At 71.4% G+C, this 96,202-nt stretch carries 80 protein-coding genes, 1 pseudogene and 1 riboswitch; of the genes and pseudogenes, 25 read left to right on the plus strand and 56 right to left on the minus strand.

The window, feature by feature from the left end; all coding sequences use genetic code 11:
- The 5 genes from ACFV6E_RS24995 to ACFV6E_RS25015 form a co-directional block, all read right to left on the minus strand.
- A partial coding sequence (locus tag ACFV6E_RS24995; protein WP_385464717.1) for an NAD(P)-binding domain-containing protein occupies positions 1 to 356 on the minus strand: 356 nt, incomplete at its 3' end.
- Between the two features lie 145 nt (positions 357 to 501).
- A complete protein-coding gene (gene ilvN, locus ACFV6E_RS25000) occupies positions 502 to 1,026 on the minus strand; it encodes an acetolactate synthase small subunit (protein WP_385173480.1) in 525 nt (174 codons plus the stop codon).
- Between the two features lie 26 nt (positions 1,027 to 1,052).
- Positions 1,053 to 2,924 (minus strand): acetolactate synthase large subunit, encoded by a 1,872-nt coding sequence (locus tag ACFV6E_RS25005; RefSeq protein ID WP_385173483.1) that lies wholly within the window; start codon positions 2,922 to 2,924, stop codon positions 1,053 to 1,055.
- A gap of 240 nt (positions 2,925 to 3,164) precedes the next feature.
- Positions 3,165 to 6,197 (minus strand): putative bifunctional diguanylate cyclase/phosphodiesterase, encoded by a 3,033-nt coding sequence (locus tag ACFV6E_RS25010; RefSeq protein WP_385464719.1) that lies wholly within the window; start codon positions 6,195 to 6,197, stop codon positions 3,165 to 3,167.
- A gap of 401 nt (positions 6,198 to 6,598) precedes the next feature.
- Complete coding sequence (locus tag ACFV6E_RS25015) at positions 6,599 to 7,540, minus strand: 2-hydroxyacid dehydrogenase (protein WP_385464722.1); 942 nt, start codon at positions 7,538 to 7,540, stop codon at positions 6,599 to 6,601.
- Between the two features lie 75 nt (positions 7,541 to 7,615).
- On the opposite strand from ACFV6E_RS25015, the gene ACFV6E_RS25020 reads away from it, so the two are divergent.
- Both ACFV6E_RS25020 and ACFV6E_RS25025 read left to right on the plus strand, forming a co-directional pair.
- Positions 7,616 to 8,614, plus strand: coding sequence for an aldo/keto reductase (locus ACFV6E_RS25020; RefSeq protein ID WP_385173491.1), 999 nt, complete (start codon positions 7,616 to 7,618; stop codon positions 8,612 to 8,614).
- Between the two features lie 113 nt (positions 8,615 to 8,727).
- Complete coding sequence (locus ACFV6E_RS25025) at positions 8,728 to 9,882, plus strand: PQQ-dependent sugar dehydrogenase (protein ID WP_385464725.1); 1,155 nt, start codon at positions 8,728 to 8,730, stop codon at positions 9,880 to 9,882.
- A 45-nt stretch (positions 9,883 to 9,927) separates the two neighbouring features.
- On the opposite strand, the gene ACFV6E_RS25030 is transcribed toward ACFV6E_RS25025, so the two are convergent.
- The 14 genes from ACFV6E_RS25030 to ACFV6E_RS25095 all read right to left on the minus strand — a co-directional run bounded on the left by ACFV6E_RS25030 (position 9,928) and on the right by ACFV6E_RS25095 (position 26,826).
- Entirely contained in the window at positions 9,928 to 10,191 is a 264-nt protein-coding gene (locus ACFV6E_RS25030) for a DUF6191 domain-containing protein (protein WP_385173496.1), read from the minus strand.
- Between the two features lie 70 nt (positions 10,192 to 10,261).
- A complete protein-coding gene (locus ACFV6E_RS25035; protein ID WP_385464842.1) occupies positions 10,262 to 13,423 on the minus strand; it encodes an AAA family ATPase in 3,162 nt (1,053 codons plus the stop codon).
- A gap of 233 nt (positions 13,424 to 13,656) precedes the next feature.
- Complete coding sequence (locus tag ACFV6E_RS25040; protein WP_385173498.1) at positions 13,657 to 13,854, minus strand: hypothetical protein; 198 nt, start codon at positions 13,852 to 13,854, stop codon at positions 13,657 to 13,659.
- Positions 13,855 to 14,071: 217 nt separating this feature from the next.
- Positions 14,072 to 14,728: a hypothetical protein gene (locus tag ACFV6E_RS25045; protein ID WP_385464728.1), complete on the minus strand. Its 657-nt coding sequence runs from the start codon at positions 14,726 to 14,728 to the stop codon at positions 14,072 to 14,074.
- 35 nt (positions 14,729 to 14,763) lie between these two features.
- Positions 14,764 to 15,348: a GNAT family N-acetyltransferase gene (locus ACFV6E_RS25050; protein WP_385173504.1), complete on the minus strand. Its 585-nt coding sequence runs from the start codon at positions 15,346 to 15,348 to the stop codon at positions 14,764 to 14,766.
- Positions 15,349 to 15,591: 243 nt separating this feature from the next.
- On the minus strand, positions 15,592 to 17,106 hold the full coding sequence (gatB, locus tag ACFV6E_RS25055; protein WP_385173505.1) for an Asp-tRNA(Asn)/Glu-tRNA(Gln) amidotransferase subunit GatB: 1,515 nt from the start codon (positions 17,104 to 17,106) through the stop codon (positions 15,592 to 15,594).
- Between the two features lie 16 nt (positions 17,107 to 17,122).
- Positions 17,123 to 17,365, minus strand: coding sequence for a hypothetical protein (locus ACFV6E_RS25060; RefSeq protein WP_385173507.1), 243 nt, complete (start codon positions 17,363 to 17,365; stop codon positions 17,123 to 17,125).
- Complete coding sequence (gene gatA, locus ACFV6E_RS25065; RefSeq protein ID WP_385173510.1) at positions 17,362 to 18,867, minus strand: Asp-tRNA(Asn)/Glu-tRNA(Gln) amidotransferase subunit GatA; 1,506 nt, start codon at positions 18,865 to 18,867, stop codon at positions 17,362 to 17,364. The genes ACFV6E_RS25060 and gatA overlap by 4 nt, the downstream gene beginning before the upstream one ends.
- A 5-nt stretch (positions 18,868 to 18,872) precedes the next feature.
- Positions 18,873 to 19,169: an Asp-tRNA(Asn)/Glu-tRNA(Gln) amidotransferase subunit GatC gene (gene gatC / locus ACFV6E_RS25070; protein ID WP_015036350.1), complete on the minus strand. Its 297-nt coding sequence runs from the start codon at positions 19,167 to 19,169 to the stop codon at positions 18,873 to 18,875.
- Between the two features lie 620 nt (positions 19,170 to 19,789).
- Positions 19,790 to 22,039 (minus strand): putative bifunctional diguanylate cyclase/phosphodiesterase, encoded by a 2,250-nt coding sequence (locus ACFV6E_RS25075; RefSeq protein WP_385464731.1) that lies wholly within the window; start codon positions 22,037 to 22,039, stop codon positions 19,790 to 19,792.
- A 258-nt stretch (positions 22,040 to 22,297) separates the two neighbouring features.
- Positions 22,298 to 24,499, minus strand: coding sequence for an NAD-dependent DNA ligase LigA (gene ligA / locus ACFV6E_RS25080; protein WP_385464734.1), 2,202 nt, complete (start codon positions 24,497 to 24,499; stop codon positions 22,298 to 22,300).
- Positions 24,500 to 24,508: 9 nt separating this feature from the next.
- Positions 24,509 to 25,516, minus strand: a complete 1,008-nt coding sequence (locus ACFV6E_RS25085; protein WP_385162908.1) for a methionine synthase — start codon at positions 25,514 to 25,516, stop codon at positions 24,509 to 24,511.
- Positions 25,517 to 25,547: 31 nt separating this feature from the next.
- Positions 25,548 to 26,246 (minus strand): SDR family oxidoreductase, encoded by a 699-nt coding sequence (locus tag ACFV6E_RS25090; protein ID WP_385162910.1) that lies wholly within the window; start codon positions 26,244 to 26,246, stop codon positions 25,548 to 25,550.
- A 40-nt stretch (positions 26,247 to 26,286) separates the two neighbouring features.
- The gene (locus ACFV6E_RS25095) at positions 26,287 to 26,826 is read right to left on the minus strand and encodes a TIGR00730 family Rossman fold protein (RefSeq protein ID WP_385162912.1); all 540 of its coding nucleotides are present in this window, start codon (positions 26,824 to 26,826) and stop codon (positions 26,287 to 26,289) included.
- A gap of 120 nt (positions 26,827 to 26,946) precedes the next feature.
- Between ACFV6E_RS25095 and ACFV6E_RS25100 the strand changes: the two genes are divergently transcribed.
- Complete coding sequence (locus tag ACFV6E_RS25100) at positions 26,947 to 27,270, plus strand: DUF427 domain-containing protein (protein WP_385464737.1); 324 nt, start codon at positions 26,947 to 26,949, stop codon at positions 27,268 to 27,270.
- A 67-nt stretch (positions 27,271 to 27,337) separates the two neighbouring features.
- Here the strand turns inward: ACFV6E_RS25100 and ACFV6E_RS25105 are convergent, their stop codons facing one another.
- The 3 genes from ACFV6E_RS25105 to ACFV6E_RS25115 form a co-directional block, all read right to left on the minus strand.
- Positions 27,338 to 28,072, minus strand: coding sequence for a M48 family metallopeptidase (locus ACFV6E_RS25105; RefSeq protein WP_385464740.1), 735 nt, complete (start codon positions 28,070 to 28,072; stop codon positions 27,338 to 27,340).
- 35 nt (positions 28,073 to 28,107) lie between these two features.
- Positions 28,108 to 31,752 (minus strand): type I restriction endonuclease subunit R, encoded by a 3,645-nt coding sequence (locus ACFV6E_RS25110; protein WP_385464743.1) that lies wholly within the window; start codon positions 31,750 to 31,752, stop codon positions 28,108 to 28,110.
- 195 nt (positions 31,753 to 31,947) lie between these two features.
- On the minus strand, positions 31,948 to 32,346 hold the full coding sequence (locus ACFV6E_RS25115) for an ATP-binding protein (protein WP_385464746.1): 399 nt from the start codon (positions 32,344 to 32,346) through the stop codon (positions 31,948 to 31,950).
- A 510-nt stretch (positions 32,347 to 32,856) separates the two neighbouring features.
- Here ACFV6E_RS25115 and ACFV6E_RS25120 point away from each other — a divergent pair.
- On the plus strand, positions 32,857 to 33,711 hold the full coding sequence (locus ACFV6E_RS25120) for a helix-turn-helix domain-containing protein (RefSeq protein WP_385464749.1): 855 nt from the start codon (positions 32,857 to 32,859) through the stop codon (positions 33,709 to 33,711).
- 14 nt (positions 33,712 to 33,725) lie between these two features.
- On the plus strand, positions 33,726 to 33,929 hold the full coding sequence (locus ACFV6E_RS25125; protein ID WP_385464752.1) for a DUF397 domain-containing protein: 204 nt from the start codon (positions 33,726 to 33,728) through the stop codon (positions 33,927 to 33,929).
- On the opposite strand, the gene ACFV6E_RS25130 is transcribed toward ACFV6E_RS25125, so the two are convergent.
- The 5 genes from ACFV6E_RS25130 to mnmA form a co-directional block, all read right to left on the minus strand.
- The gene (locus tag ACFV6E_RS25130) at positions 33,918 to 35,108 is read right to left on the minus strand and encodes a hypothetical protein (RefSeq protein WP_385464754.1); all 1,191 of its coding nucleotides are present in this window, start codon (positions 35,106 to 35,108) and stop codon (positions 33,918 to 33,920) included. The two genes, ACFV6E_RS25125 and ACFV6E_RS25130, sit on opposite strands and share 12 nt — an antisense overlap.
- A 25-nt stretch (positions 35,109 to 35,133) precedes the next feature.
- The gene (locus tag ACFV6E_RS25135) at positions 35,134 to 37,725 is read right to left on the minus strand and encodes an N-6 DNA methylase (RefSeq protein WP_385464757.1); all 2,592 of its coding nucleotides are present in this window, start codon (positions 37,723 to 37,725) and stop codon (positions 35,134 to 35,136) included.
- Between the two features lie 145 nt (positions 37,726 to 37,870).
- A complete protein-coding gene (locus ACFV6E_RS25140) occupies positions 37,871 to 38,572 on the minus strand; it encodes an RloB family protein (protein WP_385464760.1) in 702 nt (233 codons plus the stop codon).
- A gap of 173 nt (positions 38,573 to 38,745) precedes the next feature.
- Positions 38,746 to 40,071, minus strand: a complete 1,326-nt coding sequence (locus tag ACFV6E_RS25145) for an ATP/GTP-binding protein (protein WP_385464763.1) — start codon at positions 40,069 to 40,071, stop codon at positions 38,746 to 38,748.
- A 132-nt stretch (positions 40,072 to 40,203) separates the two neighbouring features.
- Positions 40,204 to 41,334, minus strand: coding sequence for a tRNA 2-thiouridine(34) synthase MnmA (mnmA, locus tag ACFV6E_RS25150; protein WP_385464765.1), 1,131 nt, complete (start codon positions 41,332 to 41,334; stop codon positions 40,204 to 40,206).
- A 60-nt stretch (positions 41,335 to 41,394) separates the two neighbouring features.
- Between mnmA and ACFV6E_RS25155 the strand changes: the two genes are divergently transcribed.
- On the plus strand, positions 41,395 to 42,075 hold the full coding sequence (locus ACFV6E_RS25155) for an N-acetylmuramoyl-L-alanine amidase (protein WP_385464768.1): 681 nt from the start codon (positions 41,395 to 41,397) through the stop codon (positions 42,073 to 42,075).
- A gap of 97 nt (positions 42,076 to 42,172) precedes the next feature.
- On the opposite strand, the gene ACFV6E_RS25160 is transcribed toward ACFV6E_RS25155, so the two are convergent.
- From ACFV6E_RS25160 to ACFV6E_RS25170, 3 genes are all read right to left on the minus strand, one after another.
- On the minus strand, positions 42,173 to 43,342 hold the full coding sequence (locus tag ACFV6E_RS25160) for a cysteine desulfurase family protein (RefSeq protein WP_385464771.1): 1,170 nt from the start codon (positions 43,340 to 43,342) through the stop codon (positions 42,173 to 42,175).
- Between the two features lie 119 nt (positions 43,343 to 43,461).
- On the minus strand, positions 43,462 to 43,728 hold the full coding sequence (locus tag ACFV6E_RS25165) for a DUF4190 domain-containing protein (protein ID WP_385464774.1): 267 nt from the start codon (positions 43,726 to 43,728) through the stop codon (positions 43,462 to 43,464).
- A 61-nt stretch (positions 43,729 to 43,789) separates the two neighbouring features.
- Positions 43,790 to 43,951, minus strand: coding sequence for a hypothetical protein (locus ACFV6E_RS25170; RefSeq protein ID WP_385162923.1), 162 nt, complete (start codon positions 43,949 to 43,951; stop codon positions 43,790 to 43,792).
- 151 nt (positions 43,952 to 44,102) lie between these two features.
- On the opposite strand from ACFV6E_RS25170, the gene ACFV6E_RS25175 reads away from it, so the two are divergent.
- Positions 44,103 to 44,735, plus strand: coding sequence for a TetR family transcriptional regulator (locus tag ACFV6E_RS25175; RefSeq protein ID WP_385162925.1), 633 nt, complete (start codon positions 44,103 to 44,105; stop codon positions 44,733 to 44,735).
- Between the two features lie 111 nt (positions 44,736 to 44,846).
- Here the strand turns inward: ACFV6E_RS25175 and ACFV6E_RS25180 are convergent, their stop codons facing one another.
- The 13 genes from ACFV6E_RS25180 to ACFV6E_RS25240 form a co-directional block, all read right to left on the minus strand.
- Positions 44,847 to 45,248, minus strand: coding sequence for a hypothetical protein (locus ACFV6E_RS25180; RefSeq protein ID WP_385464777.1), 402 nt, complete (start codon positions 45,246 to 45,248; stop codon positions 44,847 to 44,849).
- 174 nt (positions 45,249 to 45,422) lie between these two features.
- Positions 45,423 to 46,400 carry a helix-turn-helix transcriptional regulator gene (locus ACFV6E_RS25185; RefSeq protein ID WP_385464780.1) on the minus strand — a complete coding sequence of 326 codons (978 nt, stop codon included), beginning with the start codon at positions 46,398 to 46,400 and terminating at the stop codon, positions 45,423 to 45,425.
- Positions 46,401 to 46,531: 131 nt separating this feature from the next.
- Positions 46,532 to 47,392, minus strand: coding sequence for a thioesterase family protein (locus tag ACFV6E_RS25190; RefSeq protein WP_385464782.1), 861 nt, complete (start codon positions 47,390 to 47,392; stop codon positions 46,532 to 46,534).
- A gap of 69 nt (positions 47,393 to 47,461) precedes the next feature.
- Entirely contained in the window at positions 47,462 to 48,127 is a 666-nt protein-coding gene (locus tag ACFV6E_RS25195) for a trimeric intracellular cation channel family protein (protein WP_385162933.1), read from the minus strand.
- Between the two features lie 70 nt (positions 48,128 to 48,197).
- The gene (locus ACFV6E_RS25200; RefSeq protein WP_385464785.1) at positions 48,198 to 49,634 is read right to left on the minus strand and encodes a M1 family metallopeptidase; all 1,437 of its coding nucleotides are present in this window, start codon (positions 49,632 to 49,634) and stop codon (positions 48,198 to 48,200) included.
- A gap of 108 nt (positions 49,635 to 49,742) precedes the next feature.
- Positions 49,743 to 50,999: an ABC transporter ATP-binding protein gene (locus ACFV6E_RS25205; protein ID WP_385464788.1), complete on the minus strand. Its 1,257-nt coding sequence runs from the start codon at positions 50,997 to 50,999 to the stop codon at positions 49,743 to 49,745.
- A gap of 35 nt (positions 51,000 to 51,034) precedes the next feature.
- The gene (locus ACFV6E_RS25210) at positions 51,035 to 52,132 is read right to left on the minus strand and encodes an ABC transporter ATP-binding protein (protein WP_385162939.1); all 1,098 of its coding nucleotides are present in this window, start codon (positions 52,130 to 52,132) and stop codon (positions 51,035 to 51,037) included.
- The gene (locus ACFV6E_RS25215) at positions 52,129 to 53,127 is read right to left on the minus strand and encodes an ABC transporter permease (RefSeq protein ID WP_385163017.1); all 999 of its coding nucleotides are present in this window, start codon (positions 53,125 to 53,127) and stop codon (positions 52,129 to 52,131) included. The genes ACFV6E_RS25210 and ACFV6E_RS25215 overlap by 4 nt, the downstream gene beginning before the upstream one ends.
- 148 nt (positions 53,128 to 53,275) lie before the next feature.
- Complete coding sequence (locus tag ACFV6E_RS25220) at positions 53,276 to 55,066, minus strand: ABC transporter substrate-binding protein (RefSeq protein WP_385162941.1); 1,791 nt, start codon at positions 55,064 to 55,066, stop codon at positions 53,276 to 53,278.
- A 70-nt stretch (positions 55,067 to 55,136) separates the two neighbouring features.
- On the minus strand, positions 55,137 to 56,144 hold the full coding sequence (locus ACFV6E_RS25225) for an ABC transporter permease (protein ID WP_385464791.1): 1,008 nt from the start codon (positions 56,142 to 56,144) through the stop codon (positions 55,137 to 55,139).
- Between the two features lie 394 nt (positions 56,145 to 56,538).
- Positions 56,539 to 57,336 carry an enhanced serine sensitivity protein SseB C-terminal domain-containing protein gene (locus ACFV6E_RS25230; protein ID WP_385162945.1) on the minus strand — a complete coding sequence of 266 codons (798 nt, stop codon included), beginning with the start codon at positions 57,334 to 57,336 and terminating at the stop codon, positions 56,539 to 56,541.
- A gap of 204 nt (positions 57,337 to 57,540) precedes the next feature.
- Positions 57,541 to 58,314, minus strand: coding sequence for an enhanced serine sensitivity protein SseB (locus ACFV6E_RS25235; protein WP_385162947.1), 774 nt, complete (start codon positions 58,312 to 58,314; stop codon positions 57,541 to 57,543).
- Between the two features lie 119 nt (positions 58,315 to 58,433).
- Entirely contained in the window at positions 58,434 to 59,108 is a 675-nt protein-coding gene (locus ACFV6E_RS25240) for an AAA family ATPase (protein ID WP_385163019.1), read from the minus strand.
- Positions 59,109 to 59,298: 190 nt separating this feature from the next.
- A riboswitch (glycine riboswitch) is annotated at positions 59,299 to 59,398 on the plus strand.
- 164 nt (positions 59,399 to 59,562) lie between these two features.
- Here ACFV6E_RS25240 and gcvT point away from each other — a divergent pair.
- The 8 genes from gcvT to ACFV6E_RS25280 all read left to right on the plus strand — a co-directional run bounded on the left by gcvT (position 59,563) and on the right by ACFV6E_RS25280 (position 66,311).
- Positions 59,563 to 60,693, plus strand: coding sequence for a glycine cleavage system aminomethyltransferase GcvT (gene gcvT, locus ACFV6E_RS25245; RefSeq protein WP_385464794.1), 1,131 nt, complete (start codon positions 59,563 to 59,565; stop codon positions 60,691 to 60,693).
- Positions 60,694 to 60,794: 101 nt separating this feature from the next.
- Positions 60,795 to 61,172 carry a glycine cleavage system protein GcvH gene (gcvH, locus tag ACFV6E_RS25250; RefSeq protein WP_385162951.1) on the plus strand — a complete coding sequence of 126 codons (378 nt, stop codon included), beginning with the start codon at positions 60,795 to 60,797 and terminating at the stop codon, positions 61,170 to 61,172.
- Positions 61,173 to 61,185: 13 nt separating this feature from the next.
- Positions 61,186 to 62,448 carry a serine hydroxymethyltransferase gene (gene glyA, locus ACFV6E_RS25255; RefSeq protein ID WP_385464797.1) on the plus strand — a complete coding sequence of 421 codons (1,263 nt, stop codon included), beginning with the start codon at positions 61,186 to 61,188 and terminating at the stop codon, positions 62,446 to 62,448.
- A 207-nt stretch (positions 62,449 to 62,655) separates the two neighbouring features.
- The gene (locus tag ACFV6E_RS25260) at positions 62,656 to 64,023 is read left to right on the plus strand and encodes an L-serine ammonia-lyase (RefSeq protein WP_385464800.1); all 1,368 of its coding nucleotides are present in this window, start codon (positions 62,656 to 62,658) and stop codon (positions 64,021 to 64,023) included.
- A 199-nt stretch (positions 64,024 to 64,222) separates the two neighbouring features.
- The gene (locus ACFV6E_RS25265) at positions 64,223 to 64,486 is read left to right on the plus strand and encodes a hypothetical protein (RefSeq protein ID WP_385162957.1); all 264 of its coding nucleotides are present in this window, start codon (positions 64,223 to 64,225) and stop codon (positions 64,484 to 64,486) included.
- The gene (locus tag ACFV6E_RS25270) at positions 64,483 to 64,854 is read left to right on the plus strand and encodes a hypothetical protein (protein ID WP_385464803.1); all 372 of its coding nucleotides are present in this window, start codon (positions 64,483 to 64,485) and stop codon (positions 64,852 to 64,854) included. Before ACFV6E_RS25265 ends, ACFV6E_RS25270 begins: the two co-directional genes overlap by 4 nt.
- A gap of 221 nt (positions 64,855 to 65,075) precedes the next feature.
- Positions 65,076 to 65,201 carry a hypothetical protein gene (locus ACFV6E_RS25275; RefSeq protein ID WP_385464806.1) on the plus strand — a complete coding sequence of 42 codons (126 nt, stop codon included), beginning with the start codon at positions 65,076 to 65,078 and terminating at the stop codon, positions 65,199 to 65,201.
- A gap of 594 nt (positions 65,202 to 65,795) precedes the next feature.
- Positions 65,796 to 66,311 (plus strand): type I restriction endonuclease, encoded by a 516-nt coding sequence (locus ACFV6E_RS25280; protein WP_385464808.1) that lies wholly within the window; start codon positions 65,796 to 65,798, stop codon positions 66,309 to 66,311.
- Here ACFV6E_RS25280 and ACFV6E_RS25285 read toward each other — a convergent pair.
- Both ACFV6E_RS25285 and ACFV6E_RS25290 read right to left on the minus strand, forming a co-directional pair.
- The gene (locus tag ACFV6E_RS25285) at positions 66,206 to 66,652 is read right to left on the minus strand and encodes an AIPR family protein (protein ID WP_385464845.1); all 447 of its coding nucleotides are present in this window, start codon (positions 66,650 to 66,652) and stop codon (positions 66,206 to 66,208) included. The genes ACFV6E_RS25280 and ACFV6E_RS25285 overlap by 106 nt on opposite strands.
- A 17-nt stretch (positions 66,653 to 66,669) precedes the next feature.
- A complete protein-coding gene (locus tag ACFV6E_RS25290; protein WP_385464811.1) occupies positions 66,670 to 66,981 on the minus strand; it encodes a hypothetical protein in 312 nt (103 codons plus the stop codon).
- A gap of 567 nt (positions 66,982 to 67,548) precedes the next feature.
- Here ACFV6E_RS25290 and ACFV6E_RS25295 point away from each other — a divergent pair.
- A complete protein-coding gene (locus ACFV6E_RS25295; RefSeq protein ID WP_385162979.1) occupies positions 67,549 to 68,103 on the plus strand; it encodes a glycoside hydrolase family 25 protein in 555 nt (184 codons plus the stop codon).
- A 54-nt stretch (positions 68,104 to 68,157) separates the two neighbouring features.
- On the opposite strand, the gene ACFV6E_RS25300 is transcribed toward ACFV6E_RS25295, so the two are convergent.
- The gene (locus ACFV6E_RS25300; RefSeq protein WP_385162981.1) at positions 68,158 to 68,820 is read right to left on the minus strand and encodes an NADPH-dependent F420 reductase; all 663 of its coding nucleotides are present in this window, start codon (positions 68,818 to 68,820) and stop codon (positions 68,158 to 68,160) included.
- A gap of 325 nt (positions 68,821 to 69,145) precedes the next feature.
- Positions 69,146 to 69,835, minus strand: coding sequence for a FadR/GntR family transcriptional regulator (locus ACFV6E_RS25305; protein ID WP_385464814.1), 690 nt, complete (start codon positions 69,833 to 69,835; stop codon positions 69,146 to 69,148).
- A 288-nt stretch (positions 69,836 to 70,123) separates the two neighbouring features.
- Between ACFV6E_RS25305 and ACFV6E_RS25310 the strand changes: the two genes are divergently transcribed.
- Complete coding sequence (locus ACFV6E_RS25310; RefSeq protein ID WP_385464817.1) at positions 70,124 to 71,866, plus strand: 2-isopropylmalate synthase; 1,743 nt, start codon at positions 70,124 to 70,126, stop codon at positions 71,864 to 71,866.
- A 60-nt stretch (positions 71,867 to 71,926) separates the two neighbouring features.
- Here ACFV6E_RS25310 and ACFV6E_RS25315 read toward each other — a convergent pair whose 3' ends face one another.
- The 8 genes from ACFV6E_RS25315 to ACFV6E_RS25350 all read right to left on the minus strand — a co-directional run bounded on the left by ACFV6E_RS25315 (position 71,927) and on the right by ACFV6E_RS25350 (position 79,765).
- The gene (locus ACFV6E_RS25315; RefSeq protein WP_385162987.1) at positions 71,927 to 72,139 is read right to left on the minus strand and encodes an EF-hand domain-containing protein; all 213 of its coding nucleotides are present in this window, start codon (positions 72,137 to 72,139) and stop codon (positions 71,927 to 71,929) included.
- 55 nt (positions 72,140 to 72,194) lie between these two features.
- On the minus strand, positions 72,195 to 73,142 hold the full coding sequence (locus tag ACFV6E_RS25320) for a MerR family transcriptional regulator (RefSeq protein WP_385162989.1): 948 nt from the start codon (positions 73,140 to 73,142) through the stop codon (positions 72,195 to 72,197).
- A gap of 65 nt (positions 73,143 to 73,207) precedes the next feature.
- Positions 73,208 to 74,389, minus strand: a complete 1,182-nt coding sequence (locus tag ACFV6E_RS25325) for a YncE family protein (protein ID WP_385162991.1) — start codon at positions 74,387 to 74,389, stop codon at positions 73,208 to 73,210.
- The gene (locus ACFV6E_RS25330; protein ID WP_385464820.1) at positions 74,389 to 75,171 is read right to left on the minus strand and encodes a polysaccharide deacetylase family protein; all 783 of its coding nucleotides are present in this window, start codon (positions 75,169 to 75,171) and stop codon (positions 74,389 to 74,391) included. Before ACFV6E_RS25330 ends, ACFV6E_RS25325 begins: the two co-directional genes overlap by 1 nt.
- Positions 75,172 to 75,458: 287 nt before the next feature.
- On the minus strand, positions 75,459 to 75,962 hold the full coding sequence (locus tag ACFV6E_RS25335) for an ATP-binding protein (protein ID WP_385464822.1): 504 nt from the start codon (positions 75,960 to 75,962) through the stop codon (positions 75,459 to 75,461).
- A 321-nt stretch (positions 75,963 to 76,283) separates the two neighbouring features.
- Positions 76,284 to 77,051 (minus strand): enoyl-CoA hydratase/isomerase family protein, encoded by a 768-nt coding sequence (locus ACFV6E_RS25340; RefSeq protein WP_385162997.1) that lies wholly within the window; start codon positions 77,049 to 77,051, stop codon positions 76,284 to 76,286.
- A gap of 91 nt (positions 77,052 to 77,142) precedes the next feature.
- Complete coding sequence (locus tag ACFV6E_RS25345) at positions 77,143 to 78,381, minus strand: Ig-like domain-containing protein (protein ID WP_385464825.1); 1,239 nt, start codon at positions 78,379 to 78,381, stop codon at positions 77,143 to 77,145.
- Positions 78,382 to 78,562: 181 nt separating this feature from the next.
- Positions 78,563 to 79,765 carry an Ig-like domain-containing protein gene (locus ACFV6E_RS25350; RefSeq protein ID WP_385464828.1) on the minus strand — a complete coding sequence of 401 codons (1,203 nt, stop codon included), beginning with the start codon at positions 79,763 to 79,765 and terminating at the stop codon, positions 78,563 to 78,565.
- A gap of 199 nt (positions 79,766 to 79,964) precedes the next feature.
- Here ACFV6E_RS25350 and glgX point away from each other — a divergent pair, with 199 nt between their 5' ends.
- The 6 genes and pseudogenes from glgX to ACFV6E_RS25380 all read left to right on the plus strand — a co-directional run bounded on the left by glgX (position 79,965) and on the right by ACFV6E_RS25380 (position 89,313).
- Entirely contained in the window at positions 79,965 to 82,283 is a 2,319-nt protein-coding gene (glgX, locus tag ACFV6E_RS25355) for a glycogen debranching protein GlgX (RefSeq protein ID WP_385464831.1), read from the plus strand.
- Positions 82,284 to 82,368: 85 nt separating this feature from the next.
- A complete protein-coding gene (locus ACFV6E_RS25360) occupies positions 82,369 to 84,327 on the plus strand; it encodes an ABC transporter ATP-binding protein (RefSeq protein ID WP_385163005.1) in 1,959 nt (652 codons plus the stop codon).
- Positions 84,324 to 86,195 (plus strand): ABC transporter ATP-binding protein, encoded by a 1,872-nt coding sequence (locus ACFV6E_RS25365; protein WP_385464834.1) that lies wholly within the window; start codon positions 84,324 to 84,326, stop codon positions 86,193 to 86,195. Before ACFV6E_RS25360 ends, ACFV6E_RS25365 begins: the two co-directional genes overlap by 4 nt.
- A gap of 11 nt (positions 86,196 to 86,206) precedes the next feature.
- A pseudogene (locus ACFV6E_RS25370) lies at positions 86,207 to 86,760 on the plus strand (proprotein convertase P-domain-containing protein); the annotation flags it as partial.
- Between the two features lie 298 nt (positions 86,761 to 87,058).
- The gene (locus ACFV6E_RS25375; RefSeq protein WP_385163009.1) at positions 87,059 to 88,711 is read left to right on the plus strand and encodes a M4 family metallopeptidase; all 1,653 of its coding nucleotides are present in this window, start codon (positions 87,059 to 87,061) and stop codon (positions 88,709 to 88,711) included.
- Positions 88,712 to 88,812: 101 nt separating this feature from the next.
- Positions 88,813 to 89,313 (plus strand): DUF1990 family protein, encoded by a 501-nt coding sequence (locus ACFV6E_RS25380; protein WP_385163011.1) that lies wholly within the window; start codon positions 88,813 to 88,815, stop codon positions 89,311 to 89,313.
- Between the two features lie 239 nt (positions 89,314 to 89,552).
- Here ACFV6E_RS25380 and ACFV6E_RS25385 read toward each other — a convergent pair whose 3' ends face one another.
- Positions 89,553 to 92,171, minus strand: coding sequence for a glycosyltransferase family 1 protein (locus ACFV6E_RS25385; RefSeq protein ID WP_385464837.1), 2,619 nt, complete (start codon positions 92,169 to 92,171; stop codon positions 89,553 to 89,555).
- A gap of 331 nt (positions 92,172 to 92,502) precedes the next feature.
- Between ACFV6E_RS25385 and ACFV6E_RS25390 the strand changes: the two genes are divergently transcribed.
- Entirely contained in the window at positions 92,503 to 93,714 is a 1,212-nt protein-coding gene (locus tag ACFV6E_RS25390) for a S8 family peptidase (protein WP_385163015.1), read from the plus strand.
- A 219-nt stretch (positions 93,715 to 93,933) separates the two neighbouring features.
- Positions 93,934 to 96,132, plus strand: coding sequence for an alpha-1,4-glucan--maltose-1-phosphate maltosyltransferase (locus tag ACFV6E_RS25395; RefSeq protein ID WP_385464839.1), 2,199 nt, complete (start codon positions 93,934 to 93,936; stop codon positions 96,130 to 96,132).
- Positions 96,133 to 96,202: the final 70 nt, after the last annotated feature.

Consider the following 96,202-nt stretch of genomic DNA (forward strand, 5'->3'; position numbering starts at 1 on the left):
GGCTTGATGAAGTCGTAGCGGATGTTCAGGCCGTGGCCGAAGAACAGCGCGTCGCCGTCGTTCAGGTTCGGCGCGATGTGCTCCTCGTAGACCTTGGCCTGGATCGGGTCCGGGACCAGGATCATGATGACGTCGGCCTCGGCCGCGGCCTCGGACGGGCTCACCACGCGCAGGCCCTGCTCCTCGGCCTTCGCCTTCGACTTGGAGCCCTCGTGCAGACCGACGCGCACGTCGACACCCGAGTCACGCAGCGACAGCGCGTGGGCGTGGCCCTGGCTGCCGTAGCCGATGACCGCGACCTTGCGGCCCTGGATGATGGACAGGTCTGCGTCGGCGTCGTAGAACAGCTCGGCCACTGGGGTTCTCCTTGGTGTGCTGGTGTCGCGTCCCACCGTACGGCGGGCGGGGTGAGGGAAGTCTTGGGGTCTCGGTATACGGGCGGGCGGCGGGTCCGGGACCGCCCGTATCGAGCCGAACGGGCGGCAGGAGCCGCCCCGCCGGCTACGCGGACCGGTCGAGGGCGCGCAGCGACCGGTCGGTGATCGAGCGGGCGCCGCGGCCGATGGCGATGGTGCCGGACTGGACCAGCTCCTTGATGCCGAACGGCTCCAGCATCTTGAGCATGGCCTCCAGCTTGTCGCTGCCGCCGGTGGCCTCGATGGTGACGGCCTCCGGGGAGACGTCGACCGTCTTGGCGCGGAAGAGCTGGACGATCTCGACGATCTGCGAGCGGGTCTCGTTGTCCGCGCGGACCTTCACCAGGACGAGTTCGCGCTGGACCGCGGCGCCCGGCTCCAGCTCGACGATCTTGAGGACGTTGACGAGCTTGTTGAGCTGCTTGGTGACCTGCTCCAGGGGCAGCGACTCGACCTGCACCACGATGGTGATGCGGGAGATGTCGGGGTGCTCGGTGACACCGACCGCGAGCGAGTCGATGTTGAACCCGCGGCGCGAGAACAGGGCGGCGATCCGGGCGAGGATGCCGGGGGTGTTCTCGACCAGGACGGAGAGCGTGTGCTTGGACATGGGTTGCGTTCCTCTTCCTGCGGCTCTCAGTCGTCTTCGTTGTCGCCGAAGTCGGGGCGGACGTCCCGGGCGGCCAGGATCTCGTCGTTGGAGGTGCCGGCGGCGACCATCGGCCACACCATCGCGTCCTCGTGGACGATGAAGTCGACCACCACGGGCCGGTCGTTGATCGAGTTGGCCTCCTCGATGACCTTGTCGAGGTCGTCGGGGGACTCGCAGCGGATGGCGTAGCAGCCCATGGCCTCGGACAGCTTCACGAAGTCGGGGACGCGGGTGCCGGCGCTGGGCTCGGTGCCGCTGGCCCCGGGGCCCGAGTGCAGCACGGTGTTGGAGTAGCGCTGGTTGTAGAACAGGGTCTGCCACTGGCGGACCATTCCGAGGGCGCCGTTGTTGATGATGGCGACCTTGATCGGGATGTTGTTCAGGGCGCAGGTGGCGAGTTCCTGGTTGGTCATCTGGAAGCAGCCGTCGCCGTCGATGGCCCAGACCGTGCGGTCGGGCTGCCCGGCCTTGGCGCCCATGGCTGCCGGGACCGCGTACCCCATCGTCCCGGCGCCGCCGGAGTTCAGCCAGGTGGCGGGCTTGTCGTAGTCGATGAAGTGGGCGGCCCACATCTGGTGCTGGCCGACGCCCGCCGTGAAGACCGTGCCCTCGGGAGCGAGCTGTCCGATGCGCTCGATGACCTGCTGCGGGGAGAGCGAGCCGTCGGCGGGCTGGTCGTAGCCGAGCGGGTACGTCTCGCGCCAGCGGTCCAGGTCCTTCCACCAGGCGGCGTACCTGGACCTGGCGGCCTCGCCCTGTTGCCCCTCGCTGTGCTCCTTCTGGACGGCCTGCACGAGGTCGGCGATGACCTCGCGGGCGTCGCCCACGATCGGCACGTCGGCGGCGCGGTTCTTGCCGATCTCGGCCGGATCGATGTCGGCGTGCACGATCTTGGCGTGCGGGGCGAAGCTGTCCAGCTTGCCGGTGACGCGGTCGTCGAAGCGGGCCCCGAGGGCGACGATCAGGTCGGCCTTCTGCAGTCCCGTGACGGCGGCCACCGAGCCGTGCATGCCCGGCATGCCGAGGTGCTGGGGGTGGTTGTCGGGGAACGCGCCGAGCGCCATCAGGGTGGTGGTGACGGGCGCGCCGGTCAGCTCGGCCAGCACCTTCAGCTCGGCGGTGGCGCCGGCCTTCAGGACGCCGCCGCCGACGTAGAGGATCGGCCGCTTGGCCTGGGTGATCAGCTTGGCGGCCTCGCGGATCTGCTTGGCGTGCGGCTTGGTCACCGGGCGGTAGCCGGGCAGGTCCATCACGGGCGGCCACTGGAAGGTGGTCTGCGCCTGGAGGGCGTCCTTGGCGATGTCCACCAGGACCGGCCCCGGGCGCCCCGTGGAGGCGACGTGGAACGCCTGGGCGATCACCCGCGGGATGTCGTCGGCGTTGGTGACCAGCCAGTTGTGCTTGGTGATCGGCATGGTGATGCCGACGATGTCCGCCTCCTGGAAGGCGTCCGTGCCGATGGCCTTGGAGGCCACCTGGCCGGTGATCGCGACCATCGGCACGGAGTCCATGTGCGCGTCGGCGATCGGCGTGACTAGGTTGGTCGCACCGGGCCCCGAGGTCGCCATGCAGACGCCGACCTTGCCGGTCGCCAGCGCGTAGCCCTCGGCGGCGTGACCCGCGCCCTGCTCGTGGCGGACCAGGACGTGGCGGACGCGGGTGGAGTCCATCAGCGGGTCGTACGCCGGAAGGATGCAGCCACCGGGGATCCCGAATACCGTGTCGGCCCCGACCTCCTCGAGCGAACGGATGAGGGACTGCGCACCCGTGACGCGCTCGGGGGCGGACTGCTGTCCTCCGGAACGGGGCCGCGGCTGCGGATGGTGGGCCCCGGTGGCCTGCTCGGTCATCGGCATTCTCTTCTCGATGCTGAGGGTTTTTGCGAGGTTTGTGCGGTGTGCGATTGCGCGTCGGCAGGCACCTGTGCAACAAAAAACCCCTCGTGCCGTGAGGCAAGCGAGGGGAGCGCGCCGGGTGCGGTCGCTGGGTGTTCCGGATCGTGTCTCCGGTGTGCCCCAGCTTCAGCCGACGCGCTTTCCAAGTACGAGAATTCGGGTGCGCATGGCTCTGACCCTCCCCCCGGCACGCACCGACTGTCAAGTGGGTGGGACGGGAGTCTCATTATGTGAGCGCAGCGCCGTACCACCGCTGTACACGGCGGGCACCCCACTGGCGTACACCCCGGACACGCCCGCACCTCCCCCGGCGAACGCGGGCTCGGCCGGACCGTGCGGCACCGGGCAGTGGCCGGCGGACAGCGCCCGCCGCAGCCGGTACTCGTCGAGCGGCCCGGAGAAGGCCATGCCCTGGCCGTGCGTGCAGCCCATCGCCCGCAGGGCGACCACCTGCTCCGGCAGGTCCACGCCGTCGGCCACGGACTGGAGCCCGAGATCGGTGGCGATCCGCAGCAGCCCGCTGGTGATCTTGTGGAGTCTGGCCGACTCGACGACCCCCTCGATCAGCCCGCGGTCGAGCTTCAGTACGTCGATGGGGAGGCGGCGCAGCGCGGTGATGGCCGCGTAGCCGCTGCCGAAGCCGTCCAGGGCGATTCTGACGCCGATCCGCCGCAGCGCGCTCAGTCTGCGCTCCAGGTCGTCGAAGCTGACCCGGGGGTCGATGTCGGCCAGCTCTATGACCAGGGCGCCCGAGGCCAGACCGTGCCGCGTGAGCAGCGCCTCCACCGAGGCGAGCGGCGTCGAGCGGTCCAGGAGTCTGCGGGCGCTCATCCGCACGGCGACGGGCACCGCATGGCCGGTGGCGGTGCGCTCGGCGGCCTGCTGGACGGCCTGCTCCAGCATCCAGCGGCCCAGCTCGGCGGTGCGGTCGCTGTCCTCGGCCACGCGCAGGAACTCGGCCGGGGTGTAGAAGACCCCCTGGGACGAGCGCCAGCGCGCCTGGGCGGCGACGGACGAGATCCGGCCGTTCTCCAGCGCGACCACCGGCTGGTGCAGCAGCGCGAACTCGCCGTCGTGCAGCGCGGCCCGCAGCCGGGTGGCCAGCTCCGCCTTGCGTACGACGTCCTGCTGCATCTGCGGCGCGTACAGCTCGACGCGGCCCTTGCCCATGCCCTTGGCCCGGTACATGGCCAGGTCGGCGTTGCGCTGCAACTCCCCGGCGCCCAGGCCCGGTTCGGCGAAGGCGACGCCGATGGAGGCGGCGACACGGACATCGTTGCCGTCGATGGCGTAGGGCTGGGAGAGGGTGATTCTCAGCCGGTCCGCCAGTTCGAAGATGTGGCGCTCGCGGGCGGCGCGGTCGCGGGTGCCGTCGCCGACGATGAGCGCCGCGAACTCGTCGCCGCCGAGCCGGGCGGCGGTGTCGCTCTGCCGCACGGAGTCCTGGAGCCTGCGGGCGGCCTGGACGAGCAGCTCGTCGCCGGCCTGGTGGCCGATCGTGTCGTTGACCGCCTTGAAGCCGTCCAGGTCGATGAAGAGCACGGCGGTGCCCCGGTCGGAGGAGCGGCGGCCGGAGAGGGCCTGCTGGACGCGCCGGGTGAACAGCGCGCGGTTGGGCAGGTCGGTGAGCGGATCGTGCTCCGCGTTGTGCTGGAGCTGGGCCTGGAGGCGCACCCTTTCGGTCACGTCGCGGCTGTTGAAGATGAGGCCGCCGTGGTGCCGGTTGACCGTGGACTCCACGTTCAGCCAGCCGCCCCCGCCGGACCGGAACCGGCACTCGATGCGGGTGGTGGGTTCCTCGGCGGGTCCCGCGGCCAGGAAGCGGCGCACCTCGTGCACCACGCAGCCGAGGTCCTCCGGGTGGATCAGCGAGGCCAGCTCGGAGCCGACGAGGTCTTCGGCGGGCCGCCCGTAGACCCCGGCGGCGGCCGGGCTGACGTAGCGGAGGATGCCGTTGGGCGCGGCGATCATGATGACGTCGCTCGAACCCTGCACCAGGGAACGGAAGTGGTTCTCCTTCTGGGCCAGTTCCTGGGTGAGGGTGATGTTGTCGAGCAGCATGATGCCCTGGCGCACGACCAGTGCGAGGACGACCGTGCCCCCGGTGACCAGCACGACGCGGTCGACGCTGTGGCCGTTGAGCACGTTGTAGAGAATGCCCAGCGTGCACACGGCGGCGGCCAGGTAGGGCGTGAGGGCGGCCAGCGAGCCGGTGAGGGGCCGGTCGGCGGCGTACCGGCCGTGGTCGCCGCCGGGCAGCGGCGGCTCCGGCGGCGGGTGCCCCTGGACGGACGTGCGGCCCTTGACCGGCTCGTACGGGTGTCCGGTCCGGCGCTGGACCGGCAGGTGCTCGTGCACCACGCGCGTGTGCCCCTCGTTCTCCGCGGATCCGTGCCGGAGGCCGACCCAGGGGGCGTAGGCGAGCAGCAGGGAGCCGGCGAACCAGCCGGCGTCGAGAAGCTGGCCCGACTGGTAGTCGTTGTGCAGCAGCGGCGAGGTGAACAGGGCGTCGCACATCACGGTCAGGGCGAGTGCCCCGATCGCGGTGTTCACCGCCGAGCGGTTCACCGCCGAGCGTCGGAAGTGCAGCGCCAGCACCATGCTGACCAGCGCGATGTCCAGCAGCGGATAGGCCAGCGACAGCGCGGTGTGCGCGACGCTCGGCCCCTCGAACTTGGCCGCCTGCGCGAGGGCGAGGCTCCAGGACAGCGTCAGCAGCGAGCCGCCGATCAGCCAGGCGTCCAGCGCCAGGCAGACCCAGCCGGCCTTGCTCACCGGCCTCTTGGCGAGCACCAGCAGTCCCACGATGGCGGGCGGCGCGAAGCACAGGAAGAAGAGATCCGCGTAGTTGGGGCTGGGGACGGGGACGCCGAGCACGACCTCGTACCACCCCCAGACGAGATTGCCGAGCGCTGCCATCGCGGAGGAGAGCGAGAACAGCAGCCATGCGGATCGAAAGCGGACACGGCGCCTGCGGGCGTAGAGGAAGCAGGAGACGGCCGCGGTGCCCGCCGCGGCGCTCAGACCGAAGTCGCCCATGACCACGGCGAGGAACGCGCTTCCCCAGCCGCACGCGGAGCCGACGGCGTATCCCGCGCAGACCAGGGCCAGCGCCACCTGTGAGTACGCACCCGCCCGGCTGCCCGGCACGCCCCGGGACAGCAGCGCTCCCAGGAGCCGCTGCGTGCGCAGCGCTCCGTCCAGGGCGGCGGGGGAGGGCGTCGGGGCACTCACCGGTCCCACCCGGTCCGTGTCGCCCCCGGGTCCCGCTGGTCCCGGGGGGAGGTGTGCGCGTACCTCTTGCGGCCGCTGTGCCTGCGGTGATGGTGATGACCGGTGTGGCCCTGACCGCGTCTGCGCGGCGTCACACACCAGGGTCGCCGTCGGCGGCTCCGCCGCGTCGGAGTGTTCGTCCATAGGCCGTGCATCGCCCGTCGCCCCCCTCGCAGTCTGCATGTCGTCCCCGGCGCCGAACGGTGCGCGGCGCAGCCCCTGTCGGGACGATACACCAGTATCGTCACTCAGGGACATAGCTTCTCTACGCTCCGTGACGACCAGGGCGAATACCGGTACTGCCCGCGTCCGGAGAACTGCGGAGGGTACCCGAACCGGACGGGTGGTGAACGGAATCCGTGCTACGCGCCGGTCGTGAGCACCACGTTCACCAGCGGCTCCCGGCGCGCGAAACGGTTCAACTGCGCTACCAGGAGCCGCTCGGCGCGCGGCAGGAAGGCGGACGTCGGGCCGCCGACGTGGGGGCTGATCAGGACGCCCGGTGCGTGCCACAACGGGTGCCCCTGAGGCAGGGGTTCAGGGTCCGTGACGTCGAGAGCGGCGGTGATCCGTCCGCTTTCCAGCTCGGCGAGGAGCGCCTTGGTGTCCACCACCGGGCCGCGGGCCACGTTGACGAGCAGCGCGCCGTCCTTCATCCGGGCCAGGAAATCGGCGTTGACCAGGCCACGCGTGGTGTCGGTGAGGGGTGTCGAGAGGATGACGACGTCGGCTTCGGGCAGCAGGGCGGGCGCTTCGGTGAACGGGTGCACCGGACCGCGCTCCGTTGTGCGCGAGGAGCGCGCGATCCGTGTTATCCGCGCCGGCTCGAAGGGAACGAGCCGGTCTTCGATCGCGGCCCCGATCGACCCGTACCCCACGATCAGGACCGACTTGTCGGCCAGCGCGGGCCGGAAGCCCGACCGCCACTCCTCCTTGTCCTGGGCCCGGACGAAGTCGGGGATGCCGCGCAGCGAGGCGAGGACGAGGGTCAGGGTGAGTTCGGCGGTGCTCGCCTCGTGCACCCCGCGTGCGTTGCACAACTGCACGCCGTCCCGCAGGTACTTGAGGCCGGGCTGTACGTGGTCGATGCCCGCGGAAAGGGTCTGCACGGCCTGTACGGACGTCATCCGGGGCAGCGGCCGCACCGAGACGTCCGTTCCCTTCATGTACGGCACGACGTAGAAGTCGCACTCGGCCGGGTCACCGGGGAAGTCCGGACCGCCGTCCCAGAAGAGGTAGTCGAGGTTCTCTGGGAGCCCCTTGATGCCGGCCGCGTCGAACGGAAGCCACACACGTGAAGTCATGGTCAGGAGGCTATGCGAAGCCCGCGCCGGCCCATTGGTTAGTTTGGGGTGCCAGGAGAGGGAGGGTACGGCCAGGTGGAGCGCAGGACGATCGGTGCGGCGACGCTCGATGTGGGGGCCGTCGGACTCGGCTGCATGCCGATGAGCTGGGCGTACTCCGGTTCACGGCAGCGGGGTGACGAATCACTGCGGACCGTGCACCGGGCCCTGGATCTCGGCTCGTCGCTGCTCGACACGGCCGACATGTACGGCCCGTTCACCAATGAGCTGCTGGTGGGGCGGGCGTTGAAGGAGCGGCGCTCCGAGGCGTTCGTGTCGACGAAGGTCGGACTGCTGGTGGGCGAGCAGCACATCGTGGCCAACGGCCGCCCCGGCTATGTCAGACGGGCCTGCGACGCCTCGCTGCGCAGACTCCAGACGGACGTGATCGACCTGTACCAGCTGCACCGCGCGGACCCCGAGGTGCCGGTCGAGGAGACCTGGGGCGCCATGGCGGAGCTGGTGGCGGCGGGGAAGGTGCGGGCGCTGGGCCTGTGCGCGGTGGGGGCGCGGGCCGGCCGCCGGCCCGGGGCCCGGCTGCACGACGGGACGATCCGGCAACTGGAGCGGGTGCAGCAGGTCTTCCCGGTGAGCGCGGTGCAGGCCGAGCTGTCGGTGTGGTCGCCGGAGGCGCTGGACGCGCTGCTGCCGTGGTGCGCCGCGCGCGGGGTGGGCTTCCTCGCCGCGATGCCGCTCGGCAACGGCTTCCTCACCGGCACCCTGACCCCCGGCGAGGGCTTCGAACCGGACGACCTGCGCGCCCGGCACCCCCGCTTCACGGCCGAGATGATGGCCGCCAACCAGTCGATAGTCGTCGGGCTGCGCCGGATCGCCGCCCGGTACGGCGCCGCCGTCACCCCAGCGCAGGTGGCGCTGGCCTGGGTGCTGGCGCAGGGCCCGCACGTGGTGCCGGTACCGGGCGCGAAGCGGGAGCGGTGGGTGACGGAGAACGCGGGCGCCGGTGAACTGCTGCTCAGCGCCCGGGACCTGGCCGAAATGGCACGGCTGCCGGCCGCCCGGGGGTCCTGGGACTGACGGTTTCACCGCATCGGGTGGCGGTGACCGGGAACTCACAGGGGACGAGCGGTGTAGTAACAGGAGAACCGCCGCGCCGAAGGGACCTGATCGTGCTACATCGACGTCGAGCTGTGACGGCCGTGTTGGCCACGTCCGCGCTGCTGCTGGCAGCCGGCTGCTCCTCCGACGACAGACCGAGCCCGGTCGACACCGGCAGCGCCACCCCGAGCGGCAAGGGCGGCGACGACGGCTCGTCGTCCGCCGCGCGGCCGCGGGGGACCGCACCCCCCGCCAAGGGCTCGGTGACCGTGGTGCGCACGGTCACCGAGGACCTGAAGTCGCCCTGGGGCCTGGCCCCGCTGCCCGACGGCGGTCTGCTGGTCTCCTCCCGGGACGAGGGGACGATCACCCGGGTCGACGAGAAGACCGGAAAGAAGACCGAGCTGGGCGAGGTGCCCGGAGTCGCGCCCGCGGGCGAGGGCGGCCTCATGGGGCTCGCCCTCTCCCCCACGTTCGCCTCCGACCACATGATCTACGCGTACTTCACGACGGAGTCGGACAACCGCATCGCCCGCATGCTGTACGAGGAGGACAAGCCGGCCGGCGAGCAGCTCGGCGCGCCGAGCACGATCTTCAAGGGCATCCCCAAGGGCGTGATCCACAACGGCGGCCGGATCGCCTTCGGCCCCGACGAGATGCTGTACGCGGGCACCGGCGAAACCGGTGACCGCGGTCTGGCCCAGGACAAGGAGTCGCTGGGCGGCAAGATCCTGCGGATGACGCCGGACGGCGAACCGGCCCCGGGCAACCCCTTCGGCGACTCGGTGGTGTACTCGTACGGGCACCGCAATGTGCAGGGGCTCGCCTGGGACGGCAAACAGCGGCTGTGGGCCTCGGAGTTCGGCCAGGACACCTGGGACGAGCTGAACCACATCGGCCCCGGCGACAACGACGGCTGGCCGGACGCCGAGGGCAAGAGCGACGACGGCGACTACAAGAACCCGGTGGCCCAGTGGCACACGGACGAGGCGTCCCCCAGCGGCATCGCCTACGCCGAGGGGTCCGTGTGGATGGCCGGGCTGCGCGGCAAGCGGCTGTGGCGCATCCCGCTGAAGGGCACCGAGGCGTCGGCCGGCCCGCAGGCGTTCCTCACCGGCAAGTACGGGCGGCTGCGCACGGTGGTCTCCGCCGGGGGCGACAAGCTCTGGCTGGTCACGAGCGAGACGGACGGGCGGGGAACCCCGGGGGACGGTGACGACAGGATCCTGGAGCTGGAAGTGAAGTAGTGAGGAGAAGGACGCGCGGGGGCACGGAGGCACGGGACGTGGGCCTCAGTCGTCGTCCTCCTCCGGAGGCTCCGCGGGGGCTTCGGCCGCGTCCGGTGCCCGCTCCGCGGGAGCTTCGGCCGGGTCCGGCGTCCGCGAGGTCTGCGGCTGGGCCGGCACGCGGACGACGACCCGGCCCGAGGACAGGTCGATGGGGCCCCGGCCCGGGTCGCCGTCGTTCAGGTCGACGCGGGTCAGCTCCAGCCGTCTGCGCTCGTCGTTCGTGTGCTTGCGGCCGGGCGCGAACAGTTCCTCGAACATGTTGAACACGGTGCCTCCCTCGGCCGGTACCCCTGCCAGCGTAAGCCTCGGCCCTCGTAAGCCTCGGCCCTCGTGAGCCTCAGCCCACCGCCTGGGCGGTGGACGTATCCGGCGCCCCGGGGGCCTCCGGCGGGAAGAGCCGCAGCCGGTGGGCGAGCGCGGCCGCCTCGCCGCGGCCGGAGACGCCGAGCTTGCCCAGGATGTTCGAGACGTGGACGCTGGCGGTCTTCGGGGAGATGAAGAGCCGCTCGGCTATCCGGCGGTTGCTGAGACCGGCGGCGACCAGCCGGAGGACGTCGCGCTCGCGGCTGGTCAGCCCCAGCTCCTCGACCGGATCGGTCCGGTCGCGGGCGGGCCGTGCCCCGGCGAGGCCCAGGGGCAGGCGGGCGCGCTGGGCGAGCAGGGCCACGGACTCGGCGAGCGGCCGGGCGCCCAGCCGGTCGGCGACCGCACCGGCCAGCCGGAGCAGTTCGGCGGCGCGGGCCCGGTCGTCCTCACTGCGGGACCGGTCGTCGCCGCAGGACCGGTCGTCGGCCGCTCCCGCGGCGAGCAGCGACTCGGCGAGGCGGTGGCGGACGCGGGCCAGGTCGTAGGGGCGCCCCAGCGGTTCGAGGGCGGTGACCACCTCGGACCAGTGGCGGGGCAGGTCCGTGCCCTCGGCGCGGCGCAGCTCCGCGCGCACCCACAGGTCGTACGCCTGCCAGACCGGGGCGCCGGTGGTCAGGTGGCGGGTGGCGTCGCCGAGGCGGGCGAGGACGCCGGCGCGGCCCGGCGCGGCCGCGGGCAGCCCCCGGGTGTCGGCCTCGGCCGTGGCGCCGGCCAGCAGCAGCGGCCACCCGTAGCGCTGGGTGCCGGGCGGGAAACCGGCGGCCAGGGCCTGGTCCAGCGCGGCGCGGGCGTCCGCCAGGCGGCCCTCACCGGCGGCGACGCCGAGGGTGATGCGGAGCACCGGCAGGGTGTTCTGGGGCATCGGGTCGTGGGTGCCGTAGTTGCTGCGGGCGGCGGCCAGGTGGCGGGAGGCGGCGGCCATGTCGCCGCGGGCGAGTGCGATACGGGCGAGGCGGGTGGAGCCGCTGCCGCGGGGCTTGGCGCTCTGGCCGGTGGTGTGGGCGTTCGTCGCGGCCTCGGTCGCCTCGTCCCAGCGGCCCAGGGAGTACAGCGACTCCGAGTAGTTGCCCCAGACCCAGGCCTCGGAGTCGAGCAGGCCCAGTTGCCGGGTGAGCCCGGTGGCCTCCTCCAGGATGCCGGCCGCTTCCGCGGAGCGGCCGACGCCTTCCAGGACCGATGGCAGGTTGATGTGGCTGCGGCCGACGACGGCGGCGATGCCCCGCCGCACCGCCTGGTCCTTGACCTCGTACATCACGGCGAGTCCGGCCTCGATGTCGCCCGCGTCGACCATCAGCAGGCCGAGGGTGAGCCGGGCGTTCAGCTCGATGTCGTCGGCGCCGACCATGCGCGCGTACTCGACGGCGCGCTGGGCGTCGCTGAGCGCGTCCGGTCCCGGGTCGTGCAGCGCCGACCAGCCGGCGACCGTGGCGAGGACCTCGGCGTGCACCTCGGAGGGCGGCAGCCCGCGGACCAGCTCCTGGGCCGTGGCCAGCTCCTGCCGGCCGTCGCCGCGGGCCTGGCCCTGCACCAGGCGGGAGCGCTGGACCCAGAACCAGGCCGCGCGGAGCGCGTTCCCGTCGGCGGCTCCGGTGGCATCGGCAAAGACACCGGAGCCGGTCGCCGACAGGGGCGGCTCGTCCGCCAGCAGGCGCAGCGCCCGCTTGGTGATCTTCATGGCGCGGTCGCGCTGCCCGCACAGGCGCCCCGCGACGGCGGCCTCGGCCATCAGGTCGAGATAGCGCAGCGGTGTGGTGGCCGGGTCGCAGCCGCAGGGCGGATAGACCTCGGTGTAGTCGACCGGGCGCAGGGCGGCGCGCACCGCCTCGGGGGCGACGTCCCACAGCTCCATCGCCCGCTCCAGGAAGCGCAGTTGCTCGGAGTAGGCGTGCCTGCGGCGGGCCTCCACGGACGCGTCGAGCACGGCCGGCAGGGCCTTGGCGGCGTCATGGGCGTGGTACCAGTAGCTGGCCAGGCGGGTGGCGCGCTCGTCGGCCGGGACCAGCGCCGGGTCGGCCTCCAGTGCCTGGGCGTAGCGGCGGTTGAGGCGGGAGCGCTCGCCGGGCAGCAGGTCGTCGCTGACGGCCTCGCGCACCAGGGAGTGGCGGAAGCGGTAGCCGTCGCCGGTGGGCGCGGCGAGCAGGATGTTCGCGCCGACGGCGGCGCGCAGCGCCTCGATGAGGTCGTCCTCGGTGAGCCCGGCGACGGCGGCGAGCAGCGCGTACTCGACGGTGGAGCCGCCCTCCGCGACGATCCGGGCGACCCGCTGCGCGTCCTCGGGCAGCCGCTCGACGCGTACGAGCAGCAGGTCGCGGAGCGAGTCGGTGAGGCCGGCGCAGTCGCCCTCGTGGGCGGCGACGGCCAGTTCCTCGACGAAGAAGGCGTTGCCGTCGGAGCGCTCGAAGATCTCGTCGACCTGGGCCGGGTCGGGCTCGTGGGCGAGGATGCCGGCGACCAGGCGGCCGACCTCCGCGCGGTTGAACCGGCCCAGTTCGATGCGGCGGACGGTGCGCAGGCGGTCCAGCTCGGCCAGGAACGGGCGCAGGGGGTGGCGGCGGTGGATGTCGTCCGCGCGGTACGTCGCCACGACGACGAGGCGGCCGCTGCGCAGGGTGCGGAAGAGGTAGGCGAGCAGATGCCGGGTGGAGGCGTCCGCCCAGTGCAGGTCCTCCAGGGCCACGACGACCGTACGGTCCGCGGCGACGCGCTCCAGGAGGCGGGCGGTGAGCTCGAAGAGGCGGGCCGTGCCGTCCTCGTCGTGCCGCCCCCGGGACGCCTCGCCCAGCTCGGGCAGGAGCCTGGCCAGCTCCTCCTCCTGGCCCGCGGCCGCGGCGGCGAGCTCGTCGGGCAGCGCCCGGCGCAGGGCGCGCAGCGCGGTGGAGAACGGCGCGAAGGGCAGTCCGTCGGCACCGATCTCGACGCAGCCGCCGAGCGCGACGACGGCGCCGGCCCGGCCGGCCGCGGCGGCGAACTCCTCCAGCAGCCTGGTCTTGCCCACGCCGGCCTCACCGCCGAGCAGCAACGCCTGCGGCTCGCCCGCGGCGGCGCGGGCGAGCGCGTCGTTCAGTGCCCGAAGCTCATCGGCGCGGCCGACGAACACCGGGCTGACAGACCTGTTCTCCACAGCGCCGAGCATCGCACAGGGCACTGACACCGCGGCACCGGTTATCCGGCGCCCGGGGCCGGGAGCCGCCCCGGACGGCACCGGCGCCACCGATGTCGTCGGTGACATCGATGGCGCCGGTGATGCCGGTGGAGCCGGTGCCGTCGGTGCCGTCGGCGGAGCTAGTGGAGCCGGTGCCGTCGGTGGAGCCGGTGGAGCCGGTGCCGTCGGTGCCGTCGGTGCCGTCGGGGAGCGCGCCGGCGTGCTCATGCCGCGCGGGTGAACCGGTACTTGCGGTCACGGCGGGTATCCGCCCGCCCCTCGCCGTCGTGGCGTCCGGAGCCACGCGCGGCGGCGCGCAGCGCGGTACGGCGGTGCCGCTGGGCGGCCAGCGCCCGGCGATGGCCCTCCGCCTCGCGGATCAGGTCGGCGGAGCGCGTCCGGTAGAGCTCGTACTCGAACATGTCGTACCCCTGGGAGTGGACGGTGTGGGACCGGCCGCTGGTGGGCCGTTCGCGGTTCCGTTCACCGCGATGTCCCCACTCTCGTCTCCCAGGGGGTACGCCACATCGGGAGAGTTCCGCATTCCGTGGACGAGAGGGGCCTTAGGTCCGCCGCACATGGCTCATGGCGGGCCTAAGGCCCCTCGGTTCGCCGGTAAGGCGAAGGTGTCGCGGGCCGTCAGCCGGTGGACGGCATCCCGAGCAGGATGTCGGAGTACTTGGCGACGGCGAGCAGCAGACCGATGACGCCGAGCGAAACGCCCGCCCAGGCCACGGACTTGATCCAGGCGGCCTGCGGCCGGCCCGGGACGCCGAACGCGGGCCTGGCCAGGGCGGCCGCGCCGATGATCAGCGCGAGCAGTGCGAACAGGCCGCCGATCACCGCGGTGACGTGCCAGGCGTCGCCGTAGACCTCCTTGACCTGCGTGGCCACGCTGGCCGTCGAGGACGTCTGGAGCTGGCCGACGAGCGTCTCGCGCGCGGCGGCGACGGTCGAGACCCAGCTTCCGGTGAGCGAGACGACGCCGAGACCGGCGGAGACGACGGCGGCGGCACCCTGGCCGACGCCGGAGGCGCCCCGCTCGTTCTCGTCGGCCGCGGCCTGGATGTCGTCCTCCGCGGCCAGGAGGTCGTCCTCCTGGTCCCCGGCGCTGTCCTCCGCCTGTTCCCCGGCCGCGGCCTCCGTCGGCTCACCGGCCCCGGTGACGTCCTGGACGTCCTGGACGTCCTTGTTCCCCTTGACGCCCTCGACGTCCTTCACGTCCGCGGTCGCGTCGTCGCGCTTCGCCTCGGTGCCGTTCTCGTGCACGGCTTCGTCGGCTGTCTTGGTACCCATGCCTGGCACCGTACGGACGGAGTCTGAGAGGTGTCTTAATGATCGTTGTGAGCGGGTTCGCCGGCACGCGCGCGTGCCGCTCTCCACTCGGGTGCCAGGACGGACCAGACCTCCATGTCCTGCCGTTCGCCCCGGTAGGGGTAGCTCTCGCGCATGACGCCTTCGCGGCTCATGCCGAGACGGCGGGCGACGTTGAGACTCGGCTGGTTCTCCGAGGAGGCGTACCACTCCACACGGTGTATCCCGCGCTCGTCCACCGCCCAGTCGATGAGGACCCGCATGGCGCGGGTGACGAGTCCGCGTCCGGCGGCCGAGGGCTCCAGCCAGCAGCCGGCCTCGCAGGTGCCGTGCGCGGCGTCGAAGACCCGGAAGAGCACCCCGCCGACGAGCTTCCCGGACAGCCACAGACCGTGCATGACGCCGGTGTCGGCGGCCCGCTTGTCCGCGAACGACTGGAGCAGTGCCCGTGCCCCGGCGACGTCCGTGACGTCGCCCCCGAAGGCGATGTGCCGCTGGACGAAGCCCCGCCCGCGGTCCAGGTGGGCGAGGAACTCCTCGGCGTGCCACGGCTCCAGGGGCCGCAGTTGCGCGCCGTCGTCACCCAGGGATATCGCGTACATCCTGCCGCCGCTCCTCAGCCACCGCTCCGGCCGGCGCGACGTGCTCGCCGCGCCGTTGCGGCATCCTCGCACAGGCCGGGACGACGGTCGGCTCCTGAAGACGTGCCGTGCGGGATGCCCTGGGGGATGCGTCGCCTGATGGCACACCTGGGTGCACCACACTTGGGTGCACCACACCTGGGTGCACCTGGGGGGATGCATCGGGTCCGATGCATCCCCCCGGGGTGACAGCCGATCTGGTGATCAGCCCTCGCTGACGCCCAGCTTCTCCAGGATCAGTTCCTTGACGCGGGCCGCGTCGGCCTGGCCCCGGGTGGCCTTCATGACCGCGCCGACGAGGGCGCCCGCGGCCTGCACCTTGCCGCCGCGGATCTTGTCGGCGATGCCCGGGTTCCCGGCGATGGCCTCGTCGACGGCGGTGGTCAGCGCGCCCTCGTCCGAGACGACCTTGAGACCGCGCTTGTCGACGACCTCGTCCGGGGTGCCCTCGCCGGCGAGGACGCCCTCGATGACCTGGCGGGCCAGCTTGTCGTTCAGGTCACCGGAGGTGACGAGCTCCGCCACCCTGGCGACCTGTGCCGGGGTGATGGGCAGGTCCTCGAGGGCCTTGCCGGACTCGTTGGCGCTGCGGGCCAGTTCGCCCATCCACCACTTGCGCGCGGCGGCGGCGTCGGCACCGGCCTCGATCGTGGCGACGATCGGGTCGATGGCACCGGCGTTGAGGATCGACTGCATGTCGTGGGCGGAGACGCCCCACTCCTCGCGCAGCCGGTTGCGGCGGGCCAGCGGCTGCTCGGGCAGCCCGGCGCGCAGCTCCTCGACCCACTCGCGGGCCGGGGCGACCGGGACGAGGTCGGGCTCCGGGAAGTACCGGTAGTCCTCGGCCTCCTCCTTGACCCGGCCCGAGGTCGTGGAGCCCGTGTCCTCGTGGAAGTGACGGGTCTCCTGGATGATCGTGCCGCCGCTGCTGAGCACCGCGGCGTGCCGCTGGATCTCGAAGCGGGCGGCGCGCTCGACGCTGCGCAGCGAGTTGACGTTCTTCGTCTCGGAGCGCGTGCCGAACTTGTCCTGGCCGTGCGGGCGCAGCGACAGGTTCACGTCGCAGCGCATCTGCCCCATCTCCATGCGGGCTTCCGACACCCCGAGGGCCTTGATGAGCTCGCGCAGCTCGGCGACGTACGCCTTGGCGACCTCGGGAGCGCGCTCCCCCGCACCCTCGATCGGCTTGGTGACGATCTCGATGAGGGGGATGCCCGCGCGGTTGTAGTCGAGCAGCGAGTGCGAGGCGCCGTGGATACGGCCCGTCGCGCCGCCGACGTGCGTCGACTTGCCGGTGTCCTCCTCCATGTGGGCGCGCTCGATCTCCACGCGGAAGACTTCCCCGTCCTCCAGCTGGACGTCCAGATAGCCGTTGAAGGCGATCGGCTCGTCGTACTGCGAGGTCTGGAAGTTCTTCGGCATGTCCGGATAGAAGTAGTTCTTCCGGGCGAAGCGGCACCACTCGGCGATCTCGCAGTGCAGCGCGAGGCCGATCTTGATGGCCGACTCGACGCCGGTCGCGTTGACGACCGGGAGCGCGCCGGGCATGCCGAGGCAGGTGGGGCAGGTCTGCGAGTTGGGCTCGGCGCCCAGCTCGGTCGAACAGCCGCAGAACATCTTCGTCCTGGTGCCGAGTTCGACATGGACCTCGAGGCCCATGACGGGGTCGTACGACGCCAGCGCGTCCTCGTACGACACCAGGTCGGTCGTGGTGGTCACGGTGAAAACTTCCCTCTCAGCCCAGCAGGACGTCGTCGTCGCCCAGGCGCTTGAGCTCCCGGTAGAGGATGGCGAGGCCGGTGACGATGGCGGCGGCGGACACGGCGGCGTCGACCAGCCGGAGCGTGTCGCTCTCGGCGCGCGCCAGCTTGGCCTGCTTCGCGACGCTGAACGCGCCGAACGCGGTGGTGGCCATGGACAGATACAGACCGTTCTTGGACTTCTTGAAGCCCTTGGCCTTCGACATTGCCTTGCTCACAGCGACGGAGCCTCCTCGATCAGCGGGTGACCCCACTTTTCCACGAAGGCGGCCTCTACGGCGGCGCCGACCTTGTACAGCCTGTCGTCCTGCATCGCCGGGGCGATGATCTGCAGGCCCACCGGGAGGTTGTCCTCCGGGGCGAGACCGCAGGGCAGCGACATGGCCGCGTTGCCCGCCAGGTTGGTCGGGATGGTGCACAGGTCCGCGAGGTACATCGCCATCGGGTCGTCGGCGCGCTCGCCGATCGGGAAGGCGGTGGTCGGCGTGGTGGGCGAGACGATGACGTCCACCTGCTCGAAGGCCTTCTCGAAGTCGCGCGTGATGAGCGTGCGAACCTTCTGGGCGCTGCCGTAGTACGCGTCGTAGTAGCCGCTCGACAGGGCGTACGTGCCGAGCATGATGCGGCGTTTGACCTCGTCGCCGAAGCCGGACTCGCGGGTGAGGGCGGTGACGTCCTCGGCGGAGCGGGTGCCGTCGTCGCCGACGCGCGCACCGTAACGCAGGCCGTCGAAGCGCGCCAGGTTCGAGGAACACTCGGAGGGCGCGATCAGGTAGTACGCCGAAAGGGCCAGGTCGAAGGAGGGGCAGTCCAGCTCGACGATCTCGGCGCCGAGCTCCTTGAGCAGCTCGACCGACTCGTCGAAGCGCTGCACGACGCCTGCCTGGTAGCCCTCGCCGCGGAACTGCTTGACGACGCCGACGCGCATACCGGCGACCGAGCCGTTGCGGGCGGCCTCGACGACCGGCGGGACCGGGGCGTCGATCGAGGTGGAGTCGAGCGGGTCGTGCCCGGCGATCACCTCGTGCAGCAGCGCGGCGTCCAGGACCGTACGGGCGCAGGGGCCGCCCTGGTCGAGGGAGCTGGAGAACGCCACCATGCCGTACCGCGACACCCCGCCGTAGGTCGGCTTGACGCCGACCGTGCCGGTGACGGCCGCGGGCTGGCGGATCGAGCCGCCGGTGTCGGTGCCGATGGCGAGGGGGGCCTCGAAGGAGGCGAGCGCGGCGGAGGAGCCGCCGCCGGAGCCGCCGGGGATGCGGGTGAGGTCCCAGGGGTTGCCGGTGGGCCCGTAGGCGCTGTTCTCCGTCGATGACCCCATGGCGAACTCGTCCATGTTGGTCTTGCCGAGGATGACGACGTCGGCGGCCTTGAGCCGCTTGGTGACGGTCGCGTCGTACGGCGGGATCCAGCCTTCGAGGATCTTGGAGCCGACGGTGGTCGGGACGCCCTCGGTGGTGAAGATGTCCTTCAGCGCGAGGGGTACGCCGGCCAGCGCGCCGAGCTGCTCGCCGCGCTCGCGCTTGGCGTCGACGGCGCGGGCCTGGGCGAGCGCGCCCTCCCGGTCGACGTGCAGGAAGGCGTGCACCTTCTCGTCGACGGCCTCGATGCGCGCGAGGTGGGCCTCGGTGACCTCGACGGCGGTGAGCTCGCCCGCGGCGATCTTCGCGGCGATCTCGGCGGCGGTCAGCCGGATGATGTTCACATTGCTGTCCGTCATGGTGATTAGTCCTCCCCCAGGATCTGCGGCACCTTGAAACGCTGCTGCTCCTGGGCCGGGGCGCCGGAGAGCGCCTGCTCGGGGGTGAGCGACGGACGGACCTCGTCCGCGCGCATGACGTTCGTCAGCGGCAGCGGATGAGAGGTCGGCGGTACGTCTTGGTCGGCGACCTCGCTGACGCGGGCGACCGCGCCGATGATGTCGTCGAGCTGGCCTGCGAAGTGGTCGAGCTCTTCGCCCTTCAGCTCCAGACGCGCCAGCCGTGCGAGGTGGGCGACCTCCTCGCGCGTGATGCCAGGCATGCAGCGATCCTCTGGGGTGAGTGAGTGTGGTTTGGACCCAATCCTAGGACGCGGCGGTGGGTGCGTGCGCACGGGTTTGCCGCCGCGGGTTCGCTGCCGCGGGCTTGGCGGGGTGGGGTGCGGGTCCAGCCGGGGTGCGCGCCCCGGCCTGGCTGGACCCGCGCCGCGCCCCGGCTGGGCGTGCGCCCTGGGTCCGGCAGTGGCGCACCGCCCGGGGGGCGGGTCCGGTTCGCCGCCGGGCCGGCACCCGCCGTCAGATGTCCGGCTCCGTCCGCCGTCGGGGCCGGCACCCGCCGTCGGGCATCCGGCTCCGTCCGCCGTCCGGCCCCGGTTCGCCGTCGGGCCCCGGGCCGACCACCCGGCGTCCGGCGCCCGGCGTCCGGCGTCAGTCGGCTGCCGCGCCGTCGGGCCCCGGGCCGACCACCCGGCGTCCGGCGCCCGGCGTCCGGCGTCCGGCGCCCGGCGTCCGGCGCCCGGCGTCCGGCGTCCGGCCTCAGTCGGCTGCCGCGCCGTCGTGGCTGGGCGCGCAGTTCCCCGCGCCCCTAGAGGCGCGGCCCCGGCCGGCTGCGTGCAGCCCCTCCCGCCGGGCCCGCCGACCGCCGTCGGGTGTCCGGGCCCGGCTACTCCTCCGCTGCCACCGCCGGCAAGGCGGCCGTCGGGCGTTGCCAGCCTCTGGAGCCTCGGGCTCGGAGCCAGGCCGTGGTTTCGTCGGGGGGCATGGCCGCGGCGACGAGCCAGCCCTGGACGGCGTCGCAGCCGAGGTCGCGCAGGCGTTCCCAGGTCTCGTCGTCCTCGACGCCCTCGGCGACGACGAGGAGGCCGAGGGAATGGGCGAGGTCGACGGTGCAGCGCACGATCTCCGCGTCCTCGTTGTCGATGGCGAGGCGGGCCACGAAGGAGCGGTCGATCTTGAGTTCGCTGACGGGGAGCCGGCGCAGGTGGACCAGGGAGGAGTAGCCCGTGCCGAAGTCGTCGAGCGACATCTTCACGCCGTGGCCGGTCAGCCCGGCGAGGGTGTCCGCGGCCCGCTGCGGGTCCTCCAGGAGCACGTGTTCCGTTATCTCGAGTTGGAGCGCTCCCGCGGGGACACCGTGGCGGGCGAGCCGGGCGGCGACCGCTCCGGCGAAGCCGGGGGTGTGGACGTCGCGCGGTGAGACGTTGACCGCGACCGGGACGTGCAGCCCCTGGGCGCGCCAGCGCGCGACCTGCGCGAGCGCCGTCTCCAGCACGTACTCCGTGAGGTGCGGCATCAGCCCGGAGGACTCGGCGATCGCGATGAACTCGTCCGGCGGCACCTTCCCGCGCTCGGGGTGCACCCAGCGGACCAGCGCTTCGAGCCCGGCCACCTGCCCGTCGAAGCGGACCTTGGGCTGGTAGTGCAGTTCGACGTCACCGGCGTCCAGGGCCCGGCGCAGGTCGCCCAGCAGCCCGAGGCGGTCCGGCGTGTTCGAGTCCCGCTTCGACTCGTACACCTCGACCCCCGTACGGTCCCGCTTCGCCTGGTACATCGCCACGTCCGCGCGGCGCAGCAGCCCCTCCGCGTCGAGCGCGTGGTCGGGGAAGACGGCGAGCCCGGCGCTGGCCTCCAGGACGAGCGTGAGTCCGTCGAGGTCGAGCGGCGAGCCGAGCGCGGCCACCAGGTTGCGCGCGACCCGGGTGGCGGACGTCGTGGAGTCGGCGACCGGCAGCAGGACGGCGAACTCGTCGCCGCCGAGCCTCGCGGCCTCCGCCCCGCGCGGCAGCGCCATCCGCAGCCGGTCGGCTATCTGCAACAGCAGCCGGTCCCCGGCGAGGTGTCCGAGGGTGTCGTTGACCGAACGGAAGCGGTCGAGGTCTATCAGCATCAGGGCGGACCGCGCCCCGATCCGCTCGGCGTCGTCCAGCGCGGTCCAGGTGCGTTCCAGCAGCCACTGGCGGTTGGGCAGCCCGGTGAGCGGGTCGCGCAGCTGCTCCTCCGCCCGGGCCCTGGCTATCGACAGGGCGGAGTCGAGCGCGACCAGCGGGATGGCGAACAGCGGCAGCAGCAGCGGCATGGCGACGGCCACCACGCAGACCAGCGGTGCGATGCCCAGCAGCGCGACGGCCACGAGGCCCTGCCGGACCAGGGCGGTGCGCGCGACGGTCGGCAGCCCGCCGCCGGGCGGCGCGTGCAGGTACCAGAGCAGGACGCGGGTGACGGCGAGATAGCCGCCCGCGACCAGCACCACCTGGGGCGCGGCATAGACGGTCCAGGTCTGCGGGTCCCAGGGCGTCTCCACGGACGGCACCCGGCCGAACGCGGCCAGGACCAGGGCGCCGGCCCCGATGCCGAGGATGTCGACGGCGCCGTGCAGGATGCCCTGCCGCCAGCGGTTGCGGCGGGCGATGCCGACGAGCACGACCACGGTGAGGCTGACCATGCCGGCGGGCACCCAGCCGTAGAGCAGCAGGACGGCGAGGGTGAGGGCGGCGCCCGAGCCGGTGCCGCCCCACCAGCGGGAGCGGCCGAGGGCGACGAGATGGCCGACGATGATCCCGGTCAGCACGGCCAGGGACCAGCCGACGGTGCCGGACGGGAAGAGCGCGTGGTGTCCGCTGAACGCCCGGTAGAAACCGGCCCCGAGGACGAACCCGGCGACCGCGACGACCGCCGCGGGCAGCGCGGGCCAGGACAGGTGCCGGTCGCTCTCGTGCCCTGTCGCCCCCGGGTCGCGCTCGGGGGTGATCGGGAAGCGGCGCGGTGCCGTGCCCGCGGCCGGCTGTGCCGGGCCGCGTCCTCCGGTACTGTCGGGCGTCCCCGGTCCCCCTCTGCGGCGGCTGGTCAGCCATGCGCCGGCTGTGCGGCGCAAGCGCAGCCGGGAGTCCGGGGCGGCGCTTTCGGTCGGTTCCATTCCCGTCCCTCTCACAACCGGCGGTGCCCACGCCACGCGGTCCGATGCCCGACAAACCGTCAGCGGCCCCGCGTCTGAAACTCTTCCCCGTGCTCGTGCGGAGCAGGGGATGCCCCAACCGCAGCTGGGCACGGCAGGCGCACATCCCAACAGTAGGCCGCAGAAGGCTTCCACGGGCAGCGGTCGAGGACGGTTGCCCGAATGCGACCCGGCCACCCTTATGCATCTGATATGCGCCGAACGGGTGGCCTTCAACCGCTACTCATCGGTCGGAAGTGCGACTTCCGCCGCCGCTTCCGGTCCCTGTCCGAGCAGAACGGCGAAGCCGTCCTCGTTCAGGACCGGCACTTTGAGCTGCATCGCCTTGTCGAACTTCGATCCAGGACTGTCACCGACTACGACGAAAGAGGTCTTCTTCGAAACCGAGCCGGTCACTTTGGCGCCTCTGCTCTGGAGGGCCTCCTTCGCGCCGTCCCGTGTGTGGTGCTCCAGCGTGCCGGTGACGACGACGGTGAGCCCTTCGAGCGGGCGCGGGCCCTCGTCCTCGCCGGACGCCTCGTCCTCCAGGGGGACGCCGGCCGCCTTCCACTTGCGGACGATCTCGCGGTGCCACTCCTCCGCGAACCACTGCTTGAGGGCCGCGGCGATGATCCCCCCGACGCCGTCCGTGGCCGCCAGCTCCTCCTCGCTCGCCTGCTCGATGCGGTCGATGGAGCGGAACTCGCGGGCGAGCGCCTGCGCGGCGACCGGGCCGACATGGCGGATGGACAGGCCGTTGAGGAAGCGGGCCAGCGGGCGGTCCTTGGCCGCCTCGATGTTCTGGAGCAGCGCGAGCGCGTTCTTCTTCGGCTCGCCCTTCTGGTTGGCGAAGACCGTGGCGATCTTCTCCTCGCCGGTCTTCGGGTCCCGCTTGGGCAGGCCGCTGTCCGGGTCGAGCACGTACGCCCTGATGGGGAGCAGCTTCTCCACCGTGAGGTCGAACAGGTCGCCCTCGTCGACGAGCGGCGGGTCCGCGGGCTCCAGGGGCCGGGTGAGCGCCGCCGCCGCGACGTCCCCGAAGTGCTCGATGTCCAGGCACTCCCGGCCCGCGAGGTAGGAGATGCGGCCCCGCAACTGGGCGGGGCACGCGCGCGCGTTGGGGCAGCGCAGGTCGACGTCGCCCTCCTTGGCCGGTGCCAGCGGCGTCCCGCACTCGGGGCACTCGGAGGGCATCACGAACGCGCGCTCGGTGCCGTCGCGCAGATCGGCGACGGGGCCGAGGATCTCCGGGATGACGTCTCCGGCCTTGCGCAGCACCACGGTGTCGCCGATGAGGACGCCCTTGGCCTTGACCACGTCCTGGTTGTGCAGGGTGGCGAACTCGACCTCGGAACCGGCCACCGTGACCGGCTCGACCTGCGCGTACGGCGTGACGCGGCCGGTGCGGCCGACGCCCACCTTGATGTCGACCAGCTTGGTGTTGACCTCTTCGGGCGCGTACTTGTAGGCGATCGCCCAGCGCGGTGCCCGGGCCGTGGAGCCGAGCCGGCCCTGGAGGCGGATCTCGTCGAGCTTGACGACGACGCCGTCGATCTCGTGCTCCACGGAGTGGCGGTTCTCGCCGTAGTGGGCGATGAACTCGCGTACGCCGTCGAGGTCGTCGACCACCCGGTTGTGCGGCGAGGTGGGCAGGCCCCAGGTCTTGAGCAGGTCGTAGCCCTGGGAGAGGCGGGTCATGCCCTCGTAGCCCTCGAGGGTGCCGATGCCGTGGACAACCATGTGCAGCGGGCGGGTGGCGGTGACGCGCGGGTCCTTCTGGCGCAGTGAACCGGCCGCCGCGTTGCGCGGGTTGGCGAAGGGCTTGTCACCGGCCTCCACCAGCCGGGCGTTGAGCTCGGTGAACTTCTCCATCGGGAAGTAGACCTCGCCGCGGATCTCGACCACGTCCGGGACGCGGTCGCCCTTGAGGCGGTCGGGGATCTCGGCGATGGTGCGCACGTTCGGCGTGATGTCCTCGCCGGTGCGGCCGTCGCCGCGGGTCGCCGCGCGCGTGAGCCGGCCGCGCTCGTAGGTGAGGTTGACCGCGAGGCCGTCGACCTTCAGCTCGCACAGAAAGTGGTACTCCTGCTCGCCCAGTTCGCGGGCGATCCGGTCGGTCCAGGCGGCCATCTCCTCGTCGTTGAAGGTGTTGTCCAGGGACAGCATCCGCGAGAGGTGCTCGACGGCCGTGAACTCCGTCTCGTAGGACCCGGCGACCTTCTGCGTCGGCGAGTCCGGGGTGCGCAGCTCCGGGTGTTCCTCCTCCAGCGCCTCCAAAGACTTGAGCAGCCGGTCGAACTCCGCGTCGCTGACGACCGGGGCGTCCTTCACGTAATACCGGAAGCGGTGCTCCTCGATCTGCTCGGCGAGCTGGGCGTGCCGCTCCCGTGCCTCGGCGGGCACCGCCGTGCTCTCCGCTTGCTTGTCGCCGGCCACCGTCATGTCCTCCCGTTACTCTGGGTTGTCCGCGAGGGATCTCGCCGCCCGGACGCAGTGGGCGAGCGCCTTGCGTGCGTGGCCGGGGGAAGCACCCGCGAGCCCGCACGACGGAGTGACCGTCACCGCCTCCGCGAGAAGCCCCGGAGACAGCCCCAGCCTGCGCCACAGCGTCCTGACACCCATGACGCTACCGGCAGGGTCCGACAACGGGCCGTCCACGCCCGGCACGACACCCGCGAACAGCCGGGTCCCCGCCTCCACGGCCTCGCCGATCACCTCGTCGTCACGCTCGGTGAGTAGCGAGAAGTCGAAGGAGACCGCCGCCGCGCCGGTCCTGCGCAGCAGCGCGAACGGTACGTCGGGCGCGCAGGAGTGCACGACGACGGGTCCGCCGTCCTGCACGCCGACGACGTCGCGCAGCGTGGCCTCGACCACCTGCCGGTCGACGGCGCGGTGCGTGCGGTAGCCGCTGGCCGTCCTCACCTGGCCGCGCAGGACGGCGACGAGGGACGGTTCGTCGAGCTGGAGGACGAGGTCGGCGCCCGGCACGCGCCTCCGTACCTCGTCGAGGTGCGCCCGCAGTCCCTCGGCGAGCGATCCGGCGAGGTCCCGGCAGGCTCCGGGGTCGGAGAGCGCGGCCTCGCCGTTCCGCAGTTCCAGCGCGGCGGCCAGCGTCCAGGGGCCCACGGCCTGGACCTTCAGCGGGCCCTCGTAGCCCTGGGTGAACTCCTCCAGGGCGTCGAGGTCCTCGCCGAGCCAGGACCTGGCCCGTTTGGTGTCGCGCCCCGGACGGTCGCCGATCCGCCAGCCGCTGGGCTCCACGCGCGCGTAGAGCTCGACGAGCATCCCGGCCGTGCGCCCGATCATGTCGGCGCCGGGCCCCCGGGCGGGCAGTTCGGGCAGGTACGGGAAGTCCTCGAAGGAACCCGTGACGGTCTTGGCGGCCTCCCGCGCGTCGCCGCCCGGCATGGACCCGACCCCGGTGGCGGGCCCGAACCTGAACACGCTGTTCTCACTCACGGGCCAAGCCTACGGAAGCCGCCCGGGTGCCCTACCGTCCCGGGCGCACCGTCAGGTCGTTGACCTCCGCGTCCCGGGGCAGGTCGAGGGCCATGACGAGGGCGGTCGCGACCGACTCGGGGTCGATCCAGCGGCTCGCCTCGTACTCCTTGCCCTCCTGCTGGTGCACCTTGGCCTGCATGGGGCTCGCGGTGCGGCCCGGGTAGACGGAGGTGACCCGGACGCCGTTGCCGTGCTCCTCGTGCCGCAGCGAGTCCGCCAGGGCCTTCAGACCGTGCTTGGAGGCGGCGTACGCGGACCACTCGGGACCGGCGCTGAGACCGGAGCCGGAGTTCACGAAGACCACGTGGCCCTGGGCGACGCGGAGCTGGGGCAGGAAGTGGCGGGTCAGCTCGGCGGGCGCGACGAGGTTGACGTTGAGCTGGTGGCGCCAGGACTTGGGGGTCAGCTCGCCGACCGGACCCAGGTCGACGACGCCCGCGATGTGCAGGAGCGAGTCGACCCGGTCGGGGAGCGTCTGGTGCGAGAAGGCCCAGGAGAGCCTGTCCGGGTCCGCCAGGTCGCCGACCAGGGTGCGGGCGCCCGGGAACTGTGCCGCCAGCTCCTTGGCGCGGCCCGCGTCGCGCGCGTGGAGCACGATCTCGTCCCCGCGCGCGTGCAGGCGGCGGGCGACGGCCGCGCCGATGCCGGAGCCCGCTCCGGTGATCACATGTGTAGCCATACCCGCCATGCTCGCATCACCGGCGGCTCCTGCTCCGCCCGCCCACGGCTCACTCGATGCCCTGGCTCTCCTCCAGGTGGGCCAGCGCGCCGACCGGCTCCTCGGCGAAGAACACCAGGTCGGTGAGGGGCCTGGGCAGGAAGCCCTCGTCCTCCATGCGCCGGAACTGCTCCTTGAGGCCGTCGTAGAAGCCCGCCGTGTTGAGCAGCACGACCGGCTTCTCGGTGTGCCCGTGCTTCTTCAGCTCCAGGATCTCGGTGGCCTCGTCGAGCGTGCCCGTGCCGCCGACCATGACGACCACGGCGTCGGACTTGGCCAGCAGCAGCGCCTTCCGCTCCGCGAGGTCCCGCGCGACGACCATCTCGTCGGCGCCCTCGCGCGCGCGGTCCGCAAGGAACTCCACCGAGACCCCCAGCAGCTTCCCGCCCGCCTCCTGCACACCGTCCGCGACGACCTTCATCAGCCCGACGTCGGAGCCGCCCCACACCAGGGTGTGGCCGCCCCTGCCGAGCAGCTCCGCGAACTCGCGCGCGGGGCGGGTGTAGCGGTCGTCGAGGTCGGCGGCGGAGAGGAAGACGCAGATGTTCATGCCGCCTACGGTACGGCGGCCGGGGCGGCGCGAGGACCGTACGGCCCGCCGCCCCGTACGGTGCGCCGGCCCGCTGCGGCCTGCGGGGAAGAACTCCGCGCCGGGCGGTGCTGCACAGGTATGGCAAAGGGACACACGATCACCATCGAGCAGGGCACGGAGCCCGTACGCGTCGTGCACAACGGCCAGGTCCTCGCGGAGAGCGACCGCCCGCTGCTGCTGCACGAGACGGGCCTTCCGGTGCGTTACTACATCCCTCCGCAGGACGTCCGCCTCGACCTGCTGACGCCCTCGGAGACCCACACACACTGCCCCTTCAAGGGCACGGCCTCCTACTGGTCGCTGCCGGACGCCCCGGACCTGGTCTGGGCGTACCCCGAACCGAAGCCCGACGTGGCACAGATCAAGGACCACCTGTGCTTCTACGAGGTGAAGGTGGGCTGAGGGCACCACGCAAACCGCGCCTCGTGATGGCGCCCGTCCCGAAGTGGTGCGGACGCCTGGACGAGACCTACACGGCTCCACGCCACAGTTCGGACTCCACACGGGCGAATCGACGTTCCAACCGGTCAAGGTCGACGAGCGCCGCTCCCATTCGCCGACGGAAGGTCTGTCCGTGACCTGTCGTCCTCAAGTGTGCGAGTTCATGCACAAGGACCAGATCGATCAGCGCTGGGGGAAGCTGCATAAGCGCCCAGTGCAGAGAGATTCGTTCGGTGTCTCGGTCGCAGGCCCCCCAGCGCTCACCGAGTTCACGAGCCACGACCTGTCGTGGCACCACACCGACGGTCGCGGCAAGTGACTCGGCCCGGGCCGCCAGCCACCGACTGCCTCGGTCGGTGTACCAGTCGGCCAGCAGTCGGGCCCCGTCCTGGCGGCGGGCCGGCTGGGGTAGCTCCAGCCAGCCGCGATGCAGACGGACTCCTCGCGCTTCTACCGCAGGCAGCACACGCAGCCGGTACCGTCGGCCGAGATAGGCGAAGCTCGCACCGCTGACCAGCTCCTTCACAGGCTGGCCGGGGCGCGGACCACGCTTGCGCACCTCGGCTGCCAATCGCGGCAGCCGCGAACGGACCGCGTCCGCCACGGCCGCAGGCTCGGCGTCGGCCGGCACGGCGAAGAGCACCGCGCCGTCTTCGGCGACCTCGATGCCCAAGGTCCGCCGCCGAGGCCGCACGGCCACCCGCCAGCGCCACTCCTCAGGCAGTGGCAGGGCGGCGAGTGCCGACTCGACAGTGATGCTCACGCTGTATTCGTACCACTCGGCACCGACAGGGTCCGTCAGGGGCCGGGCGGCCGGTCTCCGCCGCCACGCCGCAAGAAGTCCTGGCGACGGGCCTCCGCCAGCCTGACCAGCTCGGCGGCGACATCCGCCGTGTCCTCCCACTCGAGACCGAGGCGAAGCTCGACCGTGCGGCGCAGGCTCTTGCGGGCGTCGATCCGGGTCGCGGCAGAAGTCGTGAAGGATGGCATGCGTACCAGATTCACCATCTGGTCGGTGATCGTTCGGGCAGCGGCGTGCAGCTCCGGTACGGGGGGCAGGGGAAGCACTCCAGCCTCTTCCAGGGCCTTGGCGAGCGCCCGGCAGACGGGCCCTTCGGTGAGTGGATCGAGTCCGGCCGCCGCGTCGGCACTCCCGGCTTCCGCCTCCGCCGCGTTGACATCACCGACGAGCCGGACGAGGTCGGCAGCGGCTTGCTCGCTGTCGTCCCGCATCTGGCGCACGATCGCGTCGAGGCGTTCGCTGAAGCGGTCGTACGTGGTGCGGTCACCGGCCAGACGGGCGGTGATCCGGGTGCGCAGGGAGCTCTCCATATAGGCGATCCGCGCCCGTGCGTCGGGATTGGCGTTCACCCGCTCCATGAACTCGGGGTCACTCAGGTCGACGCGCGGCACGCGAAGCTCCGCCTCGTCGGCGCGCAGGTGCTGCGCGATGAGCTGCCTGACCTTGGCGCCGTAGCGGCGCGGGCTGAACTCGTCGCGCCCGTCCAGATAGCGGCGGCGTACCAGGTACTGGACCTCGCCGAGATGTCCCGCGAGCCGCTCGTACGGCAGGGCGGCCGGGCGGGGCAGCACGGCGCCGAGCGCCGACAGGAAGTCCCGGACCACCTCGTCGAACTCACCGCGCGTGATCGGGTCACGCAGGGTGTCCAGCAGGTCCTCGCGTCGGCCCTCGTCGTCAAGGGTGACGACGCCGGCCGTGTCACGGACCGCGAGGCCCTGGCCGTCGAGGAAGCGGAACAGGGCGTCATGGAGGTCGGTCAGGAGCCTGTCGGCTGCCGCGTCCGCCTGGAGCAGCAGGCCGTCGCCCGTCGGCTGGCCGGGCGGATAGTGACCCTCGTCGTCGCGCCTGAGATGGTCCACGCCGACCCGCTCGTACCCGTACACCGCGCGGAGGTGCCGCTGGTCGTACGCCCGCAGTTGCCGCGCGAGTTCCGGCCCGACGCCCGCGTAGTCGACGACCAGGCCCCACTCCTTCTTCGGGTGGGGGCGATTGGTCCTCGCCACCGCCTGGAGCAGGTTGACGCCGCTGATCGCGCGGTCGAGATAGAGGACCTGTTCCACGGGAGCGTCGAAACCGGTCAGCAGCATGGACTGGACGACGAGGAAGGCCAGCGGCTCCTCACCGTCCTCCTGGCCGACGCTGCGGGCACCTTCCTGGTGCGGAGCACCGTCGCCGTCGCACATGCCCGGTACGGCCCACTCGTCACCGCCCAGGGCGCCCCTGCCACCGTCGAGTCCCTGCCCTGCGGGGCCATGGGGATCGGCGTCCCACGAGGGGTCGTCCGCTGCGGCCAGCGGGTCCCCGAGCCCTTGCAGAAACCGTTCGATGTACGCGTCCTGCCGGGACTTGAGTTTCCAGCGGCGCCAGCTCTCGGGGTCTCTGCCCGGCGCCGTGGGCGAGCGTCCGGTGATGACCACGGCAGCGTTTATGGAGCGCAGGAGCTCCCGCTGGCGCTGGATGGTGAGCAGCTCGCGCGTCGGCTCGTCGGCGTCGAGCGCGGCGTTCGGGTCGTGTACGAGATCGGGGTCCAGGGCGTCGATCTCGGCGAGGAGCCGGTCGCGGGCGGCGAGCAACGCGTCGCGGTACCGTACGGCGGCGAGCCGGGAGACGGCGACGACCTGGGCTCCGAAGCGGTCGGGCAGCGCGTTGACGGCCCAGTGCCGCAGCATGTGCTCGGCCTTGGCGGCGATGACGACAGGCGCCTCCTGGATCTCTTTGCGCCGCGCGAACTTGCGCAGCACGCGGCGCCGTTTGTCCGGATCACTGGGGACCCGCTCGTCGAACCGGGCATCGAGTACGGCCTTCTCGACGACCTCCAGGGGCACGTCCCACGCCTCGTAGCGCACCGGCACGACGGAGCCGTCACGCTCCGCGTCCCGCAGGGTGTACGTGTCGGCGAGGCCGCCGAAGATCTCCTCGGTCTTCTTACGGGTGTCGTCGATGATCGGAGTGCCGGTGAAGCCGATGAGGACGGCGTTGGGCAGCATGCTGCGCAGCCGTGCGTGCAGCCAGCTGTCCTGGCCCCGGTGAGCCTCGTCGACCAGGACGACGATCCGCGAGCTCTGGTTGGCGGGCACATTGTGCAGCCGCGGGGGTTCGTCGGCGTTCCCCAGCGTTTCCTCGGTGCCGTCGTCGGCGCTGTCGTCCCGGCGCGCCTTCTGGAGCATCACCAGGACGATGTCCGGCACGTCCACGCCGAGCTGCGCACGGGCGTCGGGCACCGATGCCGCACGATGAACGGTTTCCTCTGCCGCGGCCAAGGAGCGGCGGATCTGTATCTCCAGGTCACGCCGGTCAGTCACGACGACGACCTTGTGGGTTCTGAGCTTCGGGTCGCTTCGAAGATGCCGCACGAGAAAGGCCATGGTCAGGCTCTTGCCGGAGCCTTGCGTGTGCCAGATGACACCGCCGCGGTGGTCGGCGGCACGGCCGGCCGCGACGGCCGCCTGCCGATCCCGCAGTCTGCGCGTGAGGGACGTCACGGCACGGAACTGCTGGTAACGCCCGATCACCTTGACGGTACGACCCCCTTGCAGCCGCTCGGTGGTGAAGTCCCGCACAAGGTCCAGCAGGTGCCGGGGGGTCAGCGCACCCACGGCCAGGACCGCCATGTCGCTGCCGCAACCGGAGTCCGGCGCGGGCTCGGTGGTGCGCCACGGGGTGAAGAACTCCGGATCGGCGGTGACCGTGCCGAGCTCCGCGTGATCGCGGTCGGTGGCGACGAGGAGCTGTGCGAAGCGGGTGAACGAGGGGACGGGTGCCGCCGCGTACACACCGGCGTACCCGAGCACCTGGGCGACCGCGGCGTCGAGTGCGGCCCGGCTGTCGCTGCCGGAGGTCAGCGGGGCCTTGCACTCGACGACGACCCAGGGCAGTCCGTTGACGAACAGGACCAGGTCCGGAGTGGCCGGTGCGAAGCCATCCCGCTCGACGCGGAACTGGGACACGGCCAGCCAGTCGTTACCGTCCCCCGCGCCGCCCTTGCCGTCGCCGGGACCGTACTCCCCGTACTCCCCGTCCCAGTCGACGAGCCGGACGAACTCGGGGTCGCCCTCCTCCCAGCCGACCAGGGTGCGGGCGTTGACGCCCGCACGCAGGAGCCGGGTCGCCTGAAGATTCCCAGCGACGCCGGGTTCCGCGCGGTCGTGTCTCCGGCTGGTCCCGAGTACGAGGCCGAGCAGCGCGTCGAGCTGGGCCGAGTCCAGCCAGGGTCGCCCGTCCGCGCCGGGATTGATACGGGCGACGGCCCTTTTGAAGCGCTCCGGGTAGTACGTCTCAGTGAAGGACCGCCGCTCGGAGGCCGCCGGGTCGGTCGCGGGCGACCCGGGCGGCGCGCCTTGCAAGTGTTCCCATTCCAGGCCCACGAGCTGTTCGATCAGTGGCTTCTCGGTCTTCGCATACTCCGGTAGTGCCCGCGCCACTGGCCGCTCTCCCGCCCGTCACCGCATCGTCAACGACCGCCCCGCGGCTCCCTCACGAAGCGTGCGGACAACTGTACTCGCGGGGTGCGGATATGACCGGGGCAACGGTGATCGGGAACGCCCGCCGCGAGGCGTTTCCGGGGCCGCCTGAAACGGAGCGGGAGGGGGCGGGCGTCTGAGTTCGCCCGTCGCCTGTCAGGCGGCGAGCGCGGCGGCCGGGTCGTCGTCCGGCGGCGGTGCGGGAAGAGCCAGCTCGAACCAGAGGGTCTTGCCGCCCGGCCCCATCGGTGCATCGCCTATGGCGCAGCCGCCCCACCGGTCGGCGACCGCCCCGAGGATCAGTAGTCCGCGCCCGCCGTCGGCGTCGGTCGCGGGGAAGGCGGGCGGCGCTCCGAGCGGGCTCGGCAGCGCGGGCAGGTCGGGGCTCATGTCCCAGACGCTGATGCGCAGTACGGGGTGCAGCCACTGGAGCCGTACGGAGGCGGGCCCTTTGGTGTGCTGCACGGAGTTCGTCGCCAGCTCCGACGTCAACAGCTCGGCTCGGTCGTTGAGTTCGGTGAGGCCGTGTGCCGTGAGGATGGCGCGGAGGGTCACGCGGGCGATACCAGGGCCTCTTGGGTCACAGGGGAAGTGGAGCTCGTATTGCCAGGGAGCGGTGGAAGGGAGGGGCGGGGGGTGCGGGAGGCCGGTGAGGGGGTTGAGGGCGGGGAGGAGGTAGGAGGCGATGGCGGGCGGGGGTGGCCGGTGGACGTCGTTCTGGGGCCCGGGCCTGAGGCGGGGCTGGCTCGGGTTTTCGTTTTGGTCGTGGTCCGTACTCACACGGCACCTCCAGGGTGCTCGGTCGCGGTGGATCAAGTGGACGTGCGCCACGCGTTCTTCGGCCGCCGGTGCGGTGGCTCTGCCGCGCCGCGCCTGCCGTCCCGGGCGGGCAGGTGGGGGCGGTGCGCTTCCGGGGTCGGCGGGGAGGAAGTGGCACGGGTCACACCGTAGACCAGTCCGACTCACTAGTGAGTCCAACTTCCACTTTCTAGTGAACACTCACTTGACTCACTAGACCACATACTTGGCGGTTGACAGACTGCCCGCGCACACGAGAGAGGACCTATGACTTCACGGAACACACCCACGCATCGGAAGCGCCGCCTAGCCGTGGAGATGCGCCGGATGCGCGAGCAAGCCGGCATCTCGATCCAGCAAGCCGCTTCGCTGCTGGGCTCGGACCGGACGATGATCTCCAACATCGAAGCAGCACGAACCGGCCTCAGCGAGGAGCGAGTACGCCAGATTGCATGTCACTACAAGTGCCCGGACGCAGTTCTCGTCGACGCCTTGGCAGCCATGGCCGCCCCTCGCCGCCCCAGCTACTGGTGGGACGAATACAGCGGCAAGCTGCCGGAGGGGCACCTGGAGGTGTCCGAAGTCGAGCATTTCGCCACCCGGATCCGGACAGCGCAGACAGTGCACCTGCCCGGCTTGTTCCAGACAGAAGACCACGCACGGGCAATCTTCGAGTTCACCGTACCCAAGCTGCGACGGCTTGAGGTCGAGCTACGAGTCGAGCACCGGCTCAGGCGTCAGCGCATCCTCAACGGCCAGAACCCGACGCCGTACGTCGGCATCATCCACGAGGCCGCCTTGCGCCTGGAGTTCGGAGGACGAGACGTCGCCCGGGCGCAACTTGAGCACCTGGCGAACGCAGCCGACAGGGACAACGTGACCCTACTGGTGATCCCGTTCAGCGCAGGAGCCTTTCACGGGGCGGGACAGTCGATCCTGTATGCAGAGGGTTCGGTGCGACAGTTGGACACAGTGCAGCTCGATACGGCACTCGGCGCGCACTTCGTCGACGCCCCGAGCCCTCTGGCAAACTACCGTTCTCTTCTGGACCTGATGGAGCAGTCCGCGCTCCCTCCCGGTGAGTCGCAGCAGCTCATCCGGTCCGTCGCACGTGACCTATGAAAGGAAACAGGAAGATGAACAGGAGTGATTGGCAGCGTTCATCATTCTGCGGAGGCGGAGGTAACAACTGCGTCGAACTGACCACCTTCGGCGGCAGTGTAGCCCTCCGCGAAGGTGACAGTCCGACTGAGGTTATAGAGGTGAATCGGAAGGCACTGCTGTCGCTTATACGCGCGGTAAGGCAAAGCACCGAGCGAACGCTCAGGTCAAGCCACTGAGTCCAGCACCCGCTGACCGAGGAGGCTTTCGACGACAGCCTGCTGGACTGTGCGGCACTTGACGATTTTCCTTTCAATGTTTTCGATGCGCCTACCGAAAGCACTGTTAGCAGCAACAATACGCTGCTGCTCCTCGACGTCGATCTTCGGAAGCCTGATTGCCTCAAGCTGCGACTTGGGCAACTGAAACTGTCCGCTTGACCCTCGCATGGCCTGACGAATCTGTTGCCGCACCGGGTTGAATTCGAGAACGAGCCCCAAAAATTCCGACAAAATTTGATCCTCATCAGGCACCAGCCGATACATCAAGTCGGACAGCAATAGTCCGGATCGCACTTTTCGTGCGACTCGCACCGCGCCCACAAGATCCTGTGCGCCGTTGACCCGAACCATAAGGACATCACGATCGCGAATTTCAAGTGTGCTCACCGAGGGCCCAGCAACAGGTAGACACTTCGCTTGATCTCTCGCGAAACGCCCACTGGTGAAGGCACTCAAACGAAGAACGCCCCACTCCCCATCCATAGGTTGGCGGGCAATAGTCCCTGCCCCCAATCCTGTTTCAATATCGATGAGCATGCCCCCGAGCGGAGATGCGGTTGCGTCGAATGAGCAACGCAAAGAATGAGTGCGCAACGCTTCACCGCCAAGCCGAACCTTTTCTCGCACTCGCTCTAGATTCGAAATTCGACGTTCGAACGCAGTATACGCGGCGACAATACGGCGCTGCTCACTCAGCATAGGGAGCGGAATTTCCAACGCCGTAACAAGTTCAGCGCCGATCTTGACCATGCTTTCACTGGTACCGCGCGCTCCTGTCGTCACCTCTCGGCGAACCCGGGCGGAGCGGAGAACGATCTCCAGATACTCGGACAGACACCGGTCTTCATCAGTACGCAAGCGCATCATCAAGTCCGGATAAATGGTGGGCCGCCCAGTGGATCTGTAACGGCCGACGAGCCCCACCAGCTCACGTGTGTTCGCCCGGCTCATCAGCAGATCACCGTCCGACAGAAGCGCCGCACGCGCCAGCGGCGTGTCCGGAACGTTCTTGAGCTGGATCGGAGCAAAGCCATTCGCCGTCAGACAACCGAGGCCCAGCGCCTGGAGCCCTGTCCAACCGGCCACCGCTTTGGGTGAGTAACCATTCCTCGGGTTCCCGAGCAGTACGTCACCCAAGCGCACCCTGGGGACCACTCGACCCTCACCGCCCATAACCCAACTCCTCCAGCCACCCCGTCAGCTCCGTCTGAGCCTCCGCGCTCTCCTCTTCAAGCTCCGCCAGCGACACCGCATACTTCTCGGCCCACCGTCGGTACGTCGCGACCAGCTCCCGCCGGCCGACGGCCACCGCGGCCTCAAGTCGCGCCGACAGGCTCTCGTTCAGGATCGCCAGTACGACCTCACGCGTCCGCTCATCGTCCGCCAGCGCCAGCTTGGCCGCGGCGAGAAGCTGCGGCAGGAACTGGTCCTCCAGCGCCTTGCGCTTCTTCGTCGCGGCGGCCCGTTCCTTCTTCCGGAGCGCCAACTGCTTCTCCAGGCGGGCCAGTTCCTCGGGGGACACCGGCTCGGCGGTCGACTCCTCTCCGTCGACTTCGCCGGACTCCTCCCCCTCCTCCGACTCGTCCGCGTCCTTCGGCTTCACCGCCGCCAGAGCTTCGGCCGCCTCCTTGAACGCCGCGTCCGCCGTAGCCGACGCGGTCTCGGCTTTCCCGTAGGCGTCCAGGAAGTCGGGAATCAGCAGCCTCACGACCGGCCGGTCCAGCGCCGCACGCCGGTCCGCCGCCGACACCGTCGCCCGGCGGGTCGAGCCGGTGGACGCCACGGCCGGGGTCAGGATCGCCTCCGTGGAGTCGACCCAGCCTTCCAGCACCCGCTTGAAGCCGCCGGCCGCCAGCGCCTTCATGTCATAGCGGGACTCCGTCCACCAGTCAGCGACGATGCCCGCCGTACGGTAGCGGTCGAGGACTTCCACACCCCCGATGGCCTCGGCGAAGCCGTCCAGTAGGCCGCTGCGCAGGTCCATGAGCTTGCGCGGGCCGTTCTTCGCCAGGTGCACGAACAGTTCCTGGCCGTCGGCCCACCAGGTGTCGTACGCCTCCCGCAGCTCGGCCTCCCTCGGGGCCGCCAGCTCCGGGATGCGGACCGCGCTGGCCTCCGGGCCCTCCGGCAGGAAGTCGTAGTAGGCCGGGTCGTTCTCCCGTACCGCGAACAGCGAGGCCGCGTCCACCCCGTATGCGTCGAACAGGTCCCTCTTCGCCGCGACCTCCGCGACCGGGACTCCGCCGTACAGGTGCGCCCGTACATCGTGCGGCTCGGCGGGCGGGGAGTTGTCCACCCAGCGGCGGATGTTGAGATTGGCGTCGGCGGCGAGAAGATCGTCGCGCTTCACGAACGCCGAGTAGCCGGGGACCTCGCGGCCCTCCTGGAAGACTGTAACGATCTTCTCGACGTGTTCCGGACCGAGTTCGTTCTGGTTACGGCCCGGCGTGAAGTCGCGGTCCGCGTTGATGAACAGGACCCTCTTTTCGCGGGCCGGAGACTTACGGTGGGGGCGGCGCAGAATCAGGATGCACGCCGGGACGCCGACCCCGTAGAAGAGGTTCGGGCCGATGCCGATGACCGCCTCCACGCAGTCGTCGCGCAGCAGTTCCGTCCGGATGTCGCGTTCCTTGCCGCCCCGGAAGAGCACGCCGTGCGGCATGACGACGGCGACCATGCCCCGCTCCTCCAGCACACCGAGCATGTGCTGGGCGAACATGAGGTCCGCCTTCTTGCCCTTCTCCGGGGCCCAGCCCCACTTCATACGTGTGCCGTGCCTCGCCTCCGCCGCCTCGACCGACGGGCGGTCGTAGAGCTGGGAGAACGGCGGATTGGAAAGGATCTTGGTGAACGTGCGGAGCCGGCCTGTGGCGGGGTCGATGTGCAGCGGCTCCGTGAGGGTGTCGCCGTGCCGGAGGTCGAAGTCACGGATGCCGTGCAGGACCATGTTCATGCTGGCCATCGACCACGACTCGGGCCGCAGGTCCTGGCCGTTGACGCCCAGTTCCTCCGGCCTGCCGCCGTGCTCCTCCACGTACTCCCTGGCGGCGATGAGCATGCCGCCCGAGCCCATGCACGGGTCGTAGACGGTCTCGGTGGGCTGCGGGTCGACCAGGCGCACCATCATGCGGACCACGGAACGCGGGGTGTAGAACTCGCCGCCGCTCTGACCCGCGCTGTCGGCGAAGCGCGCGAGCAGGTACTCGTACGCGGCACCCAGCATGTCCGGGAACTCGAAGTCCTCGTTGCGCAGCCGGTACATGCTGAAGTGGCGGATCAGGGAGCGCAGTTCGGTCGTGGTGAAACGGGACCGGTTGCCGATTTGGGCGTTGAAGTTGATGTGAGAGGTGACTCCGGCGAGCAGTACGTTGCCGGCCTCCAGCGCGGCGAGCGCTTCGTCCAGACGCTCCCCCACCCGTTCGGTCAGCTCGGAGATACCGGGCACGAATCCGTCGGGCAACTCGGGATCACGGTGTGGCCCCGCCCACCAGCGGGCGCGAGGGGGGACGTAGTAGACGCGGTCGTACGAGTCCGGATCGTCCGCCCTCTTCCTGGCGCGCTCCTCGTCCCCCGTGGCCTCCAGCGCCTCCGCGTGCACGCGCTCCCATTCCGGCTGGAACTCGTCCGAGCAGCGCTTGAGGAACAGCATCCCGAAGATGTAGTCCCGGTAGTCGGAGGGCTCCATGCGTCCGCGCAGGATGTCGGCGGCGGCGAACAGGTGCCGTTCCAGTTCGGGCAGGGTGATTCGGGCCACGCGCCGGTCCTTCGTGTGACGGGATGCGGAGGCACCCCGTGCCGGGTGGGGCCGGAGTGCCCTGGAAGCCTAGACGCCCGGCGGGCGAGGCGGAAACGAGACCGCGGTCTCCGTCCGATCGGCGTCGCCGTAGCCGTATCCGTGGTCAGCCTTCGGTGATGCCCAGACTCACCAGCAGCCGCCAGACGTCGGTGGACGGGTCCCGGTCCAGAACCGGACAGCCCGGCGCGTGGCCTGACCGGGCCGCCCAGCGCTCGGGAGGCTTGGGACTCGGCGGTGCCGCGACTTCGTCGTCGTACCGCTGGCGGGGCGGAACGATCTTTGCCTGTGTAGCCTTGCACGCCCCGTACTCGCACTGGGCCAGCAGCATCTTCGCGTGCGTGATCGCCTTGTCGGCCTTGTCCTCCAGGGCCTCTTCGCGCTGGCCCTTGACGCTCTTGTCGTTGCGCTTGTCGAAGTTCTTGAACGCGGGGTGGGCTGCGCGCAGCTTGTCGTGGACCAGCTCGCTGCTACCGCTCTGCGCGCCCCCGAACGGCTGAAAGTGCAGCAGGAGCCACAGGTCGAACGAGGGGTGGGAGAAGCACACCTCCACGCCTGTCGCCGCGGCCTCCGCGACGGCCTGCGGGATCTTGGTGTGCTGGTCACGGTCGAAGAGCGCCCAGGCCTCGTCCTCGGCGGCGCGGGCCTTCACGGCCTCGACGACCTCTTCCGGCTTGAGCCCGTTCTTCTTCTTGACCGTGTGGATCAGGAACGGCTGTCCGGTTGCCTCGCCGTTGCCGAAGCGGTTCTGGAGGTACTTCAGGTAGTCCGGCTCCGTGGACTCGCCTTCGCAGCCGACGTAGAGCACTCGCTGCCGTCGGGTGGCAGCGGGGACGGAGGGTACGGCCGGTACCAGCGGACTCTCCGCTCTGCGGTCACGGCGGCCCTTTTTGCGCCTGCCCTCGCCCCCAGGCCCCTCCGACCCGCCCGGTCGAGCGCTCGTACCGCCGCCGGGCCCCTCGTTTCTTCCGCCCCGCCTGGTCACGCCGACGCCCTCGCCTCCCGCTCGCGTTCCTTTTCCTGCTCCCGCCAGGACAGCTCGCGGGCCATGTCACCCGCGCCGATCCGCGGGACGCCACCGTAACGGCCCCGCAGATAGCCGCGTTCCAGATTTTCGCCGGGGCCTGGGTCAGCCTCGGTCAAGCGGTAGACCTCTGTCTCGCCGGACGTCCGCTTCGCCGTGATCCACACCTGATCGCGGCCGAGCGGGCGCTCCAGCACCTCGCTGCCCAGCAGCGTCGCGTCGTGAGTGGTGAAGATCAGCTGGGCGTCACGCGGGTTGGCCTGCGGGTCCTGGAAGAGGCGTACGACCTCGGCGGCCAGCGTGGGGTGGAGACTGGAGTCCAACTCGTCCACGAGCAGCACGGAACCCTTGTCGAGCACGTACAGCATCGGGCCGAGGAAGGCGAACCAACTGTGGGTGCCGAGCGATTCCTCACCATGGAAGTCCAGCGGGGCCTCGTCACCGCTGGACGTGCGGTGGCGCAGCGTCACTTCGCCTGTATCGCGGTCGATGTCCACACCGGTCAGGCCGAGGTCGGCGATGGCCAGGAGCTGAGTCAGACGCCGGGTGTAGTCCTGCGGTCCGGTCTGTGCGCGCGCCTTCGCACTCGCGGAGGTGCCGGCGAGGAGACGGCGCGTCCAGTCGGTCCGGGCGGCGACGTCCTGGCCCGGCGTCACCAGCCACAGGTTGTCCAGAAACCATCGGTGGATCGCCGACAGCTGCGGATCGTTCAGGGCGGCGGCGGTGGACAGGAACAGGGCGTTCGGACGGGTGAAACCGACCAGGTCGTCCCGCTTCCCCTGGAATCCACCTTCGTCGAAGACGTACTCGTCGCCCTCCGACGGCGGGCGGTCCGCCTCCCGGTCGAACCAGACGACCCGCTCACCCTTCGGGTACGCGTACAGCCATTCGGCCTCCACGCGGTCGTCCGACAGCTCGAAACCGTAGGTGTAGCGGACGCGCTGCCGCCCCAGTACGAGGTCGACCTCGAAGACGGACGTCTCGTCGCGGGCCTCCGGATCCAGCTTGAACGGCTCGCGCGGCACCCCCGTCAGCTTCGTCCACTCGGCGAACGACTCGCGTACCGCCCTGCGCATGAAATACATCGAACTCAGCAGGTTCGACTTCCCCGAGGCATTGGCACCGAAGACGCCCACCACTGGCTCGACCGACACCTCGTCATCGCCCTGACGCAGACCGGTGACACGCGCGGCACCGTCGTCGTAGTCCTTGGTGCCGACCAGCGACAGCTCGCACTCGTCACGGATCGACCGGTGATTGGCCACCCTGAAGCGCAGCAGCACCGTCGACCTCCAGGTGGACGGGCGGGGCGCCCGTCCTTCACGTGCTCGTGTCTGGCCATGCGGGAATGACCATGCGGACGTTCCGCGGTAGCAGCCTATGACGGCTGCGTCACCGGAGCCACCCCCAGAAGATCAGACGACCGCGGCCGTCGCGCGCGTGGTCGTCGCGATCGTCGCCGAGCCCACCACCCGGGTGCCGTCGTAGAGGACGATCGCCTGGCCGGGGGCCACGCCCCGGACGGGCTCGGTGAAGGCGACCTCCAGGTGGCCGTCGACCAGTTCGGCGGTCACCTCGGTCTCGCCGCCGTGCGCCCGCAGCTGGGCCGTGTACGCGCCGGGACCGGCCGGCGCCGCGCCGCACCAGCGGGGCTTGATCGCCGTCAGCGCCGAGACGTCCAGGGACGCCGCCGGGCCCACCGTCACCGTGTTGTCCACGGGGGAGATGTCCAGGACGTAGCGCGGCTTGCCGTCAGGGGCCGGGGTGCCGATGCGCAGGCCCTTGCGCTGGCCGATGGTGAAGCCGTACGCGCCCTCGTGGCTGCCGACGACCGCCCCCGACTCGTCCACGATGTCGCCCTCGGCCTTGCCGAGGCGGCCGGCCAGGAAGCCCTGGGTGTCGCCGTCCGCGATGAAGCAGATGTCGTGCGAGTCGGGCTTCTTGGCGACGGCGAGGCCCCGGCGCTCCGCCTCCGCGCGGATCTCGTCCTTCGTGGTGACCGTGTCGCCGAGCGGGAAGAGCGCGTGCGCGAGCTGGCGGTCGTCCAGCACGCCGAGGACGTACGACTGGTCCTTGGCCATGTCGGAGGCGCGGTGCAGCTCGCGCTCGCCGTCCCCGTTGACGACGACCTTCGCGTAGTGGCCCGTGCAGACCGCGTCGAAGCCCAGCGCGAGCGCCTTGTCGAGCAGCGCCGCGAACTTGATCTTCTCGTTGCAGCGCAGGCACGGGTTCGGCGTGCGCCCCGCCTCGTACTCGGCGACGAAGTCCTCGACCACGTCCTCGCGGAAGCGCTCGGCGAGGTCCCAGACGTAGAACGGGATGCCGATGACGTCCGCGGCGCGGCGGGCGTCGCGCGAGTCCTCGATGGTGCAACAGCCGCGGGCCCCGGTGCGGAACGACTGCGGGTTCGCGGAGAGCGCGAGGTGGACACCGGTCACGTCGTGGCCCGCTTCCGCGGCACGGGCGGCGGCGACGGCGGAGTCCACGCCGCCGGACATGGCGGCGAGTACGCGAAGGGGGCGGGTGCGCTGCGAGGTCTCAGTCATAGCCCCTCAAGAGTACGGGGCGGCGGGAACCGAAGCCCGCGCGTATCCGTTGAAGATCGCATGGGGGAAGAAATGGGCGGGCCCGGGAAGGGCCAGGGCGACTCGGACCGGCGCATCGGGCGCCGCGCGCTGCTCATCGGCGGTACGGCGGCGGCGGTGGGCGTGCTCGCGCTCGGCCTGGACGAGCTGGGACACCTGTGGTGGCGGCTGCCCGGCGTGGAGAAGCCCCGCGAGGAGGGCGCGGTCGACTTCCGGGGCGCCGAGTGGGTGGCGGCGTCGTCGGCGAACTGGCGGCGGGCCGACCGGCCCGACGACTACGTCATAGACCGGGTGATCATCCATGTCACGCAGGGCAGCTTCAAGAGCGCGGTGAAGGTCTTCCAGGACCCGGGGCACGGGGCCGCCGCGCACTACATCGTGGGCCAGGACGGGCACGTGACGCAGATGATCCGCGAGCTGGACGTGGCCTTCCACGCGGGCAACCGGGAGTACAACGAGCGGAGCGTCGGCATAGAGCACGAGGGCTTCGTGGACCGCCCGCAGGACTTCACCGACGCGATGTACGCGGCCTCCGCCCGGCTCACGGCCCGGATCTGCGCGCACTACTCCATACCCGTCGACCGCGAGCACATCATCGGGCACGTCGAGGTCCCGGGCACCGACCACACGGACCCGGGCCCGCACTGGGACTGGGACAGGTATCTGAAGCTGGTACGGCGGGCGCGTACCGCGAGCGCCTGAGCGCTCAGCTGGATCTCCGGTGCGCCGTCCGCGGGTTCGTCGTGGCCGGTCGCGCAGTTCCCCGCGCCCCTTCAGGGCGCTGCCCAGCGCCTCCGATTCAACTCAGCCCCGCCGACCGCGCCCGTTCCACCGCCGGGCCGATCGTGTGGGCCACCGCCTCGACGTCGGCCGCCGTGGAGGTGTGGCCGAGGGAGAAGCGCAGGGTGCCGCGGGCCAGGTCGGGGTCGGTGCCGGTGGCGAGGAGGACGTGGCTCGGCTGGGCGACGCCCGCCGTGCACGCGGAGCCCGTGGAGCACTCGATGCCCTGGGCGTCGAGCAGCAGCAGGAGCGAGTCGCCCTCGCAGCCGGGGAAGGTGAAGTGCGCGTTGGCCGGGAGCCGCCCGGCCGGGTCCGGGTCGCCGCCCAGCAGCGCGTCGGGCACGGCCTTGCGGACGGCGTCCACCAGGTCGTCACGGAGCGCGCCGACCTCCCGGGCGAACCACTCCCGCCGCTCGGCGGCGAGCCGCCCGGCGACGGCGAACGACGCGATCGCGGGCACGTCCAGCGTCCCGGAGCGCACGTGCCGCTCCTGGCCGCCACCGTGCAGCACGGGTACGGGGCTGTACTCGCGGCCCAGCAGCAGCGCCCCGATGCCGTACGGGCCGCCGACCTTGTGTCCCGACACCGTCATCGCGGCGAGCCCTGAGGCGCCGAAGTCGACGGGCACCTGCCCGAAGGCCTGCACGGCGTCGGCGTGCAGCGGCACGCCGAACTCGGCGGCGACGTCGGCCAGTTCACGGACCGGCAGCAGGGTGCCGATCTCGTTGTTGGCCCACATGACGGTGGCGAGGGCGACGTCGTCGGGGTTGCGGGCGAGGGCCTCGCGCAGCGCCTCGGGGTGCACCCGGCCGTACTCGTCCACGGGCAGGTACTCGACGGTGGCGCCCTCGTGCTCGCCCAGCCAGTGCACGGCGTCGAGTACGGCGTGGTGCTCGACGGGGCTGGCGAGGACGCGGGTGCGGGCGGGGTCGGCGTCGCGGCGCGACCAGTACAGGCCCTTGACGGCGAGGTTGTCGGCCTCGGTGCCGCCGGAGGTGAACACCACCTCGCTGGGGCGCGCGCCGAGGGCGTCGGCCAGGGTCTCGCGGGATTCCTCGACCGTCCGCCGGGCTCGTCGGCCGGCGACGTGCAGGGAGGAGGCGTTGCCCGTGATGCCGAGTTGGGCGGTCAGTGCCTCTGCCGCCTCGGGAAGCATCGGGGTGGTCGCGGCGTGGTCGAGGTAAGCCATGGTGGGCCCGATTCTACGGGCCGTGGGCCGGTCGGCTCCGCCCCCGCGTCGGGGGGACGGCGAGCGCCAAGGGGCACAGGCGCCGGTCCCGTGCTTCGAATGCTCCGCGGAACCGGGTTTCAGAAGCTCCAGGACACCGTGTTGTCGAACTGCATGAAGGCGACCAGGACGACCAGGTCGGCGACGCCGAGGCCGAGTCCGAGGAGGGCCCGGCCCTTGCGGTGGGTGCCGCGCCACAGGGCGGCGGAGGCCAGGACGACGGCGATCGGGCCGAGGAAGACGTTGAGGACCAGCAGTCCGAGGAGGCCGAGGATGAAGGAGGCGACGGCCATGCCGTCGGCGTCCCGGATTCCGGTGCGGCGGGTCGGAGCGGCGGTGAGCTGCATGAGGTTCGGCTCCAGACGGTGGATGGGCGTGAGCTCGCGACGACGGGCGGGCGCGGGGCGGTCAGTGCGTCCTGCGGCGGCGGGCGTGCCGCTCGCGCAGCGCGAAGACGGCCAGCCAGGCGGCGATGACGGTGGCGGCGACCAGGGTGAAGGACAGCGGCGCGTGGGCCACCGAGCCCATGACGACACCCATGAGCAGCAGGGCGGCGACGAGGATCAGCATGACGTGCCTTCCGTGCGACGGCGATCGGGCTTCGTGTGCGTGCGTCCGGATTCCAGCGACTCCAACTCCGGATAACACTTGTTCACTGACTGATAAGTCTAGCGCGCCGCGCGGCTTTCCAATTACGGAGAACAGTTGTTAACTGCATGGCATGAGTCACACCCTCGGCACCCGGCAGGCGCAGAAGCAGCGGACCCGGCAGGCACTGCTGGACGCCGCCCTGTCCCTGCTGGAGGAGCAGAGCCTGTCCAGCCTCGGGCTGCGCGAGGTCACCCGGGCGGTCGGCATCGCCCCGACCGCCTTCTACCGGCACTTCCGCTCCACGGCGGACCTCGGGGTGGCGCTCGTCGAGGAGGCGCTGGGCAGCCTGCACCCGATGATCGGGCACACGGTGTCCGCGGCCGGCGACAGCGAGGAGCGCATCACGCGCGCGGTCGGGCTGATAGCCCGTCACGTGGCGGCCCACCCGGCGCACGTCCGCTTCGTCGCCCGGGAGCGGCACGGCGGCGTCCAGCCGGTGCGGCAGGCGATCAGCGAGCAACTGGCCCGGTTCGCCGAGGAGGTGCGGGCCGAGCTGGCCAAGCACCCCGAGTCCGAAGGGTGGAGCGACGACGATCTGCTGATGCTGGCGGCGCTGTACGTCGACCAGATGCTCGTGACGGCCTCGCTCTTCCTGGAGGCGCTGGAGGGCCCCGAGGAGGAAGGGGAACGGGACCGGGTGACCCGCCTGGCGGCCCGCCGGCTGCGGCTGATCAGCATCGGCCGCCGCCACTGGCTCGGGTGAGGCCGGGACCAGGACCGGGGCCGGGACACCACGACGGCCGAAGGGGGCACGACGACGGCCCAAGGGGGCGCATCCGGTGAGTGAATCCGGACGCGCCCCTCAGAGCCTGTGTCAGCTCTTGGTCGCCTGCTGGCTCGGCTGCCCGCTCGGCTGCCCCTGACCGCCGCCCTGGGCGCCGCCCGGGCCACCGCCGCAGCCACCGCCGGGACCGCCGCCCTGCCCGCCGCCGCCGGGGCCACCGCTCGGCATCCCGGACGGAGCGCCGGAGGGCGCCTCACCGGTCGGCATGCCCGACGGCGTCCCGCTGGGCGAGCCGGAGGGACGGGCCGAGCCGGTCGGCATGCCCGACGGCGCCCCGGACGGACCGCCGCTCGGCATCCCGGACGGCGGCTGGCAGCTCTGCTGCGCCGAGTCGCCGCTGCCCGACGAGGATTCGTCCGAACCGCCGCAGGCCGCGAGCAGGGGCGACAGCGCGAGCAGGGCGACGGCGGGGACGAGACGTGCGCGCTTCATGAGCAGCTACTCCCGGATCAAGAGGTCATGACGCCCATGGACTTCATGAGGATCATGAAAGGTTTCTGAGAGGCGCATGCAACCAACCGTCCTTAGGGCCCAGTTGGGCCCCCGCTGTGACCGCCCTGTGGTTCCGGCAAAGCCGGACTCAACACACCGCTGCGACCTGGGCGTTCACTCACCGGATCGGTCCTGCCGCCGGTACAGCTCCGTTACGGAGGCCGCCGCGGCGGCGAGTTCGGCCCGTACCTCGTCGGGTTCGAGCACCTCGATCCGGTCGCCGAAGGCGAGCAGGGCGCGCGCCTCCCCCACGACGCCGTACGACAGCCGGGCGGTGACCCATTCGCTGACGCCGTCGTCGTCCGGCAGGGCCGCGAGCGAGGCGGCGTTCAGCCGCAGGAACAGGTCGAGCCGGGACCGCCGTACCCGCACGGTCACGTCGAGACCGCCGGGCCGCTCCTCGACGCGGCGGCGCAGCACCTCCCAGACGTCGGCGAGCTCCACCCCGGGGCGGCGGCGCACCGGCTCCGCGAGCGGCGTGGCCGACCGCACCCGGTCGGCGCGGAACAGCCGGGGCCTGCCGCGCCGGTCGGCGACGAGGTACCAGACACCGGCCTTCGACACCAGGCCGTAGGGGTCGACGGTGTACGTGCGCGGGTCCGCATGACCGCTGTGCCGGTAGCGCAGCCGCAGCCGGCGGTCGGCGAACACGGCGTCCTGGAGCACCGCCAGGTCGACAGCGCGCCGCGGGCCGCCCAGCCATCGGGTGGCGTCGACGAGGACACGGCGGCCGGTCAGGTCGGCGGCGGGCCGGTGCGGGGCGGGCAGCGCGGCCATCACCTTGCGCAGCGCCGAGGCGAGCGCCGCGTCGAGCCCGAGCGCGGCGTGCGCGTCCTGCGCGGCCAGCACGAACAGCGCCCGGGACTCGTCGGCGGTCAGTCCGGTGACGTCGGTACGGAATCCGGCGAGGAGTTCGATGCCGCCGTGCCGGCCGCGCTCGGTGTACACCGGGACACCGGCGGCCGACAGGGCCTCGACGTCGCGGTAGACGGTGCGGACCGATACCTCGAGGCGCTCGGCGAGCTCGGGTGCGGTGACGCGGCCGCGGGTCTGGAGCAGCAGCAGGATCGACAGCAGTCGGTCGGATTTCACCGGAACAGGATTCCGTACCGCTCAGGAAGAATCAGTCCCGCCCGGCGCCCTCCGCACCGCCCGCGAGGACCCCGTACCCCGCACCGCCCGCGAGGACCCCGTACCCCGCACCGCCCGCGACCCGTCCGTTCTCAGCCCAGTCGTACGCGTGCCAGCTGCCGGGACTGGGCCACCAGGCGGTCGGCGCTGTCCCAGACCTCGGCGTCCTCCTCCAGGAAGCCGTGGGCCAGATTGCGGGTGACGACGGAGACCCGCAGCGGCCCCGGGGCCGGCCGGCACCGTACGTGCACGGTCAGCTCGACCGTCGGCACCCAGCCGGCCAGACCGAGCTCGAAGGCGGTCGGCGGCAGCGCGTCGACCGCGAGGAGCAGCGAGAACGGGTCCGCGTCCCGGCCGTCGGCCAGCCCGAACCAGGACCGCATCTCCCCCTTGCCGGACGGCGAGCCGAGGGCCCAGCCCAGCGTCGACGGGTCGAGCTTGAGCATCAGCCGGTCGCTGATGGCGGAGCTGCCGGGCACCGGGGCCGGTCCGTCCTGCGGCCCGAAGCACTGCTCCATGGGCGGGATCTCCGGCGGCTTCGCGGAGGTGCGTACGTCGTCGGGGAGCGCGTCGAGGTCCCCGTACGAGGCGAGGACCCGGATCCGTTCGACCTCGCGTCCGGCGTCGTCGTACTGGAAGAGGGACGCCTGGCCGGTCGAGAGGGTGCGTCCGGCGCGGACCACGTCCGTGCGGACGACCGCCGGGCCGGGCCGGGACGCGGTGAGGTAGTGCGCGGAGACGGTGAACGGGTCGGGGTGCGGCAGGGCGTCCGCGAGGGCGCGGCCCAGGACGGCCAGCAGATAGCCGCCGTTGACGGCGTTGATGATCGTCCACCCGGCGGAGAGGTCGATGTCGTAGACGCCGGGTTCCCTGGGGGTCACCGCCGTGTCGCGGTCGAACTCGCTGTCGCCGATCGTGGCCCGACCGGCCTGTGCGGAAGCTGCTTCAGGCATGGCTGAACGGTACAACAGATAACTACTAAGCAGTAGCTTTGAACGTTTCGCCGGTACGGAGGACACGTGTCACTCGTCACCGACCTCCTGCACCGTCGACCTGCGGTTCCACGCCCGCGGCGCCCGCCAGTGGTAGTGCAGCGCGAGCAGCCGCAGCACGAAGGCGGTGACGACGGCGAGCCCGCTGGTGAACGGGGTCAGCGCGTCGTAGCGGATGCACAGCACGACCATCGTGGCGCCGACCATGGCGGGCACCGCGTACAGGTCGCGGTCCCAGCGCAGCAGCGAGGGCACCTCGTTGGCCAGCACGTCGCGCAGCACACCGCCGCCGACCGCCGTCGCGAGCCCGAGACAGGCGGACGCGGTGAGACCGAGCCCGTAGGCGTACGCCTTCGTGGTGCCCGCGACGCAGAAGAGGCCGAGCCCGGCCGCGTCGAAGACGTTCACGCCGTACTGGATCCGCTCCACCTGCGGATGGAGGAACATCACCAGCAGCGCGGCGAACAGCGGGGTGACGAAGTACCCCAGGTCGGTGAAGGCCGCCGGGGGCACGGCCCCGATGATCAGGTCCCGGAACAGCCCGCCGCCGAGCGCGGTGACCTCGGCGAGCACGGCGATGCCGAAGATGTCGAAGTTCTTGCGGACGGCGAGCAGCGCGCCGGAGATCGCGAAGACGAAGATGCCGATCAGGTCGAGCGTGTGCTGGACGGAGGGGCTGAACAATTGCTGGAGCACCCCACATTCTTACCTGGAGCGGGGTGCTCCCCTTGCGACGCGGGACCGGCGGTGAGCTGCCGGGAACCGGCTACAGGGCCGGCTTGCCCGTGGTGAAGAGCCACGTGTCGAACAGGTCGTCCAACTGCTTGCCGCTGATCCTCTCCGCGAGCCGGACGAAGCCGGCGGTGTCCGCGTTGCCGTAGCGGTGCTGCTCGGTCCAGGCGGGCAGCAGCCTGAAGAAGGCGGTGTCGCCGATGCGTTCGCGCAGCACCTGGAGGGTCATCGCGCCGCGCTGGTAGACCGCGGAGGCGAACATGGTGTCGCGCTGCGGATCGCCGACCACGGTCTGCCAGAACGCGTTGTCCGCCGGGCGGGCGTCATAAGCGGCCAGGAAGGAGTCGTGGGCGCTGCGGGTGCCCTGGTGCTCGGCCCACAGCCACTGCGCGTAGGTGGCGAAGCCCTCGTTGAGCCAGATGTCCTTCCAGTGCGCCACCGAGACCGAGTCGCCGAACCACTGGTGGGCCAGCTCGTGCACGATCGTCGTCTCGCTGCGCACGGCCGAGTAGGCGGGCTTGCTCTGCACCTCCAGGGAGAACCCGGCCTGCGGCATGTCGTCGACGATCGCCCCGGTCTCCTCGAAGGGGTACGGGCCGAAGACCTGCGACCAGTAGTCGGTGGCGGCGGCCGTGACGGCGTACACGTCGACGGTGTTGTCACCGGCCAGGACCGGGTCGATGGCGACGTAGACCGGGATCCCCGAGGGCGTCCGGCCGGTGCGCACGTCGAACTTGCCGATCGTCGCCGTCGCCAGATAGGTCGCCATGGGCCTGCTCTCGCGCCAGTGCGCGTACGACGAGCCGCCCTTGTCGTACGCCGAGACGAGCCGGCCGTTGGAGACGCCGGTCAGGCCCTTGGGCGCCTTGATGCGTATGTCGTAGGTCGCCTTGTCGGAGGGGTGGTCGCTGGACGGAAACCAGGTGGAGGCGGCGTTCGGCTCGCAGGCGACGAAGACGCCGTCGGGGGTCTTCATCCACCCGTAGTCGGAGCCGAAGACGATGGGGCCGGTGAGCGGCTCGGGGACGCCGCCGTAGGTGACGGTGACCGTGAAGTCGCGGCCCCTGCGGAGCGCGTCGCGCGGCGTGACGCGCAGTTCGTCGCCGTCGCGGGTGAACCGGGCCCGTCTGCCGTTCACTTCGACCCGGGTGACCTCCAGTTTCTGGAGGTCGAGGTCGAAGGACGAGAGGTTCTGGGTGGCGCGGGCGGTGAGGGTCGTACGGCCGTCGAGGCGGTCGGTGTCCGGGTCGTACGCCACGGAGAGGTCGTAGTGGCGGGCGTCGAAGCCGCCGTTGCCGAGCCGCGGGAAGTAGCTGTCGCCGATGCCGTCGGCGCCGGGAGAGGGGGCGGGCGAGGCGGCGACGGCGAAGAAGGAGACCGCCGCGGTGGCGACGGCGCCCCAGCGCGCCGAGCGGACCGAGCGGACCGTACGTGCCGCACGCACTGAACGTGCCGAACGGGAGAGTTTCATGAGCCGTCCCTTTCGAGCGTGTGCCGATAAGTCGGACACGGACGACTCTGAACTCTCCCGTTCGGTCATGTGCATGACTTTGCCAAGCTCATGCCATCTGCGCAGGCCTCACTTGCCCACGGGCTCCTGGCCCTCGCCGCTGTCAGCCTCGGCGTCGGTCTTGACGGCAGCGTCGGCCTCCGCCGCCACCGCCGCCGACGTCTCCGCCGACTCGGCCAGCACCTCGTCCGGCACCAGCTCGCCGGCCTGCTTGGCCGCCGTGAGCAGCACCGTGTCCTGCGGCGCCTGGTCCTCGAAGTTCTCCGGGTGGTGGCAGGCGACCTGCTGGCCCGGCTTCAGCTCCAGGAGCGGCGGCTCGGTCGTCTTGCAGATCTCCGTCGCCTTCCAGCACCGGGTGTGGAAGCGGCAGCCGCTCGGCGGCGCGATCGGCGAGGGCACGTCGCCCTGGAGCAGGATCCGCTCGCTCTTGGCGTTGCGCCGCGCCGGGTCCGGAATCGGCACCGCCGACATCAGGGCCTTGGTGTACGGGTGCATCGGCGCCTTGTAGAGCGAGTCGCGGTCCGCCAGCTCGACGATCTTGCCGAGGTACATCACCGCGATCCGGTCCGAGACGTGCCGCACCACCGAAAGGTCGTGCGCGATGATCACGTACGTCAGGCCGAGTTCCTGCTGGAGGTCGTCGAGCAGGTTGACGACCTGGGCCTGGATCGACACGTCGAGCGCCGAGACCGGCTCGTCCGCCACGACCAGCTTCGGGTTGAGCGCGAGCGCGCGGGCGATGCCGATGCGCTGGCGCTGGCCGCCGGAGAACTCGTGCGGGTAGCGGTTGTAGTGCTCGGGGTTGAGGCCCACGACCGACAGCAGCCGCTGGACCTCCTTCTTGATGCCGCCCTCGGGCGTGACGCCCTGGAGCCTGAAGGGAGCGCCGACGATCGTGCCGATGGTGTGCCGCGGGTTCAGCGACGAGTACGGGTCCTGGAAGATCATCTGGACGTCGCGGCGCATCGGGCGCATGCCGCTCACGCCGAGGTGCGTGATGTCCCGGCCCTCGAACTCGACCGTGCCCGCCGTCGGTTCGAGCAGCCGCGTGATCAGCCGGCCCATCGTCGACTTGCCGCAGCCCGACTCGCCCACGACGCCCAGGGTCTCGCCGGACTTGACCTCGAAGTCCAGGCCGTCGACCGCGCGCACCGCGCCGACCTGCCGCTTCAGCAGCCCCTTGCGGATGGGGAAGTGCTTTTGCAGACCGGTGACCTTGAGCAGGGTCTCGCCCGGGGCGGCGTCCTTGGTGAGGGTCGCCGCCGGCGCCTTCGCCGCACCGGAGTCCCCGGCCGCCGCGCCCTCGCCCTGTGCGGGGATGCTCACCTTGTCGTCTCCTGCTTTGTCCCTTGCGTTCTCACTCACAGCTTGGGCGCAATCTCTTCGGTCCAGATCCGCTCCCGCTGCTCCTGCGTCATGTGGCAGGCGGCCCAGTGCCGGCCGCCGACCTCGGACAGCTCGGGACGGACCGTGCGGGTGACGTTGTCCTTGGGGACGTCCGCGTACGGGCAGCGCGGGTTGAAGGCGCAGCCGGACGGGATGTTGATCAGCGAGGGCGGGGAGCCCTTGACCGGGATCAGGCGCTCGGTCTGCTCGCGGTCCAGGCGCGGCATCGAGCCGAGCAGGCCCCAGGTGTAGGGGTGCCGCGGCTCGTAGAAGACCTTGTCCGCGGGACCGCGCTCGACGCAGCGGCCGCCGTACATCACCAGCAGGTCGTCGGAGAGCTCGGCGACGACGCCCAGGTCGTGGGTGATGACGATGACCGCGGAGCCGAACTCCTTCTGAAGGTCGCGGATGAGGTCGAGGATCTGCGCCTGGACGGTGACGTCCAGGGCGGTGGTCGGCTCGTCCGCGATGAGCAGTTCGGGGTTGTTGACCAGCGACATCGCGATCATCGCGCGCTGGCGCATACCGCCGGAGAACTCGTGCGGGTAGTTGTCGACCCGCTTGTCCGGCTGCGGGATGCCGACCCGGTCGAGCATCTCGACGGCGCGGCGCTTCGCGGTCTTCTTGTCGACCTTGTGGTGGATCCGGTACGCCTCCACGATCTGCTGGCCGATCGTGTAGTACGGGTGCAGGGCCGACAGCGGATCCTGGAAGATCATCGCCATCTCGCGGCCGCGCAGCTTGCGTACGTGGTCCGGGTCGGCCGTCAGCAGTTCGGTGCCGTCCAGCCAGATCTCGCCGGAGATCTGCGCCTTGCGCTTGCCGTACTGCCCTGCGGTGTGCAGGCCCATGATGCCGAGCGAGGTCACTGACTTGCCGGAGCCGGACTCGCCCACGATGCCGAGGGTCTTGCCCTTCTCCAGCGTGAAGCTGAGGCCGTCGACGGACTTGACCAGGCCGTCGTCGGTCGGGAAGTGCACCTTCAGGTCACGGACTTCGAGGAAGGCGGAGGGGGTGTACGAGCTCTTGACGGGCTCGCCGACCGCCGCTCCGCTCTTGCTGAGTTCGGTCATGCGAGCCTCACTCGGGGGTCGATCACGGCGTACAGGATGTCCACGACGAGGTTGGCGACGATCACCGCGAGCGAGGTGATCAGCGTGACGCCCAGGATGATGGGCAGGTCCTTGTCGCTGATCGCCTTGAGGACCGCCTGTCCCAGTCCGGGGAGGCTGAAGGTGGTCTCGGTGAGGATCGCGCCGCCGATCAGGGCGCCGAGGTCCATGCCGAGCATGGTGAGGATCGGGGTCATGGTGGAGCGCATGGCGTGCTTGCCGATGACCACCGGCTCACGCAGGCCCTTGGCCCGTGCGGTGCGGATGTAGTCCTCGCCGAGGACCTCCAGCATGGTCGCCCGGGTGATCCGCGCGTACATCGCCGCGTAGAGGAAGGCGAGCGTGACCCAGGGCAGGATCATGCCGCCGAACCAGCCGGTGAAGCTCTCCTCGAGCGGGACGTACTGGGCGTCGAGCCAGCCCAGCCCGTAACTGAAGATCGCCAGCGACAGCAGGCCGGTGAAGTAGATGGGGAGCGAGACGCCGCCGAGGGCGACGAACATCGCGCCGCGGTCCCAGAAGGAGCCGCGCTTGAGTGCGGAGAGCACACCCGCCGCGACACCGAACAGCAGCCACAGCACGGCGGCGCCGAGCGCGAGACCCAGGGTCACCGGGAAGCGGTCGGTGATCACCGGCCAGATGGCCTGTTCGCTGCGGAAGGAGTAGCCGAAGCAGGGAGCGGCGCAGTTGGTGACGTCGCCACCGTTCGCGTAGGTGCGTCCCGCGAAGATGCCCTTGAAGAACTCCCAGACCTGGACGAAGATCGGGTCGCCGAGGCCCAGCTTCTGCCGGACGCCTTCGATGGCCGCGGGGTCGGCCTGCTTCCCGATGAACATCGTGGCCGGGTCGACGCCCGCCCACCGCGGGACCAGGAAGAAGATGCCGAAGACCACCAGAATGATGACCACCAGCATCACTGCGGCGGCGAAGAGCCGCCTGATGAGGTAAGCGAGCACTGCTCTCGGCCCGGCGGCGGGGCCGCGGACCACCGGGGGCTCCCCCACTGTCTTATGGACGTGGGAGGTGCCCCCGGGTGGCCCGCGGGTCACGCCGCTCCGGCCTTCACCTGCCTTTCGTGCCGTATGGCGGGTGCGCCGGTTGTGGTTACTTCTTCAGGCCCAGGTTCACGAAGTCGTAGTAACCGCTGTAACCATCGGTCGTGTAGACGTTCGCGAGCCGGGAGCCGCGCCAGTTGAGGAACTTCTCGAAGGTGAAGGGCAGGTAGTACGCGCCCTCCATGACCTTGTGGTTGATCTGCTTGGCGATGTCCGCCTTCTTGGCGTCGTCGAGCTCGGCGGCGTAGTCCTCGAAGAGGCCGTCGATCGACTTGTCCTTGATCTGGGCGTAGTTGTTGTTGCCGCTCTCAAGGATGTACTGGCTGTCCCACAGCGGCTGGCCGTAGCCGGCGACGGACGGGAAGTCCGGGCCCCAGCCCATGATGATGATGCCGTAGCCCTTCTTCTTCACGTTGGCGGGGCTGCCGATGATGCCGGAGGACTGGGCGCCGTCGTACTGGTCGATGTCGACCTCGATGCCGACCTTCTTCAGCGAGGCCTGGAGGGACTCGGCGGTGGCGACCTCGACCGGCTTGTTGTTGCGGACCGCGATGGTGGTCTTGAAGCCGTTCGGCTTGCCGCAGGCCTTCAGCTCTTCCTTGGCCTTCTCGACGTTGCCGCTCTTGTTCGTCGTGGCGATCTCGAACGGGTCGTAGTCCTGGCCCTCGGAGCCGGGGACGGCCGGCGGCAGCATGTTGGTGCCGATGTCGCCACCGGCGACCGGGCCGCCACGGGCGGTCTGCAGCGACACGTGGTCGGCGCCGTAGATCACGGCCTTGCGGCAGTGCTCGTTGTCGAACGGCTTCACGGTCTGCGGGAAGACCGCGTACCGGATGAAGCCGGAGACCGGGTTGTCCAGGTTGGCCTTGTGCTCCTTCAGGGCGGTGGTGCGGCCCTGCGGGGACATGCCGGTCTGGGTGATGTCCAGGTCGTAGTCGCCGGCGATCAGACGCTGGTCCATGTCGTTGGCGTTGGTGAACAGCGTCAGCGAGACCTTGTCCGGGTACGCCTTGCGGATCGGGTCCGAGGACGCCTTCCAGTTCTCGTTGCGGACGAGGACCAGCTTCTTGTTCGGCGTGTACGACTCGAACTTGTACGGGCCGGAGGAGAACGGGTGCAGGCCGTACTTGGACTTGGTGTCCTTGTCCTGGCGGACCGGGGAGGCCGAGGTCAGCGCGAGCATCGCCTCGAAGTCCGAGTTGGCCTTCGGGAGCTTGAAGACGATCGTCTTGTCGTCGGGCGTCTCGATCGCCTTCAGACCCAGCTTGTCCTTGGACGTGTCCTTGTACGGGCCCTTGTACTCACCCTTGGGGTCGAGGGCGTCCCGCAGGTAGACCGGACCGCCGGACAGCACGTCCTGCGCCCAGACGCGCTCGATGCCGTACTTGATGTCCTTCGACGTGATCGCCTTGCCGTCCTCCCACGTGGCACCGTCACGCAGGGTGTACGTGTAGGTCTTGCCGTCGTCGGAGATCTTCGCCATGGAGGTGGCGAGGTCCGGAGTGAGCTCGGCACCCTTGGCGCCCGGCTCGGTCTTGGTGGTGACCAGCTGACGGCTGTAGTAGCGGGAGAAGTCCCACATGAAGCCGTAGTAGCCGCGCGTGGTGTCCCACGAGTCGGCGTCCTGGGCGCCCGCGAACTTCAGCTCGCCGCCCTTCTTGACCAGCGAGGCCTGGGCGACCTTGTTGTTCGCGGCGTCGAAGCCGGCCGCGCCGGTCTTGGAACCGCCGTCGCTGTCACTGTCACCGCCGCCGCACGCCGCCGTGGCCAGCAGAGCAGCTACCACGGCAGCGGCGGCAGCAGCCTGCTTGCGCCGCCCTGTGGTGCTTTGGGTTGTCACTCGGATCCTCCGGTGTTGGTTTCGGCCCGCCGTTGATGAGAGATACGGGCCCGTCAGGTGGTACGGCAGTTCAGCGGGAACCCTTCGGGTCGAGCGCATCGCGTACGCCGTCGCCGAAGAGGTTGAAGGAGAGCACGGTGATGAAGATCGCTACGCCGGGGATCACCATGTACATGGGGTCCGAGTCGTAGTAGTCGATCGCCGACGACAGCATCTGTCCCCAAGAGGCGGTCGGCGGCTTGACGCCCACGCCGAGGAAGCTGAGCGCCGCCTCGGTGAGGATGTTGGTCGGGATCATCATGGTCGTGTACACGATGATCGGGGCGACGAGGTTGGGCAGCAGCTCCTTGAACAGGATGTAGAACCGCCCGGCACCCAGGCTGCGCGCGGCCTCCACGTACTCCCGCTCACGCAGCGAGAGCGTCTGACCGCGCACCACACGGCCCACGTACGGCCAGCCGAAGAAGCCGATCACCAGGATCATCACGAACAGGCGCACGCCCGTACCGGTCAGGCCCAGCATCTCGTTCGGCATGACCGAGACCAGCGCGATGATGAAGAGCAGTTGCGGGAACGCCAGCAGACCGTCCATGACCCGGCTGATGGCCGCGTCGACCCAGCCGCCGAAGAAGCCGGCCAGGATGCCGAGGACGGTGCCGAGCGCGACGGCGACCAGCGCCGACAGGAAGCCGACCAGCAGCGAGACACGGGCGCCGTAGACGATGCGCGCGAAGATGTCACGGCCGCTGACCGGCTCGACGCCGAGGAGGTGGTCGCCGCTGATGCCGCCGAGTGACCCCGTGGGGGTCGAGAACAGCGGGTCGATCAGGTCCTCGTGGTGGGTCTCCGGGTCCTGGCCGACCAGGTTCGCGATCACGGGAGCGAGGATCGCGATCACGATGAGCAGGAGCACGACGGCACCGCCCGAGAGGGCGAGCTTGTCACGCTTGAGGCGCTCCCAGGCGATGCGGCCGAGCGAACGCCCCTGTACCGCCTTGGCGTCGGCGCCGACCACCGCCGCTTCCTCGGCCGCGCTCGGGGCCGCTTCCGCGGTCGGCTCGTGCAATGGTGCCGTCATCGTGGCAGGGACCCCTCTCAACCGGCGGTAGCCGGCCCACGCGTGCCGCTGTGGCGGCATGATCAGTCCGTCGTACACAGGGGCGAACGCCCCTGGACGGGGAGTCTTCAACGCCTCGGCGATCTGTTGCCAGAGCTGACGGCCAATGGATGCGCAAACGTGATGCAGGTAGGAGGGTTCCGTTATGCGGACGGTGGGTAACAGGGGGCGGACACGGGGCAGTTGGGACACGAGTGGCCATCAGGACCACTAACGCCCCCTGTCACCACCAAAGCGGACAACCCGCGCTTTCGCTCACGGAAGCGCTGGTCAGCACGGTGCGGAGGCAGACCAACACGCGCGGTGCGCACCCGAGTTCCGATGAAGCGGAATCCGGGACACCGGTCTGTCCCGCTCAGTAGGGGCGTGGCTGAGGGTAGCCGTATCCGCCGGGGACGGGTGCCTGGGCCGGGGCGGCGTGCGCCTCGCGGTCGTAGAACGGCCGGGCGCTGGCCCCCATCCACAGGGCCACCGGGTCGTACGCGTCCGACATCGCGACGGTGGAGACGGGCAGCCCGTCCGGGACCGCGCCGATGGACTGCTGCATCATCGCGCGCACCGAGTCGACGGCCGGCGGCGAGGTGTCGTAGACGTCGAGGCCGATGGCCAGGTAGGGCGCCCCGAGCGAGGGCTGCACCCAGGCGCGGCGCAGCGAGCGCACGGCGGGGGTGCGGTGGGCGTTCTGCGTGAGCAGGGCGTAGAACTGCGGGATCTCGATGCCCGGTTCGGACAGCCTGAGCGGGCCCGCGGGCTGGCGCTCCAGGCCCGTGGCGATCCGCCGCAGGTCGAGCCAGGGGATGCCGACGCCGCCGCCGGGGGCGTGCGGATTCAGCCAGAGGCCGTAGTGGTCGGGGTAGAGGGTGCGGGCGACGTCGAGGCCGTCGACCACCTCGTAGCTGCGGTTCCAGCCGCTGGCGGACAGCTCCTGGGCGGAGGTCACACAGGGCGCGTAGCCGTACCCGTCGACCTCCATGTTTCCGTACTGGGCGTCCGGGGAGCCGGCCTGGCCGTGCCAGAGCAGCATCCAGACCTGGCCGTTCGACGGCGTCGCGAGCGCACGGAGGAGTGCCTCGTAGGCGTCGTAACGCCCCGGGGTCACCTGGCGCAGCATGTGCTCGACCTGCCCGGTCGCGGCCGTGCCCGACGCGCTCACCCTCAACCGCCCCTTCGCGAACATGTCACGTTGTACTCACCCATTGCTCCGGAGGTGCTGTGTACGGCATCCCGACCGGAATCACGCCAACACCTCGACCGAGCCATGAAACCAGCTTAAGCGGCGTTCCTGACAGCGACTTGACGCACGGCCCGACGGGCGTGCGCGGTGTCGCCGTTCCGGCGGGCCCTGGAACCCGCACCGTCAGTACTCCCGCTGGTAGAAGGGGCGCACCCGGGCGCGCATCCAGTCGGCGACCGGATCCTGGGTGACGTCCAGGAGCACCAGGTTCACCGGCCGGTCGACGGGGACCCGGCCGAGGGCGCGGCCCAGCGCGTCCAGCGGGAGCGTACGGGCGGGGCCCTCCCAGTCGGAGAGCTCCACGCCGACGAACATCACCGGCTCGTCGCCCTCGATGCTCGCCAGGCAGCGGCGGGCGGTGAGCACGACGCCGGTCCCGGCGAACTCCTCGGAGGCGGCGGTCAGGAAGTCCACCGGATCCTCCTGCCAGTCCGGCTCGAAGAGCCGCACCCGGCCGCCGCTCGCGGGCCCGTCGAGCGGGGTCCGCCCGGTGCGGCACAGCTCGGCGACGGCGGGCGGCGGCAGCGGTACGCCGACCACGCCGTCGGGGTTGACGGCGATGCCGACCTGCGGGGGCAGTCCGCGCGCGAACTCGACGGCGGGGGCGACGGTGCAGCCCATGTGGCCGCCGACGACGTGGCGGAACTGCTCCTCCGAGCTGAAGACGGGGACGTAGGGCCGCCCCTCTATCTCCATGGTGGGCAGGTCGAGCGGGCCGCTGTGCGGGCCGCCGCCGTTCGGCAGGGGTATCCACAGGAAGCTGCGGCCGAGGACCTCGACGATCCGGCCGCCGGCCGAGGGCACTCCGAGGGACGCGGAGAGCACCTCCTCCAGTTCGTTGCCGGGCCATCCGCCGTGCGAATGGGAGTGCGGGTGCGCCTGTGCCGGGATGTCCATCTGTCTACCGCCTGCTGTGAACCGCTGTTCCGGCTGGAAACCCTAACGGGTGAGGCGCCACCGGGGCCCTTCACCGGCCACCCGGCACCGGCGCCCGGCCGGGGTCCGTGCACGCGATCTCAGCCGCCGAAGTCGATCCGGCGCAGCACGTCGGCCGCGTCCCGGTCGATCAGGACCGCCGAGCCGCAGCCCGCCGGCAGGGTGCCCCGCTCCACCGCGCGCAGCAGCCGGCCGGCCGCGCGGCGGTGGCGCAGGAAGGCGTAGCGCGTGACGCCGCGGCCGCGCTCGCGCTGGCCGTCGAGGGCGGTGCCGGGTGCGACGTCGAGGAGGAGCAGGTGCAGGGTGCCGCCGCGGCGCCGGGCCTCGCGGGCGAGCCAGCGGCGCACCCAGCTCTGGGTGCCGCAGTCGTGCACGACGACTCCGGTGCCCGAGCGCAGGGCGCGGCGCAGCCCGGCGTAGTGCGCGACCCGGACGAGGGGGCGGTAGACCCCGTACGGCAGGAAGCCCGGGAGCCGGGTGTCCCAGCGGTCGCGGGTGTCCTGGGAGTCGACGCGCGGGCCGCGTACGGCCCGGCGCATCAGGGTCGACTTGCCGCTGCCCGGCAGACCGGTGACCACGACGAGGTCGGCGGCGCCGAAGGAGAGGCCGTGCGGGCTGCGGCCGCCGCGCTCGCGCAGATCGCGGACGACGGCCCGGGGCAGCGCTGCGCACGCCTCCCGGGCCGGGACACCGGGCTGCTCGGGCAGTGCGAGGCCCGGGCCCGTCGCGTACGCCGTGGTCCTGTTCACCGTGATCGTCCTCCCCTTGGGTCCGGAGTCCCATCCCCGTCGAGTGTAAAGAGAAGGTAATGCGCGGGTCTCCTGTTTCCGTCCGTGTCCTGCCACAGGCCCGTTACAGGACACTGTGCGGGCCACACAGGGACCGCCCCTCACGTGTTTCACGGATGCGTGCGATGATGTGCCCGCCAACTGCATACCGGCCGCTTGAATCCGCGCGGGAGAGTCCCCGGGGCACCGTCCTCAGGGCGCCGAAGGAGCAAGTCCCTCCCTTGAATCTCTCAGGCCCCACATACCGCGCGGGCGAGGCACATCTGAAAAGCGGGCCGCCGACCGGCGGCTCCACCCAAGGTGCAAGTCATGATCACGGAAGTGCCGGTCAGCCGGTGCCCGGGAGTCACGACGAACCTCTCAGGTTCCGATGACAGATGGGGAGGAACGACCTCGCCGTCACGCCTTGGGAGCCCCACCGATGAGCAGTAACGCCCCCCGTCACACCGCCCTGGACGCGCTGCACCGCTCGCTCGGCGCGACGATGACCGACTTCGCCGGCTGGGACATGCCGCTGCGCTACGGCTCCGAGCGCGACGAGCACCTCGCGGTGCGCTCCCGGGCCGGCCTCTTCGACCTCTCCCACATGGGCGAGATCACCGTCACCGGGCCCGACGCGGCCAGGCTCCTCGACTTCGCCCTGGTCGGCAACATCTCCTCGGTCGGCGCGGGCCGGGCCCGCTACACGATGATCTGCCGCGAGGACGGCGGCATCCTGGACGACCTGATCGTCTACCGGCTCGGTGACGCCGGGGCCGCCCCGCACTACATGGTCGTCGCCAACGCCTCCAACGCCCAGGTGGTCCTGGACGCGCTGACCGAGCGCGCCGCGGGCTTCGACGCCGAGGTGCGCGACGACCGCGACGCCTACGCCCTGCTCGCCGTCCAGGGTCCCGAGTCCCCGGGCATCCTCGCCTCACTCACGGACGCCGACCTCGACGGCCTGAAGTACTACGCGGGCCTGCCCGGCACCGTCGCCGGTGTGCCCGCGCTGATCGCCCGCACCGGCTACACGGGCGAGGACGGCTTCGAGCTGTTCGCCGCTCCCGCCGACGCGGAGCGGCTGTGGCAGGCGCTGACCGAGGCGGGCGCGCAGGCCGGGCTCGTCCCCTGCGGCCTGTCCTGCCGCGACACGCTGCGCCTGGAGGCGGGCATGCCGCTGTACGGGCACGAGCTGACGACGTCGCTCACCCCCTTCGACGCCGGTCTCGGCCGGGTCGTGAAGTTCGACAAGGACGGCGACTTCGTGGGGCGCGCGGCGCTCGCCGAGGCCGCCGCCAAGGCGCAGGAGAACCCGCCGCGGGTGCTGGTCGGCCTCGTCGCCGAGGGCCGCCGGGTCCCGCGCGCGGGCTACCAGGTGGTCGCGGGCGGGACCGTGATCGGCGAGGTCACCTCCGGCGCGCCGTCCCCGACGCTGGGCCGGCCGGTCGCGATGGCGTACGTCGACGCCGCGCACGCCGCCCCCGGCACGCAGGGCGTCGGCGTGGACATCCGGGGCACCCACGAGCCGTACGAGGTCGTGGCGCTGCCGTTCTACAAGCGCCGGAAGTAGTCCGGAAGCGGTCCGTGAGCAGTACGGCCGCCTCTTCGCAGTGGGCCGGTACACACCGGCACGTTCCCCAGCAGTCCCCCGCGTACAGGAGAATTCAAGCCATGAGCAACCCCCAGAAGCTGCGTTACAGCAAGGAGCACGAGTGGCTGTCGGGCGCCGAGGACGGCGTGTCGACGGTCGGCATCACGGAGCACGCGGCCAACGCGCTCGGCGATGTCGTGTTCGTCCAGCTCCCGGAGGTCGGTGCCACGGTGACCGCGGGCGAGACCTGCGGCGAGCTGGAGTCGACCAAGTCGGTCAGCGACCTGTACTCGCCGGTCACCGGTGAGGTCACGGAGACCAACCAGGACGTGGTGGACGACCCGTCGCTGGTGAATTCCGCCCCCTTCGAGGGCGGCTGGCTGTTCAGGGTCCGCGTCTCGGACGAGCCGGCGGATCTGCTCTCCGCGGACGAGTACACCGAGTTCTCCGGCAGCTAAGGACCGACCCCCGATGTCACTTCTCAACACGCCCCTGCACGAGCTGGACCCGGACGTCGCCGCCGCCGTCGACGCCGAGCTGCACCGCCAGCAGTCCACCCTGGAGATGATCGCCTCCGAGAACTTCGCGCCGGTCGCGGTCATGGAGGCCCAGGGCTCGGTCCTGACCAACAAGTACGCCGAGGGCTACCCGGGCCGCCGCTACTACGGCGGCTGCGAGCACGTCGACGTGGTCGAGCGACTCGCCATCGACCGGGTCAAGGCGCTCTTCGGCGCCGAGCACGCCAACGTGCAGCCGCACTCGGGCGCGCAGGCCAACGCCGCCGCGATGTTCGCGCTGCTCAAGCCGGGCGACACGATCATGGGCCTGAACCTCGCGCACGGCGGGCACCTGACCCACGGCATGAAGATCAACTTCTCTGGCAAGCTCTACAACGTGGTCGCGTACCACGTCGACGAGGAGACCGGGCAGGTCGACATGGCCGAGGTCGAGCGCCTGGCCAAGGAGTCGAAGCCCAAGCTGATCGTGGCCGGCTGGTCCGCGTACCCGCGGCAGCTCGACTTCGCCGCCTTCCGCCGGATCGCGGACGAGGTCGGCGCGTACCTGATGGTCGACATGGCGCACTTCGCCGGTCTGGTCGCCGCGGGCCTGCACCCCAACCCGGTGCCGCACGCCCACGTCGTCACCACGACCACCCACAAGACGCTGGGCGGTCCGCGCGGTGGCGTGATCCTGTCCACCGCCGAGCTGGCGAAGAAGATCAACTCCGCGGTCTTCCCCGGTCAGCAGGGCGGTCCGCTGGAGCACGTGGTCGCCGCCAAGGCCGTCGCCTTCAAGGTCGCCGCCTCCGACGACTTCAAGGAGCGCCAGCGGCGCACCCTGGACGGGGCGCGCATCCTGGCCGAGCGGCTGGTCCGCGACGATGTCAAGGCCGTCGGCGTCGACGTCCTGTCCGGCGGCACGGACGTGCACCTGGTCCTGGTCGACCTGCGCGACAGCGAGCTGGACGGACAGCAGGCCGAGGACCGCCTCCACGAGGTCGGCATCACGGTCAACCGCAACGCGATCCCGAACGACCCGCGCCCGCCGATGGTCACCTCCGGGCTCCGTATCGGCACGCCCGCCCTGGCCACCCGCGGCTTCGGGGCCGAGGACTTCGCCGAGGTCGCCGACATCATCGCCGAGGCACTGAAGCCGTCGTACGACGCGGAGAGCCTCAAGGCCCGGGTGTCCGCACTCGCGGACAGGCACCCGCTGTACCCCGGCCTGAAGTGATGCACGGCATTTTCGCGGGCCGGAAGAGTTTTCGTACGCTTTGAGACGTACGAAACCCTCCATACGGACGTACGGGGCATCGCGCACATGCCCGAGCCGGCGCGGTGCCCCGTTCCTTGCGTCCGCCCGCCCCAGGCACCACCCCCCGCACCCCCGCACCATCCGTCGGCCGACAACGGCGTCTGCCGAAACGTTTAGGAGTCCACCGTGGCCATCTCGGTCTTCGACCTGTTCTCGATCGGCATAGGCCCCTCCAGCTCCCACACCGTGGGCCCGATGCGCGCGGCCCGCATGTTCGCCCGGCGGCTGCGAGGCGAAGGGCTCCTTCAGCCCACGGCCGCGGTCCGCGCCGAGCTGTACGGCTCGCTGGGCGCGACCGGCCACGGCCACGGCACCCCCAAGGCGGTGCTGCTCGGCCTGGAGGGCGCCTCGCCGCGCACGGTGGAGGTGGAGACGGCGGACGACCGGGTGGAGGCGATCCGCGCCGGCGGCCGGCTGCGGCTGCTCGGCGAGCACGAGATCGCCTTCTCCTTCGACGACGACCTGGTGCTGCACCGCCGCAAGGCGCTGCCCTACCACGCGAACGGCATGACCCTGTGGGCGTACGGCGCCGACGGCACCGAGCTGCTGTCCAAGACGTACTACTCGGTCGGCGGCGGCTTCGTGGTCGACGAGGACGCGGTGGGCGCCGACCGCATCAAACTGGACGACACGGTGCTGAAGTACCCCTTCCGCACCGGTGACGAGCTGCTGCGGCTGACCCGGGAGACGGGCCTGTCGATCTCCGCGCTGATGCTGGAGAACGAGCGCGCCTGGCGCACCGAGGAGGAGATCCGCGAGGGGCTGCTGGAGATCTGGCGGGTGATGCGGGGCTGCGTGTCGCGCGGCCTGTCCCGCGAGGGCATCCTGCCGGGCGGTCTTCGGGTGCGCCGCCGCGCCGCCGTCTCGGCCCGCCAGCTCCGCGCCGAGGGCGACCCGCTCGCCCACGCCATGGAGTGGATCACCCTCTACGCGATGGCCGTGAACGAGGAGAACGCGGCCGGCGGCCGGGTGGTCACCGCCCCGACCAACGGCGCGGCCGGCATCATCCCCGCGGTGCTGCACTACTACGTGAACTTCGTGCCCGGCGCCGACGAGGGGGGCGTCATCCGCTTTCTGCTGGCCGCCGGGGCCATTGGCATGCTCTTCAAGGAGAACGCCTCCATCTCCGGCGCCGAGGTCGGCTGCCAGGGCGAGGTCGGCTCCGCCTGCTCGATGGCGGCGGGCGCGCTCGCCGAGGTGCTGGGCGGCAGCCCGGAGCAGGTGGAGAACGCCGCCGAGATCGGCATGGAGCACAACCTCGGGCTGACCTGCGATCCGGTCGGCGGCCTGGTGCAGATCCCGTGCATCGAGCGCAACGGCATGGCGGCGGTGAAGGCGGTGACGGCCGCGAGGATGGCGATGCGCGGCGACGGCTCCCACAAGGTGTCCCTCGACAAGGTCATCAAGACCATGAAGGACACCGGCGCGGACATGTCGGTGAAGTACAAGGAGACGGCGCGGGGCGGGCTGGCGGTGAACATCATCGAGTGTTAGGTCCCTGGAAACTCCCCGGACCAGACTTGCGAGTCCCTGGCGAGTCCCCATGAAATGGGCTCTTGCTAAACCACGCCTGAACGGCCAAGTCCGTGGAGAGCCCGCTACCCGGAGACGGGTACGCCTCGTGCCACTTGGCGCGCTTCGCACTCCCCTGAAGGGGACCGCCGACCGATGTATTCATTGGTATTCTCGCATCATGGCTGACACCACTATCAAGATCGACGAAGGCATAAGAGATCGTCTTCGCACTCTGGCCGAAGAGCGCGGACTCAGTACCCGCGCGTATGTGGAAAGCGTTGTCGCGGCGACTCCCACCGAGGCTGAACGGGCCGAGCGGACGGCTCGGGCGATCGCGTACGTCCGCGCGAACCTGCGGCCAGAGCTGACCGATGAGGACGTACGCGAGGCACAGGCCTGGCGCGCGGAGATCGCCGCGGGCCGCCGGGGAGAGCGCCGGTGATCATCCTGGACCACACCGCGGTGGTCGCCCTGTGCAGGGGACACCGTCTGCTGTCCGGCCTGGCTGTGGTCGAGGTCGACGATCCGCTTCAACGCGCGCACGTCCCCGCCTTGTGTCTGTTCGCGGCAGGCATGGAGCTTCCTGGTGCGGTGGCGCACACGGGGGCGCTTCCCGGACTGGAGTTCCTGCCCCTCGACTTCGCGGGGGCCGCCTCCGTGGAACAGGCGACCGCCGCGGGCGTCGACTGGCGGCACGCCCACGCGGTCTACGCGTCGGCGGCCGGCCAGGGCGAGGGCCAGGTACTGACCGCGACTCCGGAGGCGTACGACGGGACGGGAGTATGGGCTGTGGACATCGGCAAGCCGTGAGCACGGCCACCGACCGTGGGGCCGGCCGCCACCGTCCGCCCGGCTCGACGCCGGTGCCTCTGGCCCTCGGCCTCCACCGGGTGTTGCGGAACCGGCGGCGGCGAAAGTCCTGGCGCACGAATGGCCCCCGGCGATAGGCTCGATGATCCCTTCACGGCACTCACACAGCCCGGTGCACCCCATTCATACGGCAGCACACCAGGAAAAGCGGTACCTCTCTGATGAGCGCAGGTGGCGCGGCACAGACGCCGGACCCCAGACTCGCCGAACTCGCCCGCACCTCACGCAACTTCGGCTTCCTGTACGACCATCTGCCGCTGCTCGTCGCCTACGGGTCGGGCGCCTAGGCCAACGTCTTCACCGACCCGAACACCTCGCTGATCAAGTCCCGACAGTTCGGTGAGGCCCTCGCCTCCGACCTGGTACGCCGGGGCCGCGTCCAGTTCACCGGAGCAAGCAGGTCGAACGCCTGGCCGCCCTGGGCAGGGAGGGCTACCTGCACGGCGACGTGGGGCCCGCCTTCCACGAGGTCCGCGTCCTGGGCAACAAGGCCAACCACGACGACTACGACGACCCGGACGACGCCTTCCGTGCCCTGCGGACCTGTCATCGGCTCGGCGTCTGGTACCACCGCCTGATCAGCGGCGTACGCGAACAGCGAACCTTCGTCCCGCCGGACCCGGCACGCACACCGGCCGCACAGAACACCGCCCTGCGCACGCAGGTGGAGGAGACCCGGCGCACTCTGGAGGAGGCCCGCCTCACCTACGAGGGCCAGGCGTCCCAGGCGCAGGCGGAGCAGACCGCCCGCCTCGCGGCGGAGCGGGAGCTTGCCGAAGCCGCGGCGGAGCGTGAGGACCTGGCCCGCCAGGTCGCCGCCATGCATGATCAGCTCGCGGCGCTCCAGCAGGCCCAGTCTGCGGCCGACGCCCGACTGCTGCGTGAGCAGGTCACCAGCCCCGCCGCCGCGTCCGAGGCCGTCGCCGAGCGCGCGCCTCCTGGAGAATGCCGAGCAGGCGGCCCGCGAGCCCCTCACCGAGGCGCAGGTCCGCACCCGCCTGGACGAGATGCTCGCCGAGGCGGGCTGGAGCGTCCAGGACGCGGGCGGCAGCCTCAACCTCTACGTACAAGGCGACCGGCGCGGCAGCGGCGTCGCCGTCCGCGAGACGACCACGGCCACCGGCCGCGCCGACTACGCCCTGTACGTGGAGCGCAAGCTCGTCGGCGTGATCGAGGCCAAACGCGAGGGCGCCGACCTGACCGCCGCGGAGGCGCAGGCCGACCGGTACGCCGACCATCCCACCGAGGCGCAGCGGCGCCTGATCGCCTGGCGCACCCCCCTGCCCTTTCGCTATGTCTCCGACGGCGGCGAGACCCGGTTCCGCAACACCCTCGACCCCGACTCTCGCAGCAGGCGGATCTTGTCACACTGCACCGTGATGCCGTTGTGCCGGTGAAGAAAGCCCTCCGGGTCCGCCAGCATCGACTCCGCCATGGTCTGGCTGACCCCGGTGAGCCCAAGTGTCTTGCGGACGTTACGGTCGCAGAGACGCTCGCCGTGCCCCTTGTCATGGTCTCCGTCATCGCTCCGGCCGCCGTACCAGCGCGCCAGTTGATCGGCGCCGACCTCACCGATCACCGCCTTGTACGGGGTCTCACGGCTGTACCACTCCCGGTCCATGGTCGCCCTGAGAGTGATCGGCTGCGGCTCCAGGTCCTCCCGGATCGCCCGGTGCAAGTCCTCTGGTCCAGAACCCGGTACTCCACACTCCGGCCGCGTCCGCCGAACTTCCCCCATGAGCGCGACGACCAGGTTCACCTTGCACGTGGGCAGCCGCAGGACACCGTGCACACGGTCCGCGAGAACGCGACGCAGTCGATGCCGAAGTCGTCCCTGCCGTCGATCACCCACGCCGCCGCCTCGTCCGAGGTGCAGTCGGCGAGGATGCGGGCGGCCTTCGCGGACACGGCCCGCGACAACAAAGCCGTCTCACGCTCCGTGAGGTCCTTCTTCTCGAAGTCGTCCATAGAGATCCGGTCCTGGAACTCCCGCAGCAGCGCCCTCTTGATGTGCTGCACCTCAAGAGGCATGCTCTGCGCGCCCTTGCCCCATGTCGAGCCCGCCACGTCCCTTATTCATCAGCCTGTTCAGAGTACCGAGGTGAGGCATTGTGCGCCCCGGCATGCACCGGCGCGCCTTGGGTGCCCCAGCCCGCCCGGTACCGCGGTCAGGAACGCACCGCCGCGTACACCCCCACCCGGTCCCCGCGCATGAAAGCAGCAGCTCCGGTACGCCCCGCCGACAGATCAGATGGATCGTCGAGCGGCAGAGGCAAGGTGGTCTCCTCATCATCACCGATGTGCGGAGTGCCGGCCGCCCCGTTCCACAGCCGTATCACCACCCTGGGCAGAGCCGTCGCCCGGACCGCGTCGTCCTGGCCGGGGTACAGCCGTCCCCTTGTCGGTGAAGTACAAGGAGACGGCCCGGGGCGGGCTGGCGGTGAACATCATCGAGTGCTGACGCACGCGGCGTCCGCACGTGCACCGCGGCACATGCGCAGGCACGGGCGATGCCCGTTCAGGTGGATCTCGGCGAACTCGGGGAAGGGGCACAGGAGTTGATGGTTCACTTGGCAACCCTCGACGCACTGTCCCGTTCTGTCCTCCACTGTCCCCGAGCGCACAGGAGCGCCCATGCTGCGCGGCATCGACATCAGTGCCTACCAGTCCTCCTCGTACTCCACCGAAGGACTCTCCTTCGTCTTCATCAAGGCGACCGAGGGCCGTTCGTACGTCAACCCCAAGCTCGCCGCCCAGACGAAGCGGGCCCGTGACGCCGGCTGCGTCGTCGGCTTCTACCACTTCCTGTGGCCGGGGAACCTGACCGCCCAGGCCGAGTACTTCCTGAGCAAGGCCCCCGAGAAGGCCGGCGACATCCTCGCCGTCGACTGGGAGACCACCGGCGACGGCACCCACGCGACCAACGCCGAGAAGGACAGCTTCATCAAGAAGCTCAAGCAGCTCCGGCCGGACAACAAGGTCGTCCTGTACTGCAACCGCAACTTCTGGCTCAACATCGACACCACGTCGTACGCGGGCGACGGGCTCTGGATCGCCGACTACGTGACGGCGGGCAAGCCGCGGATCAAGGCGACGTGGACGTTCCACCAGTACACCGACGACCCGCTGGACAAGGACGTGTCCCGGTTCACCGCCAAGGACACGCTGAAGAACTGGTCGACCCCGTAGACCGCCGCCGGCCCGGGGCGGGCGGCGGTCCGCGGGTGCCGTCGGCCTCCCGGGTCAGCCGCGGAAGTCGGCCGGGCGCTGCGGTGACGCCTCCGCGAGCGCCTTGGTGACCCCCTCCACACCGGCGCGCAGTCCGTAGACCGGGCTGCCCGGCTGCTGGCGCCAGGAGTCGGCGAGCCCGCCGGAGTCCACGGTGTCGAAGCCGAGCCGGTCGATCAGGTCGCGCACGACCCGCTTGGCCGCCTCGTCGTCGCCCGCGACCGGGAGCGCCATGCGGTCGGGGGCGCCGGCCGGACGCGCGCGGTCCAGGATGTCCTGGGCGTAGGTGCCGTTGAACGCCTTGATCACGGTGTGCCCGAGCTGCCGGGCCGTCCAGGCGCTCTCGGTCAACCCCTCGTCCTCGATCGCGGCGATCCGGCCGTCGCGCTGCTGCGGGTAGTAGTTGTTCGTGTCGATCACCGCGACGCCCTCGGCCGCCCCGTCGAGCACCCCGGACGGCAGGTCCGGCACCCGCTTCAGGGGGATGGTGACGATGACGACCTCGGCGCCGCGCGCCGCCTGCTCGGCGGGCACGGGCGTCGCGCCGGTCTCCTCGGCCAGTTCGGTGAGGGTGTGCGGACCGCGCGAGTTGGCGACGGAGACCTCGTGGCCGAGGGCGGTGAGCCCGCGGGTGAGGTTGCCGCCGATGTTGCCCGCTCCGATGATGCCGATCTTCATGCCGTGTCCTTCCGGGTCGGTGTCGCACACCACCAACCGCCCGGCGGGACGGGCTGTTCCGGACGTACCGGCAGCCGGGTGACAGAGATCGGATTCCGGCCACCGGGCACCGGCCGCAGGCCACAGGCCACCGGGCACAGGCCACCGGGCACCGGGCACCGGCCACCGGCCACCGGCCACCGGGCACCGGCCACCGGCCGCAGGCCACCGGGAACCGGCCGCAGGCCGCAGGCCGCAGGCCGCAGGCCGCAGGCCGCAGGCCGCAGGCCGCAGGCCGCAGGCCGCAGGCCACCGGGCACCGGCCGCAGGCCCGTGGAAGAGGCGGCTAGGTCCGCCGCAGCAGCGCCAGCGTCGCCTCCAGCTCCTCGCGCAGCACCGTGCTCGCGGCCTCCGCGTCCCCCTCGGCCACGGCCCGCACCAGCGCCGCGTGGGTGCCGTCCCCGGTGTTCGGGTCCTTCTCCCGCACCCCGGAGAGGTCCAGCATCTCGGTCAGCCCTTCGCGCAGGGCGGGCGCGAACTCGCCGAACAGGTCGGTGAGCACGGGGTTGCGGGCGGCGGCGACCACGGCCGCGTGCAGGGCGATGTCGGCGTCGACGAAGGCGGCGTCGTCCGCCGCGGCGGCGGCCCGGCGGCCGGCGAGGGCGGCCTCCAGGGCGACGACGTCCTGCTCGGTGCGCCGCTCGGCCGCAAGCCGCGCCGCCTGCACCTCGACCAGGATCCGCACCTCGTAGACGTCCGTCACCGCGGCCCGGCGCAGCCGGGTGGGCCAGTCCTCGACGGGCTCAACGGCGATGACGAAGACGCCCGCGCCCTGCCGGGCCCGCACCAGACCCGCCCCGGCGAGCACACGCAGCGCCTCGCGGACGGTGGAGCGGCCCACGCCCAGTTCGGCGGCGAGGGTGGTCTCCCCCGGCAGCTTGGTGCCGACGGGCCAGTGTCCGCCGGTGATCTGGGCGCGCAGCCGCTCCGCGGCCTGCTCGACCAGGGGGCTGGGACGGACGGCATCGAGCGGCATCCGCGGTTCACCTGCTTACTCGTCGGTGGAGTACGTGTACGTGTACGTGTACGTGTACGTGTACGTGTACGTGTACGTGTACGAGGAGTATCCCCCGGAGCGTGCGGTCGTGGCGTTACTCGTCTGAGGAGTACTTGTCTGAGGAGCTGACCTGTGGCTAGGGTACGGCCATGACGTTCCGCGGTCTCCTTCTTCTCGGCTGCCGCGGCGGGGCCTGACGCGACCGGCACCCCGCCGCGGGATGCCGTGCTGCCGGTCTCCGACCGAGCCGAAGGCCACACAGCGACCATGAACGCCTCCTCGTACACCCCGCCCCGCTGGAATCCGCAGCGTCCGGGCCCCATGCCCCACCACCGCTACCGCCCCTTCCAGGACCGGGTCGACGTGCCGGCCCGCGACCGGAGCTGGCCCGCCGCCCGCATCGAGCGGGCCCCGCTGTGGGTCCCGGTCGATCTGCGCGACGGCAACCAGGCACTCGCCGAGCCGATGGACACCGACCGCAAGCGCCGCTTCTTCGACCTGCTGGTGCGCACCGGCTTCAAGGAGATCGAGGTCGGCTACCCGTCCGCGAGCCGCACCGACTTCGACTTCGTGCGCCACCTGGTCACGAGCGGCGCCGTACCGGACGACGTCACCCCCGTCGTCTTCACCCCGGCGCGCCGGGACCTCATCGACCGCACCTTCGACTCGATCGAGGGCCTGGAGCGGGCGGTCGTCCACCTGTACATCCCGACCTCGCCGGTGTGGCGGGACGTCGTGCTCGGCCGGGACCGCGGGGAGGTGTGGCGGACCGTACGGGACGCGGCGGGACACATGGCCCGGCGGGCCGACGCCGTGGCGTCGTCCTACATCCGCTTCCAGTTCGCGCCCGAGACCTTCAATCTGACCGAGCCGGACTACGTGCTCGAACTGTGCGACGGGCTGACCGAGCTGTGGGACGCGAGCCACGACCGGCCGGTCACGCACAATCTGCCGGCCACGGTGGAGATCGCGACCCCGAACGTGTACGCCGACCAGATCGAGTACATGCACCGCAACCTGGGCCGCCGCGACAGCGTGATCCTCTCCGTCCACCCGCACAACGACCGCGGCACGGGCGTCGCCTGTGCCGAACTCGCCGTCCTGGCGGGCGCCCAGCGTGTGGAGGGCTGTCTGTTCGGCAACGGCGAGCGGACCGGCAACGTCGACCTGGTCACGCTCGCCCTGAACCTCTACGCCCAGGGCGTCGACCCCATGGTGGACTTCTCGGACATCGACACGGTGCGCGAGACGGTCGAGCGGTGCAACCGGATGCCGGTGCACCCCCGCCACCCGTACGGCGGCGACCTCGTCTTCACCGCGTTCTCCGGCACCCACCAGGACGCCATCAGCAAGGGGTTCGACCACCACGCGCGCACGGCGGCCGAGCTGGGCGTGCCTTCCTCCGAGGCGCCCTGGAGCGTGCCCTACCTGCCCGTCGACCCGGCCGACCTGGGCCGCTCGTACGAGGCCGTCATCCGCGTCAACTCCCAGTCCGGCAAGGGCGGTGTGGCCCATCTGCTGCGCACGAACCACGGCCTCGACCTGCCGCAGCGGATGCGGCCCGACTTCGCCCGGCGGGTGCAGGACGCCACGGACGACAGCGGCCGGGAGGCGACGCCGAAGGAGCTGTACGAGCTGTTCCGCACGGCCTATCTGGAGCCGGGGGACGACGTGGTCCTGCACGCCTGGACCAGCGAGCGCGACCCGGCCACCGGCGCGCACCGGTTCGTCTGCACCCTGCGGGCCGGCGACCGCACCGGGGACCACGAGGGCACCGGTGACGGGCTCGTCGCCGCCTTCGCCGACGCGCTCGCCGGAGCCGGTGTGCCCGTCGAGATCCTGGAGCTGCACGGCGGGCCCGCGTCCGGGCCGGACGGCACGGCGGTCGCGTACGCGGAGTGCCGGGTCGGCGGGGTCACCCGCTGGGGCGCGGGCCGGGACGCCTCGGCCGCGGCGGCTTCCGTGCAGGCGGTGCTCGCGGCGGTGAACCGGGCGACGACGACGGCCTGACCGTGAGCGGACGAAGGGTGCCCTCCGTACCCGGTACGGAGGGCACCCTTCGCGCGGGGCCTACTTGTTCAGGTGGGCCCAGAACTCGTCGAACGAGAGGAGCTTGTCCCCGTTGAGGTCGCGGGAGGCGATCAGGGCCTCCGCCACCGACTCGGTGACGTTCCAGTCCCCGCCCTGGGCGAGCGCGGTCTTGAACTCGGCCGGGGTGATGAACCCGTCCCCGTCCGTGTCGATCCGCTGGAACTGCGTGCGTGCTTCGTCGATGTCCGCCACCGATCCGCCCCTCATCCGTGCTGTGCCGCCTGCCGGCGTACTGACGCAGGTCAGATTAACCGCCCGCCCTCGCCTCCAGTGCGGCGACCACCCATGCGAACTCCTCCCTGAACGCGGCCTCGGGCCCGGTGCCCTTCACCACGGCCAGCAGTTCCCGGTACCGGGCGATCCGGTCGGTGGTGTGCGTCCGCATCCGCTCCAGGACCACCGCCGGGTCCGCGTCCCCGATCAGCTCGCGCAGCACGCCCTCCGCCTCCGGCGAGCCGGGGTCGATGCCCCGGGCCCGCGCGTCCGCGCCGAGCCGGACGAGACGGCGCGCGAACCACAGGGACGCCCCCTCGGGTGTCTCCGGGCCCCGGTCGGCCGCGTTGAACTCGGCGGCGGCCCGCATCTGCGCCCGGAACTCCGGGTCCTGGAGCAGTTCGGCCAGCTCCACCCAGGCGTCCACCTGCTCGGGCGTGGGGTCCTCCGGCAGGTCCACGGCCGTGTTCCGCATCCGCTCGCGGATCATGGGGTCGGCGGTGTCGAGCCCCTGGAACGTCTCGTCCACGAACTCCTGGACGATGCGGGCCCGTTCGGCGGCGGAGAGCCGCGCCAGCTTGTTCATCAGTGTCGTCTCCTTTGCGGTCGAGCCGCGTCGCGCCACGGTCGACAGCACCGCGCGGGTCACCTTCAGCGAGCGGATCTGCGCGTCGAGCGCCGCCACGTGCGCGGCCGCCACCTGCGCGATCGTGGTCTCGCCCGCCAGGACGCGGCGTACCGCGGCGAGGCCGAGGCCCAGTTCGCGCAGGGTGCGGATCAGTTCGAGGCGGGCCACGGACGCCGCGTCGTACAGGCGGTAGCCGCCCGCGGACCGGGTCACCGGGGGCAGGGCGCCCTCGTCCGACCAGTAGCGGATGGTCCGCACGGTCAGTCCGGTGGCCCGGGCCAGCTCGCCGATGGTGAGCAGTCCGGTGCCGTCGTACGGGAGGTCTGGGGGATCTCCCCCGGGGCGGTGCGGCATGTCCGGAAGTCTGGGCCTTCCAGCGGGTGGAGACTCAAGCAGAGTCGTGAGACCCGGCCGTGCGGTCAGCGGAAGATGCCCGTGTGTCCCAGTGAGTAGCGGCCCGGCTGGGGGTACACCGCGAGGCCGTGCGGGCCGCTGCCCACCTTGATCCGGGCCAGCTCGCGGCCGGTGCGGGTGTCGATGGCGTACACCTCGGAGTCGTAGCGCCCGGAGAGCCAGAGGACCTTGCCGTCGGCCGAGACGCCGCCCATGTCGGGGCTGCCGCCGCCCGGCAGCCGCCACTTCTTCGTCAGCCGGTCCTGCGGGAAGCCGAAGACGGAGACGGTGCCCTCGCCCCGGTTGGAGATGTACATCTCGCGCGAGTCCCGGCTGACGTACAGCCCGTGGGCGCCCTTGCCGGTGGGCATCAGCGCGGGTTCGGTGAACCTGTCCCCGTCCAGCACCCACATGCCGTCGGCCGCCATGTCGGCGATGTAGAACGTCCTGCCGTCCGGGGAGATCTTCACGTCCTGCGGCATGGCGCCGTTGAACGGCAGTTTCCGCTGCGCGACGACCTCCATCCGCGCGGTGTCGACCTTCAGCAGTTCGCCGCTGAACTCGCAGGAGACGATGAAGTAGCGGCCGTCGGCGGAGAAGTCGGCGTGGTTGACGCCGTAGCAGCTCACCGGTACGGCCTTGACCTTCTTCATGGTGTGCGCGTCCCGGAAGACGAGCTGCCGGTCGAGGGAGGCCATCACGACCGCGTGCTCGCCGTCGGGCGTGAAGTACAGGTTGTAGGGGTCGTGCACGTCGACGGTCCGGCCCGCCTCGCCGGTCCTCGGGTCGATGGGCGTGAGCGTGTTGCCGCGGTCGTTGTTGACCCACAGCGTCTTCAGGTCCCAGGACGGGACGACGTGCTGCGGCTGGTCGCCGACCTCGATCGTCCCGACGACGTTGTACGTGGCCGGGTCGATGACGGTGACCGTGTCCGAGTTGGTGTTGGGGACGTAGACCCGGGAGGGCATGTCCCTGACCACCGGGGAGAGCCTGCCGGGCCGGTCGGCGGCGTAGACGTCCTTCGGGTCCAGCGGGGGCGGCATGCCGGGCAGCACGTCGGGCCGCCGCTCGCGCGGCTGGGCGGCGGCCCTGCTGCCCAGGGCCTCGTCGGCGTGTCTCCCTTCGGCGCCCGCGCAGCCGGCCAGCGCGGTCAGGGCGGCGCCCGCGGCCAGCGCGCGCTTGATGACGTTCCCGTGCGTCAGGTGCATCAGCTCAGCAGCTCCGTGGTGGTCACCGCGCGCAGCCCGCGGCGGTCGAGGTCGTCCAGGACGGCGGGGAGCGCGGCGACCGTGTCCGCGTACCCGAAGTGCAGGCTCACCACCGAGCCGGGCCCGGCCGCGGCGCCGATCCCGCGGCGCACGGCGGCGCCCGGCGAGGTGAAGTCGAGCGGGTCGACGTCGTACGACAGGACGTGCGGGTAGCCGGCGCGGCGGGCCAGCCGCTCGACCAGCGGGGTGGCGCGCGGGGCGCGCGAGGGGCGGAACCAGGTGCCGATGGAGCCGGTGAGCCGGCGCAGCCGGTCCGCGCAGCCGCGGATCTCGGCGTCCGCGTCCGCCTCGGACAGGGTGTTCACGGCTAGGGCGTGGTTGCCGAGGTCGTGGCCGCCGTCCAGGATCCGGCGGGCCGGCTCCGGGTGCTCGTCGAGCCAGGTGCCGACGGCGAGCACGGTGACCCGGGCGCCGGCCCGTTCGGCCTCGCCGAGCAGGGCGCGGGCCACGGCGGGATCGCCCTGGCCGTGGAAGGTGAGGGCGACCCGCGGCCGGGTGCGCGGACCGTGCTCGATCTGTACGGGCTGCCCGGGGAACCGCCGCAGCGCCGGCGCCCGCCGCACGGCGTGGGCGGCGGGCGCCCGGGGCGGGCCCGGCGTGCGGACCGCCGGTGGTACGCGGTGCGCGTCGGCGCCCGTCGCTGAGCAGGCGGCGGACAGGGCGCCGGCCGCGGCGAGCCCGGCGCCCGCGCGCAGCGCCGAACGGCGGTCGGTCGTGGTCACCGCACCATTTAAGGGCGGTACGAGGGGAAAGGTGCCGATTGACCTGTTCGGCGGGCGGGGCGGGTCGCGGGGCTCGGCGGCCGGCGTGGGCGACGGGGGACGGCCGCGGGTGGCCGGGGCCGTGGGCGGTGGGCGGTGGGGCGGACTTCGGCGCCCCTGGCATCCGGGGTCGGACTTCCGTAGCTGAGCCCGGGGTCCTGGAGCCCGGGGTCCTAGAGCCCGGGGTCCTAGAGCCCGGGGTCCTAGAGCCCGGGGTCCTAGCGCCCGGCGTCCTAGCGCCCGGCGTCCTAGTGGTCCGAGACGCGCATCTCGAACCAGGTCGTCTTGCCGCGCGGCAGCAGGTCGACGCCCCAGCGGCCGGAGAGCTTGTCGACGAGGAACAGGCCGCGGCCGCTCAGGTCCATCTCCTGGACCGGCATCAGACAGGGCAGGCCGCGGGAGGGGTCACGGACCTCGATGCGGATCCAGCCGCGGCGACGGCGCATCCGGAGTCCGAAGACCCGGGCGCCGGTGTGCCGTACCGCGTTGCCGACGAGTTCGGAGACGAGGAGCACCGCGTCCTCGGTCAGTCTGGGCGAGAGTCCCCACTGGCGCAGCACCACCACCTGGGTGAGCCGGCGCGCGGTGGCCGCGGACTCCGGGCGGGACGGAAGGGAAACCTCACCTTCCGTCGGATTGCCGAACAGTTCCAGCGCCTTCAGCGCCTGTTCGTCCTCGGCCGCAGGCGACCAGCGCGCCGCGGTCGCACTTCCGTGCCGCCGCGGCTGTTCGATACCCTCCAGCCCCGCCATGCCCCCATCATGGCCGTCCTGCGCTCCCTACGGGGCGGTTCCACAGGAATGCACCCCCTTGAAGCACCCATTCCGCAGTATTTGCTCGGCATATGCCAACGGTAAGAATCCGCTGGTCACAGCCTCCCTCACCTGCGACGAAGGGCGCTCGGGGGCATGTACCGGCCGTTACAGGAAAGCCGCTCTTAAGGCTGCCTTAAGGCTGCGACAACCAGCCCATCGGGGGACGCCGGGTGAGACGTCGCGTCAACTGCAAGTGGATCCCCGGAAGTTCACGACGCGTTTTTCACGGGCGTCCACCCGGCCGGCCCCGACCGCCCGTCAGCCGAACTTGGCCTTGCCCGGACCCTCCTCGACGAAGCTGCGCATCCCGCGCTCGCGGTCCTCGGTCGCGAACAGACCCGCGAACCAGTTCCGTTCGATCGCGAGCCCGGTCTCGATGTCGGTCTCCAGACCCGCGTCGACCGACTCCTTGGCGGCGCGCAGCGCGAGGGCCGGACCCTGCGCCAGCTTCGCGGCCCACGCGCGGGCCTCGGCGTAGACCTCGTCCGCCGGGACGACCCGGTCGACGAGGCCCAGTTCCCGCGCCTCGTCCGCCTTGACCATCCGGCCCGTGAAGATGAGGTCCTTGGCCTTGGAAGGGCCGATCAGGCGGGCCAGGCGCTGGGTGCCGCCTGCGCCGGGGATCAGGCCGAGCAGGATCTCCGGCTGGCCGAGCTTCGCGTTGTCGGCGGCGATCCGGTAGTCGGCGCAGAGCGCCAGTTCGCAGCCGCCGCCCAGCGCGTAGCCGGTGACCGCGGCGACGACCGGTTTGGGGATGCGGGCGACGGCGGTGAAGGAGTCCTGCAGGTCCCGGGAGCGCACGACCATCGCCGCGTGGTCCATCACCTGCATCTCCTTGATGTCCGCGCCGGCCGCGAACACCTTCTCGCCGCCGTAGAGCACGACCGCGCGGACGTCCGCGCGGCGGGTGGCCTCCTCGGCGAGTTCCCTGAGCCGGTCCTGCGTGGCGACGTCCAGCGCGTTCATCGGCGGACGGTCGAGACGGATGGTGCCGACGCCTTCGGCGACTTCGAGATGCACAGTCATGGCGCCAGGTTAGTGGCCGTTAACGACAACGGGTCCGGTGTGCTCCGTCACAGGAGCACACCGGACCCGCCGGGTCACGTGAGGCGTCGCGTTACGCCGTCCACTTCTCCCAGGACATGTTCCAGCCGTTGAGGCCGTTGTCCGGGTCGACCGTGCGGTCGTCGGAGTTCTTGACGATCACCACGTCGCCGACCATCGAGCGGTTGAAGAACCAGGCCGCGGCCACGCCCTTGTCGTAGCCGCCGCGCACGTCCTTCAGGCCGATGCAGCCGTGGCTGGCGTTGTAGTTGCCGAAGGCGTCGCCGCCCCAGTAGTTGCCGTGGATGAAGGTGCCCGAGGTGGTCAGCCGCTGGGCGTGCGGGACGTCCTTGATGTCGTACTCGCCGCCGTAGCCGACCGTCTCGCCGTTCATCCGGGTCACCGTGAGGCGCTCGGTGATGACCATCTGGCCGTTCCAGGTGTCGTAGCCCGGCTTGCCCGTGGTCACCGGGATGGTCTTGATGACCTTGCCGTCGCGCTTGACGGTCATCTTCTTGGTCTTCACGTCGACGGTGGAGACCTGGCTGCGGCCGATCGTGAACTTCACGGTCTTGGCCTGCTTGCCGTAGACGCCGGGCCGGCCCTCGACGCCGTCGAGGTTGAGGCTCACGGTGACCTTCGTGCCGGACTTCCAGTACTCCTCGGGACGGAAGTCGAGGCGGTCGTTGCCGAACCAGTGGCCCTGGACGTCGACCGCGGGCTCGGTCTTGATCGTGATGGCCTTCTCGACGTCCTCGGGGTGCGTGATGCCGCGGGTGAAGCGGACCGAGAACGGCATCCCGACGCCGACCTCCGAGCCGTCCTCGGGCGTGAAGTTGCCGACGAAGGTGTTCTTCGGGGTCAGTGTGGTGAAGGAGGAGTCCTCGGCGGCCTCGCGGCCGTCGGAGTCCTTCGCCACCGCGTGCACCTGGTACTTGGTGGCCGCCGCCAGATGGGTCGAGGGCGTCCAGCCCGCGCCCCCGTCGGTCATCTCGCCCGCTATCTCATTGCCCTTGGAGTCCTTGACCTGGACCTCGGTCAGCTTGCCCTTGGCCGCGGTCACCTTCAGGGTGCCGCTGGTCTCCACGTCACCGGCGCCGTTCTTCGGCGCTATGGTCACCACGGCCTGCGACGCCTTGGTGTCCGCCGTGTCCGAATCCTTGCCCTTGCCGCTCCCGGATCCTGAGTCCGAGCCGCCCCCGCCGCACGCGGTCACCGTAAGAAGCAGGACACCCAGCAACAGTGCCGGGATGCCCTTCCTCCGGTGTGTCCGCGCCCCAACCGACGCCCCCGATATCGGTCGACCGTTCAAAGTCGTTCTCCCCTCGCACGGCCTGCGTTCAGGCCCGCACTCCAGCGCGTCCCACGCGCGTATCGCGCTAATTAATCACACAGGCAGGAGCGATGGATCCCCGGGATTGTCACTGTTCAGTCCCAATACCGGCCAGGGAGAGGCGAACCGTGGGCCCTTCTGTGCGTACCCCTATGTCGGCCTACTTCCCCGCGGCGCCCGCTTTCCACTCCTTCCACCCCATGTTCCACCCTCCGAGGCCGTTGTCCGGAGCGACCTTTTTGTCATTGCTGCGGACGACCTCGACGACGTCACCGACGAGGCTGCGGTCGAAGAACCAGCCCGCGGGCGTCTTCGAGCTTCCGCCCTTGACGTCCCTGAGGCCCACGCAACCGTGGCTGACATTGGTGTTGCCGAAGGCGTCCTCGGCCCAGTAGTTGCCGTGCAGGAAGGTGCCGGACTCGGTCAGCCGCATCGCGTGCGGGACGTCCTTGATGTCGTACTCGCCGCCGAAGCCGACCGTGCGGCTGTTCATCCGGGTCATCTCGAGCATCTCGGTGACGACCATCTTCCCGTTGTACGTGGTCGTCTTCGGAGCGCCCGCCGTGATGGGGACGGTGGCGAGGAGGGCGCCGTCGCGGCGCACCTCCATGGTGTGCGCGGCGGCGTCGACGACGCTGCTCTGGCTCCGGCCGACGGTGAACGTGTACGTCCGGTCCTGGAGGCCGTAGACGCCGGGGGCCGCCGCCACGTCCCGCAGCCGCAGGTCCACCGTCACCTCGGTGCCGGGCCTCCAGTACTTCTCGGGGCGGAAGTCGACGCGGCCCCGGCCGAACCAGTGCGGGCGGATCTCCACGGCCGGCCGGGACTGCACACGGATGGCGCGCTCGACGGCGGCCCTGTCGCGGATCTCCCGGTTGAACTCCAGGGAGACGATCATCCCGGTGCCGACCGTGGAGCGGTTCTCCGGCGCCACGTAGCCGATGAACCGCTCGTCGGGGACGGCCGTCCGGAAGGTGCTGTGCCGCGCCGAGCGGCGGCCGCGGCCGTCCAGGGCGACCACGTCCACCGTGTAGCGGGCGGCGAGCGCCAGCCTCGGTTCGGCGGGCCGCCAGCTCAGGCCGTCCTCGGAGACCCGGCCGGGCACCGCGGTCTCCTGCGCGTCCTGGGACTTGACCACCTTCACCGACTCCAGCCGCCCGCTGGGCACCCGGATCTCCATCCGTGCGCCCGGGCGCACGCCCTTGCTCCCGTCGGCCGGCGAGACCCGGATGACGTCGTCGGCGGCGGGGGGCTTGCCCAGGACGTCGTCCATCCCGTTCGAGGTGCAGCCGGAGGCGGCGGCGACCAGGCCCGCCCAGGTCAGCAGGGCGGCCAGCGCGGCCCCGGCGCGCCGTGCGCGCATCGTTACGTGCATCACGCCGGACCCAACGACCATGCCCCTCCTGGGGAAACGTGAGTGCGAGCCACCGGGTGGGCAGAACAGGGGGGAGGACGACACGACGGGACGACACCACGGGGAGCCGCGGCCGGGGCGCCGGGACCCCCTTCGCCTGTTCTCCCTGCTTACCGGTCGTTCCGTCGAGCCGCGGGGAGGCTGACCTGTGTCGAGCGCAGCCGAGCAGGAGTCCGTCCAGGTCAGGCGCGCCGCGGGCGGCGGGGTGCCGGTACGCCGGGCCGCCACAACACAGGACGAGCGGCGCGGGGCGCCCGCGGTGTCCGTGTGGCCGGGCACGCCCACCCCGCTCGGCGCGCGCTTCCGGGTGGGGCCCGACGGGATCCCGGGGACCAACTTCGCGCTGTGGGCGGGCGGTGCGGAGGCCGTCGAGCTGTGCCTGTTCGACGAGGGGGACGAGCGGGACGGGGGCGGTGAACGGGACGAGCGCGGCGGATCGGGCCGGCAGACGCGGGAGATACGCGTCCCGCTCACCGAGCTGACGCACGAGATCTGGCACGGCTTCGTCCCCGGGGTGCTGCCGGGCCGCCGGTACGGCTACCGGGTGCACGGCCGCTGGGACCCGTGGACCGGCGCCCGCTGGAACCCGGCGAAGCTGCTCCTCGACCCGTACGCGCGCGCGGTGGACGGCGAGTTCGCGCTGCCGCCCGAGGTGTACGGGCATGTGCGCGACTGGCCGCAGCAGCACGTCGCCGACACCGTGCGCGACGAGCGCGACTCCGCTCCCTACGTGCCCAAGGGCGTCGTGGTCCACGACGACGCGCCCGACGACGAGTGGACCGACGACCGCCGCCCGAAGACACCGTGGGCGGACTCGGTGATCTACGAGCTGCACGTGCGCGGTTTCACCCGTACGCACCCGGACATCCCCGAGGAGCTGCGCGGCACCTACGCCGGGCTGGCGCACCCGGCGGCGATCGACCACCTGGTGCGGCTGGGCGTGACGGCGGTGGAGCTGCTGCCGGTGCACCAGTTCGCGCACGAGGACCACCTGCTGCGCCGGGGGCTGCGCAACCACTGGGGCTACAACTCCATCGGCTACTTCGCCCCGCACGCCGCCTATGCCGCCTCGGGCACCCACGGGCAGCAGGTCGGCGAGTTCCGGCGGATGGTGCGCGCGCTGCACGCGGCCGGCATCGAGGTCATCCTCGACGTGGTCTACAACCACACGGCGGAAGCGGGCGAACTGGGCCCGATGCTGTCCCTGAAGGGCATCGACAACCGCGGCTACTACCGGCTCCAGGCGGACCCCCGCCGGTACGCCGACTACACCGGCTGCGGCAACACCCTGCACGTGGTGCAGCCGCACGTACTGCGCCTGATCACGGACTCGCTGCGGTACTGGGTGACGGAGATGGGCGTGGACGGCTTCCGCTTCGACCTGGCCGCCGCGCTGGCCCGCTCGATGCACGACGTCGACATGCTCTCCCCGTTCCTCGCGGTGATCGCCCAGGACCCGGTGCTGCGCCGGGTGAAGCTGATCGCCGAACCGTGGGACGTCGGCTCGGGCGGCTACCAGGTGGGCGCCTTCCCGCCGCTGTGGACCGAGTGGAACGACCGCTACCGCGACGCCGTGCGGGACTTCTGGCGCGGTGCGCTGCCGGACGTACGGGAGATGGGCTACCGCCTCTCCGGGTCCAGCGACCTGTACGCGTGGGGCGGCAGGCGGCCGTACGCGTCGGTCAATTTCATCACCGCCCACGACGGGTTCACCCTGCGGGACCTGGTGTCGTACGAGCGCAAGCACAACGAGGCCAACGGCGAGGGGAACCGGGACGGCACCGACGACAACCGCGCCTGGAACTGCGGGGCCGAGGGCGGTACGGACGACGAGCGCGTCCTCGCCCTGCGCCGCCGCCAGTTGCGGAACCTGCTGACCACCCTGCTGCTGTCGACGGGCGTGCCGATGCTGGTGGCGGGCGACGAGTTCGGGCGCACCCAGCAGGGCAACAACAACGCCTACTGCCAGGACAACGAGATCAGCTGGGTCGACTGGTCCCTGCTGGAAGAGCCCGGCTGGCGGGCGCTGTTCGGGCTGACGTCCCGGCTGATCGCGCTGCGCCACGCGCATCCCGTGCTGCGGCGGCGGGCCTTCTTCTCCGGGCGGGCGCACTCCGCGGACGGGCTGCGCGACCTGGCCTGGTTCACGGCGCGCGGGACGGAGATGACCGAGGGCGACTGGTACGCGCCGGCCGCCACCCTCGGCATGTACCTGTCCGGGCGGGACATCCCGGGGCGGGACGCGCGCGGGGCGCCGGTCACCGACGACAGCTTCCTGGCGGTGCTGCACGCCGGCCACCGGCCGGTCCGCTTCGTCCTGCCGGGCCCGCCCTGGGCCTCGCGGTACGAGGTGGTGGTGGACACCGCGCGCGAGGAACAGCAGGAGCCGCCGGGTACACGGCACCCGGCGGGGACGGAGATCACCGTGCCGGGACGCACGGTGCTGCTGCTGCGGGTCGCGGAGTGACCCCGGGCCCGGCGTGGCCGGGCTCCGCCCCCGCGCGGGAAAACTCGGTGGGCGGTGTCAGTGGCGAACCGTAGGCTCGCTCCTGATGACCACCACAGCCCCCGCGCCCGAGGCACCGGCCGCCCGGCCCGAGCCCGCCACCGGGCCCTCGCCGAAGGGCGGTTCCACCGTCCGCAGCCTGCTGCGCCTGTGGCCGTACGTGCGGCCCGTGCGGGCGCGGCTGTCCTTCGCTGCGGTCATCGCCGTCATCGCCTCCTGTACGGGGCTGGTGTTCCCGCTCGTCCTGAAGTGGCTGGTGGACGGGCCGGTCGCCGACCGCGATCCGCGCGGTATCTGGCTCGGGGCGCTGTACCTGCTGCTCCTCGGGTTCGCCGAGGCGGTGCTGTTCGGGCTGCGGCGCCGGCTGGTGGCCCGGCCGCTGGCGCACGTCGAGGCGTCGATGCGGGCGGACCTCTTCGGGCACCTCCAGCGGCTGCCGGTCGCCTTCCACGACCGCTGGGCCTCGGGCCAGTTGCTGTCCCGGGGCACCACGGACCTGATGCTGCTGCGCATGTTCCTGGCGTTCCCGCTGACCTTCCTGCTGGTCAACGCCGTCACGATCCTGGTGGGCATGGCCATCATGCTGGCCCAGCAGTGGACCCTCGGCCTGGTGCTGCTCGCACCGCTGGTGCCGGTCGTCGCGGTCTGCACGCTCTTCGAGCGGCGCTACTCGCTGGTGGCCCGGCGGGCGCAGGACCAGGTGGGCGATCTGACCACGGTGGTCGAGGAGAGCGTGCTCGGCATCCGCATCATCAAGGGGTTCGGCCGCCACCGCAGCCAGGCCCGCGCGTTCCGCGAGCTGTCCGGGACCCTGCGCGGCACGGAGCTGCACAAGGCCCGGCTGCTCGCCTGGATATGGGCCGCCATCACCACGCTCCCCGAACTGGCCATCGGTGCGGCCCTGGTGCTCGGCACGGTCCAGGTCGCCGACGGCGGCCTCTCCGCCGGGACGCTGGTCGCCTTCCTCTCCACGGCCCTCGCGCTGCGCTGGCCCGTCGAGTCCATCGGCTTCCTGCTGGCCATGAGCCAGGAGGCGGCGACGGCGACCCAGCGGTACTTCGAGGTGATGGACGAGAGGGCGGAGGACGAACGCCCGGAGGACGACCGCCCGGACGGCGAGCCGGCTGCCGCCGCCGGGGGTACGGGACCCGAGGCCGTGTCCTCGTCCCGGTCCGCGTCCGACATGGCGCCCGGGACCGCCGCCGTCTCCGGCGGACTCCGTTTCCACCAGGTCGGGTTCCGTTACCCGGACGCCCCCGCGGACGCCGCCCCCGTACTCGACCGGATCGACCTGCACATCCGGCCCGGCGAGACGATGGCCCTGGTCGGCGCGACCGGCAGCGGCAAGACCACCCTGACCGCGCTCATCCCCCGGCTGCACGAGGTCACGTCCGGCCGGATCACCCTCGACGGCGAGGACATCACCCGGATGTCCCGGGCGGCGCTGCGCGAGCTGGTCGCCGTCGCCTTCGAGGAGCCCGTCCTGTTCTCCGCGACCGTCGGCCGGAACGTGCTCATGGGCGCAGCCGACACCGCGGGCGAGACGGAGCTGGACCGCGCACTGGCCGTCGCCCAGGCCGACTTCGCGCACACGCTGCCGCAGGGCACCGCCACCCAGGTCGGCGAGCAGGGCCTCAGCCTCTCCGGAGGCCAGCGCCAGCGCCTCGCCCTGGCGCGCGCGGTGGTCGGCAGTCCCCGTTTCCTCGTCCTGGACGACCCGCTCTCCGCGCTCGACGTGCACACGGAGGCCGCGGTCGAGGCGGCCCTGCGCCGGGTGCTGGCCCGTACGACGGCGCTGGTGGTGGCGCACCGGCCGTCCACGGTGCTGCTCGCCGACCGGGTGGCGCTGCTGTCCGGCGGCCGGATAGCGGCGGTGGGCACCCACCACGAACTGCTGCGGACGAACGCCGAGTACGCGTGGCTGATGTCGGGCGCGGCCGAGGACGGCGGCGCGCCCGCCCCCGTGTCCGCAGCGGTGACCGACGGCAGCGAGGAGGACCGATGACGGCGCCCGCGGCCACCGCGCCGGACAGCGAACCGGACGAGGAACGGCCCGTGCCCGCGCCCGCGCCCGCCGGCGGCTCGGACCCCTTCGACCGCGACGTCCTGCCCACTCCCCCGGGTGCCACGGCCGCGCTGCTGCGCTCGCTGCTCGGACCGCACCGCGCCCGCGTCGTGCTGACCACCGTGCTGCTGCTGGTCCAGCAGGCGGCGGTGCAGTGCGGCCCGCTCCTGGTGGCGTTCGCCATCGACCACGCCGTACCGGCGTTGCGGGACGACGACCGCGGTCCGCTGATCGCGGTGGCCGTCGCGTACCTGCTGTGCTCGGCCGCCTCCGGCGCACTCCAGTACGCGTTCGTCCGCGCGGCCGCCCGGGTCAGCCAGGACGTACTGCTCGACCTGCGCGGCCGGATCTTCCGGCACGCGCAGGCGCTGAGCGTCGACTTCCACGAGCGCTACACCTCGGGGCGGCTGATCTCCCGCTCCACGACGGACGTCGAGTCCCTGCGCGAGCTGCTCAGCGAGGGGCTCCAGGAACTCGTGATGGTGATCCTGTCCTTCGTCTACATATCGGCGATGCTGCTCTGGCTCGACCTGGCCCTGGGCGCCGCGGCGGTGGCCTCGTTCGTGCCGCTGTACGTGCTGGTACGGCGCTATCGGCGCCGCGCGGGCCGGGTGTACCGCCTGCGGTCGACCGCGATCGCCTCCGTCATCGTGAAGTTCGCCGAGACGATGAACGGCATCAGGCCGGTGCGGGCGTTCCGCCGCGAGGCGGCCAACGACGCGGAGTTCGGGGTGCTCAACCGGCGCCACGAGCGGACGAACGGCGACGCGCTGCTGGAGATGGCCCGCTATGTCGTCGGCTCCCGCCTGGTCGCCAACACGGCGGTCGCCGGGATGGTGCTGTGGGGCGCGTACCGGGTCTCGTCCGGCTCGCTGGAGCTGGGTGTCCTGGCGGCGGCGGTGCTGTACCTGCGCCGGCTGTACGACCCGATCGACCGGCTCGGCATGTTCCTCAACTCCTACCAGTCGGCGGCGGCCTCCCTGGAGAAGATCGCGGGGCTGCTCGCGCAGACGCCGTCGGTGCCGGAGCCGTCGGTACCCCGGGAGCTGCCCGCGTCCGGGTCGGAACACCCCGGCCGCGAGGTCGTCTTCGAGGGCGTCCGCTTCGCCTACCGCACCGGCGGTGAGGTGCTCCCCCGCTTCGATCTGGCGCTGCCCGCGGGGCAGACGGTCGCGGTGGTCGGCTCGACCGGCGCCGGCAAGTCCACCCTGGCCAAGCTGCTCGCCCGGTTCTACGACCCGACCGAGGGGCGGGTGCTGCTCGACGGGGTGGATCTGCGCGAGCTGCCGAACGCGGCGCTGCGCCGCGGTGTGGTGATGGTGACCCAGGAGGCGTTCCTGTTCTCGGGGACGGTCGCGGAGAACATCGCCATCGGCAGACCCGACGCCACGCCCGAGGAGATCGAGCGGGCCGCGAAGGCGATCGGCGCCCACGACTTCATCAGCGCGCTGCCCGACGGGTACGACACGGACGTCCGCAAGCGGGGCGGGCGGATCTCCGCCGGTCAGCGCCAACTGGTCGCGTTCGCACGGGCGCTGCTCGCCGATCCGGCGGTGCTGATCCTCGACGAGGCGACGAGCTCGCTGGACATTCCCGGTGAACGGGCCGTGCAGCGCGCGATGCTGACCGTGCTGCGGGGCCGTACGGCCGTCGTCATCGCGCACCGGCTCTCCACCGTGGAGATCGCCGACCGGGTTCTGGTGATGGAACACGGCCGGATCGTGGAGGACGGCACACCCGCGCAGCTCATCGCCGGCACGGGCCGTTTCGCCGACCTGCACCAGGCGTGGCGGGAGAGCCTGGCCTGACGGGGGCGTTCTCCGGGATCGGCCGGGACAAGGCCCTGCGGATCTGGTACCGGGCGCTCACCACGAGCTTCGCCTCGACCGCCGACTACGCGGCGGCCCGCACCCGCACGCCGGCGGCGGCGAGCTGTACGGCACGACGAGCGCCGAGTACAAGGCGGTGCAGGACGCCTGGGCGGGCGTCGCCGTCGGCTCGCGCTCGGGCGGCGGCACGGGCGGCACGTCGTTCGAGAACACGGCCGACGTATCGATTCCGGACAACGGCGCGGCGGTGACCTCGTCGGTCACGGTCTTTGGCCGTACGGGCAACGCGCCGGCGAACCTCGCGGTCACGGTGGACATCGTGCACACCTGGCGCGGTGACCTGGTCGTCGACCTGGTGGCCCCGGACGGCTCGGCGTACCGGCTGAAAAGCTTCGGCTCCACCGACTCGGCGGACCATGTGAGCCAGACCTACACGGTCGACGCGTCCTCCGAAGTGGCCAACAAGGTCTGGAAGTTGAGAGTGCAGGACCAGGCGTCCCAGGACACCGGGTACATCAACGGCTGGAAGCTGACCTTCCCGTAGGCCAGGCCGTCCGGCAACCGGTACAGGGCGCCGTCCCGGAGGTTCGACCCCCCGGGGCGGCGCCCTCATTTTGCCCTTTCCTGACCCGGACTTGATTGCCCCTTGGAACATGATCGAGTCCGCATTCCGCACAGCGATCTTCACTCAACGGACGCTTTTCGGCCAAGCTTCGGATGCACTCCTGACATGTACGCGCCCCGGGTGTCACTCTTCCACCGCACGGCACAGCGCACCGCAACTTCGCACCTTCCGCCCGGCCTCCCCAGCCGGGTGGTCGCCCCCACTCAAGGAGCTTGTTGTGACCCCCATCTACGCGCGTCACAAGCGCACCACTCTGGCCATCGCCACCGCTGTCGCGGCCGGAGCCCTGCTCACCACCGGTATGACCACCGGTGCCTCCGCCCAGCCGGCCGCCCCCTCCGCGGGTACCCTCTCCGCGGCCCCGGTGCAGCTCTCCGCCGCGGCGCGCACGACCCTCATCCAGCAGGCCGACGCGGGCGCCGCGCGGACCGCCGACGAGATAGGCCTCGGCTCCGCCGAGAAGCTGGTCGTCAGAGACGTCGTCAAGGACGCGGACGGCACGGTGCACACCCGCTACGAGCGCACCTACGACGGTCTTCCGGTCCTCGGCGGCGACCTCGTCGTCCACGAGAGCAAGTCCGGCGCGACGCGCAGCGTCACCAAGGCCACCAAGGCGGCCATCGAGGTCGACTCGCTCAAGCCCGCCGTCACCGCGAAGAAGGCCGAGACCCAGGCGCTCAAGGCCGCGAAGGCGGCCGGCTCGGAGAAGACCGCGGCCGACGAGGCCCCGCGCAAGGTCGTCTGGGCCGCCACCGGCGACCCGGTCCTCGCCTACGAGACGGTCGTCGGCGGCCTCCAGGACGACGGCACCCCGAACGAACTGCACGTCATCACCGACGCCGCCACCGGCGCGAAGCTCTACGAGTACCAGGGCATCGAGACCGGCACCGGCAAGACCCTGTACTCCGGCACGGTGACGCTCGGCACCTACAAGAGCGGCTCGACGTACCAGCTGTACGACACCACGCGCGGCGGCCACAAGACGTACAACCTGGCGCACGGCTCGTCCGGCACCGGCACCCTGTTCACCGACGCCGACGACGTCTGGGGCACCGGCGCCGCCTCCAGCTCCTCCACGGACCAGACCGCGGCCGCCGACGCCGCCTACGGCGCGCAGGAGACCTGGGACTTCTACAAGAACACCTTCGGCCGCAACGGCATCAAGAACAACGGCGTCGGCGCCTACTCCCGCGTCCACTACGGCAACGCGTACGTCAACGCGTTCTGGGACGACAGCTGCTTCTGCATGACCTACGGCGACGGCTCCGGCAACACCCACCCGCTGACCTCGCTCGACGTCGCGGGCCACGAGATGAGCCACGGCGTCACCTCCAACACCGCGGGCCTCAACTACAGCGGCGAGTCCGGCGGCCTCAACGAGGCCACCTCCGACATCTTCGGCACCGGCGTCGAGTTCTACGCCGCCAACAGCAACGACGTCGGCGACTACCTCATCGGCGAGGAGATCAACATCAACGGGGACGGCTCCCCGCTGCGCTACATGGACAAGCCCAGCAAGGACGGCGCCTCCGCCGACTACTGGTCCTCCAGCCTGGGCAGCAAGGACGTCCACTACTCGTCCGGCGTCGCCAACCACTTCTTCTACCTGCTGTCCGAGGGCAGCGGCAGCAAGACCATCAACGGGGTCACGTACAACTCCCCGACCTACAACAGCTCCACGCTCACCGGCATCGGCCGGGACAAGGCCCTCCAGATCTGGTACAAGGCGCTGACGACCTACATGACGTCGACGACCAAGTACTCCGGCGCCCGCACCGCCACCCTGTCGGCGGCCTCGGCGCTGTACGGCTCCAGCAGCACGGAGTACGCGGCGGTCAAGGCCGCCTGGACCGCGGTGAACGTGTCCTAGTCGCGTCGCCCGGCCGTGTCGTAGCCATCGGCGACACAAACAGTCGTACCGGCGGTACCCGGGGAGCAGACATTCCCGGGTACCGCCCTACGCTGTCCCCCATGCCCTTCACGTACGAGGACGTGGGCGCGACCCGCGAGGACCGCTGCCCACCGGGCTTCAACCGACTGCACGTCCGCAGCCGCATCGGCGAGGGCGAGGACGTCTTCCGCAGGGCCTCCCAGGCGCTGCTGACCTGGGAGATGCACCGCAAGGTGGGTGTCGCCGTGACCGCCGACGCGGACACGGCGGCCCCGGGTGTGGACGTCACCGTCGGTCTGGGCCCGATCAAGGCACCCTGCCGGGTCGTCTGGAAGACGGAGGAACCCCGCCGCATCGGCTGGGCCTACGGGACGCTGCCCGGTCACCCGGAGTGCGGCGAGGAAGCCTTCGTGATCGACCGGACCGGTGACGGCACCGTCTGGCTGACGGTGACCGCCTTCAGCCGGCCGGCCAAGTGGTACACCCGCGCGGGTGGTCCTGCGACGCGCGGCCTCCAGCACATGTACGCCCAGCGCTGCGGAGCGGTACTACGCCGCCTCTGCGAGGGCCTGGGCGAATAGCCCGGGGCCCCTGCCCGACCCGGCGGGACCGCCGCCCGACAGGCGGGACCGCCGCGCGGATCCGCGGCGCGCGGCACGGCGGAACCGCCGCCGGGGGCTGCGGCGCCCGGTGCGGCAGGACCGCCGTCCGGACCCGCGTCACCCGGTGGCGCGGCAGAGCCGCCGTCCGGACCCGCGCCGCACGGCTCAGCGGGACCGCCGCCCCGATCTGCGCCGACCGGTGCGGTCCGCGGGCCCCGTCACCGCAGGAGCACCCCCGCGCCCTCGCCCGTCTCCTCCGACGGGACCGCCACCAGGCCCAGCTCCGCGGCCGAGGCCAGCAGGCGGTGGGTCGGGAGGATGCGGACGGTGTAGCCGAACGGGCCCGTGCGGTCCAGGGAGAGCGGGCCCTCGTAGATCCAGCGGCCCTCCAGGTCGGGGCCGCCGGCCGGCTTCAGCGGTGCCGTCGTCACGTCCCCGATCCGGTCCTCGGAGTCCACCCGGCCGGAGACCGCCTGCACCTCGACGTCGTCGGGGCCGAGGTCGGCCAGGTCCACCCGGACCCGGAGACCGAGCGTCGTGCCGAGTTCCGCGGTGGTGGCCGCGGCCGACGTCTCCACGTGGTCGACCGCCACCCGGGGCCAGGCCGCGCGGACCCGGGCCTTCCAGTCGGCCAGTTCCCGCGCGGTGTCCGCGGTCAGCGCGCGGTGCGCGCGGGCGGCCGGCGTGTACAGGCGCTCCACGTACTCCCGGACCATCCGCCCGGCGAGCACCTTGGGGCCGAGGTGGGTGAGGGTCTGGCGGACCATCTCGATCCAGCGGTCGGGCAGCCCGCCCTCGCCGCGTTCGTAGAAGCGGGGGGCGATCCGCCGGGCGAGCAGGTCGTAGAGGGCGGCGGCCTCCAGGTCGTCGCGGCGGTCGTCGTCCGTCGCCGTGCCGTCCGCGGTGGGGATCGCCCAGCCGAAGTCCGGCTGGAACCATTCGTCCCACCAGCCGTCGAGCACCGACAGGTTCAGACAGCCGTTGAGGGCGGCCTTCATCCCGCTCGTGCCGCACGCCTCCAGCGGGCGCAGCGGGTTGTTCAGCCAGATGTCGCAGCCCGGGTAGAGCTTCTGGGCCATCGCCATGCCGTAGTCGGGCAGGAAGACGATGCGGTGGCGCACCCGCGGGTCGTCGGCGAACCGCACCAGCTCCTGCACCAGGCGCTTGCCGCCGTCGTCCGCCGGGTGCGCCTTGCCCGCGACGACGATCTGCACCGGCCGCTCGGGATGCAGCAGCAGCTCCATCAGCCGGTCCCGGTCCCGCAGCATCAGCGTCAGCCGCTTGTACGAGGGGACGCGGCGGGCGAAGCCGATGGTGAGGACGTCCGGGTCGAGCACGCCGTCGATCCAGCCGAGCTCGGCCGTGCCCGCGCCGCGCTGCCGCCACGACGCGAACAGCCGTTCCCGCACCTCCGCGACCAACTGCTCGCGCAGCTCCCGGCGGAGCTCCCAGATCTCCTGGTCGGGGATGTCGGCCACCGCGTCCCAGCGGTCCGAGGCGCCGACGGTCAGCGCGTCCCGGGTGCGCTGCGCGCCGATCTGCCGGGCGCCGAGCCGGAAGACCTCGGGGGCCACCCAGGTGGGCGCGTGCACCCCGTTGGTGACCGAGGCGATCGGCACCTCCTCGGGATCGAAGCCCGGCCAGAGCCCGGCGAACATCTCCCGGCTGACCTGGCCGTGCAGCAGCGACACGCCGTTGGCCCGCTGGCCGAGCCTGAGGCCCATCACGGCCATGTTGAACAGGTTGGGCTCGCCGCCGGGGTAGGTCTCCATGCCGAGCTGGAGGATCCGCTGGACGTCGATGCCGGGCAGTTCGGCGTCGGACCCGAAGTGGCGGGCCACCAGTTCCCGGTCGAAGCGGTCGATGCCCGCAGGGACCGGGGTGTGCGTGGTGAAGACGGTGCCGGCCCGGACCGCCTCGAGAGCGGCGTCGAAGTCGAGTCCGGTCTCGCACAGCTCTGCGATGCGTTCAAGACCGAGGAACCCGGCGTGTCCCTCGTTCGTGTGGAAGACCTCGGGCCGGGCGTGGCCGGTGAGCCGGCAGTACGTCCGCACCGCGCGCACCCCTCCTATGCCCAGGAGCATTTCCTGCAACAGCCGGTGCTCGCTGCCGCCGCCGTAGAGCCGGTCGGTCACCCCGCGTTCGCCGTGGTCGTTCTCCTCGGTGTCGGAGTCGAGCATCAGCAGCGGGACGCGGCCGACCTGGGCCAGCCAGATCCGGGCGTGCAGCCGGCTGCCGCCGGGCAGGGCCAGCGACACCTGGGCGGGGGTGCCGTCGGGCTCGCGCAGCAGGACCAGCGGCAGCTCGTTGGGGTCGAGCACCGGGTAGTGCTCCTGCTGCCAGCCCTCGCGGGACAGGGACTGCCGGAAGTAGCCGTGCCGGTAGAGCAGCCCGACGCCGATGAGCGGCGCACCCAGGTCGCTGGCCGCCTTGAGATGGTCGCCGGCCAGGATGCCGAGACCCCCGGAGTACTGGGGCAGCGCGGCGGTGATGCCGAACTCGGGCGAGAAATAGGCGACGGCCGCGGGCAGTTCCGCCGACTGCGCCTGGTACCAGCGGTCGCCGGTCACGTAGTCGTCGAGGTCTTCGGCGGCCGCGGCGAGCCGGCGCAGGAAGCGGCGGTCCTCGGCGAGCTCGGCAAGGCGCTCCGGCGGCACGCTGCCCAGCAGCCGTACGGGGTCGCCGCCACAGGCGGCCCAGCGCCCGGGGTCCACGGACTGGAAGAGATCACGGGTCTCGGCATGCCACGACCAGCGCAGATTGCGTGCCAGGTCGCTGAGCGGGTGAAGGGCTTCGGGAAGTACGGGTCGGACGGTGAACCTGCGGATGGCCTTCACGTGTTCCACCTTCACGGAGGACGTAAGCGGCAGAGGACGCACCTGCGTGTGCGTCCTCGTCACCCCCGACGTTAGCGGCGCGAGCGCGTCCGCAACCACGGCGCACGGCGGGACACGCGGTTCAGGTGAGCGCCGGTCGGGCGAGTCCGGCGGGAAATCGCCGGATCCCGGTACCCACCTCCTTGTGCGGTATGGCCGATTCCGCCCACGTGTGCGGCCTTGTGGTGCTTCGCCCCTCACGAAATGCTCGCAGTGGCGTACCGGCCGGTCTCGCCGCCAAGGGGAGGCGCAGCCATGGTCCGTGCGTCGAGTTGAGGAGGGGAACTCACCCATGCCAGAACCGCCACGGACTCGGTCCAGGCGTCTGCGCCGGGCGGGGGGTCTCACCGCGGCCACCACGGCCGTGGTGCTTTCGGCCATCACGCTGCCCGCGCACGCCGCCCCGGAAGGGCGGATAGCCGGGGCCGGCGCGTCCGGCGCAGTCCAGGGAAGTTACATCGTCACGCTCGAGGAGGGCACCAGGGCCCCGTCGGCGGCTGGCAAGAGCATCGCCGAGAAGTACGGGGCGAGAATCAGCCACACGTACGGCACGGCGCTCAACGGGTACGCGGTGCGCGCCGACGAGCGGCGCGCCCGGCGGCTCGCGGCGGACCCCCGCGTCGAGTCCGTGGTCCAGGACACCACCGTGGGCCTCGACCACTACCAGAAGAACCCGCCGAACTGGGGCCTGGACCGGATCGACCAGCCGGCCCTGCCGCTCGACCGCGGCTACACCTGGCCGGAGTCGGCGGGCGCCGACGTCACGGTCTACGTCATCGACACCGGCATCCGGATCTCGCACCGGGACTTCGGCGGCCGGGCCGCCTACGGCTGGGACTTCGTCGACAACGACCGCACCGCCCAGGACGGCAACGGGCACGGGACGCATGTCGCCGGCACGGTCGCGGGCACGGCGTACGGGGTCGCCAAGAAGGCCCGCGTGGTCGCCGTCCGCGTGCTCGACGACGAGGGGTCCGGCACCACCGCGCAGGTGATCGCGGGCATCGACTGGGTCACCCGGCACGCGAAGAGGCCGGCGGTGGCCAATGTGAGTCTGGGCGGCTTCGCCAACGCCCAGCTCGACGCGGCCGTACGCAATTCGATCGCGTCCGGCGTCACCTACGCCGTGGCGGCCGGCAACGATGGACTTCCGGCCACTTTGTACTCGCCCGCGCGCGTCCGCGAAGCGGTCACCGTAGGCGCCACGACCAGGGCGGATGCCCGTGCGGACTTCTCCAACTTCGGTCCCGCCCTGGATGTGTTCGCCCCTGGCGTAGCGATCACCTCGGACTCGTCGAAGAGCGACACCGGCAAGGCGACGCTCTCGGGTACGTCGATGGCATCGCCGCACGTCGCGGGGGCTGCCGCGCTCTATCTGGCGGACCACGAGGAGGCCACGCCGGCCCAGGTGGGCAGGGCGCTGGTCCGGCGGGCGGCCCACGGGGTGGTCACCGGCGCCGGTCCGGGCTCCCCGGACGGACTGTTGCAGGTCAACAACCCATAACGGCACACGAAGCGTGCCCCGGCCGCCGGCCGGGGCACCGGACCGGCCTCGTCCGCTCCCGGACGAGGCCGGTCTTGTGCGCAGACATACGCGTGAGTAGTTAACAAAGTGCCGGATTGCGCACCCGAATAAGGTGGGAAGGCTCCTCCGGTATGCCCCGCAGGACCCACCTCCCCACCCCTCATCCGCCCACCCACGTTGACGCGGACAGGAGCGGTCATGCCCGCCTCGCACCACACGTCTCCACCCCCGACGGCGACCCCCGAAGTGCGCCCCCCGCGCCGGGTCGACGCGGGTCCCCCGGCCGCGGAGCAGCCAGCCGCGACCCGTACGACAACCGGCACGGCAGGTACGACAACCGGCACGACGGACACGACGGCCGGCACGGCGGACACGGCGGCCGGCCCGACGAGTGTCGGGCGCATCCCGGTGCTCGACGTTCGGCCCCGCGTGGCCCAGGGGCGGCGTCCCGCCAAGGCCGTGGTGGGCGAAACGTTCACCGTGTCGGCCACCGTCTTCCGGGAAGGGCACGACGCGGTCGCCGCGAACGTCGTCCTGACGGACCCCGAGGGCCGTACCGGCCCCTGGACCCCGATGCGCGAACTGGCCCCCGGCACCGACCGCTGGGGCGCCGCCGTCTCCGTACCGGCTGCGGGACGGTGGACGTACGCGGTGGAGGCCTGGGGCGACCCGGTGACCACCTGGCGGCACCACGCGAGGATCAAGATTCCGGCGGGCATCGACACCGAACTCGTCCTGGAGGAGGGTGCGCGCCTCTACGAGCGGGCCGCCGACGGGGTGCCCGGCAGAGACGGGCGGGCCGTCCTGCGGGGTGCCGTGGAGGCGCTGCGCGACACCGGACGCCCGGCCGCGGCCCGGCTCGCCGCCGCGCTCACCCCCGAGGCGGACGCGGTGCTCGCCGCCAGTCCGCTGCGCGAACTGCTCACGTCGTCCGAGCCGTTGCCCCTCCAGGTGGAGCGGGAGCGGGCGCTGTACGGCTCCTGGTACGAGTTCTTCCCGCGCTCCGAGGGCGCCGAGGTCCGCGAGGGCCTGCCCCCGGTGGGCGGCACCTTCCGGACCGCCGCCGAGCGGCTGCCCGCCATCGCGGACATGGGCTTCGACGTGGTGTACCTCCCGCCCGTCCACCCGATCGGCACGACCTTCCGCAAGGGCCCGAACAACACCCTCTCCGCGGGCCCGTACGACGTCGGGGTGCCGTGGGCGATCGGCTCGCCCGAAGGCGGGCACGACGCGGTGAACCCGGAGCTCGGCACGCTCGACGACTTCGACGCCTTCGTGCGCCGCGCGTCGGATCTCGGTCTCGAGGTCGCGCTCGACTTCGCGCTCCAGTGCTCCCCCGACCACCCGTGGGTGGAGAAGCACCCCGACTGGTTCCACCACCGCTCCGACGGGACGATCGCCTACGCGGAGAACCCGCCGAAGAAGTACCAGGACATCTACCCGATCGCCTTCGACCAGGACATGCCGGGGCTGGTGGCCGAAACGCTGCGCGTCCTGCGGCACTGGATGGCGCACGGGGTGCGGATCTTCCGCGTCGACAACCCGCACACCAAGCCGGTGGTGTTCTGGGAGCAGGTGATCGCGGACATCAACCGCACCGACCCGGACGTGATCTTCCTGGCCGAGGCGTTCACCCGGCCCGCGATGATGCACACCCTGGCGGCGATCGGCTTCCAGCAGTCGTACACCTATTTCACCTGGCGCAACACCAAGGAAGAGCTGACCGAGTACCTCACCGAGCTGTCCGGTGAGGCGGCCGCCTACATGCGGCCCAATTTCTTCGTCAACACCCCCGACATCCTGCACGCCTATCTCCAGCACGGCGGGCGGCCCGCCTTCGAGGTGCGCGCGGTGCTCGCCGCCACCCTCTCCCCCGCCTGGGGCGTATACAGCGGCTACGAATTGTGTGAAAACACCCCGGCCCGGGAGGGCAGCGAGGAGTATCTGAACTCCGAGAAGTACGAGCTGCGGCCGCGCGACTGGGCGGCCGCCGAGCGGGAGGGGCGCACCATCGCCCCGTTGCTGACCACGCTGAACGCGGTCAGGCGGCGCAGCCCGGCCCTGCGGCAACTGCGCGACCTGCACTTCCACCAGACCGACAAGGAAGCGGTGATCGCCTACTCCAAGTCCGCCGCGGACAGCCGTGGACCGAACACGGTTCTGGTGGTGGCCAACCTCGACCCTCACCACACCCAGGAGGCCACGGTCTCGTTGGACATGCCGCACCTCGGCCTGGACTGGCACGAGACCGTGCCGGTGCGCGACGAGCTCACCGGCGAGACCTACCACTGGGGCAGGGCCAACTATGTGCGCCTGGAGCCGGGCCACCGGCCCGCACACGTCTTCACCGTCCTGCGACCGTCCACACCGCAGATCGGAGGGTCACCCACAACATGATCGTCAACGAGCCCGTCCCGGACACCTTCGAGGACACCCCCGCCAAGGACCGCGACCCGGAATGGTTCAA

The organism is Streptomyces sp. NPDC059785 (genome assembly GCF_042732375.1).
Taxonomy (GTDB): domain Bacteria; phylum Actinomycetota; class Actinomycetes; order Streptomycetales; family Streptomycetaceae; genus Streptomyces.

Excerpts from the sequence above, each read along its gene's own strand:
- ilvN (WP_385173480.1), bottom strand. The coding sequence starts at position 1,026 with ATGTCCAAGCACACGCTCTCCGTCCTGGTCGAGAACACCCCCGGCATC.
- ACFV6E_RS25005 (WP_385173483.1), bottom strand. The coding sequence starts at position 2,924 with ATGCCGATGACCGAGCAGGCCACCGGGGCCCACCATCCGCAGCCGCGG.
- ACFV6E_RS25015 (WP_385464722.1), bottom strand. The coding sequence starts at position 7,540 with ATGACTTCACGTGTGTGGCTTCCGTTCGACGCGGCCGGCATCAAGGGG.
- ACFV6E_RS25035 (WP_385464842.1), bottom strand. The coding sequence starts at position 13,423 with ATGCTCGGCGCTGTGGAGAACAGGTCTGTCAGCCCGGTGTTCGTCGGC.
- ACFV6E_RS25040 (WP_385173498.1), bottom strand. The coding sequence starts at position 13,854 with ATGTTCGAGTACGAGCTCTACCGGACGCGCTCCGCCGACCTGATCCGC.
- ACFV6E_RS25045 (WP_385464728.1), bottom strand. The coding sequence starts at position 14,728 with ATGGGTACCAAGACAGCCGACGAAGCCGTGCACGAGAACGGCACCGAG.
- ACFV6E_RS25050 (WP_385173504.1), bottom strand. The coding sequence starts at position 15,348 with ATGTACGCGATATCCCTGGGTGACGACGGCGCGCAACTGCGGCCCCTG.
- gatA (WP_385173510.1), bottom strand. The coding sequence starts at position 18,867 with ATGACGGACAGCAATGTGAACATCATCCGGCTGACCGCCGCCGAGATC.
- gatC (WP_015036350.1), bottom strand. The coding sequence starts at position 19,169 with ATGCCTGGCATCACGCGCGAGGAGGTCGCCCACCTCGCACGGCTGGCG.
- ACFV6E_RS25075 (WP_385464731.1), bottom strand. The coding sequence starts at position 22,039 with ATGGAACCGACCGAAAGCGCCGCCCCGGACTCCCGGCTGCGCTTGCGC.
- ligA (WP_385464734.1), bottom strand. The coding sequence starts at position 24,499 with ATGACGGTGGCCGGCGACAAGCAAGCGGAGAGCACGGCGGTGCCCGCC.
- ACFV6E_RS25090 (WP_385162910.1), bottom strand. The coding sequence starts at position 26,246 with ATGGCGGGTATGGCTACACATGTGATCACCGGAGCGGGCTCCGGCATC.
- ACFV6E_RS25095 (WP_385162912.1), bottom strand. The coding sequence starts at position 26,826 with ATGAACATCTGCGTCTTCCTCTCCGCCGCCGACCTCGACGACCGCTAC.
- ACFV6E_RS25100 (WP_385464737.1), top strand. The coding sequence starts at position 26,947 with ATGGCAAAGGGACACACGATCACCATCGAGCAGGGCACGGAGCCCGTA.
- ACFV6E_RS25120 (WP_385464749.1), top strand. The coding sequence starts at position 32,857 with ATGACTTCACGGAACACACCCACGCATCGGAAGCGCCGCCTAGCCGTG.
- ACFV6E_RS25125 (WP_385464752.1), top strand. The coding sequence starts at position 33,726 with ATGAACAGGAGTGATTGGCAGCGTTCATCATTCTGCGGAGGCGGAGGT.
- mnmA (WP_385464765.1), bottom strand. The coding sequence starts at position 41,334 with ATGACTGAGACCTCGCAGCGCACCCGCCCCCTTCGCGTACTCGCCGCC.
- ACFV6E_RS25155 (WP_385464768.1), top strand. The coding sequence starts at position 41,395 with ATGGGGGAAGAAATGGGCGGGCCCGGGAAGGGCCAGGGCGACTCGGAC.
- ACFV6E_RS25160 (WP_385464771.1), bottom strand. The coding sequence starts at position 43,342 with ATGGCTTACCTCGACCACGCCGCGACCACCCCGATGCTTCCCGAGGCG.
- ACFV6E_RS25165 (WP_385464774.1), bottom strand. The coding sequence starts at position 43,728 with ATGCAGCTCACCGCCGCTCCGACCCGCCGCACCGGAATCCGGGACGCC.
- ACFV6E_RS25170 (WP_385162923.1), bottom strand. The coding sequence starts at position 43,951 with ATGCTGATCCTCGTCGCCGCCCTGCTGCTCATGGGTGTCGTCATGGGC.
- ACFV6E_RS25175 (WP_385162925.1), top strand. The coding sequence starts at position 44,103 with ATGAGTCACACCCTCGGCACCCGGCAGGCGCAGAAGCAGCGGACCCGG.
- ACFV6E_RS25180 (WP_385464777.1), bottom strand. The coding sequence starts at position 45,248 with ATGAAGCGCGCACGTCTCGTCCCCGCCGTCGCCCTGCTCGCGCTGTCG.
- ACFV6E_RS25190 (WP_385464782.1), bottom strand. The coding sequence starts at position 47,392 with ATGCCTGAAGCAGCTTCCGCACAGGCCGGTCGGGCCACGATCGGCGAC.
- ACFV6E_RS25200 (WP_385464785.1), bottom strand. The coding sequence starts at position 49,634 with ATGAAACTCTCCCGTTCGGCACGTTCAGTGCGTGCGGCACGTACGGTC.
- ACFV6E_RS25210 (WP_385162939.1), bottom strand. The coding sequence starts at position 52,132 with ATGACCGAACTCAGCAAGAGCGGAGCGGCGGTCGGCGAGCCCGTCAAG.
- ACFV6E_RS25225 (WP_385464791.1), bottom strand. The coding sequence starts at position 56,144 with ATGACGGCACCATTGCACGAGCCGACCGCGGAAGCGGCCCCGAGCGCG.
- ACFV6E_RS25235 (WP_385162947.1), bottom strand. The coding sequence starts at position 58,314 with ATGGACATCCCGGCACAGGCGCACCCGCACTCCCATTCGCACGGCGGA.
- gcvT (WP_385464794.1), top strand. The coding sequence starts at position 59,563 with ATGAGCAGTAACGCCCCCCGTCACACCGCCCTGGACGCGCTGCACCGC.
- gcvH (WP_385162951.1), top strand. The coding sequence starts at position 60,795 with ATGAGCAACCCCCAGAAGCTGCGTTACAGCAAGGAGCACGAGTGGCTG.
- glyA (WP_385464797.1), top strand. The coding sequence starts at position 61,186 with ATGTCACTTCTCAACACGCCCCTGCACGAGCTGGACCCGGACGTCGCC.
- ACFV6E_RS25265 (WP_385162957.1), top strand. The coding sequence starts at position 64,223 with ATGGCTGACACCACTATCAAGATCGACGAAGGCATAAGAGATCGTCTT.
- ACFV6E_RS25275 (WP_385464806.1), top strand. The coding sequence starts at position 65,076 with ATGAGCGCAGGTGGCGCGGCACAGACGCCGGACCCCAGACTCGCCGAA.
- ACFV6E_RS25285 (WP_385464845.1), bottom strand. The coding sequence starts at position 66,652 with ATGGGGGAAGTTCGGCGGACGCGGCCGGAGTGTGGAGTACCGGGTTCT.
- ACFV6E_RS25295 (WP_385162979.1), top strand. The coding sequence starts at position 67,549 with ATGCTGCGCGGCATCGACATCAGTGCCTACCAGTCCTCCTCGTACTCC.
- ACFV6E_RS25300 (WP_385162981.1), bottom strand. The coding sequence starts at position 68,820 with ATGAAGATCGGCATCATCGGAGCGGGCAACATCGGCGGCAACCTCACC.
- ACFV6E_RS25305 (WP_385464814.1), bottom strand. The coding sequence starts at position 69,835 with ATGCCGCTCGATGCCGTCCGTCCCAGCCCCCTGGTCGAGCAGGCCGCG.
- ACFV6E_RS25310 (WP_385464817.1), top strand. The coding sequence starts at position 70,124 with ATGAACGCCTCCTCGTACACCCCGCCCCGCTGGAATCCGCAGCGTCCG.
- ACFV6E_RS25320 (WP_385162989.1), bottom strand. The coding sequence starts at position 73,142 with ATGCCGCACCGCCCCGGGGGAGATCCCCCAGACCTCCCGTACGACGGC.
- ACFV6E_RS25325 (WP_385162991.1), bottom strand. The coding sequence starts at position 74,389 with ATGCACCTGACGCACGGGAACGTCATCAAGCGCGCGCTGGCCGCGGGC.
- ACFV6E_RS25335 (WP_385464822.1), bottom strand. The coding sequence starts at position 75,962 with ATGGCGGGGCTGGAGGGTATCGAACAGCCGCGGCGGCACGGAAGTGCG.
- ACFV6E_RS25340 (WP_385162997.1), bottom strand. The coding sequence starts at position 77,051 with ATGACTGTGCATCTCGAAGTCGCCGAAGGCGTCGGCACCATCCGTCTC.
- ACFV6E_RS25350 (WP_385464828.1), bottom strand. The coding sequence starts at position 79,765 with ATGCGCGCACGGCGCGCCGGGGCCGCGCTGGCCGCCCTGCTGACCTGG.
- ACFV6E_RS25360 (WP_385163005.1), top strand. The coding sequence starts at position 82,369 with ATGACCACCACAGCCCCCGCGCCCGAGGCACCGGCCGCCCGGCCCGAG.
- ACFV6E_RS25365 (WP_385464834.1), top strand. The coding sequence starts at position 84,324 with ATGACGGCGCCCGCGGCCACCGCGCCGGACAGCGAACCGGACGAGGAA.
- ACFV6E_RS25380 (WP_385163011.1), top strand. The coding sequence starts at position 88,813 with ATGCCCTTCACGTACGAGGACGTGGGCGCGACCCGCGAGGACCGCTGC.
- ACFV6E_RS25390 (WP_385163015.1), top strand. The coding sequence starts at position 92,503 with ATGCCAGAACCGCCACGGACTCGGTCCAGGCGTCTGCGCCGGGCGGGG.
- ACFV6E_RS25395 (WP_385464839.1), top strand. The coding sequence starts at position 93,934 with ATGCCCGCCTCGCACCACACGTCTCCACCCCCGACGGCGACCCCCGAA.